This is a genomic window from Streptosporangium sp. NBC_01810, from assembly GCF_035917355.1.
Taxonomy (GTDB): Bacteria; Actinomycetota; Actinomycetes; order Streptosporangiales; family Streptosporangiaceae; genus Streptosporangium.
In genome coordinates, this window is sequence record NZ_CP109070.1 from 1474086 (window position 1) to 1589428 (window position 115343).

General features: G+C 69.8%; 93 protein-coding genes, 1 pseudogene and 1 riboswitch (2 of these 95 cut by a window edge). Of the genes and pseudogenes, 56 read left to right on the plus strand and 38 right to left on the minus strand.

The window, feature by feature from the left end:
* Both OIE13_RS06915 and OIE13_RS06920 read left to right on the plus strand, forming a co-directional pair.
* Positions 1 to 1527, plus strand: the 3' portion of a protein-coding gene (locus OIE13_RS06915; protein ID WP_326829755.1) for a hypothetical protein. 66 nt of this gene lie to the left of the window's left edge; only the last 1527 of its 1593 coding nucleotides appear in the window; its start codon lies off the left edge, out of view; its stop codon occupies positions 1525 to 1527.
* 11 nt (positions 1528 to 1538) lie between these two features.
* Positions 1539 to 1733, plus strand: coding sequence for a hypothetical protein (locus OIE13_RS06920; RefSeq protein ID WP_326641877.1), 195 nt, complete (start codon positions 1539 to 1541; stop codon positions 1731 to 1733).
* A 180-nt stretch (positions 1734 to 1913) separates the two neighbouring features.
* Here the strand turns inward: OIE13_RS06920 and OIE13_RS06925 are convergent, their stop codons facing one another.
* Both OIE13_RS06925 and OIE13_RS06930 read right to left on the minus strand, forming a co-directional pair.
* Entirely contained in the window at positions 1914 to 2381 is a 468-nt protein-coding gene (locus tag OIE13_RS06925; RefSeq protein WP_326641875.1) for an NUDIX hydrolase, read from the minus strand.
* Positions 2382 to 2412: 31 nt separating this feature from the next.
* Positions 2413 to 3543 carry a glycosyltransferase gene (locus OIE13_RS06930; RefSeq protein ID WP_326829756.1) on the minus strand — a complete coding sequence of 377 codons (1131 nt, stop codon included), beginning with the start codon at positions 3541 to 3543 and terminating at the stop codon, positions 2413 to 2415.
* A gap of 172 nt (positions 3544 to 3715) precedes the next feature.
* On the opposite strand from OIE13_RS06930, the gene OIE13_RS06935 reads away from it, so the two are divergent.
* The 3 genes from OIE13_RS06935 (at position 3716) to OIE13_RS06945 (ending at position 8193) form a co-directional block, all read left to right on the plus strand.
* Positions 3716 to 5071, plus strand: a complete 1356-nt coding sequence (locus OIE13_RS06935) for a hypothetical protein (RefSeq protein WP_326829757.1) — start codon at positions 3716 to 3718, stop codon at positions 5069 to 5071.
* A gap of 415 nt (positions 5072 to 5486) precedes the next feature.
* Positions 5487 to 6644: a CaiB/BaiF CoA transferase family protein gene (locus OIE13_RS06940; protein ID WP_326641866.1), complete on the plus strand. Its 1158-nt coding sequence runs from the start codon at positions 5487 to 5489 to the stop codon at positions 6642 to 6644.
* A 52-nt stretch (positions 6645 to 6696) separates the two neighbouring features.
* Positions 6697 to 8193, plus strand: a complete 1497-nt coding sequence (locus tag OIE13_RS06945) for a carboxyl transferase domain-containing protein (RefSeq protein ID WP_326641864.1) — start codon at positions 6697 to 6699, stop codon at positions 8191 to 8193.
* Positions 8194 to 8293: 100 nt separating this feature from the next.
* Here OIE13_RS06945 and OIE13_RS06950 read toward each other — a convergent pair whose 3' ends face one another.
* The 6 genes from OIE13_RS06950 to OIE13_RS06975 form a co-directional block, all read right to left on the minus strand.
* The gene (locus tag OIE13_RS06950; protein WP_326829758.1) at positions 8294 to 8725 is read right to left on the minus strand and encodes a hypothetical protein; all 432 of its coding nucleotides are present in this window, start codon (positions 8723 to 8725) and stop codon (positions 8294 to 8296) included.
* Positions 8722 to 9183 (minus strand): hypothetical protein, encoded by a 462-nt coding sequence (locus OIE13_RS06955; RefSeq protein WP_326641860.1) that lies wholly within the window; start codon positions 9181 to 9183, stop codon positions 8722 to 8724. Before OIE13_RS06955 ends, OIE13_RS06950 begins: the two co-directional genes overlap by 4 nt.
* A gap of 10 nt (positions 9184 to 9193) precedes the next feature.
* On the minus strand, positions 9194 to 9991 hold the full coding sequence (locus OIE13_RS06960) for a carbon-nitrogen hydrolase family protein (RefSeq protein ID WP_326641858.1): 798 nt from the start codon (positions 9989 to 9991) through the stop codon (positions 9194 to 9196).
* The gene (locus OIE13_RS06965; RefSeq protein WP_326641857.1) at positions 9988 to 10935 is read right to left on the minus strand and encodes a DUF418 domain-containing protein; all 948 of its coding nucleotides are present in this window, start codon (positions 10933 to 10935) and stop codon (positions 9988 to 9990) included. Before OIE13_RS06965 ends, OIE13_RS06960 begins: the two co-directional genes overlap by 4 nt.
* Positions 10936 to 11112: 177 nt before the next feature.
* Positions 11113 to 11979: an SWIM zinc finger family protein gene (locus tag OIE13_RS06970; protein ID WP_326829759.1), complete on the minus strand. Its 867-nt coding sequence runs from the start codon at positions 11977 to 11979 to the stop codon at positions 11113 to 11115.
* A gap of 97 nt (positions 11980 to 12076) precedes the next feature.
* Positions 12077 to 15205: a DEAD/DEAH box helicase gene (locus tag OIE13_RS06975; protein WP_442811711.1), complete on the minus strand. Its 3129-nt coding sequence runs from the start codon at positions 15203 to 15205 to the stop codon at positions 12077 to 12079.
* 289 nt (positions 15206 to 15494) lie between these two features.
* On the opposite strand from OIE13_RS06975, the gene OIE13_RS06980 reads away from it, so the two are divergent.
* From OIE13_RS06980 to OIE13_RS07000, 5 genes are all read left to right on the plus strand, one after another.
* Positions 15495 to 15698: a FitA-like ribbon-helix-helix domain-containing protein gene (locus tag OIE13_RS06980; protein ID WP_326641851.1), complete on the plus strand. Its 204-nt coding sequence runs from the start codon at positions 15495 to 15497 to the stop codon at positions 15696 to 15698.
* On the plus strand, positions 15695 to 16075 hold the full coding sequence (locus OIE13_RS06985; RefSeq protein WP_326641850.1) for a type II toxin-antitoxin system death-on-curing family toxin: 381 nt from the start codon (positions 15695 to 15697) through the stop codon (positions 16073 to 16075). Before OIE13_RS06980 ends, OIE13_RS06985 begins: the two co-directional genes overlap by 4 nt.
* A gap of 157 nt (positions 16076 to 16232) precedes the next feature.
* Positions 16233 to 17405 (plus strand): pyridoxal phosphate-dependent aminotransferase, encoded by a 1173-nt coding sequence (locus OIE13_RS06990; protein WP_326829760.1) that lies wholly within the window; start codon positions 16233 to 16235, stop codon positions 17403 to 17405.
* Between the two features lie 41 nt (positions 17406 to 17446).
* Positions 17447 to 17529: riboswitch (ZMP/ZTP riboswitch) on the plus strand.
* Between the two features lie 14 nt (positions 17530 to 17543).
* The gene (locus OIE13_RS06995) at positions 17544 to 18458 is read left to right on the plus strand and encodes a bifunctional 5,10-methylenetetrahydrofolate dehydrogenase/5,10-methenyltetrahydrofolate cyclohydrolase (protein WP_326641848.1); all 915 of its coding nucleotides are present in this window, start codon (positions 17544 to 17546) and stop codon (positions 18456 to 18458) included.
* A gap of 292 nt (positions 18459 to 18750) precedes the next feature.
* Positions 18751 to 19254, plus strand: coding sequence for an RICIN domain-containing protein (locus OIE13_RS07000; RefSeq protein ID WP_326641846.1), 504 nt, complete (start codon positions 18751 to 18753; stop codon positions 19252 to 19254).
* 164 nt (positions 19255 to 19418) lie between these two features.
* On the opposite strand, the gene OIE13_RS07005 is transcribed toward OIE13_RS07000, so the two are convergent.
* Complete coding sequence (locus tag OIE13_RS07005; RefSeq protein ID WP_326829761.1) at positions 19419 to 21005, minus strand: MDR family MFS transporter; 1587 nt, start codon at positions 21003 to 21005, stop codon at positions 19419 to 19421.
* Positions 21006 to 21086: 81 nt separating this feature from the next.
* On the opposite strand from OIE13_RS07005, the gene OIE13_RS07010 reads away from it, so the two are divergent.
* On the plus strand, positions 21087 to 21647 hold the full coding sequence (locus OIE13_RS07010; protein WP_326829762.1) for a TetR/AcrR family transcriptional regulator: 561 nt from the start codon (positions 21087 to 21089) through the stop codon (positions 21645 to 21647).
* 4 nt (positions 21648 to 21651) lie between these two features.
* Here the strand turns inward: OIE13_RS07010 and OIE13_RS07015 are convergent, their stop codons facing one another.
* Entirely contained in the window at positions 21652 to 22548 is an 897-nt protein-coding gene (locus tag OIE13_RS07015; protein ID WP_326829763.1) for a cation diffusion facilitator family transporter, read from the minus strand.
* A gap of 201 nt (positions 22549 to 22749) precedes the next feature.
* Between OIE13_RS07015 and OIE13_RS07020 the strand changes: the two genes are divergently transcribed.
* From OIE13_RS07020 to aroB, 9 genes are all read left to right on the plus strand, one after another.
* On the plus strand, positions 22750 to 22962 hold the full coding sequence (locus OIE13_RS07020; RefSeq protein WP_326641841.1) for an MbtH family protein: 213 nt from the start codon (positions 22750 to 22752) through the stop codon (positions 22960 to 22962).
* Between the two features lie 25 nt (positions 22963 to 22987).
* Positions 22988 to 23716, plus strand: a complete 729-nt coding sequence (locus OIE13_RS07025; protein ID WP_326641839.1) for a thioesterase II family protein — start codon at positions 22988 to 22990, stop codon at positions 23714 to 23716.
* 177 nt (positions 23717 to 23893) lie between these two features.
* Positions 23894 to 24802, plus strand: a complete 909-nt coding sequence (locus tag OIE13_RS07030) for a carbamate kinase (RefSeq protein ID WP_326641838.1) — start codon at positions 23894 to 23896, stop codon at positions 24800 to 24802.
* A gap of 27 nt (positions 24803 to 24829) precedes the next feature.
* Entirely contained in the window at positions 24830 to 25921 is a 1092-nt protein-coding gene (locus OIE13_RS07035) for a ring-opening amidohydrolase (RefSeq protein ID WP_326641837.1), read from the plus strand.
* Positions 25922 to 25985: 64 nt separating this feature from the next.
* A complete protein-coding gene (locus OIE13_RS07040) occupies positions 25986 to 26540 on the plus strand; it encodes an SseB family protein (protein WP_326641836.1) in 555 nt (184 codons plus the stop codon).
* A gap of 242 nt (positions 26541 to 26782) precedes the next feature.
* Positions 26783 to 27496 (plus strand): prepilin peptidase, encoded by a 714-nt coding sequence (locus tag OIE13_RS07045; protein WP_326641834.1) that lies wholly within the window; start codon positions 26783 to 26785, stop codon positions 27494 to 27496.
* 83 nt (positions 27497 to 27579) lie between these two features.
* Positions 27580 to 28758, plus strand: a complete 1179-nt coding sequence (gene aroC / locus OIE13_RS07050) for a chorismate synthase (protein ID WP_326641832.1) — start codon at positions 27580 to 27582, stop codon at positions 28756 to 28758.
* Between the two features lie 64 nt (positions 28759 to 28822).
* Entirely contained in the window at positions 28823 to 29320 is a 498-nt protein-coding gene (locus OIE13_RS07055; RefSeq protein WP_326641830.1) for a shikimate kinase, read from the plus strand.
* 2 nt (positions 29321 to 29322) lie between these two features.
* Positions 29323 to 30399, plus strand: a complete 1077-nt coding sequence (aroB, locus tag OIE13_RS07060) for a 3-dehydroquinate synthase (RefSeq protein WP_326641828.1) — start codon at positions 29323 to 29325, stop codon at positions 30397 to 30399.
* Positions 30400 to 30584: 185 nt separating this feature from the next.
* Here the strand turns inward: aroB and OIE13_RS07065 are convergent, their stop codons facing one another.
* Positions 30585 to 32669 carry an ATP-dependent DNA helicase gene (locus tag OIE13_RS07065; RefSeq protein ID WP_326641827.1) on the minus strand — a complete coding sequence of 695 codons (2085 nt, stop codon included), beginning with the start codon at positions 32667 to 32669 and terminating at the stop codon, positions 30585 to 30587.
* Positions 32670 to 32933: 264 nt separating this feature from the next.
* Between OIE13_RS07065 and OIE13_RS07070 the strand changes: the two genes are divergently transcribed.
* From OIE13_RS07070 to OIE13_RS07080, 3 genes and pseudogenes are all read left to right on the plus strand, one after another.
* Entirely contained in the window at positions 32934 to 34319 is a 1386-nt protein-coding gene (locus OIE13_RS07070) for a hypothetical protein (RefSeq protein WP_326829764.1), read from the plus strand.
* A 303-nt stretch (positions 34320 to 34622) separates the two neighbouring features.
* Positions 34623 to 34896: pseudogene (locus OIE13_RS07075) on the plus strand (cation:proton antiporter domain-containing protein); the annotation flags it as partial.
* 102 nt (positions 34897 to 34998) lie between these two features.
* Complete coding sequence (locus OIE13_RS07080) at positions 34999 to 35526, plus strand: hypothetical protein (RefSeq protein ID WP_326641823.1); 528 nt, start codon at positions 34999 to 35001, stop codon at positions 35524 to 35526.
* 125 nt (positions 35527 to 35651) lie between these two features.
* Here the strand turns inward: OIE13_RS07080 and OIE13_RS07085 are convergent, their stop codons facing one another.
* Both OIE13_RS07085 and iscB read right to left on the minus strand, forming a co-directional pair.
* Entirely contained in the window at positions 35652 to 35909 is a 258-nt protein-coding gene (locus OIE13_RS07085) for a ubiquitin carboxyl-terminal hydrolase 14 (RefSeq protein WP_326641821.1), read from the minus strand.
* A complete protein-coding gene (gene iscB / locus OIE13_RS07090; RefSeq protein WP_326829765.1) occupies positions 35906 to 37372 on the minus strand; it encodes an RNA-guided endonuclease IscB in 1467 nt (488 codons plus the stop codon). The genes OIE13_RS07085 and iscB overlap by 4 nt, the downstream gene beginning before the upstream one ends.
* 355 nt (positions 37373 to 37727) lie before the next feature.
* Here iscB and OIE13_RS07095 point away from each other — a divergent pair, with 355 nt between their 5' ends.
* The 3 genes from OIE13_RS07095 (at position 37728) to OIE13_RS07105 (ending at position 38870) form a co-directional block, all read left to right on the plus strand.
* A complete protein-coding gene (locus tag OIE13_RS07095) occupies positions 37728 to 38129 on the plus strand; it encodes a hypothetical protein (RefSeq protein ID WP_326641818.1) in 402 nt (133 codons plus the stop codon).
* 70 nt (positions 38130 to 38199) lie between these two features.
* The gene (locus tag OIE13_RS07100; RefSeq protein ID WP_326641817.1) at positions 38200 to 38541 is read left to right on the plus strand and encodes a YidH family protein; all 342 of its coding nucleotides are present in this window, start codon (positions 38200 to 38202) and stop codon (positions 38539 to 38541) included.
* Entirely contained in the window at positions 38538 to 38870 is a 333-nt protein-coding gene (locus OIE13_RS07105; RefSeq protein ID WP_326641815.1) for a DUF202 domain-containing protein, read from the plus strand. The genes OIE13_RS07100 and OIE13_RS07105 overlap by 4 nt, the downstream gene beginning before the upstream one ends.
* 214 nt (positions 38871 to 39084) lie before the next feature.
* On the opposite strand, the gene OIE13_RS07110 is transcribed toward OIE13_RS07105, so the two are convergent.
* Entirely contained in the window at positions 39085 to 40206 is a 1122-nt protein-coding gene (locus tag OIE13_RS07110) for a ferritin-like domain-containing protein (protein ID WP_326829766.1), read from the minus strand.
* A gap of 93 nt (positions 40207 to 40299) precedes the next feature.
* Here OIE13_RS07110 and OIE13_RS07115 point away from each other — a divergent pair, with 93 nt between their 5' ends.
* On the plus strand, positions 40300 to 40932 hold the full coding sequence (locus OIE13_RS07115; RefSeq protein WP_326641811.1) for a TetR/AcrR family transcriptional regulator C-terminal domain-containing protein: 633 nt from the start codon (positions 40300 to 40302) through the stop codon (positions 40930 to 40932).
* Positions 40933 to 41000: 68 nt separating this feature from the next.
* Here the strand turns inward: OIE13_RS07115 and OIE13_RS07120 are convergent, their stop codons facing one another.
* Both OIE13_RS07120 and OIE13_RS07125 read right to left on the minus strand, forming a co-directional pair.
* Positions 41001 to 41495, minus strand: coding sequence for a transglycosylase SLT domain-containing protein (locus OIE13_RS07120; RefSeq protein ID WP_326641809.1), 495 nt, complete (start codon positions 41493 to 41495; stop codon positions 41001 to 41003).
* Between the two features lie 340 nt (positions 41496 to 41835).
* Positions 41836 to 42228: a transglycosylase SLT domain-containing protein gene (locus OIE13_RS07125; protein WP_326641807.1), complete on the minus strand. Its 393-nt coding sequence runs from the start codon at positions 42226 to 42228 to the stop codon at positions 41836 to 41838.
* Between the two features lie 221 nt (positions 42229 to 42449).
* On the opposite strand from OIE13_RS07125, the gene OIE13_RS07130 reads away from it, so the two are divergent.
* Positions 42450 to 42935, plus strand: coding sequence for a glutathione peroxidase (locus tag OIE13_RS07130; RefSeq protein WP_326641805.1), 486 nt, complete (start codon positions 42450 to 42452; stop codon positions 42933 to 42935).
* Here the strand turns inward: OIE13_RS07130 and OIE13_RS07135 are convergent.
* Positions 42907 to 43905 (minus strand): LacI family DNA-binding transcriptional regulator, encoded by a 999-nt coding sequence (locus tag OIE13_RS07135; protein WP_326641803.1) that lies wholly within the window; start codon positions 43903 to 43905, stop codon positions 42907 to 42909. The genes OIE13_RS07130 and OIE13_RS07135 overlap by 29 nt on opposite strands.
* A gap of 177 nt (positions 43906 to 44082) precedes the next feature.
* Here OIE13_RS07135 and OIE13_RS07140 point away from each other — a divergent pair, with 177 nt between their 5' ends.
* Positions 44083 to 45303 (plus strand): ABC transporter ATP-binding protein, encoded by a 1221-nt coding sequence (locus OIE13_RS07140; RefSeq protein WP_326641801.1) that lies wholly within the window; start codon positions 44083 to 44085, stop codon positions 45301 to 45303.
* Between the two features lie 142 nt (positions 45304 to 45445).
* Here the strand turns inward: OIE13_RS07140 and OIE13_RS07145 are convergent, their stop codons facing one another.
* Positions 45446 to 46237: an SDR family NAD(P)-dependent oxidoreductase gene (locus OIE13_RS07145; protein WP_326641799.1), complete on the minus strand. Its 792-nt coding sequence runs from the start codon at positions 46235 to 46237 to the stop codon at positions 45446 to 45448.
* Positions 46238 to 47806: 1569 nt separating this feature from the next.
* Between OIE13_RS07145 and OIE13_RS07150 the strand changes: the two genes are divergently transcribed.
* Together OIE13_RS07150 and OIE13_RS07155 are read left to right on the plus strand one after the other, a co-directional pair.
* Positions 47807 to 49537 (plus strand): DUF4012 domain-containing protein, encoded by a 1731-nt coding sequence (locus tag OIE13_RS07150; RefSeq protein WP_326829767.1) that lies wholly within the window; start codon positions 47807 to 47809, stop codon positions 49535 to 49537.
* A gap of 316 nt (positions 49538 to 49853) precedes the next feature.
* The gene (locus tag OIE13_RS07155) at positions 49854 to 50522 is read left to right on the plus strand and encodes an arsenate reductase/protein-tyrosine-phosphatase family protein (RefSeq protein WP_326829768.1); all 669 of its coding nucleotides are present in this window, start codon (positions 49854 to 49856) and stop codon (positions 50520 to 50522) included.
* Here OIE13_RS07155 and OIE13_RS07160 read toward each other — a convergent pair.
* The 8 genes from OIE13_RS07160 to OIE13_RS07195 all read right to left on the minus strand — a co-directional run bounded on the left by OIE13_RS07160 (position 50500) and on the right by OIE13_RS07195 (position 59910).
* Positions 50500 to 51882 (minus strand): polysaccharide biosynthesis tyrosine autokinase, encoded by a 1383-nt coding sequence (locus OIE13_RS07160; RefSeq protein WP_326829769.1) that lies wholly within the window; start codon positions 51880 to 51882, stop codon positions 50500 to 50502. The genes OIE13_RS07155 and OIE13_RS07160 overlap by 23 nt on opposite strands.
* A 4-nt stretch (positions 51883 to 51886) precedes the next feature.
* Complete coding sequence (locus tag OIE13_RS07165) at positions 51887 to 52924, minus strand: glycosyltransferase family 4 protein (RefSeq protein WP_326641789.1); 1038 nt, start codon at positions 52922 to 52924, stop codon at positions 51887 to 51889.
* Complete coding sequence (locus OIE13_RS07170; protein WP_326641787.1) at positions 52921 to 53910, minus strand: NAD-dependent epimerase/dehydratase family protein; 990 nt, start codon at positions 53908 to 53910, stop codon at positions 52921 to 52923. The genes OIE13_RS07165 and OIE13_RS07170 overlap by 4 nt, the downstream gene beginning before the upstream one ends.
* A gap of 56 nt (positions 53911 to 53966) precedes the next feature.
* Positions 53967 to 54932: an NAD-dependent epimerase/dehydratase family protein gene (locus OIE13_RS07175; RefSeq protein WP_326641785.1), complete on the minus strand. Its 966-nt coding sequence runs from the start codon at positions 54930 to 54932 to the stop codon at positions 53967 to 53969.
* A complete protein-coding gene (locus OIE13_RS07180; protein ID WP_326641783.1) occupies positions 54929 to 56110 on the minus strand; it encodes a glycosyltransferase in 1182 nt (393 codons plus the stop codon). Before OIE13_RS07180 ends, OIE13_RS07175 begins: the two co-directional genes overlap by 4 nt.
* Positions 56111 to 56371: 261 nt before the next feature.
* Positions 56372 to 57703: a hypothetical protein gene (locus tag OIE13_RS07185; RefSeq protein WP_326641781.1), complete on the minus strand. Its 1332-nt coding sequence runs from the start codon at positions 57701 to 57703 to the stop codon at positions 56372 to 56374.
* Positions 57704 to 57706: 3 nt separating this feature from the next.
* Positions 57707 to 58795, minus strand: coding sequence for a glycosyltransferase (locus OIE13_RS07190; RefSeq protein ID WP_326641779.1), 1089 nt, complete (start codon positions 58793 to 58795; stop codon positions 57707 to 57709).
* Positions 58792 to 59910, minus strand: coding sequence for a glycosyltransferase family 4 protein (locus OIE13_RS07195; RefSeq protein WP_326641777.1), 1119 nt, complete (start codon positions 59908 to 59910; stop codon positions 58792 to 58794). Before OIE13_RS07195 ends, OIE13_RS07190 begins: the two co-directional genes overlap by 4 nt.
* An 88-nt stretch (positions 59911 to 59998) precedes the next feature.
* Here OIE13_RS07195 and OIE13_RS07200 point away from each other — a divergent pair, with 88 nt between their 5' ends.
* The 3 genes from OIE13_RS07200 to OIE13_RS07210 all read left to right on the plus strand — a co-directional run bounded on the left by OIE13_RS07200 (position 59999) and on the right by OIE13_RS07210 (position 64196).
* A complete protein-coding gene (locus tag OIE13_RS07200; RefSeq protein WP_326641775.1) occupies positions 59999 to 60265 on the plus strand; it encodes a hypothetical protein in 267 nt (88 codons plus the stop codon).
* 341 nt (positions 60266 to 60606) lie between these two features.
* Positions 60607 to 61857, plus strand: a complete 1251-nt coding sequence (locus tag OIE13_RS07205) for a hypothetical protein (protein ID WP_326641773.1) — start codon at positions 60607 to 60609, stop codon at positions 61855 to 61857.
* 188 nt (positions 61858 to 62045) lie between these two features.
* Complete coding sequence (locus OIE13_RS07210) at positions 62046 to 64196, plus strand: hypothetical protein (protein ID WP_326641771.1); 2151 nt, start codon at positions 62046 to 62048, stop codon at positions 64194 to 64196.
* A 207-nt stretch (positions 64197 to 64403) separates the two neighbouring features.
* On the opposite strand, the gene OIE13_RS07215 is transcribed toward OIE13_RS07210, so the two are convergent.
* Positions 64404 to 67952, minus strand: a complete 3549-nt coding sequence (locus tag OIE13_RS07215) for a DUF4082 domain-containing protein (RefSeq protein ID WP_326829770.1) — start codon at positions 67950 to 67952, stop codon at positions 64404 to 64406.
* Positions 67953 to 68460: 508 nt separating this feature from the next.
* On the opposite strand from OIE13_RS07215, the gene OIE13_RS07220 reads away from it, so the two are divergent.
* The 3 genes from OIE13_RS07220 (at position 68461) to OIE13_RS07230 (ending at position 72655) form a co-directional block, all read left to right on the plus strand.
* A complete protein-coding gene (locus OIE13_RS07220; protein WP_326641767.1) occupies positions 68461 to 70635 on the plus strand; it encodes a hypothetical protein in 2175 nt (724 codons plus the stop codon).
* A gap of 74 nt (positions 70636 to 70709) precedes the next feature.
* Entirely contained in the window at positions 70710 to 71864 is a 1155-nt protein-coding gene (gene rffA, locus OIE13_RS07225) for a dTDP-4-amino-4,6-dideoxygalactose transaminase (protein ID WP_326829771.1), read from the plus strand.
* Positions 71864 to 72655 carry a GNAT family N-acetyltransferase gene (locus OIE13_RS07230; RefSeq protein WP_326641764.1) on the plus strand — a complete coding sequence of 264 codons (792 nt, stop codon included), beginning with the start codon at positions 71864 to 71866 and terminating at the stop codon, positions 72653 to 72655. Before rffA ends, OIE13_RS07230 begins: the two co-directional genes overlap by 1 nt.
* Here OIE13_RS07230 and OIE13_RS07235 read toward each other — a convergent pair.
* Positions 72606 to 73598, minus strand: coding sequence for a glycosyltransferase family 2 protein (locus tag OIE13_RS07235; RefSeq protein WP_326829772.1), 993 nt, complete (start codon positions 73596 to 73598; stop codon positions 72606 to 72608). The genes OIE13_RS07230 and OIE13_RS07235 overlap by 50 nt on opposite strands.
* 92 nt (positions 73599 to 73690) lie before the next feature.
* Here OIE13_RS07235 and OIE13_RS07240 point away from each other — a divergent pair, with 92 nt between their 5' ends.
* Positions 73691 to 74155, plus strand: coding sequence for a GtrA family protein (locus OIE13_RS07240; RefSeq protein WP_326641759.1), 465 nt, complete (start codon positions 73691 to 73693; stop codon positions 74153 to 74155).
* 133 nt (positions 74156 to 74288) lie between these two features.
* On the plus strand, positions 74289 to 75356 hold the full coding sequence (locus OIE13_RS07245) for a glucose-1-phosphate thymidylyltransferase (protein ID WP_326641757.1): 1068 nt from the start codon (positions 74289 to 74291) through the stop codon (positions 75354 to 75356).
* A 153-nt stretch (positions 75357 to 75509) separates the two neighbouring features.
* Here the strand turns inward: OIE13_RS07245 and OIE13_RS07250 are convergent, their stop codons facing one another.
* Positions 75510 to 77648, minus strand: a complete 2139-nt coding sequence (locus OIE13_RS07250; RefSeq protein WP_326829773.1) for a DUF4082 domain-containing protein — start codon at positions 77646 to 77648, stop codon at positions 75510 to 75512.
* Positions 77649 to 78280: 632 nt separating this feature from the next.
* Here OIE13_RS07250 and OIE13_RS07255 point away from each other — a divergent pair.
* Positions 78281 to 79540, plus strand: a complete 1260-nt coding sequence (locus OIE13_RS07255) for a nucleotide sugar dehydrogenase (RefSeq protein ID WP_326641753.1) — start codon at positions 78281 to 78283, stop codon at positions 79538 to 79540.
* Positions 79541 to 79659: 119 nt separating this feature from the next.
* On the opposite strand, the gene OIE13_RS07260 is transcribed toward OIE13_RS07255, so the two are convergent.
* Positions 79660 to 80043: a carboxymuconolactone decarboxylase family protein gene (locus OIE13_RS07260; protein ID WP_326641752.1), complete on the minus strand. Its 384-nt coding sequence runs from the start codon at positions 80041 to 80043 to the stop codon at positions 79660 to 79662.
* 770 nt (positions 80044 to 80813) lie between these two features.
* Between OIE13_RS07260 and OIE13_RS07265 the strand changes: the two genes are divergently transcribed.
* Both OIE13_RS07265 and OIE13_RS07270 read left to right on the plus strand, forming a co-directional pair.
* Positions 80814 to 81470, plus strand: a complete 657-nt coding sequence (locus tag OIE13_RS07265; protein ID WP_326641750.1) for a hypothetical protein — start codon at positions 80814 to 80816, stop codon at positions 81468 to 81470.
* Positions 81471 to 81484: 14 nt separating this feature from the next.
* The gene (locus tag OIE13_RS07270) at positions 81485 to 84406 is read left to right on the plus strand and encodes an AAA family ATPase (protein WP_326641748.1); all 2922 of its coding nucleotides are present in this window, start codon (positions 81485 to 81487) and stop codon (positions 84404 to 84406) included.
* Between the two features lie 97 nt (positions 84407 to 84503).
* On the opposite strand, the gene OIE13_RS07275 is transcribed toward OIE13_RS07270, so the two are convergent.
* The gene (locus OIE13_RS07275) at positions 84504 to 84734 is read right to left on the minus strand and encodes a DUF397 domain-containing protein (RefSeq protein ID WP_030922935.1); all 231 of its coding nucleotides are present in this window, start codon (positions 84732 to 84734) and stop codon (positions 84504 to 84506) included.
* A gap of 33 nt (positions 84735 to 84767) precedes the next feature.
* The gene (locus OIE13_RS07280) at positions 84768 to 85592 is read right to left on the minus strand and encodes a helix-turn-helix domain-containing protein (protein WP_326829774.1); all 825 of its coding nucleotides are present in this window, start codon (positions 85590 to 85592) and stop codon (positions 84768 to 84770) included.
* A gap of 192 nt (positions 85593 to 85784) precedes the next feature.
* Between OIE13_RS07280 and OIE13_RS07285 the strand changes: the two genes are divergently transcribed.
* Both OIE13_RS07285 and OIE13_RS07290 read left to right on the plus strand, forming a co-directional pair.
* Entirely contained in the window at positions 85785 to 86192 is a 408-nt protein-coding gene (locus OIE13_RS07285; RefSeq protein WP_326829775.1) for an ATP-binding protein, read from the plus strand.
* Positions 86193 to 86311: 119 nt separating this feature from the next.
* Positions 86312 to 88141, plus strand: coding sequence for a M14 family zinc carboxypeptidase (locus OIE13_RS07290; RefSeq protein ID WP_326641741.1), 1830 nt, complete (start codon positions 86312 to 86314; stop codon positions 88139 to 88141).
* A gap of 77 nt (positions 88142 to 88218) precedes the next feature.
* Here the strand turns inward: OIE13_RS07290 and OIE13_RS07295 are convergent, their stop codons facing one another.
* From OIE13_RS07295 to OIE13_RS07305, 3 genes are all read right to left on the minus strand, one after another.
* Positions 88219 to 88983: a class I SAM-dependent methyltransferase gene (locus tag OIE13_RS07295; RefSeq protein WP_326829776.1), complete on the minus strand. Its 765-nt coding sequence runs from the start codon at positions 88981 to 88983 to the stop codon at positions 88219 to 88221.
* A 30-nt stretch (positions 88984 to 89013) separates the two neighbouring features.
* Complete coding sequence (locus OIE13_RS07300) at positions 89014 to 90549, minus strand: aldehyde dehydrogenase family protein (RefSeq protein ID WP_326641738.1); 1536 nt, start codon at positions 90547 to 90549, stop codon at positions 89014 to 89016.
* Between the two features lie 162 nt (positions 90550 to 90711).
* Positions 90712 to 91143: a cupin domain-containing protein gene (locus OIE13_RS07305; protein WP_326641736.1), complete on the minus strand. Its 432-nt coding sequence runs from the start codon at positions 91141 to 91143 to the stop codon at positions 90712 to 90714.
* Between the two features lie 200 nt (positions 91144 to 91343).
* Here OIE13_RS07305 and OIE13_RS07310 point away from each other — a divergent pair, with 200 nt between their 5' ends.
* The 5 genes from OIE13_RS07310 to OIE13_RS07330 all read left to right on the plus strand — a co-directional run bounded on the left by OIE13_RS07310 (position 91344) and on the right by OIE13_RS07330 (position 98932).
* Entirely contained in the window at positions 91344 to 92720 is a 1377-nt protein-coding gene (locus tag OIE13_RS07310) for an SWIM zinc finger family protein (protein WP_326641734.1), read from the plus strand.
* Complete coding sequence (locus OIE13_RS07315; RefSeq protein ID WP_326641732.1) at positions 92717 to 94132, plus strand: DUF5691 domain-containing protein; 1416 nt, start codon at positions 92717 to 92719, stop codon at positions 94130 to 94132. The genes OIE13_RS07310 and OIE13_RS07315 overlap by 4 nt, the downstream gene beginning before the upstream one ends.
* Positions 94129 to 95196, plus strand: a complete 1068-nt coding sequence (locus OIE13_RS07320; RefSeq protein ID WP_326641730.1) for an ATP-binding protein — start codon at positions 94129 to 94131, stop codon at positions 95194 to 95196. The genes OIE13_RS07315 and OIE13_RS07320 overlap by 4 nt, the downstream gene beginning before the upstream one ends.
* 72 nt (positions 95197 to 95268) lie before the next feature.
* A complete protein-coding gene (locus tag OIE13_RS07325) occupies positions 95269 to 97788 on the plus strand; it encodes a DUF5682 family protein (RefSeq protein ID WP_326641728.1) in 2520 nt (839 codons plus the stop codon).
* Entirely contained in the window at positions 97781 to 98932 is a 1152-nt protein-coding gene (locus OIE13_RS07330; protein WP_326641726.1) for a VWA domain-containing protein, read from the plus strand. Before OIE13_RS07325 ends, OIE13_RS07330 begins: the two co-directional genes overlap by 8 nt.
* A gap of 250 nt (positions 98933 to 99182) precedes the next feature.
* Here the strand turns inward: OIE13_RS07330 and nhaA are convergent, their stop codons facing one another.
* Positions 99183 to 100493: a Na+/H+ antiporter NhaA gene (nhaA, locus tag OIE13_RS07335; RefSeq protein WP_326641724.1), complete on the minus strand. Its 1311-nt coding sequence runs from the start codon at positions 100491 to 100493 to the stop codon at positions 99183 to 99185.
* A 118-nt stretch (positions 100494 to 100611) separates the two neighbouring features.
* Here nhaA and OIE13_RS07340 point away from each other — a divergent pair, with 118 nt between their 5' ends.
* From OIE13_RS07340 to OIE13_RS07350, 3 genes are all read left to right on the plus strand, one after another.
* Complete coding sequence (locus OIE13_RS07340) at positions 100612 to 100815, plus strand: hypothetical protein (protein WP_326641722.1); 204 nt, start codon at positions 100612 to 100614, stop codon at positions 100813 to 100815.
* Positions 100816 to 100863: 48 nt separating this feature from the next.
* Positions 100864 to 102216: an MFS transporter gene (locus tag OIE13_RS07345; RefSeq protein WP_326641720.1), complete on the plus strand. Its 1353-nt coding sequence runs from the start codon at positions 100864 to 100866 to the stop codon at positions 102214 to 102216.
* Between the two features lie 238 nt (positions 102217 to 102454).
* Positions 102455 to 103468, plus strand: coding sequence for an enolase C-terminal domain-like protein (locus OIE13_RS07350; protein ID WP_326829777.1), 1014 nt, complete (start codon positions 102455 to 102457; stop codon positions 103466 to 103468).
* 145 nt (positions 103469 to 103613) lie between these two features.
* Here OIE13_RS07350 and OIE13_RS07355 read toward each other — a convergent pair whose 3' ends face one another.
* Both OIE13_RS07355 and OIE13_RS07360 read right to left on the minus strand, forming a co-directional pair.
* On the minus strand, positions 103614 to 105086 hold the full coding sequence (locus OIE13_RS07355; RefSeq protein WP_326641717.1) for an LCP family protein: 1473 nt from the start codon (positions 105084 to 105086) through the stop codon (positions 103614 to 103616).
* Between the two features lie 345 nt (positions 105087 to 105431).
* Entirely contained in the window at positions 105432 to 106952 is a 1521-nt protein-coding gene (locus tag OIE13_RS07360) for an alpha/beta hydrolase family protein (RefSeq protein WP_326641714.1), read from the minus strand.
* A gap of 141 nt (positions 106953 to 107093) precedes the next feature.
* Here OIE13_RS07360 and OIE13_RS07365 point away from each other — a divergent pair, with 141 nt between their 5' ends.
* From OIE13_RS07365 to OIE13_RS07380, 4 genes are all read left to right on the plus strand, one after another.
* Positions 107094 to 108221, plus strand: a complete 1128-nt coding sequence (locus OIE13_RS07365; protein WP_326829778.1) for an exonuclease SbcCD subunit D — start codon at positions 107094 to 107096, stop codon at positions 108219 to 108221.
* Positions 108222 to 112178 carry an AAA family ATPase gene (locus OIE13_RS07370; RefSeq protein ID WP_326829779.1) on the plus strand — a complete coding sequence of 1319 codons (3957 nt, stop codon included), beginning with the start codon at positions 108222 to 108224 and terminating at the stop codon, positions 112176 to 112178.
* 526 nt (positions 112179 to 112704) lie between these two features.
* On the plus strand, positions 112705 to 114738 hold the full coding sequence (locus OIE13_RS07375; protein WP_326641709.1) for an oxidoreductase: 2034 nt from the start codon (positions 112705 to 112707) through the stop codon (positions 114736 to 114738).
* Between the two features lie 88 nt (positions 114739 to 114826).
* Positions 114827 to 115343 carry the start of a class I SAM-dependent methyltransferase gene (locus tag OIE13_RS07380; RefSeq protein WP_326641707.1) on the plus strand. It continues 557 nt past the right edge of the window, so only the first 517 of its 1074 coding nucleotides appear in the window; its start codon is at positions 114827 to 114829; its stop codon lies off the right edge, out of view.

A 115343-nucleotide genomic window follows, 5' to 3' on the forward strand; every position in this document is an offset into this window, starting at 1 on the left:
GGCTTCAGCTTCGATCAGATCGCGGACATCTTCACGCTCTACCACGATGTCAGCCCGCTGAAGCTGCACCGGTACGCGCACGGACTCACCGGTGCGCAGGCCGTGGCCGCCTACAACGACCTGGACCCGGCCGGCACGGCGGCGATGCGCGTGCCCAGGCTCTATGTCTTCGAGGGGTGGCCGGACTCGGAGCGGCGTCCCAACGCCAGGGCGCTGACGATCTTCGCGCAGATCTACCACACCACCGCCCGGCGTCTGGTCACCGATGAGATGTACGCCTCCTACAGCCCGAACGACCGCGATCTCATCGACCGTACGGATCATCGTCACCTCGATTCCCAGGGGTCTCGCCACGCCCCGGGCACGGTGGCCACCCGTGCCAGCATGGAGCTAGAAGCGGTGCGTGCGAGCGGTACGGTTCCCGCTGCTCTGACGCCTGCGGGCTGCGCCGCCCTGCTTCGTGCCCTTAGAGCCGAGGAGGCCGATGTGAAGCGACGGGATCTGCTGTTCGAGCTCGCCCTGGCGATGGGCGGCGCCCCCGCCCTCGTGCTGCTGCGTCACCTCTCCCCGCCGGAGAAGGACCGGCTGGCGACGGCAGTGCGGACCTCCGGCCGGGTGGACGCCGGGACCGTCGAGGTGATCGAGAAGCTGACCGCCCGGTGCCGCCGCCTGGACGACGACTTCGGCCCCGAGACCGTGCTTCCCGTGGTCGATGCCCAGCGGGAGTTGGTCGCCGGTCTGCTGCGCGGTGAAACCCTGCTCCCCGCGCTACGCGACCGACTCACCTACGCCTACGCCCAGCTCAGCCAACTCGCCGGATATCTCCAATACGACCTGATGGACTATGCGGGAGCGCAGCGCCGCTACCGGGAAGCGCTGGGCGCCGCGCATCAGATCGCCGATCCCACTCTGATCACCTACCTGCACACCTGCCTGAGCAACATATTCCTCCGCCAAGGACAGACAGGTCGGGCCCTCGACCATATCTACGCCGCTGAGGGCTGGGCGCGGCGGAGTCCGAGCGCCCTTCTCCGATCGCTGCACGCGATAGACATGGCTCGCGCGCTGGCCCGCTCCGGAAGCGTCCGGGAGAGCGAGCATGCCCTCGCCCGATCCCGTCAACTGGTCAGCCAGCCGAGAAGCGAGGCCGATCCTTCCTATCTCTACTGGTGGACACCCATCGGGGTGCAACGGAACACCGCCTATTGCATGCTCGCCTGGGGACGCCTCACCGATGCGATCGACTCAGCGGAACAGGCGTTGGCGATTCCCATGACTCGCAAGATCGCTCACGGTGAGGCCCTGCTGTACTACGCCGAGGCACTTACCCGGAAGCGTGAGATCCCCGCCGCCGTCGACAAGATTCGCGGTGCTGCGCACCTCGCCGGCTCGCACAGCTCCGGTCAGCTCACCGACTCCGTACGGCAGGCTCGTACCCGGCTCCAGCCGTGGGCGGGCAACAAGCACGTCCGCCATCTCGACGAGGAACTTCGCTCCCTGAGCATCGTTTCCCAGATCAAGGAATGAATCTCAGCGTGGTGGAACGCGAGGAAGACCATCACGCCTACTTCGCGGTGGAGTACGCGGGCGGTTACCGGTTCGATCCCGCCCTCGACGTCATCGTCGACACCCAGGGGCGAGATCCGGGTGTCTATCTGCGTGCCCATCAGATCCTCAGTGCCTATGAGGGGAGATATGCCCACGCCGTCGTGATGCTGGACGCGGCATGGTAGGGCAGCCCGGGGGCGGCCACGATCCGCGACGACATCGCCGAGCGGATGAAGGGCAGCTGGGAGCACTTCGCCGTTGTGGTGATCGATCCGGAGCTGGAAGCCTGGATCTGGCAGGACAGCCCGCACCTCGCCCAGGCGTTGAAATGCCCTCAGTATTGAGTCGTATCAGCAGTTTCCTCATCAACCAGTGAACGCTATGGGGTTGGCCGGCGCTCCGTTGGCGAGGAAGCTGTCGATCAGATCCATGAGCCCGGCCGGGTAAACAACCTGGTCGGTGGTGTGCAGGTCGGCCAGAGGCCACCATTTCCAGGAGAGGATGTCGTCGGTCTGTGTTGCCCGTGTGGGGTCGACATGGTTGGCCGGAATCCGGACGATAAAGTAGCTCTCGACCTGCTGGGTGGCCTTTCCTTGGATCAGGTGCTCCTTGCTGCGCGTGGCGACCTTCGGGCCGAGTTCCACGTCGATCACGCCGAGCTCTTCGGCGAGTTCTCGGCGGGCGGCGGCCCGATGGTCCTCACCCGGATCGAGTGCTCCGCCAGGAGTGGCCCAGAAGACCCCGTCGCCCTCGTCGTAGCGAAGCAGCAGCACGCGGTTGGTTTCGTCCAGGACAATGGCGCGGGCGGCCTCGCGTATCTTCGGGGTACTCACAATCGCCATCCTCCCAGGTCAGTTGCCTCGATCAGATCTTTTCCACGAGATAGTCGCCCAAGAACAGCGCATCCAGTTCGCCGGCCTGGAATGTCGCGAGCGCATCCGCCGGGGTCTCCACGATCGGCTCGTGGTCGTTGAAGCTCGTGTTCAGCACGACGGGCACACCGGTGAGGGCTCCGAAGTGCTCGACGAGCGCGGCGAAAAGCGGTGAGACCAGCGGGGGGCGGCGTCCCAGAAGACGAATGCGTTCGGCGTGGTAGGCCCCGATACGAGCCAGGTCCCGCATGCCGCCAACCGCGGCGGCCCGGTCGAGGAAGCCCCACCCCATGACAAGTGATTCGAGCGCGAACGCCGCGGCCTCCCGGTCTGCGCGGATCGCCGCATGATGCACCCGCACGCTGGAGTGCATCCGCGCGACACAGATGCCGTGACAGATGCCCTGGGCGAGGAACCAGCGCGCGGTGGTCTCACCGCGACCGACTGGATGGGTGACGACGGCGGCTGGTTCTATCACCGCGGTCAGCCCTCGCTGAACGGCCCGGTCGACCCATTCCAGGTCCTCGCAGTCCAGTAGCAGCCGGCCCCGCCGTCCCAGATCGGTTCGGAACGGTCCCACCCGCAGCGCGGACGCTCGATCGATCAGCATGTTGGCGGTGGTGAGCCAGTATGGCCAGCCGTAGCGGGTGCGCTGCTCCGGCCACTCCAGCGGGCCGTGACATTCGCGGAGCGGCCGGGCGGAGGAGTCCTGTAAAGGCACGACGGTCCCGTCTGGATAGACGGTGTCGGTACGGCCTCCCACGACTGCAGCCCCTTCCTGCTGGGCGGCGTCGGTCAGGGTGGTGAGCCAGCCAGGAGAGGGGGTGATGTCAGGGTCGGTCAGCGCGACGAAACGTCCCCGGGCCGTGAGGATTCCCCGGTTGCGCCCCCGGCTGGCTCCGGCGCGGGCCTCCCGTACCACCCGGACGGGGAAGGGCCAGGTGCCATGGGCGGCGATTGCCACGGCGCCATGCCGCCCGCGCGGATCGTTGTCCACGAGTACTACTTCCAGCCGCTCGGGCGGGAGGCTCTGCTCGGTGAGCGCGGTCAGGAGATGCCGTATCCGGGCTCCGTTTCCCCGAGCCGAGGTCACCACCGACACCAGCGGTCGCCGCTCGCCCATTGTCGTTCCGCCTCTCACTATCCGTGTGGATCCGGTGAACGCATGACAGCAAGCCGAAGCGGCACGTGGCTATGGCTGGGGTGTTGCCGGGATGTTGCCGACCTCCCCTGAGTAGACCGTCCGGTGGGTACGGTGAGTGGGCAGGGACCGGTCGTGGTGAGGGAGCCGCGTGATGGGAAACGAGTCCTACCGGCACCCGCTGGCCGCGTTGCGTGCCCAGCTGGGCCTGTCAGCCAGTGACTATCTGGTTCTGCTGGGGCGTCGGCATCGCGATCTCGGTCACGGGACGATGGCCACTCGCAGGGAGAAGGCGGCTCGCTGGGAGTCCGGGCTTTGTGCGCCTGAGTTGACCGCCCAACTGGCTATCGCCAGCCTGCATGGCATCACCGAGCAAGCCGTACACGAACTCGACTGGCCGGATTGGCTGTTGCTCGCCTTCCCCGACGACCAAACCGCCCTTGGTGCCGCCTGGACTCTGGAAGGTACCGTGGCTTCAATGGCCGCTTCTAGGCGGGGAGGATCCATGGATCGTCGAGGATTCCTGATAGCTGGCGGGGCGACGCTGGGCGGCATCGCCATGCGGTGGAGTGAGGCGTTCGACCAGCTGCCCATGGCTTCGACAGGCCGCCGTACGCTCACCGTCGGAATGGTCTCCCACCTTGAGCAACGCCTGGATGACCTGCGTCATCTGGACGATGTCCTGGGCAGCGGAGAACTACGGCAGATCGCCATCGCGGAACTTCAGCTGATCAGCTCGCTGGCCGACAAGGCTGCTTACAACTCCGACGCCGGGCGGCGTCTGTTCGCGACCGTCTGCGAAGCCGCGCGTATCTGCGGCTGGCAACACTTCGACGCGGGCCGCCAGGCCGCCGCACAGAAGTACTTCATCACCGCCCTGCGAGCTTCAGCTACTGCGGGTGATCCCGAAATCGGTGCGAACGTCCTGGCCTTCATGGCCATCCAGACCTACTCCGTCGGTAACCCTCAGGACGCCGTCAACCTGGTTCAGACGGCTCAGAGCCAGACCAAGCAGCGCACGACTCCACGCGTACGGTCGATGCTTCATGCTCGCGCCGCCCGCGCACTGTCCAAGACATCACATGGCCTGTACGCCTGCACTCGGGAGCTTTCCCATGCCCGCGACGCCATGGCGCAGGGGCCTCACGATGACGATCCACCCTGGATCTACTGGATGACCGAAGGCGAGATTGAGATGCTCGCCGGATCGTGCGCGCTCGACCTGGGACACCCTCGGCAGGCGCTTCATTCCTTTGAGGCCGCCCGTGCCGCCGAATATTCGGCCGATGGTTACGTCCGAGACAACGCCCTCTATCTCACCAGGGCGGCCGGGGCGCATCTCGCGCTTGGTGAGATCGATGAAGCCTGTGCGGCTGGAAGGCAGGCATTCGAACAGAGCGGAGGTGTCGACTCCACCCGCCCATCCAGAGCGATCACCGATCTCCGCAAAAAACTGAGGCCATACCGTCACACTCCAAGCGTCCGGGATTTTCTCGAACTCAGCGCCTGAGAGCACCAAAACCAATCATTTTCCTGTCCACGGTCGACTCCTCTCCATCTATGTGGGCAGAAATCGCCCCCGAGGAGGTATCCCCACAGAAGCAGGACCAAAAGCACCTGGGCGTCCGCGCCGGCAGGTACGATGGGAAAATCCCCGCAGGAGATCGACTCGCGATGCTGCGTGGAAGCCGAACCGGCCTGAGAAACATCCCCGCGGGCGCGGGGCCGACTCGCTGTCGGCGGTGGACGGGGAGCTGGTGACTAACACGTCTCATGATCTCCCCCCGCCCGTTCTGCCGGGTACCGGTATGGGGGATCATGGGATTCCCTCATCCGAGTATCGTGCCAGTCTCATGGCAAGCGGGCCGGGAACGGAGGAAGTGCTCCTCCGGCCGGGTCCGGTCGCCACGCATCGGAGGTTGATCTTGCAGGGAGCACTCGGCGACATCGTCGTTCTCGATCTCTCTCGTGCGCTCGCGGGTCCGCACGCCACGCAGATGCTCGGTGATCTGGGTGCTCGGGTGATCAAGGTGGAGCATCCCGGGGGAGGTGACGAGTCTCGGGGCTGGGGCCCACCGTTCGCGGGTCCCGATGGTGATATTTCAACGTATTTCCTGGCGGCCAACCGGAACAAGCAGTCGATCACCGTCGACCTCAAGTCCGCCGAGGGCAAGGCGCTGATCGAGCGCCTGGTGCGGCAGAGCGACGTGCTGGTGGAGAACTTCCGCACCGGCGTGCTGGACCGGCTGGGCTTCCCCGTCGAGCGGCTGCACGAGCTCAACCCCCGCCTGGTCATCCTGTCGATCACCGGCTTCGGCCACGACGGCCCGGAGGGCGGCAGGCCGGGGTACGACCAGATCGCGCAGGGCGAGGCCGGACTGATGAGCCTGACCGGCCCGTCGGCCGACGAGCCGTACCGGGTGGGCGCCTCGATCGCGGACCTGCTCGGCGGCATCCACGGCGCCTACGGTGTGCTGGCCGCGTTGTACGAGCGGGAGCGGACCGGGCGGGGCAAGGTCGTGCGGACCTCGTTGCTGGCCGCGGTGACCGGGGTGCACTCCTACCACGGCACGACCTGGACCGTCGGCGGCCAGGTGCCCGTCGCCAACGGTAACCACCACGCCTCCATCGCCCCGTACGGCGCCTTCCACTGCGCCGACGGCATGATCCAGATCGCGGTGGCGAACGACGCGCAGTGGCGTAGGGTCGCCACCCTGCTGGAGATAGACCCGGATATCGCGAAATATGCCACGAACATGGAGAGATTTACGCATCGGGATGAGCTGATCGCGGACATGGAGCGGAGGCTCACCAAGCACGACAGGGCGCACTGGCTGGCCGCGTTCGGCGAGCTCGGGGTGCCCGCGGGGGCGATCAGGTCCATCGACGAGGTCTACGCCTGGGAGCAGACCCGCTCCCAGGGCCTGGTCGTCGAGGTCGACCACCCCGTGCTCGGCACCATCGAGCTGCCGGGGCCGCCGCTCCGCTTCGACGGCGATCTTCCCATGCGCCATACCGCCCCGCCGGCCCTTGGCGAGCACAACGACGAGGTCCTCGCCTGGCTGAAGGAGCGGGAGAGTTGACAGGCGGGCGGACCTGCCTCCGCGCCCAGCTGCCACCCCGCGGAGCGCGGATATGACCCCGACGCGACCCGACGCGCGGACCCTGATCGACACCTTCCTCGACCCCGGTACCTGGCTCTCGTGGGACGAGCCGCCCGCCGATCCCTTCCCGGCCAACCCGGGATACGCCGAGGAGCTGGCCGTGACCCGAGCCAGGACGGGATACGACGAGGCGGTGATCTCCGGGGAGGGACTGCTCGACGGGCGCCGGGTGGCGATCGTCGCGTGCGAGTTCTCCTTCCTGGCAGGCTCGATCGGGGTGGCCGCCGCCGAGCGGCTCACCGCCGCGATCGAGCGGGCCACCGCCGAGCGGCTCCCGCTGCTGGCGGCCCCAGCCTCGGGGGGCACCCGGATGCAGGAGGGCGCGGTGGCCTTCGTCCAGATGGTGAAGGTCACCGCCGCCGTGGCCGCGCACCGCGCCGCCGGCCTGCCGTACGCCGTCTACCTGCGCCATCCCACCACCGGCGGTGTCTTCGCCTCCTGGGGCTCGCTCGGGCACGTCACCGCGGCCGAGCCGGGCGCGCTGATCGGCTTCCTCGGGCCCAGGGTGTTCCAGGCACTGCACGGCTACCCGTTTCCCGAGGGCGTCCAGGTCGCGGAGAACCTCTTCGCCCACGGCCTGGTCGACGCCGTGGTGTCGGCCGAGGACGCCCGGCGGGTCGCCACGCGGGTGCTCGCCGTGCTGTGCGCTCCCCGTGAAGGGCTGGATCCGGGTCCCGAGCCGGACGAGTGGGTCCCGGTGGTCCAGGTGTGGGACGCGATCAGCCGTTCCCGCCGCGACGACCGCCCCGGCGTGCGGGCGCTGCTCGAGCTCGGAGCCTCCGAGGCCACCACGCTCAACGGCACCGGCGTGGGCGAGCACGACCCCGGGCTGATCCTCGCCCTGGCCAGGTTCGGCGAGGTCCCCGCGGTCATCCTCGGCCAGGACCGGCGGTGCCGGCGGATCGACGCCCCGCTCGGCCCGGCCGGGCTCCGGGTCGCCAGGAGGGGTATGCGCCTGGCCTCCGAGCTGGGGCTGCCGCTGGTCACCGTGATCGACACCGCCGGGGCCGCACTCTCCAGGGCGGCGGAGGAGGGCGGTCTGGCCGCCGAGATCGCCCGCTCCGTGGCCGACCTGGTGATGCTCGACGCCCCGACCGTCTGCCTGCTGCTGGGGGAGGGCGCGGGCGGCGCCGCCCTCGCGCTGCTCCCCGCCGACCGGGTGCTCTGTGCCCAGCACGGCTGGCTGTCGCCGCTCTCCCCGGAGGGGGCGTCGGCGCTGCTGTACCGGAGTGTCGACTTCGCCCCGGAGATCGCCGAGGCCCAGGGCGTGAGATCCACGGACCTGCGCCGGGACGGCCTCGTCGACCGGATCATCCCGGAGTTCCCCGACGCCGCCTACGAGCCGGAGGCGTTCTGCCACCGGGTCTCGCGGGCACTGGAGTACGAGATCGCGACTCTGCTGGGGCAGGCCCCCGCGGACCGCCTCGCCACCAGGCTCTCCCGCTACCGCCGGCTCGGCGTGGGCTGAGCGGGCGGCAGCGACGGGACAACGGCGGGTCTCCACCCCGGCCGCGCGTCGTGGCAGGTCACCTGGGAGCCCTCAGGCGGACGGCGGGCGCGAGGGAAGGTCACGGCTCCGAGACCGCCGGGGTGAGCGGGACCGGCAGGCGTTCGATCCGGACGGAGAAGACCTCGTCGCGGGGGACGACCACCTCGTACGCCCCGTGGTCGACCATCCAGTAGCCCAGGGCCTCGGCCTTCGTCCCGCTGTGCCCGGTGTAGGCGATGTGCAGGCTCTCCTCGCCGTTCTCCTCGGAGACGTCGAGGACCAGGCAGGGCTCGCCGCCGAACGCGCCGACGGTGCGGACCAGCACCAGCCAGTCGAGGTCCTCACGCCCGACGACCAGCCGCCAGTAACCGGAGGCCGCCTCGAAGCCCTTCTGGGCCTCCTCGTTGAACAGCACCACCTCGGTGGCGCCGGGGCCGAGGGCGGCGGCGTACGTCCGGCCGGAGTAGCGGGCGGCGAATCCCGAGGCCACCGGCTCGATCTCGGCGCTCATGAGGCGGGCCGCCAGCTCAGGCCGTCGTAGCGGCCGAAGCGACGCTCCTCACCGGGGGTCACGTGGATGATCTCGGCTCCCGCGGGGATCGGCATGGGCGTGGTGTGGAACTGCGGCACGACGTGATCCCGCGAGGTGGTGAAGCCGTTTCCGGCGAAGGGCGGTGAATCGTTCCAGTCGCCACCCATGTGCGGGCCGTACGGCACGACGTAGGCGTCCATGTCGCGGGCGTACCAGCGCATCAGATAGATCTCCGGGACCGTGGAGGTCAGCTCCGAGCCGTCGAACCCCAGGTCGAGACCGGCGAAGAGCTGCGCGGGGGTGGTCAGCCGCGCGCAGTCCTGAACCCGGTACACATATCCGGAGATCACGGTGCGTCTGCCGGCCAGATAGGGCACCAGCAGCCGAGGCGGTATGACCTTCTGCATCTGCGTTCTACGCCCAGGTGGATCACTCACGGTCGGCATTTTACGATCCACCGGCCCGGAGTCGCCGGTGTTCCAGGCACGGTAGGGCATTCCGGGTGGCAATCGTGATCTGGGAGTCGAATTCGCATATCTGTACGCCGGGTCCTGGCCCCATATCGGTGCGCACCACCCCCATCGGATCGACCAGCATGCTCCGCCCGATCCCGAAGCCGTCGGCGGCCTCCTGCGGGTTCGGTGCCTGGCCCACGGCCGCGACCCAGGTGGTGTTCTCGATCGCGCGGGCCCTGACGAGGGTGGTCCAGTGCTCCTCCTTCATCGGCCCCGAACCCCACGCGGCGATCACCGCGAACAGCTCGGCGCCGGCGTCCACCAGGGTCCGGGTCAGCTCGGGGAAGCGGATGTCGTAGCAGGTGACCAGGCCCACCCGGAGCCCGGCCAGCTCCACCACGACCGGGGTGTCGCCCGGTGTGACCAGGTCGGACTCGCGGGAGCCGAAGGAGTCGAACAGGTGGATCTTCCGGTAGGCCGCCTCGATCGAGCCGGAGGGGCCGATGGCGACCGCGGTGTTGTGGACCCGGCCCTCGCCGGGTTCGAAGGTCCCCGCGATCACCGACAGGCCGTGCTCTCGCGCCGATTCGGCCAGGCCGGTGACGAACGGCCCGTCCAGCGGCTGGGCGAGAGCGGTGATTCTCCTGCCGTACCGGGTGAGCGCGGCCTCCGGGAGGATCGCCAGCTCGGCGCCGCCCGAGGCGGCCTCGCCGAGGGCCTCGCGGGCACGGTCGAGGTTGACGGCGGGGTTCTTGGAGACCGGGATCTGGCACAGGGCGATGCGCGTCACGGGTGTGACCCTATCCGTCGGTTCGGCACTCGTTCCATCCACGTGAGGCTCCGCCACGCCCATTCCAGCGGTCCGTACCTGAATCTGGCCAGCCATGCCCGGCTGAACAGCACCTGGAGCGCCAGGACGGCGACCGAGAGCGCCACACCGGACAGCCGGGTCGCGTCCGAGGCGAGCAACGGCAGGAAGAGCAGGATGATCGGGGTGCTCATCAGGTAGTTGGTCAGCGCCATCCGGCCGAGTGGCACCAGGATCTCCAGGAGCGGGTCGCGCAGCCGGGTCCGGAGTGCCAGCAGCAGCCCGGTGCAGTAGGCGGTGGCGGCGGCGAGCCCGGCGGCCGGGTAGACGGCCCCGTTGAAGAGGACGGGATCGCCCGAGATGCGCACCCAGAGCCAGGTGAGCGCCACGCCCAGTACCACGCTCGCCGCGAACGCGAACGGCAGCAGCCACTCGGGCGGCGGCCGCTCCATCATGGCCATGCCCAGCAAGAACAGCCCGGGGATGAGGATCACCCCGCCGCCCTGGTGCACCGCCCACGCGGTGAGGGCGACGCCCAGCAGCACCACCGCGGGCTGCGGGAAGAACGAGGCGGGCAGCAGGACCAGTGCCCCGAAGATCGCGTACGGCAGGAGCACCTCGCCGGGGTTGACGATCTGGTGGAGCGCGCCGAGGGCCGCGAGCACCGCCAGCCTGCGCAGCAGCACGGCCCGGGGGCTCTCGGTCCGCTCGGCCGCCGACCGGAGGAAGAGAACGAAGCTCAGCCCGAACAGGAACGAGAAGATCGGGTAGAACCTGCCCTGCAGCAGGTTGTCGATCGCCCAGTCGACCGCGTTCTGATCGGGGTTTTCCAGCTGATCGAGGGTGTGCTGCCAGGTGTTGACCAGCATGATCCCGCACACCGCGAAGCCGCGGAGCGCGTCGAGTTCGTGGAATCGTCGGGGCACAGCAGATAGACGTATCACCCCATAATCAACTATGCATAGACGACCTGGTCACCCGGAGTCGCGGACGCGGGGCCGTCGTGCCCCGGATGGCCAGGTGGCGGGCGGCACGCCGGGGTGGGCGACGCGGTGGCAGGGGCGTCGATCCGTGATCGCGACCATCCAATGATCGGCACCGGGTCAGGTGTCGTCGGCGAAGGTCCGGTAGGCGGGGCGGAGAAGGTCCAGGATCGGGATGTGCCGGGCCTTGATCTGTGGCGGGTCGAGGGTGCGCAGCAGCAGGTCGGGTGGGGGGACGGGGAGGCCGGTCCGGTCGCGGAGCCGGGCCGGGGAGACGCTCGGCTCGTAGAAGGCGGCCAGCCGGTCGGTGAACGGCGCGTCGTCCACGTCGAACAGGCCGGGTCCGTGCTCGCCGGAGCCGGAGCCGGAGCCGGAGCCGGCTGCGGCGCCGGTCGTGGTGACGCCCGCCTCGCGGAGGGCGTCGAGCAGGGCGTCCCGGGCGATGCCCCGCCAGGCCAGCACCAGGAACGGGTCGTCGTCGAACCTCTCGGCCAGCACGTACAGCACGGCGGACAGATGCTTACAGGGGAAACCCCAGTCGGGACACGAGCAGTTCATGTCCAGGCCGCGCCGGCCGGGGAAGAGCGGCAGGCGGCACGCGCGGAAGACCTCCTCGATCTCCGGCGGCATCTCGCCGGCGAGCAGTTTGGCGCGGTAGAGGGCCTGGGCCGCCAGCGCGTCGGCGAGCTCGCGCCACTGGTCCGCCGCATAGGGGGTTATCTGGATCTCGACCAGGTACGGGGTGCGCCGAGACCCCTGGACCCGCGCCGTGACCAGACCCGGCCCGAGCTCCAGGTCGAGGACCTGGCCGGAGCGAGCGTACGAGCGGCCCCGGCCGAGTCTGCCCGGATCGCAGACACTCTCCAGGATGTCGATGAACCGGCGCGACCACCACCGCTCGCCGATCGAGCCCCGCTTGCTGCGGACCCGGATGCCGCCCTCGACCCGGATCGGCCGGGACGGCTCGAACCAGCCGCTCCCGCTCATGAAGCCTCCCGGTGGGCGCGTCCGGGAAACGCGCCGCCCTCGTTGACGCGCTCACGGGTTTGTCGAGGAGGGCGGCCGGCCCTGCTGATTCGCTCGCTCATGAGACGGCCTCCGGTCCGAGACGGAACAGCTCGTGCAGCCGGTCGGTGGACAGGCCGGTGATCCAGTCCTCGCCGGTGCCGACGACGCTCTCGGCGAGCGCCTGCTTGCGCTCGATCATCTCGTCGATTCTCTCCTCCAGGGTGCCGACGCAGATGAACTTCCTGACCTGCACGTTCCTGGTCTGGCCGATCCGGAACGCCCGGTCGGTCGCCTGGTTCTCCACGGCGGGGTTCCACCACCGGTCCACGTGGATGACATGGTTGGCCGCGGTCAGGTTGAGCCCGGTGCCCGCGGCCTTGAGCGAGAGCAGGAAGAGCATCGGCTCGTCGTCGTCCTGGAACCGCTCCACCAGCGCGTCCCGCTGTCTCTTCGGCAGCCCGCCGTGCAGCCAGAGCACCGGGCGGTCCAGATGCGCCGAGAGGTACGGCTGGAGCAGCGTGCCGAACTCGGCGTACTGGGTGAAGACCAGCGCCTTGTCGCCCTCGCCGACGATCTCCTCCGCCAGTTCCTCCAGCCGGGCCAGCTTCCCCGACCGGCCGGACAGCCGCGAGTTGTCCTTGAGTAGGTGCGCCGGATGGTTGCAGACCTGCTTGAGCTTCAGCATGGTCGCGAGCACGTTGCCGCGCCGCTCGATGCCCTCGCTGTCAGCGATCTTGTTCATCATGTCGGTGACCACCGCCTGGTAGAGGGTGGCCTGTTCGGGAGTGAGGGTGCACCAGACCTTCATCTCCATCTTGTCCGGCAGGTCGGAGATGATGGTCTTGTCGGTCTTGAGGCGCCGGAGCACGAACGGCCCGGTGGCGCGCCGGAGCGCGGCGGTCGCGGTGGCGTCGCCGTCCCGCTCGATCGGCTCCTGGTAGCGCTCCCGGAACGTCCTGGCCGAACCGAGCAGGCCGGGGTTGCAGAACTCCATCAGGGACCAGAGCTCGGCCAGGTGGTTCTCGACCGGCGTACCGGTCAGCGCGAACCTGCTCCTGGCCGGCAGCGCCCGTACGGCCTGCGCCTGCCTGGCGGCGCTGTTCTTGATGGCCTGCGCCTCGTCGCAGACGACCCTGGCCCAGGTGAGGCCGGCCAGCGTCTCGCGGTCCCGCAGGGCGGTGCCGTACGTGGTGAGGACCAGGTCCGCACGCTCCACCCGGCGGGCGAGTTCCGTCTCGCGCAGCCGGGCGGTGCCGTGGTGCAGGTAGACCTCCAGCGAGGGGGCGAACCTGGTGGCCTCCTTCTGCCAGTTGCTGAGTAGCGACATCGGGCAGACCAGCAGGGTCGGCCCCGGACGCACACCCGTCGCGCGTTCGTTGAGCAGCAGGGAGAGGGTCTGCGCGGTCTTTCCCAGGCCCATGTCGTCGGCGAGGACGCCGCCGAGCCCGATCTCGGACATGAAGCTGAGCCAGGACAGCCCGCGCTCCTGGTACGGCCTGAGCACGCCGTGGAAGTCGGCCGGAGTCGTGATCGGCACGAGGCGGCGGTCGGCCTCGCCGGACAGCAGGTCGCCGAGAAGACCGTCGGCGTCCACCGTGACGACCGGCAACTCGTCGTCGCCGCCGTGGATGACCTCCTGGATCACCTCGCCGACGGTCATCTCACCCGATCGGCGCCGCTCGACGGCTTTGAGCGCGGCGGTGAGCTGCCGGTCGTCCAGTTCGACCCAGCGGCCCCGCACCCGGACCAGCGGCACCTTGAGCCTGGCCAGCTCGGCCAGCTCCTCCTCACTGATCGTCTCGTCGCCGATCGCCAGGTCCATCCGGAAGTCCACCAGCTGGTGCAGCCCGAAACCCTGGTCGGCCGCCGCGCCAGGACCGGTCGGCTGCGAGCGGGCGGTGAGCTTGAGGCCGAGCCTCGTGGTGCCGGCCCAGGCGGGCAGTTGCACGCCGAACCCGGCGGCCTGCAGGAGCGGGGCGGCCTGGCGGAGAAACGCGAACGCGCCCGCCGTGTCGAGGACCAGCTCGGAAGGGCGGCGATCGCGCAGCGCCTCCCCGACCTTCGGGTACAGCCGGGCCGCCCGGCCGAGCCCGGCGAGCAGCGCCTCGTCGGGACGTCCCGGCAGGCCGGGGGCGGTCTCACCGGCCCAGATGAGTGGTGCGGGGAGGTAGAGGCTCAGGTCGTCCGACGACTGGAGGGCGAACTCCAGCCGCCAGCGGGAGTCGTCGGGTGGCGGCGCCGGACGGCCGCCGTACTCCGCGACGAGGTCGCCGCCGTTCTCGGGCTCGGGGCCGTTCTCGGGCTCGGTCAGCCGGAAGCACACCCTGACCGGGCCGTCGAGCCGCTGCGCGGAGTCGAACCACTCCCGGAGCGGCTTGGCCAGCTTCTCCGCCGAGGTCCGGGGCAGCCCGGGCAGCGCGGCGTCCTCACCGGTGAGGGCGACCGTCCAGCGGTCCGGGAGGGGAGCGCGCGGCCCCGGCCGGTGCCCGCCGAGCAGGCGGTCGGGGAGCGCCCGCCGTACCGCCGCGTCGGTAAGGTGGGCCACGGCCTCGATCAGCACGTGGGCCGAGGGGCGCTCCTCGACGACGGCCCGGCAGACGGGCGGCATCGCGGTGGCCAGCTCACGGAAGCGGGCGGCGTAGGGACCGGTCAGCACGGGACGCCACCGGGCCGCGTAGCCCTCGTTCTCGGCGACGAGCTGCGGCAGCACCCGGCCCCGGCGGATCAGGTCACGGGCGTACGCCGCGACGACGGCGAGGTAGCGCAGGGACGCTCCCGGGACCGGCGCCCGGTCTTCTCCGGCGGGGAACTCGTCGGGTTCGTACGCTCCCGCCGGGAGACGGGTCATCTCGTCCACGGCGTCGAGCAGGCCCAGCGCCGCGCCGGGCTCGATCAGCAGGGCCGGCACCCGCCAGGAGCCGATCTTCGGCTGCCGCGCGGCGATCTCCATCCCCGAGTCGGGTGAGGGCAGCGGGCTCCGCGCCGAACTCGGCAGCAGCAGGACGAACTCCTCCGCGGCGGCCCCGGCCAGGGCTGTCGTCGCGGCGTCTCCCCAGAGCGGCAGATCGTCGGTCATCCGTGCCGCCGGGGCCGCGAACGGATGCGGGCGGACCTTCGCCCGGGAGGCGCTCACGGCCTGCCCGGCCGGATCCTCCGCCCAGAGCGCCAGCCTGTCACCCACCCAGGCCCCATGAACCACCAGCACCGCCACGCCCCTCCTCCCGTCGCGAAAACCGTAACAGCAGCAGGAGGCCGCTACACCACCGTCGAGCGGAGCCGAGACCTACTGAACCATCGTCCTCCGGCCACGGGCGCGGCTCTCACCGAGGGGCACGGCTCCGTCGCGCTTCTCGTGGTGAGGTCGATGTCCTCGCGTTCCCCATCAGGGTCCATCAGGCTCTGGACGGCAAAATAGGCGTCAACCCTGTGTGACGACACATATACTCTCAGCTGTGGTATCGCGGTGATACCTGATCCGACTTACGATGGAAGGCATGGCTATGACGTTGCGGCTTTCCGACGAGCAGACCGACGCCCTCCGGCGGCGCGCGGAGAGAGAGGGAAGGAGCATGCAGCAGGTGGTGCTGTCGGCTGTGGACGAGTACCTGACGCGTCATTCCGATGACGAGGAGGTTCACCGGCTCGGCGTGGAGGCCGTACGCCGGTGGAAGCCCGTTCTCGACAGGCTTGCCGAATGACCCGTTACCTCACGGTGGAACAGGTTCTCGACCTCGCGGAACTGGCGATCGGGGCCACACCGGAGCTACGTGACCTGGGTCTGCTCGATTCCGCCGTGCACCGACCCCAGGCGTCGATGTTCGGGCAGGAGGCGTACCCGGACCTGTTCGTCAAAGCCGCGGCCCTGCTTCATTCGCTGGCCGCCAACCATCCGTTCGTGGACGGAAACAAGCGTGTGGCGTGGGTGGCGGCGGTCGTCTTCATGGCGTGGAACGGGAAGGCGATCGACACCGGCGATGACGAGGCCTACGACCTCGTCATCGCCGTCGCGTCGGGAAAGCTCACCGAGGTCGACGAGATCGCCGAAGTGCTCCGGAGCTTCGCCGTGCCCGCGTAGAGCGGATCACGGTCGACGCGATCGGCTGATCCGCGTCGCCGCCGTCCCCGCACGGTCGCGGACCGGTCGCGGACCGGTCGCGGACCGGTCGCGGACCGGCTGCGGACCGGGTACGGACGCGATCGGTCGATCCGCGTCGGCGATTACGCTGGGGCGCGTGAACGATCCTCTGGTGACACGGATGCGCGGGTTCGGCACGACCATCTTCGCCGAGATGTCGACGCTGGCCCTGCGGACGGGTTCGATCAATCTGGGGCAGGGCTTTCCCGACACCGACGGGCCCGCGGCGATGCTGGAGCGTGCGGTGTCGGCGATCCGAGAGGGCGCCAACCAGTACCCGCCGGGGCCGGGCGTGCCCGAGCTGCGCCAAGCCATCTGTGCGCACCACAAGGACCACTACGGCCTCTTCTTTGACCCCGACGGCGAGATCCTCGTCACCGTCGGCGCCACCGAGGCCGTCGCGGCGGCGATCCTGGCGCTCTGCGAGCCCGGGGACGAGGTGATCGCGTTTGAACCGTACTACGACTCCTACGCGGCCTCCGTCGCCCTCGCCGGAGCGGTGCTCCGCCCGGTCACCCTGCGCCCCGTCGAGGGCCGCTTCACTTTCGACCCCGCCGAGCTGCGCGCCGCGGCCGGACCACGCACCCGCGTGGTTCTGGTCAACTCCCCGCACAATCCCACCGGCACGGTCTTCACCCGCGCCGAGCTGGACGAGATCGCCCTGCTCTGCCAGGAGCACGATCTGATCGCCGTCACCGACGAGGTCTACGAGCACCTCACCTTCGACGGCGTCGAGCACGTCCCGCTGGCCACCCTGCCCGGAATGCGGGAGCGGACCGTGATGACCTCCTCGGCGGGCAAGACCTTCTCGGTCACCGGCTGGAAGACCGGCTGGATCTGTGGCCCGGCCGAGCTCGTCAGGGCCGCGCAGACCGTCAAGCAGTTCCTCACCTTCACCGCCGCCGCGCCCTGGCAGCTCGCCGTCGCCCACGGCCTCCGCCACGAGCTGGACTGGGTCTTTCGCCTCCGGGCCGACCTGGAGTCCAAGCGCGACCGGTTGGCGGCGGGACTGTCCGCGGCGGGCTTCGAGGTCTACCGCCCCGCGGGCACCTACTTCGTGCAGACCGACATCCGCCCCCTCGGCTTCACCGACGGCCTCGCCCTGGCCCGCGAGCTGCCGTCCCTGGCGGGCGTGGTCGCCGTCCCCACCCAGGTCTTCTACGCCCGCCCCGAGCGCGGAAGGCACTTTGTCCGCTTCGCCTTCTGCAAGAGGGATGAGGTCATCGACGAGGCGGTGAGCCGCCTGGCACGGCTCGGCGCCCTCTCCTGACGGGGGGTGGCTCGACCTGGAGACTGCCGATCGGGCATTCTGGGGGGTGACGCGACTGGCGGCAAGGGGATGGCATCAACCATCGGGGAGCTCGTAGTGGGAGTCGACCGCCTGGGCGCCCACGCCGAGAGGACACACATGTCCCAGCCCGTTCGAAACGGCTCAGAGGGCTCAGAGTCCGAGAGCGCGCCGTCCGCCCGGCTGCTTCCCGGAGGCCCGGTCGCGCAGAGCATCCTCGCCGACGTGGCCGCGCGGGCGGCCGCCCTGACCCGCGGGGGCGTCACCCCGAGCCTGGCGACGGTCCTTGTCGGCGACGACGACGCCAGCGCCGGATACATCCGGATCAAGCAGCGGCAGGCCGCCGAACTCGGTTTCGCCTCGCCGCACGAGCACCTGCCCGCGAGCGCCACCCAGGCTGATCTGCACGCGGTCATCACCGCGTTCAACGACGACCCGGCGGTGCACGGGCTGCTCGTGCAGCACCCCGTCCCCAGGCATCTCGACTACGACCGGGCCCTGCAGGTCATGGATCCCGACAAGGACGTCGACGGCATGCATCCGCTCAACATGGGGCGGCTGGCGCTGGAGCTCCCGGGTCCGCTGCCGTGCACGCCCGCCGGGATCGAGGCGCTGCTCGCCTACCATGACATCCCGGTCGCCGGTCGGGAGGTGGTCGTCCTCGGGCGCGGGGCCACGCTCGGGCGGCCCCTGTCGATCCTCCTCGCGCAGAAGCGCCCGACGGCGAACGCCGCCGTCACCGTCGTGCACACCGGGGTGAGCGACTGGCCCCGCTACACGCGCCGCGCCGACATCCTCGTCGCCGCCGCGGGTGTGCCGGGCATCGTCCAGCCCGAGCACGTCAAGCCCGGCGCCGTCGTCATCGGCGGTGGCGTGCGCTACGAGGGCAGGCGCCTGCTGCCCGACGTCGACGAGTCCTGCGCCCGGGTGGCCGGGGCCATCACGCCCAGGGTCGGCGGGGTCGGGCCCACCACCGTCGCGATGCTGTTCCGTAACGCGATCACCGCGGCCGAGCGCGCGACGGCTCCCCGCTGAGTTCCCCTGTGCCCTCCCCCTGTGGGCGAGGGCACAGGCTACATCGGCGCGGGACCGGTGAGCGCGCCGGTGCTCTCCCCCCTGCGGGCGAGGGCACCGAATAGCCGCCCCCGCGGGTACTCGCGTCCCGCGAAACGCCTGTCGTCGTGTCGCCACCCTGAAACCGATCTCTCTACGTGTACGTTCTGCTGCGGAGAGTAATCATCGAGGGTGGGTGCGCGGGGTGCGGGCTCCTTCCGGTGGCTCGCGTCGCTCTCCACTCCCGTAATCCGCAGGAAGGAGAGCATCGACGATGCGACGGAGATTCAGGGTGCTGGCGTCGGCGGCGGCGGTCACGCTCGGTTGCGCGGGGTTCGTTCCCGGTGCGGTGGCCACCTCGAGCTCGGCGTCCGCCGCCTGGGGCCCCGTCCGCAGTCACCAGAACTGGCGCTGTCTGGACGCCGATCTGGGCACCATCGGCCCGAACGGCACCAAGGTGCAGCTGTGGGGCTGTAACGGCTGGGACAACCAGTCGTGGAGCTACGACGTGTCCAGCCACACGATCCACAGCAAGGAGAACGGGCGCTGCCTGGACGCGGACCTGGGAACCATCAATGCGAACGGCACCAAGGTGCAGTTGTGGGACTGTAACGGCTGGGCCAACCAGAAGTGGATCTACGACGCGACGAGCCACACGATCTACAGCATGTACAACGGGCGCTGCCTGGACGCGGACCTGGGGACCATCGGCTCGAACGGTACCAAGGTGCAGCTGTGGAACTGCAACGGCTGGGCCAACCAGAAGTGGACGCTCTGACCGCCGTCGCTCGCGGGCGGCATGGAGACCGCATCCTGCCTGCCCGCGTGCCGGAGCCTGAGCCGGACGGGGCGCTCCCCGTCCGGAAAAGGGTGCTTCGTGCGGCTGGAGGTGCCCGGGGCCGGCGGAGAGTGGGCCGGCCCCGGGCGGTGTGAGGGTGTTCGCTACCTGCCGGCGGTGACCGGCGGGGCGGCCGGGTCGACGGCGGCGGCCGGGGCGGCGCTCTGGGCCGAGCGCAGGGGGATCTCCTTGAGCATCAGGGCGGCCACCGCGGCGAGGACCGCGACCGGGACGCCGACCAGGAAGACCGCGTTCATCGCCCGGGTGAAGGCCTCCAGGACGATCTCCAGGACCGGTGCGGGAAGCTGGTGGATGGCCTCGGGGGAGCCGAGGCCGGGAACCGCGCCGCCGCTCAGCGGCAGCTTCGCGGCCTTCGCCAGGGAGATCAGCTCCGCGGTGAGGCGGTTGGTCAGGATCGCGCCGAAGGCGGCGACGCCCACCGCGCTGCCCAGGGAGCGGAAGAACGACACGCCGGAGGTCGTCGATGCGAGGTCTGCCCTGGCCACCGCGTTCTGCGCGGCCAGGATCAGGATCTGCATGGAGGCGCCGAGCCCGACACCGAGCATCACGTTGTCGACGCCGATGAGCAGCAGCGAGCTGTCGACGTGCAGGCGTGACAGGAGGAACAGGCCGACTCCGACCAGCAGCATGCCCAGCACGGGGAAGATCTTCCATCGGCCGGTCCTGCTGACGAACCGTCCGACCGCGATCGAGGAGACCAGCAGGCCGAGCACCAGGGGAAGGGTCATCAGGCCGGAACCGGTGGGGCTCATGCCCTTGACGATCTGCAGGTACTGCGGCAGGAACATCAGCGCGCCGAACATCGCCGCGCCGACCAGCAGGGAGGCGATGGAGCTGAGCACGAAGGTGCGGTCGCGGAACAGGTGCGGGGGCAGGATCGGGTCGGCGGCCTTGCGCTCGGCGACGACGGCCAGGCCGAACATCGCCAGGCTGAGCACGCCCAGGCCGTAGGTCCACGGGGAGTTCCAGTCGAACTCGTTGCCCCCGAGGGAGAGCAGCAGCATCAGTGCGGTGGTGCCACCGGTGATGAAGGTGGCGCCCCACCAGTCGACCTTGGTGTCGGTGCGGGCGAACGGCAGCTTCAGCACCTTCTGAATGACGACGAACGCGACCACGGCCAGCGGCACGCAGAACCAGAACGTCCAGCGCCAGGACATGTTGTCCACGATGAACCCGCCGAGCAGCGGGCCGGCCACCGTCGAGAGGCCGAAGACCGCGCCGATGTAGCCGGAGTAGCGGCCGCGCTCGCGGGGTTCCACCACGTCACCGAGGATGATCTGCGGGAGCGCGGCGAGGCCGCCGGCGCCGATGCCCTGCACCGCTCTGGCGGCGATGAGCTGGCCCATGTCCTGGGAGAACCCGGCGGCGACGGAGGAGACCACGAAGACGACCAGGGCGGCCTGGAACATGAGCTTGCGGCCGTAGAGGTCGGAGAGCTTGCCCCAGATCGGGGTGGAGGCGGTCATGGTCAGCAGGGTCGCGCCGGCCACCCATGCGAGCTGGTCCTGGCCGCCGAGCGTGCCGACGATCGTCGGCAGCGCGGTTCCCACCACGGACGTCGAGATCATCGACGTCAGCATGGCGAGCATCAGTCCGGCCAGGATCTCCAGCACCTGTTTGTGGGTGAAACTCGGTGCGGCCTCGGCCCGGATCTGTTGTTCGGTCGGCATGAACCGTCCCCCAATGCGTGTAGAGTACATATTAAGTTAGTAGACGCTTGTTTACTCGTCAAATCTGGAAGGATCGCGTAGGTGGATGAGACACGGCAGCGCGACAGGGAGGGCACCTGTCGGCGCATCCTCGACGCCGCCCGCCGGTTGTTCGCCGACCTCGGCTACGAGCAGGTGACGATGCGGATGATCGCCGCCGAGGCGGATGCCAACATCGCGCTGATCAACCGCTACTTCGGCAGCAAGCGGGAGCTGTTCGCCAAGGTGCTCGCGATGCAGGGGCGCTTCCCCGGTGTCCTGGACGGCCCGGAGGAGGAGCTACCCCGCCGCCTGGCCGAGTACATCGCCGAGCGGCTCCGCTCGGACCGGGCAAGTCCGGTGCTGGCCGCGCTCATCCGGTCGTCCAACTCCCCGGAGATCCACGAGATCATCCGGGATCGGGTCAGCTCGGCGATCCTGGGACCTCTCTCGGCTCGGCTCCCCGGCCCCGACGCGGCCTTCCGGGCCACGATAGCCACCGCGCTCATCACCGGCACCGGCACGATGCACCGGCTTTACGGCCCCGACTCCGGCGACGTCCCCGACCGCGAGGCTGTGATCGCCCGGCTCACCGCGGTCTTCGAGGCATGCCTCAGGGTGTGAGGGTTCACCTCGCGGTCATGCGGCACGCCGTGCCGGGAACGTGGTCGACCTGCAGGGTCGTGTGGTCGATGTGGAAGCGCTCGTGCAGCAGCTCGGCCAGCTCGCGGCGGACCCGGTGGCAGTCGCCGCCGGGCATGACGGTCACGTGCGCGGAGAGCGCGGGAAAGCCGCTGGTCACCGTCCACACGTGCAGGTCCTCGACACCCGTCACGCCCGCGTGGGCGATGATCGCGGCGTTCACCTCGGCCGGGTTCACCCCGTCGGGGGCGGCCTCGAACAGGATGCGTCCGGCGTCGCGCAGCAGGCTGTAGGCCGCTCTGGCCATCAGGGCCGCGACGACCAGGGCGGCGATCGCGTCGGCCCGGCCCCAGCCGGTGAGCCAGACGACCGCGCCCGCGATCGCGGTGGCCACGAACGCGTACATGTCGTTGAGGATGTGCTGGAACGCGCCCTCCACGTTGAGGCTGCTCCGGTCGGCCCTGGCGATGAGCCACGCGGCGACGGCGTTGATCGCGACCCCGGCCAGGGCGGTGCCGAAGACCAGGGCTCCGGCGACCTCGGGTGGCTCGATGAGCCGCCGCACGCTCTCGTAGACGAAGTAGGCGACGAGCACCACGAACGTCAGCCCGTTGACGGCCGCGGAGAGGATCTCGGCCCGCTTCCAGCCGAAGGTGTAGGCGCCGCGGGCCGGACGGGCCGCCATCCTCATCGCCACCAGCGCGAGCGCGATGGCGCCGGCGTCGGTGAGCATGTGCCCGGCGTCGGAGATCAGCGCGATGGAGTTGGCGGCGATGCCGATGACGACCTCGACCGCCATGAAGGCGAGCAGCAGGGTGAGCGCCGCCGCGAGGTAGCGACGGTCGGCGTTCGCGCCGTGCCCGTGCCCGTGCCCGTGACCCATCGTAAGATCCGTTCTGCCAACATCTGAACAGTTGCTCATATATTAAGCAAGGTAAGCCTAACCCGGCAAGGCCAGGCCCTGTCCGGCCTGCGCTTCGCGCTCAACCGCCATCCATGATCACCAGGTCGCCTGCGACCATGCGAACATGTTGAGTGCCGGGCCCATCGCGGAGATCGCCGCCCTTCTCAGAGAGGACACGCAGTGAGCAGCAACCCCTTCGAGGACCCCGAGGGCGTCTACCTGGCGTTGATCAACGACGAGGGGCGGTACTCCCTCCGGCCCGTCTGGCCGGAGATCCCCGCGGGCTGGACCGTCGCCTTCGGCGAGAACTCCAAACAGGCCTGCCTGGAGCACATCGAGGCCGACTGGACCGACATGCGGCCCAACAGCCTGATCCGGGCGATGGAACAGTGAGCGGCCGAGTCCGCGGAGGAACCGCATGACCTGGCTGCGCTGCGCCTTTCCCCGCCCGGGGGCGACCACCCGGCTGTTCTGCTTCACGCACGCGGGCGGGTCGGCCACCGCCTACCGGGACTGGCCCGCGCTGCTGCCCGACTCCGTCGAGCTGCATGCCACGCAGTTGCCCGGCAGGGCCGACCGCTTCGGGGAACCGTCGCCGGAGGACATGGACACGCTGGCCGACCTGGTGACCGAGGCGATGCCGCCGCTGCTGGACCGGCGTTTCGCGCTGTTCGGGCACAGCATGGGAGCGACGCTCGCCTACGAGGTCACGCGCCGCCTGGAGGCCAGGGGAATCGCCCCGGCGCGGCTGTTCGTGTCCGGGGCGAGGGCGCCGCACGACCCCCGGGAGAGGGACGCGATCTCGGAGTACGACGACGACCGTTTCGTGGTCGAGCTGGCCAAGCTCGGCGGCACCGAGGCGGAGATCCTCTCCCACCGGTCGATGCGCGAGATCGTCCTGCCCTACGTTCGCGCCGACTTCCGCCTGGTCGAGGCATACCGCCATCGCCCGGGACCCCCGCTGCACACCCCGATCTCCGCGCTCGTCGGCGACGCGGACCCGGCGGCCACCCCGGACCAGGCCAAGTCGTGGGAGGCCCGTACGATCTCCGACTTCTCCCTCACGGTCTTTCCCGGCGACCACTTCTACCTGCAGCCGCAGCGCGCGCCGGTGGTCGGGGAGATCGTCCGGTTGCTCGCGGGGTGAACGAGCCGATCAGAGGATGAGCGCGAAGCAGCCCGGCCGAGAGGAACGTCCAGGTGCGGGCTCCGGACCGGCTCCGCCCCCGGAAGCCGCCCTGCTGGCGGATTGTGTCGAAGAGTTGGCCTTCCTTGGGCAGTGAGTGCCCATGAGACGCGGCGTGGGGGCCGTTAGCGTCAGCCTGTGGGTGAACGAGTACTTATCGCGCTCGGCGGCAACGCGATGACGGGGCCGGACGGCGGGGCCTCACCCGACGCCCAGCGTCGCGCGGTCGAGCAGGCCATGCGCCATGTCGCCGCGCTCATCGCGGACGGCCACCAGGTGACCCTCACCCACGGCAACGGCCCCCAGGTGGGCAACCTGATCCTGAAGAACCAGCTCGCCGCGCACGTCGTGCCCCCGGTGCCGCTCGACTGGTGCGGGGCACAGACGCAGGCCACCATAGGAACCCTCGTCCTCAACGCGCTCGACGGCCGCGCCGCCGTCGTGGTCACCCGCACGCTCGTCGACCCCGCCGACCCGGCCTTCCAGGACCCGGTCAAGCCGATCGGCCGCTACTTCAGCGAGGCGGAGGCCCGCCGCTTCGAGGAGCTCGGCCAGACCTGGCGCCGCTTCGACCGGGGCTGGCGCCGCGTGGTGGCCTCCCCCGAGCCGCTGGAGATCCTCGACGCCCCCGCGATCGCCGCGCTGGTGGCGGCGGGGTTCACGGTCGTGGCCGCGGGAGGCGGCGGCGTGCCCGTGGCCCGCGATGCCGGGGGGCGGTTGGGCGGGGTCGAGGCCGTGATCGACAAGGACCTGGCGGCAGCGGTGCTCGCCCGGGACGTGCGGGCCACGGTCCTGGTCATCGCGACGGACGTCCCCGCGGCCGTCGTCGGGTTCGGCACGGCCCAGGCCAGGCCCCTGGGCGCCGTCACCGCGGCCGAGTTGCGCGTACTGCACGCCGCCGGGCACTTCGCCGGCGGCAGCATGGGGCCGAAGGTCGAGGCCGCGTTGCGCTTCGTCGAGCAGGGCGGCGACCGGTCGGTGATCACCTCCCTGGAGAACATCGGGGCGGCGCTCACCGGCGAGAACGGCACCGTGGTGCGAAAGTGAACACGACGCGATTGAAAGGTGGCAGGGATGCCGGAACCCATTGAAGTGCGCAAGGTGCCCATCGAGAGCGTGACCGATGCCTCCGGGCTGGCCGGGCTCATCGACGACGGGGTGATCGAGGCGCACCGGGTGCTCGCGGTGATCGGCAAGACCGAGGGCAACGGCGGGGTGAACGACTACACCCGGATCCTGGCCGACAGGGCCTTTCGCGAGGTGCTGGAGGCCAAGGGACATCCCTCCCCCGAGAGCGTGCCGCTGGTGTGGTCGGGTGGCACCGACGGCGTGCTCAGCCCGCATGCCACGATCTTCGCCACCACGGCGAACGCCGAGCCGAGCGACGAGCCACGGGTGAGCGTCGGCATCGCGATGAGCGATGTGATCCTGCCCGAGGACATCGGCCGTCCCGCGATGGTGGAGAAGGTCGCCGCCGGAGTCCGCGAGGCCATGAAGCTCGCCGGGATCGACGACCCCGCCGACGTCCACTACGTCCAGACCAAGACCCCGCTGCTCACCCTGTCCACGATCAACGACGCCAAGTCGCGCGGCAAGGACGTGGTGATCGAGGACACCGGCCCGTCGATGGACATCTCCAACTCCACCACCGCGCTCGGTATCGCCGTCGCGCTCGGCGAGATCGAGATGCCCGCCGCCGACCAGATCCACCGCGACCTGTCGCTCTACTCCTCCGTCGCCTCGTGCTCCTCGGGCGTCGAGCTGGACCGGGCCCAGATCGTGGTCGTCGGCAACGTACGGGGCATCGGCGGCCGCTACCGGATCGGCCACTCGGTCATGAGGGACGCGCTGGACGCCGACGGCATCTGGGAGGCCATCCGCTCCAGCGGCATCGAACTGCCCGAGCGCCCCCACCCGTCCGACCTGGGCGACCGGCTGGTCAACGTCTTCATGAAGTGCGAGGCCGACCCGTCGGGCAGCGTGCGGGGCCGCCGCAACATCATGCTCGACGACTCCGACGTGCACTGGCACCGCCAGATCAAGGCCACCGTGGGCGGCGTCGCGGCCAGCGTCACCGGCGACCCGGCCGTGTTCGTCTCGGTCGCCGCGGTCCATCAGGGCCCGAGCGGCGGCGGCCCGGTGGCCGCCATCGCCGACCTCGGCTGACGGGCACGCGCTCGGGCGGGGCGGACGTCCTCCCCGAGCGTCGCCGCGGGTAGGCTCCCGGTTCGTGCCGAGTATTCCGCAGCCCTTGGTCCCCGGTGACGACGGCGCCGCCGACGCCGCCGTGACATTCGTGCTCGCCGCCTTCGCCGCGGGGGAGGCGCAGGCCGGCGAGGTCGTCGCCGCGCTGAGCGGGGCACGGCTGCTCGTGCCCGTGGTCGCCCTGCTGAAGGAGTCGGAGATCGGCGAGCACGGGTTGCGGCAGGAGAAGGAGAGCGAGATGGCTCTGCCGAAGCTCGTCGGTGCGGACGGGCGCGAGGCGGTGCTCTCCTTCACCGGGATGGAGCCGCTGCGGCGGTGGCGTCCCGACGCCCGGCCCATCCAGGCCACGATCCTTCAGGTCTGCCAGGCGGCGGTGCACGAGGACACCGCCGCCGTGGTGATCGACGTCGCGGGCCCGGTGCCCTTCGTGATCGAAGGCGCCCTGCTGCGGGCACTCGCCGCGGTCGAATCGGGCACCGTCGACCAGTTGGGCCCCGAGATCACAGTGGCACGGATGGAAGAGATCGCCGAGCCTCCCAGACGTCGGCGGTTCGGTTGGCCACCGCGTGGACGAGGTTGATCGTCGGAATCACCGGGGCGATCACGGCGACGAACCCGCCGAAGTCGCGCTCGAAGACCAGGGCGAGGATCACGGCGGTCACTTCGAGCCCCGGGATCCCCGGCGGGACCGGGGTTCGCGGATTATGGTCGCTCCGTGAGCGAGTACGCCGAGTGGGCACACCGGCCCCCCAGTCCTCCCCGGACCATTAGGCACCTCCGGACCGTCAGGTACCTCCGGGTCTTTGGGGCGGTGGTGGTCTCGTGAGTTTCACGGCGGCGCCGACGCTCCTCCCGGTCCTGGCGGCGGCCGCGTCAGGAGCGGTGATCGGGCTGTGGACGCGGCGCGTGGTGGCCCGCCACTCGGTGCCCGACGGGGAGCGGACCGGGCGGACCGGGCGGGCCCGGCCGGTGGCGGGGGCCGTGGAGGTGGCCACCGCGGTGGTGCTGGCCGCTCTCGCGCTGCGGGCGCTGTGGTCCGGCGTGCCCGCCGGGACGGCGATCACAGTGGCCGGGAGGGCGGCGGAACTGCTCGCCTTCGGGGGGCTGGCGGTGGTCGCCGTCGCCCTGTCCTTCGTCGACGCCGCCGTCCACCGGCTGCCCGACCGGCTCACCCTGGCCGCCTACCTGGGGACCGCCGCACCGCTCGCCGGGTCGGCCCTCGTCGACGGCCGCCTCGGAGATCTGCTCGGCGCGGGGCTGGGTGGACTCGCCCTGGCGGGCTTCTACCTGGTGCTGCTCCTGGTCAACCCGGAGGGAATGGGGCTGGGCGACGTCAAGTTCGCGGCGAGCCTGGGCACCGCCCTCGGCTGGCTGGGCTGGGACACCCTGGTCGCCGGGACCTTCCTGGGCCTGGTGTCCGGAGGCGTCTACGGGGCCGCCCTGATGGTCCTGCGCCGCGCGGGCCGCAAGAGCGAGATCCCCTTCGGCCCCTTCATGGCCGTCGGCACCCTCGCCGCGGTCCTCGCCGCGCTCTGACCACCGGCCTGGGGGCGCCGGCGGATGTCTCAGTAGGTGAACCGGGGCCATTCCAGTGGGCGACACGTGGAAGACTTGTCAGCATGTTGCGTTGGTTGACCGCCGGAGAGTCCCACGGCCCCGAACTCGTCGCGATCCTGGAGGGCCTGCCCGCCGGGGTGGAGGTGACCACGGCCCAGCTGGACGAGGCGCTGCGCCGCCGCCGCCTCGGTTACGGCCGCGGGGCGCGAATGAAGTTCGAGCAGGACGTCGTCACCATCGTGGGCGGTGTCCGCCACGGCCGCACGCTGGGCAGTCCCGTCGCCATCCGGGTGGGCAACACCGAGTGGCCCAAGTGGGAGACGGTCATGGCAGCCGACCCCGTCGACCCGGCCTTGCTGGAGGGGCAGGCGCGCAACGCGCCACGTTCCCGCCCCCGTCCCGGCCACGCCGACCTCGCGGGCATGCAGAAGTACGGCTTCGACGACGCCCGCCCGGTGCTCGACCGGGCCAGCGCACGCGAGACCGCCGCCCGCGTCGCGCTCGGCCAGGTGGCGCGGAGCTTCCTCAAGCAGGCCCTCGGCGTCGACATCGTCAGCCACGTCGTCTCGATCGGCGGGGCGGCGGCCACCCCCGGTGTCATCCCCGGCCCCGGCGACTCAGCGGTGATCGACGCCGACCCGGTGCGCTGCGCCGACCCGGACGGCAGCGCGGCGATGGTCGCCGAGATCGACAAGGCGCACAAGGACGGCGACACCCTTGGCGGCGTCGTCGAGGTGGTCGCCTACGGCCTGCCGCCGGGCCTGGGCAGCTACACCCACTGGGACCGCCGTCTTGACGCCCGCCTCGCGGCCGGGCTGATGGGCATCCAGGCGATCAAGGGCGTCGCCGTCGGCGACGGCTTCGAGACGGCCCGCCGTCCCGGTTCCCTGGCCCATGACGAGATCGAGAACACCGAGGACGGTATCCGCCGGATCACCAACCGGGCCGGTGGTGTCGAGGGCGGCATGACCAACGGCGAGCCGCTGCGTGTCAGCGCGGCGATGAAGCCGATCTCCACGGTCCCCAGGGCGCTGGCCACCGTCGACGTGCTGACCGGCGAGGCCGCCAAGGCCCACCACGAGCGCTCGGACGTGTGCGCGGTCCCGGCCGCCGCGATCGTCGCCGAGGCGATGGTGGCGCTGATCCTGGCCGATGCGGCGATCGAGAAGTTCGGCGGAGACTCCGTCGAGGAGGTCGCCCGCAACCTGTCCGGCTACCTCTCTTCGTTGGTGATCAAGTGAGCGGGCGCCAGGCCGGTGGAGCCCTCGGTGCTCCGGCCGGCGAGCCGCGGTGCAAGGAGGCCGGATGAGTCCCCGAGTAGTGCTGATCGGACCCCCGGGATCGGGCAAGTCGACCATCGGACAACTCCTGGCCGGCCGGCTCGGGGTCGTCTTCCGTGACACCGACACCGACGTTGAGCTCACGGTGGGCAAACCGGTGAGCGACATCTTCATCGAGGACGGCGAGGAGTTCTTCCGCGAACTGGAGGCCGACGCCGTGCGGCGGGCGCTGGCCGAGCACGACGGCGTGCTCTCCCTCGGCGGCGGCGCGATCCTCACCGAGGCCACGTGCGAGCTGCTGGCCGGGCATCCGGTGGTCTACCTGGAGGTCGGTCTCTCCAACGCCGTCCAGAGGGTGGGCCTGGCCTCGGCGCGGCCGCTGCTCGTGCTGAACCCGCGCAGCCAGCTGAAGAAACTGATGGACGCCCGCCGCCCCGTCTACGAGAAGCTGGCCCGGTTCGTCGTGGTGACCGACGAGCGCGAGCCCGGCCAGATCGTCGACGAGATCGTGAGGAGCCTGTAGCCGTGACGATCTCCAGGATCAAGGTCGGTGGCGAGAGCCCGTACGACGTGGTGGTCGGCGCCGGAGTGCTCGGCGAGCTGCCGGGCCTGCTCGGGCCGGGGGTCCGCACCGTCGCCGTGATCCACCCCGAGAGCCTGCCGGAGATCGCCCACCCGGTCTGCGGCGTGATCGAGGCGGCCGGGTACGAGGTGGTCCCGTTGCCGGTGCCCGACGCCGAGCGCGCCAAGACCGTCGAGGTGGTCGCGGAGCTCTGGTCGGCCTTCGGCCGTGCGGGCGTCACCCGCTCCGACGCCGTGGTCGGTGTCGGCGGGGGAGCGACCACCGACCTGGCGGGGTTCGCCGCCGCCACCTGGCTGCGCGGCGTCAAGGTGGTGCAGGTGCCGACGACACTGCTCGGCATGGTCGACGCGGCCGTGGGTGGCAAGACCGGTATCAACACCCCCGAGGGCAAGAACCTGGTCGGATCGTTCCATCCGCCGGCAGGTGTCCTGTGCGACCTGGCCACCCTGGTCTCGGTGCCCCGCGACGACTACGTGGGCGGCCTCGCGGAGATCATCAAGGGTGGTTTCATCGCGGACCCGGAGATCCTCGTCCTCATCGAGGACGATCCCGAGGGGGCCAAGGTCCCCGAGGGGCGGCACACCCGCGAGCTGATCGAGCGCAAGATCCAGATCAAGGCCGACGTGGTCGGCGCCGACCTGCGCGAGGGCGGCCTGCGGGAGATCCTCAACTACGGCCACACCCTGGCCCACGCCATCGAGCGCGTCGAGCGGTACCGGATGCGGCACGGCGAGGCCGTCGCGATCGGCATGGTCTACGCGGCCGAGCTGTCCCATCTGGACGGCAGGATCGGCGCCGACCTCGTGGAACGGACCAGGTCCATTCTGACCTCGGTCGGGCTGCCCACCGCCTACCGCCGTGAGGCCTGGCCCGAGCTCCGGGACCACATGCGCCTCGACAAGAAGAGCCGCGGCGCCACGCTGCGCTTCATCCTCCTGGACGGCCTGGCGAAGGTGTCCCCGCTGTCCGATCCCTCGGAGGATCTTCTCGAAGCCGCCTACCGGAAGATCGCCCGGTGAGCTTCACGACACCGGCGGTCCCGGTGGGTATCGCGGGCTTCGGCCTGAGATCGTACGTGCCGGCCCTGCACGCCATCGCCGAGAGCACCTCCTGAATCCGGGCGACCCGGAACTTCCCGCGCCCCGGCGGTCGCACCCGGCCCCCGGCGATCCCGATGCCGGGATCGCCGGGGGCCGAGGCGGTTTCAGGAGGCGCTGAGGCGCTTGAGGGCGCTGCGGACCTTCGCCGGGTCGTCGGTGGGCCAGAAGGGCGGCAGGGAGTCGCGCAGGAACCCGGCGTAGCGGGCCGTAGCCAGCCGGGGGTCCAGCACCGCGACCACGCCCTTGTCGTGCTGGCTGCGGAGCAGGCGGCCCGCGCCCTGCGCGAGGAGCAGCGCGGCGTGGGTGGCGGCGACCGACATGAACCCGTTGCCGCCCTTGGCGGCCACGTGGCGCTGGCGGGCGGAGCTGAGCGGGTCGTCCGGACGGGGGAAGGGGATCCGGTCGATGATGACCAGGCGCAGTGAGGGGCCGGGGACGTCGACGCCCTGCCAGAGGGAGAGCGTGCCGAACAGGCAGGTCGGCTCGTCCTCGGCGAACTGCTTGACCAGCAGCATCGTGGAGTCGTCGCCCTGGCAGAGCAGCGGCACGCTCAGCCGGTCGCGCAGGGCCTCGGTGGCCGCCTTGGCGGCCCGCATCGAGGAGAACAGGCCGAGGGTGCGGCCCCCGGCGGCCTCGATCAGCTCGGTGATCTCGTCGATGTAGGCCTCGGGCAGGCCGTCACGGCCCGGCTGGGGCAGGTGCTTGGCGACGTAGAGGATGCCGCTGCGGGGGTGGTCGAAGGGAGAGCCGACGTCGATGCCGCTCCAGCCGGCCCGGCGCTTGTGGGCCTTCCCGTTCTTGGACTCGTCGCGCCCCTCGCCTGTCTCGTCCGCCTCCGCGTCCTTTCGGCCGCCCTCGGCGCCAAGGCCCCACTGGCGGGCCAGACCGTCGAAGGCGCCGCCCAGGGCGAGCGTGGCCGAGGTCAGGATGACCGTACGGTCGCCGAAGAGCCTGTCGCGGAGCATGCCCGCCACCGTCAGCGGCGCCACCCGCAGCAGGGGCGGGCGCCGGTCGGTGCCGGCCTCCAGCCAGACCACCTCGGCCCGGTCGACCTCCTCGGCGTGGCCGAAGGCGTCGAGCATGCGCTGCGCGGTGTCGTGGACCTCGTCCAGGGAGGTGAAGGCCGCCTTGCGCAGTCCCGCGCCCTCAGGGTCGTCCTTGTCACCGGTGCGCGGGCCGAGGGCGGTGATGCACGCCCCCGCCGAGTCGCGGATCAAGGCGAGCGTCAGCCCGAGCACATTGGGAAGCTCGTCGAGGCGCCCGGCGGGGGCGGCGGTGAGGAGGGCCTTGAGGTCCTCTCCGGCCTCCATGAGGCGGTCGGCCAGGTGCTGCTCGATGAGCTTGCCGACCCGCCGCACGGCCGCCGCGACCATGGTCTCCGACAGTTCGCCGCTGACCACCGAGGTGACGCGGTCGACCAGCTCGTGGGCCTCGTCGACCACGACCACCTCGTGCTCCGGCAGGAGCGGGAAGTCCTCCATCGCGTCGATGGCGAGCAGCGCGTGGTTGGTCACGACCACGTCGGACTCGCCGGCGCGGGCGCGGGCCAGTTCGGCGAAGCATTCCATACCGCTCGGGCAGCGCATGGCTCCCAGGCACTCCCTGGCGCTGACCGAGAACTGGCGCCAGGCCTGCTCGTTGACGCCGGGGACCAGCTCGTCGCGGTCACCGGTCTCGGTCTCGTTGGCCCACTCCTGGATGCGCTGGACCATCCGGCCCGTCGCGTTGACCTCCCGGGGGTCGAAGAGCTGGTCCTGCTCCTCGTCGGGCCATCCCGCGCTCGCCTTGTAGCGGCACAGGTAGTTGCGGCGGCCCTTGAGGATCGCGAACGCGGGCTCGTGCGGCAGCTGCGGGGCGAGGGCCTTGGCGAGGCGGGGCAGGTCGCGGTCGACGAGCTGGCGCTGGAGCGCGATGGTGGCGGTGGAGACGACCACGGCCCCCTTGGAGGTCATCGCGTGCCTGATCGAGGGGATCAGGTAGGCCAGCGACTTGCCGGTGCCGGTGCCCGCCTGGACGGCCAGGTGGTCGCCTGACTCGATCGCGTGCTGCACCGCCCTCACCATGGTGATCTGCCCGGGGCGGTCGACCCCGCCCACCGCCTCGACGGCGGTGCTCAGCAGATCCTCAACCGGGGGAATATCCACCTTTGAGGAGACGTCTTTGGATGAGGCGATGGAGTCGGTCGGCACGACAGCCAACCGTACCCGCTCGCCCCGACAAGCGCGGCGGCTCCGGTGGGTCGCCGTGTGCCCGCATCCCCGTATTCAGGAACCTGAGGTTCGTCTCGCATGGCAAACTGGCTGGATCACCCGGCTCATCAATCCTCGTAGGGTCAAAGAAGGTCTACCGTTCCGGTGTCACTGGGGCGGAAGATGGGGACGGAAAGACCGGTTCGGTAGGGTTTCCCGAGGTCGAGTGGACGAATAAAGGCTGGTTAAAGCACTATGTCCTCCATGTCGGAAGTTGTCCCGTTGCCGTCGTTCGGCGAGGTGTTCTTTGACGAGCGTGGCCAGGAGCGCGTGCTCCGGGTCACCTGGCACGAAGGCACGCTGGTGCTGAGCCTGTGGCGTGGCGAGATGTGCACCGCGAGTTTCCGCATGCCCATGAACGATGTGGGGCGGCTGGTCGACACCCTCGACGAGGGCTTCGTCCAGGCCGGTGGGCAGTACCCCGACGAGGTGGGCGAGCCCGTTCACGCCGAGCAGCAGATCCACGGTGACTATCCCGGCACCGGCCAGTACGCCAGGCCGCGGCCCGAGGACTACGCCCAGCCCCAGCAGTATGCCGACCCGGCCGGTCACGTCCCCGTGCCGGACGAGCCCCGCCAGGTCGCCACCCTCGGGCCGAACGACGTGCTCGTCGCGCGAGGAGTGGTGCCTCCCCTGGATCGGCCCGACCGGCCCGACTGGTCCCAGGATCGGATGGCGCCGGGGTACGGCTCCTCGGACGCCGTGCCGCGCGAGAACATGATCGTTAATGACTCCCTGTCCTACGGGCAGCCGCAGTCCTTCGATCCGCTCGGCACGGGCCCCGTGTCCGGCGAGGCCGCCTACCAGATGCCGGGCGACCACTACCCGCCCGCGCAGCAGCCCGCTCCGTACGGGGCGCCGCAGCCGGACCCCTACGCGGTGCCCGCCTCGCAGCCGGACCCCTACGCGGTGCCCGCCTCGCAGCCGGACCCCTACGCGGTGCCCGCCTCGCAGCCGGACCCCTACGCGGTGCCCGGCTCGCAGCCGGACCCCTACGGCACGCCCGCGCCGCAGCCAGCCGACCGGTTCGGCGTCCAGCAGCCCGATCCGTACGATGTGTCGCTCCAGCAGCGGCCCGTCGACCCGTTCGCGCCGCACGCCGAACAGTTCCCCAACTCCGCCCGCCGGCCGGATCCCGACCCCTACGGGCAGGGGCAGCAGAGCTCGACGGACCCCTTCGGGTTCGCCGCCCAGCAGCAGGCCGCCGGCCACGGGACCCCGCAGCCCGATCCGTACGGCTACCCGGCCCCCGCGCAGCCCGATCCCTACGCGTTCGGCACCGCCCAGCCACATCAGGCCGGTCACCCCGCCGACCTCAGGGACCTGTACGGCTCGCCACCCGTCTACCCGCAGCAGGACGTCGATCCGTCCGACCCGCTGGGGCTGGGAGGCCAGTCCGCGCCCGACCAGAGGCTGTCACGCCCCTACCTCCAGGACCCGCCGCACTCCACGGGTGAGAGGCTCCGCCCCGAACAGGGCCACGACGACCGGTACGACCGCCGCCGTGACGAGCACCAGTACGACGACAGGCGCCGCGAGGGACGGCGCCGGGGCGACCGGGGCGACCGGGGCGAACGCGGAGAGTGGTGACCTCCCTGTAGGGGAGGCGAGTTCCCTGGAGCGCGGTCCCGTCGTGTCCCGGCCGAGAGGTCCACGCCCGGGAGGTACCGTCGTTCCGGCCGCCGGGTGTGAAACCCGGCGCCGTGTGGCGGTTTCCGTTGTCCCGGGCGGTTCCCGAGGCGCGCGGAGGCACGGAAACCGATCGATCCTATCGGGCAGGGTGGCGTGGACCAGTCGACCGTGGTGCAGACGCTGGCCGTGTCGGTCCTTGGGATCGGGGTGGCCGCGGTGGTCAGGCGCAGGGGGTGGCCGGCGCCGCTGCTGCTGGTGCTCGTGGGGCTGGTGCTGTCGCCCGTCTTCCCCGAGTACGAGCTCGACCCCGAGCTGATCCTGCTGGTCTTCCTGCCCCCGCTGCTCTATTCGGCGGCGATCGACAGCTCCTATCTGAGGCTCAAGGACTTTCGCCGGCAGATCGGGCTGCTCTCGATCGGCCTGGTGCTGTTCACCACGCTGGTCATCGGGTGGATCACCCATCTGCTCCTGCCCGAGTTGCCGCCGGCCGCCGCGTTCGCGCTGGGCGCGATCGTGGCCCCGCCCGACGCGGTCGCCGCCGTCGCCGTGGCCCGCAGGCTCGGGTTGCCTCGCAGGACGGTCACCATCCTGGTGGGGGAGAGCCTGGCAGCAGCTGACCGTTGTGAGCTGGGCGGGCATGCGCGGAGTGGTCTCCCTCGCCGCGGCCTTCGCCATTCCGCAGACCCTGCAGGGCCGCGACCTGTTGCTCTTTCTCACCTTCTCGGTGGTGATCGGCACCCTCCTCGTCCAGGGCCTGACGTTCCCGGCGCTGATCCGCAGGCTGAAGGTCTCCAACGAGCGGGAGATCTACACCGACAACCTGGCCGAGGCGGCCGCCCAGCAGGCGGCCACCTCCGCCTCGCTGGCCCGGCTGGACGAACTGGTGGGTGAGGGCGTCGACGAGGTCTATCGGGAGGTCGTCGACCAGCTCAGGTCACGCGCCGAGCGCCGCACCCTCAGCGCCTGGGAGCGACTGGGCGGCGGCACGGGACCACAGGGGGAGGAGACGCCCGGCATGGTCTACCGGCGGCTCCGCCGGGAGATGCTGGCGGTCGAGCGCGAGGTTTTCGTACGCCTCCGCGACGAGCGGCGCATCGACGACGAGGTGCTCCGCCGGGTCCTCCAGGAGATCGACTTCGAGGAGGCCATGCTGGAGCGTGACTAGGCGGGTGGCTAGGCGGGTGGCCTCCGTACTCTTGAACATCGTTACAGATCAAGAGATAGGCCCTCGTGCTTGGAAAAGACTTGGAGCTGACATCCCGCACGGCGGAAGGGCCCCGTCGCCGCCGGTCAGCCGATGATTTTGTCCACGTAGCACCACCGCCAGTCCTCGCCCGGTTCGAACGAGGCGACGACCGGATGGCCGATCACCGTCGAGTGGGCGGTGGCGTGCTTGTTGGGGGAGGAGTCGCAGCAGCCGATGTGCCCGCAGGACAGGCACTTGCGCAGGTGAACCCAGCGATCACCCGCCGCGAGGCATTCCTCGCACCCCTGTGGTGTGTGCGGAGGCGGGTCCTGAGCCTCCGCGAGATGCTGACAGAGCTTCATCGGTTACCTCCAGCGTGGAGACCCCCGCCTTCAGGCGGGGGAGGAAACGCGGCACGGTGCCGCGTTTCTGAATGGGTTGCGTAGCCGTAGCCGTCCGCTCTCTGGAGCATGCGAACGTGGCGGTGGCCGATGCCCTGCACGGTGCCGTGCCGGGTGGTGATGTTGAAGTTTCCGGTGGTGCGGACGGCGACCCGGCCGGTGTGAACCCCGGCCTTCTTGCCTGCCGGGACGTTTGCCCGGACCAGGTCACCGGTCTGGAAGCCGCGCACGGTCTTGGTTCGGGGCAGCCGTAGTCGGGGGAACCCGTACTTGTCGGTGCGGGTCCGGCAGTACGTGCCGCGCCCGGTCGCCTTCACCACCAGGACCGTGGACGGCCAGCCGGCTACCACGTCGAGATGGCCGACGTGCAGCGCGTCCAAGGTGTGCGACTTCGCCGCGCCGGTGCGGGTACGGTTCCACTTCGTCCGGCCGCCCGAGCCGGTGGCCACGGGCAGGCCGGTGGCTTCCAACGCCCGCCACAACGCCCACCTGGTGGCGTTGACGGCGGCGGCGTCCCGTAACGGGGCCTTCGCCCGCGCCATGATGCGGGCGAGCACCTTCGGCTCTCCTGCCAGGAACTCCTCGATCGGGGTGGCGTTCTTGGTCTGGTTGCACGGGATGCACGCCAGGGCCAGGTTGCTGATCCGGTCGGAGCCGCCCCGGGAACGCGGGTGAATGTGGTCGAGGTTGAGCGGCACGTCCTGCTTGCCGCAGTACGCGCACGTGCGCCCCCACTTGGCCAGCAGATACTCGCGGACTTCGTATCCGGCGAGCGTTCCCTGCTGGTACGCCACCCCTTCGAGCGGCTTGCCCGCTGACATGGCGTGCGTGTCGAACGCGACGCGCTCGACGTGGACGGCTCGAACGGGCGCCCAGCGCCTCAGGCGTCCAACCCAGGACATGGTCGTGTCCACGCGGTGTCGCAGGGACGGGGCGAGCCACCCCTTCGGTTTGGTGCGGTTGGAGAAACGGGGCGCGCGGTAGCGCAGGTTACGGGAACGGCGGCCCCGGCGCAGCGGGGCCCGCGCGCTGAGCTTGTCGCGGATCCGGCCGCCCCGGTGATCGAGTTGGATGCTGTAGGTGCCGGCACGGTTCCCGTCGCGTTCGGTGAACACGGCGATGCCGGTGTGTTTGGAGCCGGGGTCGATGCCGACCTCGACGCCCTGGAGTGTGGAGTCGGTGGCGGCGCGGTCGCGCAGCCGGATGACGAACGGGGTATGCCGGTGGACCACGGCCCGCCCGGCCGCCAGTAGGCGGCGGGCGCGGGCAGGGTGGCACAGGTCAAGCGGGCGGCCGCGGGAGTCCAGGACGAACACGGCCGGGTGAACCTCACGGTTGGCTCCCTCGGGCGCCGTGGCGCCGTCGGGGTGACGCCGGAGCAGACGGGTGCCGTCCGCTCCGATCTCCCCTCGCCCATGTTCCACGCCGGTTACCGCGCTGGGGCGGTGTCCACGTCCCGTTTCGTGCCCACCCTCGGGCGTGTCTGCTGACGCGGATTCCAGAGCAGCGGGCTGAGGAAGCACCCGCTGGTGGGTCTGCCGGCCTACGTGAAACGTAGTCGATCGAATGCACCTCCTTCTAGGTGATCGACTCGGGCTGGTCAACGCGGGGCTTCAAGACGCATCGCTGTACCTCAAGCCCCCTCCTTCGGGAGGGGGGCGTTGACGATCTCTCCTTCGTTCGAACACTGCTGATCGTATGGCCGGAGCCGCGCTCCAGCCGACAATGAACCGGCACGACAGGCACCTGCCGCACCGGCTTGTTGGGTAGGGTCTGGGCATGCGACCCCTTCTGCGACGAATCCCCGCCCTCGCCGCCTCAGCGCTCGCCGCCGTCCTGATCACCACCGGTTGCTCCGAGATCCAGGAGGTGAGCCAGGGCATCGACAAGGCACAGCAGTGCGTGCAGGCCGCAGGCATCGTCACCGAGACCGTCTCGAAGGTCTCCGGTCTGCTCGACGACCCCGCCGCGATGGAGCAGGCGCTGAAGGACGGGGGCGCCAAGCTGGGCGACCTGGCCGACAAGGCGGCCAACACCTCGCTGAAGGAGGCGGCCGACGGCGTCTCCAACACCCTGGAGGGCTTCAACGTCCCTGACGCCAACAGTGCCATCGACACCGCGCAGAAGGTGGCGACCGACTCGGTGCGGTGGGTCGAGCAGCTGACCAACGCCTGCGGGTAGCCCTCACCAGCGGAGGTCTCCGTCAACCCGGGTTCTCTAGGGGGAATGTAGCTGAAATAGCGTCGTTCCCATGGAGCCTCCCGACCACGAGCCGGATCCTCGATTCACCCTTGCCAATGAACGCACCTACCTGACCTGGCTGAGCACATCGCTCGCGCTGAGCGCGGGCGGTGTGGCCATGGCCGCGGTCTCCGCCGATATCTTCGTCCCGTGGATGCGGACCCTGCTCGCGGTGGTCCTGGTGTCGTTGTCCGCCCTGGCGGCCGCGATGGCCTACCCCCGCTGGCGCCGCGTCCAGCACGCCCTGCGCAGCTCCGCCCCACTGCCGCCTCCCGCCCTCGCGCCCCTGTTCGGGTACGGTGTGGCGGCGGTCGCCGTGCTCGCCCTGATCCTCATCCTGCTGTCCCGATGAACAGACCCTGGGACGAGGGCCTGCAGAGCGAGCGGACCCAGCTCGCCTGGATACGTACCACCGCCATGCTGGCCGTCACCGGCCTGGCCGGTGCCGGTGTCGCCCTGCGCGCGGGCACGCCCCTGATAGCCATCGTCCCCTTCGTGCCGGCCGTGTTCTGCGCCGGCCTCCTGCTGACCCACACGGGCATCCGCTTCCGCCGAGTCCAAGAGGCACTCCACCAGAGCCGTCCCCTCGACAACCGGGCCGACGCTCTCATCGCCTGGTTCGGCACTCTCGCCACCGTGGCCGGAGCCATCGCCTTCGTGCTGGCAAGGTTCGGAGGGTAAGGAATATGCGGCAAGGTATCGCGGCATGTCACGCACTGTGGGCCGGCCACGCCGACCGGCTGTCCCAGCGCGCCGACCGGTTGCCCGCTCACGCCGACCGGTTGCCCGCTCACGCCGACCGGTTGCCCGCTCACGCCGACCGGTTGCCCGCTCACGCCGACAGGCTGCCCGAGCTCGCCGATGCGGGTCCGGGCCGGGGCCGGGTCAGGGCCGGTCAGGGATGGGGCTCGCCGCCGAGGGCGACGGTCTCGGCGACCTCCGCGTGGCGCTCGGTCTCCTCGGCGGCGAACCGCTCGGCGTCGAGCCTCTCGGCGATGTCCTCGTCCTGCCGCATCAGCCTGTCCAGGCTCTGGCCCGCCATGTCCAGCACACCCATGTCGGCATAGGCCTTCTGCAGGCGGGGGCTCCATAACCCGATGTCCTTGACGCAGGGGACGATACGGCTGAAGAGCAGGGAGCGGAAGATCTTGAGATATTCGGACTTGTCAACACATTCCATGGCCTCGGCGACCTCGGCCTTGTTCAGGCCCAGGTTCTCCCAGGTCTCCCGGCCGCGCAGCCGGTCGCGCATCAGATAGCAGCCCTCGATGACGAAGTCCTCGCGCTCGCGTAGCTCCGACTCGCTGAGCTGGTGGTAGTAGTCGCGCAGCGCCATCCTGCCGAAGGCCACGTGCCGGGCCTCGTCCTGCATCACGTAGGCGAGGATCTGCTTGGGCAGCGGCTTGGTGGTGATGTCGCGCATCACGCCGAAGGCGGCCAGGGCGAGGCCCTCGATGAGCACCTGCATGCCGAGGTAGGGCATGTCCCAGCGGGAGTCGCTCAGCGTGCTGTCGAGCAGCGACTTCAGGTACGGGTTGATGGGGTAGGCCAGCCCCACCTTCTCCTGGAGGAAGCGGGCGTAGGTCTCGGCGTGGCGGGCCTCGTCCATGGTCTGGGTGGCGGCGTAGAACTTGGAGTCGAGGTCGGGGACCGACTCCACGATCCTGGCCGAGCAGATCATCGCGCCCTGTTCCCCGTGCAGGAACTGGGAGAACTGCCAGGCGGCGCCGTGCAGGCGCACCTCCTTGTGCTGCTTTTCGTCCATCCGCTCCCAGAGCGGGGTGCCGTAGATCGCGATGGTGTTGTCGGGGATGCCGAGCACGTTGTACGGGTCGACCTCCAGGTCCCAGTCGATGCGCCTGACCGAGTCCCACTGCTTGTCCTTGCCCTTCTGGTACAGGGCGAGCATGCGATCCCTGCCGTTGTCGTACTCCCAGGTGAAGCGGGCGGCCCCGGCCGCCTCGACGTCCCACGTGGAAAGCTCGGCGGGGATGGTGTAGAGATCGTGTGTCGACATGCGGCCTCCAGGGACGTACACCGTACGTAAAGGACGAGCGTGCCACGTACGCTGTACGTACGTCAATGGAACCGATGAGGGGACAATGGTCATATGCCTGCCGAGCCACTGTCCCGAGCGCGCATCGTCGCCACGGCTATCGACCTGATCGAGCGGGAGGGCGCCGACGCGGTGTCCATGCGCGCGATCGCCGCCGATCTGGGCGTGGGCGTGATGTCGCTCTACAACCATGTGCCGAACAAGGAGGCCCTGCTGGACGCGGTGGCCGAGACCGTCCTGTCGCAGATCGAGTTCACCGACGACCCGGACGCCGAGTGGACCGACCGTGTGCGCATGCAGGCGCTCGCCTTCCGGCAGATCGCGCACCACTACCCGCGGTGCACGATGGTGGTGGTCAGCCGCCAGCTCCGCTCCACTGCGGGGCTGCTCCCGGTGGAGCGGGCGCTGGCCACGCTGCGCGGCGCGGGCTTCGGGGGCGACGAGGCGGTGCGCGCCCTGCGGGTGTTCATCGCCTACATCGTGGGCTCCCTGCTGAGGGAGGTCGGGGTGACCCCGACCTTCGCCCCGGTGCACCGTCCGGACGTTCGCGTCAACGAGGTCGACCCCCTGCTGTTCCCGCAGGTCGGCGAGCTGGCTCCGGAACTCCACGAGTGCGACCACGAGGCGGAGTTCGCCTTCGGCCTTGAGCTGCTCATCCAGGCGATGGCCCTGCAGCTCAAGAGGTGACGCCCGGGACCTCGCAGCCCCGGGCGTCGGGAGAGTGTTCCCTTCCCCTGGACACTCTCCGGGCGGGGTCAGTACCAGTTGCTCGACCGGAAGTGACCCCACGCGCCGCACGGTGACCCGTAGCGGCTCTTGATGTAGCTCAGACCCCAGTGGATCTGCGTGATCGGGTTGTATCGCCAGTCCCCGCCGCTGCCGCCCATCTTCGAGCCGGGCAGTGCCTGCGGAATCCCGTACGCCCCCGAGGAGCGGTTGTAGGCGCGGTGGTTCCAGTTGCTTTCCCTGGTCCAGAGACTGTCCAGGCAGCGGAACTGGCTGTGCGGCCACGCGCGGCGGGAGACGAGACGATAGGCGATCGTCTTGTTCCTGCTCTTGGCGGTCCTCGCGACCGCCTTCACTCTTGGCTTCACCTGGGTGACCCAGGTGAGGCGATGGACGGTTCTCGCCGTCCCCTTCCTGGACGACTCGGCTGTGCTGTCGGCCTGCCCCGACGTCGAGGACCCGACCATCGCCGAGGCGGCGAGAACGGTCACGACTGTGTTGCGCAGAACGAGGTAGCTGTTCACATGGATCCTTGTCCTCGGGCCACGTGCGGAGGCCGCAGGAGGGCACGCGGGTGCCCTCGTGCGGCCGACGATCCGGCGCCCGTGGCTCGGGCGGGGAACGTCCGCGCGGTCTCGCCGGCCTGTTTCCGGCATGAGACGCCGCGGCGGTCTCTCTAGGCGGCTTTCTAGTACGCGGGAGAGCGTCGGACGGCGGATGGGACACGCGAAGGGAAGGTGTTTGCCCGATCTTCTTGATCTACGGGAGATTCGGCGAGGGTCCGGTTACGACCGGCGAATCGCCCATGCGTGGAGACGGTGTGAAAATCACCCCGTCATGGGGTTTCAGATCACCGCTCTGTGATCAGTACCAGCCTCGGGAGCCGAAGTGCGCCCACGCCCGGCACGGCGAGCCGTAGCGCTGCTTGATGTATCCGAGTCCCCATCTGATCTGCGTCCGGGGGTTGGTGCGCCAGTCGCGGCCGGCGGTGGCCATCTTCCCCGCGGGCAGTGCCTGCGGGATGCCGTACGCACCCGAGTGGCGGTTGCGGGCGCGGTGGTTCCAGTTGCTCTCCCTTGTCCAGAGCCTGCTGAGGCAGTCGAACTGGGTCCTGCTCCAGCCGTGCGCGGCCACCATCGGCCTGGCGACGGCCTGGTTGCCGGTTCTCGCCGAGGACGCCTGGGCGACCGTGGTGGTGGTGCCGAGGGTGAGTGCCGAGGCGATCACCAGCACACCGGTACGGCGTAGCGTCGACATGGGACTCCCTTGTGCCTTGGGGGTGAGGGACGGCCGCCACGATGCCCGGCGATTCGTCGCCGGACCAGTCGACATCGCCTGTCAGGAGTCATGTCAAAGATCGGTAAGAGAACGATCAGGGCCTTGGTGAGGGGGGTGCCGTCTCATCTGTGGCTTCTGTCACATTTCACTTTATGGACGACATAACTCTCAAATGTGACAAGGGGATTAGGGTGCGGAGCATGGGAATCCGTGATATCGCCATCCACACCCTCTCCGACGCACCCACCACCCTGGCCGAGCTGGCCGGAGAGCGAGCGGTCCTCGTCGTCAACGTCGCTTCCAAATGCGGGCTGACCCCCCAGTACGCCGCTCTCGTCGACCTTCAGCGGACCTACCGCGACCGGGGTTTCACGGTCGTGGGGGTGCCCTGCAACCAGTTCTACGGACAGGAGCCGGGCACCGCGGAGGAGATCCAGGAGTTCTGCTCCACCACCTACGGCGTCGACTTCCCGCTCCTTGCCAAGGCCGAGGTCAACGGCGAAGGCAGGCACCCGCTCTACGACTCGCTCACCCAGACCCCTGATGGGGAGGGCAAGGCCGGCGACGTCGAGTGGAACTTCGAGAAGTTCCTCGTCTCGCGCGACGGGGAGGTGCTGGCCAGGTTCCGGCCGCGCGTCCTGCCCGACGACCCCGCGGTCATCGAGGCGATCGAGAGGTCCCTCTAGCCGCGCAGCTACCCCTGACGATCAGCTCGGTGGGCAGCAGCACCCCGCGTGGCCGTCTGCCGCCACCGCGCAGCACCAGCTCGGCGGCGCGGTAGCCGATGTCCTGGGCCGGCTGGGCGATCACCGTCAGCGGCGGTGAGCACAGCTCCGCCCAGGGCACGTCGTCGAACATGATCAGAGACAGGTCCCTGGGGATGCGCAGGTCCAGCTCCCTGGCCGCCAGCACCGCCGCCTCGCCCAGCAGGTTGCCCCCCGCCAGCACGGCGGTCAGGTCGGGCCGGTGCTGGAAGAGCCCGGCCGCGGCGGCGTAGGCGGAGTCGCGGCTGCCCCGGGCGGCGACGACCAGTTCCTCGTCGACAAGGGGTCCCAGCGCCTGCCGGAAGAAGGACAGGCGCTGCTCCTGCCCCGGACCGCCCAGGTAGGCGATGCGGCGGTGCCCCAGTCCCTTCAGATAGTCGACCGCGATCCTGATCCCCGCGCGGTCGTCGGCCAGCACCGCCGGGATCTCCTCGTGCCCGGCCGAGAGCCGGTGCGCGAACACGGTGGTCAGCCCGGCCCGCAGGGTCGGCGCCCAACCGTCGCCGTCACCGGAGGGGACCGCGATCACCCGGTCCACGCCCTGTTCGAGCAGCGTGCCGATCAGCTCGGCCTCACGCTCGGGATCGTCGCCGGTTGCGCCCAGGATCACCGGTTCTCCCGCCGAGCGCGCGCAGGTGAGCACGCCGTCGGCCAGGCGGCCGTAGAAGGTGTCGGTGATGTCGGGCAACAGCAGCCCGATCCCGCCCGAGCGCCGCTGGCGGAGATTGCGCCCGAGCGCGCTGGGACGGTAGTCGAGCTGGGCCGCGACGTTCAGCACCCGTTCCCTGGTCTCGGGACTCGCCGACCCGCCGGACAGCACCCGGGACACCGTGGCGACCCCCACCCCGGCCGCCTCGGCCACGTCCTTGATCGTCGTACGACGCATGTTCATGGAAACGATTCCATCATATTTTCCGTTTTCGATCCAGCGCGAAGCGGTAACGACTGCCCTTCTGACAAGCTAGAACCGTTAAGCCTCTTGACAGAGATATCCGTTTCCGGTGAGATGCATGAAAACGTATCCAATATCGGGTGAACGCGGGGTTGGCCCGAGGCGCTAAGGACTTCCATGGCATCCATCGTTCTCAGCAAAGTCGACAAGATCTACGCGGGCGGCGTCAAAGCCGTGAACGGCCTCGACCTTGAGATCAGGGACGGGGAGTTCATGGTGCTGGTCGGGCCGTCCGGCTGTGGCAAGTCCACCGCCCTGCGCATGATCGCCGGGCTTGAGGACATCAGCGGCGGCGAGATCGCCATCGGCGACCGGGTGGTCAACCACCTGCCTCCGAAGGACCGCGACATCGCCATGGTCTTCCAGAACTACGCGCTCTACCCGCACATGACCGTCGAGGAGAACCTCGCCTTCGGTCTGAAGCTCCGCAAGATGCCCAAGGCGGAGATCGCCAAGCGCGTCAACGAGGCGGCCAAGATGCTCGGCCTCGAGCAGTACCTCAAGCGCAAGCCCGCCGCCCTCTCCGGTGGCCAGCGCCAGCGTGTCGCCATGGGCCGAGCCATCGTGCGCGAGCCGCAGGCCTTCCTCATGGACGAACCGCTCTCCAACCTGGACGCCAAGCTCCGCGTCTCCATGCGGGCCTCCCTTAACACCCTGCACGAGCGTCTGGGTGTGACGACCGTCTACGTCACCCACGACCAGGTCGAGGCCATGACCCTCGGCGACCGCGTCTGCGTACTCCGCGACGGCCTGCTCCAGCAGGTCGACACCCCGCAGAACCTCTTCGACAAGCCGGTCAACCTGTTCGTCGCCGGCTTCATGGGCTCCCCGTCGATGAACTTCGTCAACGCCGAGCTGGTGCGCGGTGACGGCGGCGCCGCCGTCGCCTTCGCGGGCTTCAGGCTGCCGGTGCCGAACGAGACCTTCGCCGAGAAGCACGGCCTCGACCAGTACTTCGGCAAGAAGATCATCCTGGGCATCCGCCCCTCCGACTTCGACGACTCGGTCGCCGCCAACGGATCCTCGGGCGGCTGGACCCGCCTGCAGGTCCGCGCCGAGGTCACCGAGGAGCTGGGCTCCGAGATCAACGTGCTCTTCCTGATCGACGCCCCGCCCGTCCAGCACCAGGACACCGTGGCCGCCGCCGACGCCGACGGCGACGAGGAGGCGACGCTGCCGCTGGTGGGCGACAAGTCGCTGTGGACCGCCCGGGTCAACTCCCGCAGCCACGTCCGCCCCGGTCAGAGCATCGAGCTGGTCGTCGACACCCGCAACCTGCACTTCTTCGACCCGGTCTCGGGTCTGGCGATCGGCCACGAGGCCAACACCCGCGTCTGATCGACCCGGCGGCCCGTGAGGTCCGTGAGGCCCGCCCTCGATCGCCCCCGCAGGCCGGAAAGGGCCCGCGCCGCGACCGCCTCCCGTGGCGCGGGCCCTTTCTGTCAGCGTCAGCGGCGTCTTCTGTCAGCGGCGTCTTCTGTCAGCGGCGCCGAGCCGTCGGCGTCCTGTCGGCGGTGTCCCGTCGGCGGCCAAGTCGACGTGAGACCTGGCTGATCAGGTTGAGGGGAAGCAACCTGCCGACCCTGACGATGGCCTTGTAACGCAGATCGGGGATGCTCACCAGCACACCACGGGCCAGATCGCGCATGGCCTCGCGGGCGACGTTGTCCGCCGACAGCCACAGGAAGCCGGGGATGCTCGACGTGTCCATCGAGGCGCGCTCGTGGAACTCGGTGTGCACGAAACCCGGGCACAGGGCCATGACCCGCACGCGGGTACCGGCCATCTCCATGGCCGCGGACTCGCTGAAGCTGACCACCCATGCCTTGGACGCGTTGTAGGACCCCCGGGTGAAGAACGCCGCCACCGACGCCACGTTGATCACCGCGCCCCGGTCACGCTCCCTCATTCCCGGCAGCGCGGCCAGCGTCAGCCGCAGCACCGCCTCGCAGTGCAGCCTGAGCATCCGCACCTCCTCCTCCACGGGAACGTCGAGGAAGTTGCCCTGATGACCGAAGCCCGCGTTGTTGACCAGCAGGTCGACCCCCTCGCGGAGCCGCCGTTCCACCGACTCCAGGCCCTCGTCGGTCACCAGGTCGGCGGCGAGCACCTCGCTGCTCACCCCGTAGCGCAGGCGCAGCTTTTCGGCGACCGAGACGAGGCGTTTCTCGTCGCGGGCGACCAGGACGAGTGAGAATCCGTCGGCGGCCAGGCGGCGGGCGAAGGCGGCGCCGATGCCGGCCGTCGCCCCGGTGATCAATGCGGTTGGCATACCCGCAGTCTAGGGATGACGCGGGGCCCAGGGTCGCGTCCATGGACGTGGTGTACGAGCGCCCGAATCCGGTGAGCCGGTCACGGTGGAAAAGCGCGGTGTTGTCCGTGGTGAAAAGCGCGGTGTTGTCCGTGGTGAAAAGCGCGCCGAGGACCGTGGAGTGGTTCAGGGCCGCTCACCGGTACGGGTCCGCCGCGGTGCGGAAGGGTTCGGGGCCGCTGCTCGCCGCCGCCTCGCGCGGGGCTCTCGTCGCGCGGGGTACGAAGGTCCGCGGGGCGTCCGGTCAGGGGTCGCCCTCGGCCGGGTGCGGGGACGAATCGGGCCTTCCACCACGAAAAGCGGCCCATCCGAGGGGGTGGGAGTGGCGCTTTCCTTGATCTGGGTGAATCCGCACGCCCCCAGCGTGCCAACTCACCCAGATCATGGAAAATCCCCGATCGTCACCGCCACGGCCCCGCCTCCACGCCCGCCATGACCCGCTTTGCCCCCTCCCGGAGCTCCACCGGCCCGCCCCCGGTCACCCACACCCGCCCAACGCCCGCCACCACCCCGTGCGATGCGTTGCCGGTGAGCGGCCCCCAACCACTTCGCCGTCCTCGCCGCGTTTTTGATCTTCGGCCCCGTGCGATGTGTTGCCGGTGAGCGGTCCTGAGCGACTCCGCCGCCCTCGCTGCGCTTTTTCCCACGGACGACGCCGCGCTTTTCAACGGCGATCAGCCAGGCCCGACGCGGGTACCGATCTCAAACACTCGTACACCACCTGCGCGGACGCGACCGCCCAGGCGCCTGGCGTGGTGAGATCCTCCAGCACCCGGGGGAGGACGGTCGCCCGTTCCCGAACGGTGGCGGCCGCGAACGGTGGCGGCCGCGGTGGTGGATCCGATCGTCGAACCGCGTGTCAAAGATCGAATAAAGATCGACAATCGTTCGGTAAGGGACGCGAGCCGGGCAAACCATTCGGTGTCATTAGGGGGATAGAACGGGTTCCGGGGACATATCGCTTGTGTTTAAGTGCTCTGTTCCAAGCTTGCTTTTCACCATAGGAGGCCTGAAATGGTCAGAAGATATGTAGTGCCCTTTCTCCTCGCGGTGATAGCCGCTGGTGGACCGGTAGCCGGGGCCACCGCGGCGGCAGCGGCCGGAACCGGCACGATGCCACCCGTGGTCGCCGTGGAGACGCCGCCCTACCCGCCGCGGCCTCAACACCAGCCTCAACACCAGAATCTCGAATCCAGAAACCAGAACAACTCCTCCATAAAACTGGAGAAAAACGGCAGATGCCACAGAAACCACTGCGGCAGGCGCGGCTGCGGGAGAGGCGCCTGCGGGGCCGGCTGCGCGGGAGGCCGGAGGCACTGCTCGCGCCCGCATGCTCAGGGCGCGACCGGCGGACTGCCCTTCACCGGAGCGCCACTGGCGCTGGCGACCGCTGTGGGCGGTGGCCTGCTGGGCATCGGGGTCATCAGCACCCTGATCTCGGTAAGGCGTCGCCGCTCTTCCGATGTCGGCTAGAAGACACCGTTGTCGGCTAGGAGACACCGTTGTCGGCGGAGACACCGTGGGATCGCGATGGCCGGTCTGCTGGCCCTCGCAGTCCTGTCGGCCGGAGGCTGGTCGGCACACCTCGGCCTGAGCGTGCGAGAACACCTGGAGGCGACGAGAAGCGCGTTGCTCCGGCTGCGCGCGGTGGCGGGCGTACACGATCCGGGCCTCATGGCCGGGCCACTCGCGGACGCCCGGTGGCACGCGGCCGAGGCGCGCCGGCTGACCACCGGCGTGCCCTGGTCGACCGTCACCTACCTTCCGGTGCTGGGGAACGCCGCGACGGCCGTGCGAGGGCTGGCGGAGAGCGCCGCGGAGCTGACCGACGTGCTGGGCGGTCTGCAGCGGGCAGGCACGATGCTCGCCGCGGCGCGAGCGCGCTTCCCCGGTGACACGAGGCACCTGCTGGTCGCCGTCAGAACGGCGGAGCCGATCCTGAACGACGCCCTCGGCGGGCTCGCCTGGGTGAGCTCCGGCCTGGCGGCCATCCCGCGGGACACCGGCGTCGACCTGCTGGAGCAGTCCCGCGGCACCGCACTGCGTGAGGTCGAGGAACTGCGTGGCCGGGTCGCCGCCGCGGCGGCCGCCGCCGCGTTGCTCCCCCCCATGCTGGGCGGAGACGGCCCGCGCCGCTATTTCCTGGCGTTCCAGACCAACGCCGAGGCACGCGGCACCGGAGGTCTGGTGGGGGCCTACGGCATCCTGAGGGCCGACCGGGGCCGGATGACCGTCGAGCGCCTCGCGGCCAACACCGCCCTCGCGACGAGTCCGGTACCCGTCGTCCGCCACGGCCGGGACTTCCACCGGCGTTACGGGCCGGGCGCGACCAGGATGTTGTCCGTCTCCAACCTCTCTCCGCACTTCCCGTACGCCGCGGCGACCTGGGCGGGGCTGTGGGAGCGGCAGGGTGGCGAGCGGCTGGACGGCGCCGTCGCCACCGACCCGGTGGGCCTGGCCCGCCTGCTGGAGGTGATCGGCCCGGTCACCCTGCCCGACGGTGAGCAGGTGAGCGCGAGCAACGTCGTCGACCTCACCGAGCGGGAGGCCTACGCCCGCTACCTCGACCCCGCGGCGCGCAAGCGGTTCCTCATCGAGATCGCCGCCGCCGTCGGCGCGGCGCTGCCCGCCGCCCTCGCCGACCCCGTCGCGCTGCTGCCCGTGCTGGGCCACATGGTGAGCGAGCGGCGGATCCAGATCTGGAGCCGGCACGAGGCCGAGCAGCGGCGCCTGTCACGCATGCCGATCAGCGGCGTGCTGCCGACACGGCGGGGGCCGTTCGCGGGACTGGTGGTCAACAACTCCGCCGGAGGCAAACTCGACTACTACCTGGAGCGCTCCCTCGACTACGAGCTGGGTCCCTGCCGGGGCGGGCTGCGCCCCTCGACGGTGCGGATCCGGCTCACCAACGACGTCCCGCGAGGAACGACGCTGCCCTCCTACGTCACCGGCCGGCTCGACGTCCCCCGGCGCAGCCACCTACCGGGTTCCAACCTGCTCTGGGTGTCGCTGTACGGCGGGTCCGGGGCGAGGATGACCGAGGCCCGGCTCGATGGCCACCGGACGGGGGTCATCAGGGAGATCGAACGCTCCCACCCCGTCTACTCGGCTCTGGTGGAGTTCACCCCCGGGCAGTCCAGGAGGCTGGAGTTCGACTTCAGCGAACCCGCCTCCGCTGAGCCGCCGCTGGTTCCGGTGCAACCGCTGGTCCGTCCCCAGCGGACCCGCGTCACCCAGGACCAGCGGGGTTGCGCCCCCTGACGCCGAACTCCCCGACGGGACAAGCCCGGACCCGTCCCGCGTCGTATCGGCAGAAAAGAGCAAAGGACCGCGCGCCGCGGGCGGCGGCGCACCGAGGGCGATCTACCTTCGCGCCATGATGTTCAGCGAGGGGACTGCCGGGTTTGCCCGGCAGGTGAATTGCTTCCCGGTCATGGCTCCGATGTTTGAAACGGTCAGGGCTTGGCCGTCGCCCACCTCGGCCGAGGGAGGCGAGAAGCCGCCCTCCTCGGAGAGCGGAGGAGTCACGAAGGCTTCACCGCGGACCGGTGGGAGCGCGCGGGACTCCGCGGCCCTCGTGTCCGGCCCGGGCAGTGGCGAGAGCGCCCCGGCCGGACACGAGGGCTGCGGGCCGCGCTGCTGGCGGGATGTCCGGGAGGCGCAGGTACCGCGAGACGGTGTCCGCTTCCGCGTCCTCTATGTGTGCACCGGCAATGTCTGCCGCTCCCCGCTGGCCGAGCGGCTGACCCGCTCGGCCCTCGGGCCGTGCCCGGCGGTCCAGGTGATCAGCGCGGGCACTCACGCGGAAACGGGACGGGAGATGACGGGGCATGCCCGGCGGGTCCTGATACGGCTCGGCGGCGATCCCACCGGCTTCGGCTCCCGCCCGCTCGTGCCGGAGCTGGTGGCCGCCGCGGACCTCGTGCTGACGGCCACCTGCGGGCACCGCGCGGAATCGGTGGCCGTGCACCTCGCGGCGGCCGCGCGGACCTTCACCATCGCCGAGTTCGGCGTGCTGGCGCGGGCCGTGTCGCCCGAGGAGATCACCCGGCACCGGGATCCCGTACGGCGGGCCCGCGCGCTGGTCGACGAGGTACGGGCGCTGCGCGGGCTGGTCCGGGTGGACCGGCCCGACATCGCCGACCCGTACCGGCGGTCCCGGCTGGTCTACCGGATGGTGGGACGGAGCATCGCGAGGTCGCTCGCCGTCCCGCTCGGGTTGCTCACACATTCACCGGCTTCTTGACCGGCTTCTTGGCCTCGCCCTCGTAGCCGTACCCGTAGTTGTAGCCGTAGTACGTGCCGCTACCGGCCGGGACGAAGTTCAGGACGGTTCCCACCACGCGGGCGCTGATCGACGTCAGCAGCTCCGAGGCGCGGGCCATGTGCTCCCGGCGTGTCCTGCCGTACCGGGCGACGAGTAGCGCGCCGTCGCAGAGCGCGGCGATCGCCGCCGCGTCGGTGATGGGCAGCAGTGGCGGCGCGTCGATGATCACCATGTCGTACGCCCCGGTGAGCTGTGCGAGCACCTCACGCATCCCGCCCGAGCCGAGCAGCTCGCTCGGGTTCGGTGGGATCTGGCCGCTCGGCAGGACGGACAGACCGGCCTCGCCCCAGACCTGGATGACCTCGTTCAGGCGTGCCCTGTCGATCAGCACGTCCGTCAGGCCGACCGACCCCTCGATGCCGAGGTAGCGGGGAATACTGGGACGGCGCAGGTCGCCGTCCACCAGGACGACCCGCCAACCGGCCTGGGCCAGCGTGATCGCCAGGTTGGCGGAGGTCGAGGACTTCCCCTCGCCGGGCAGGCAGCTGGTGACCACGAGCGACTTCGGCTGCCGATCGACGCCGATGAACTGCAGGTTGGTCCGGAGCGCGCGGAACGCCTCGGACCTGGAGGAACGGCCGCGGTTGCGCAGGATCAGGGGGTATTGCCGCGCGTCCCGCTCGTAGCCGATGACCCCGAGGGTCGAGCTGCCCGACGCCTCCTGCAGCGCCTCGGAGGACTTGATGGTCGTATCCAGACGGTCGCGGAAAATGATCACGGCCATGGCGCAGAGCAGCGCGACCAGCACGGCGATCACCAGGTTGGCCAGTGGCTTGGGACTGACGGGCCTCAGGGGGACGTCGGCCTGATCCACTATCGTGATCTTGACGGCGGGGCGGCTGCGCGGAGTGGGCCGCTCGATCTGGTCGATCAGCTCGGCGAACCGGGTCCCCAGGGCGTTGGCCAGTTGGGAGGCCCGTGCGGGGTCGGTGTCGGTGACCGTGGCACGCAGGAACACGGTGCCGGGGACGGCCTCGGTGGTGATGTTCTCCTGGAGGCGCCCGATGTCCTCACCCTCGACGATCTGGCCGACCACCCGGCGGCTGGACAGCAGGCTGGCGTAGGAGTGCACCCGCTGAGCCGACAGCATGCCCGCCTGGTAGGCGGTGGAGAGGCTGCCCTCCCTGTCGTAGCCCGACACCAGCATGGAGATCGTCGCGACGTACTTCGGCGGCGTGTTCGCGGTGATGGCGAGTGCCGCGCCCACCGCCAGGATCACTGAGAGGAGGATGAGCAGCCAACTCCTGCGCGCCAGCCGTACGTAGTAGAGCAGATCCACGGGGTCAACGCCGCCTTTCGCGAATTTTCTGAGGGGGCCTGAGGTGCTGGACCGGTGAGTGGACGTTCACGCCCCGCAGCAGGCCGATGAGAACGGCGGCGATCATGCCCGCGACGACCAGCACGATGAGCGGTGACAGCCGGCCCAGAACCATCGCCAGGCAGAGGGCGCCGGTGATCGCTGTGATCGCGCCCAGCGTCGCGGAGACCGTTCGGGTCCCCAGTCCGATGTGACGTAGCCGGTGAGACAGGTGATCGGTGCCGCCCTGCAACGGTGAGCGGTTCGCCAGCATCCGGGAGAGGAAGACCACGCAGGTGTCGACGGTCGCGACGAAGGTCGGCAGGAGCAGTCCGGCGATCGTCGCGGCCGGCGGCCGTCCCGTGACCAGGACGGCCGCGGAGCAGGCCAGCGTGAATCCGAGGAACAGCGATCCGGAGTCCCCCATGAACATTCTCGCGGGTGCCCAATTGTGCGGCAGGAAGCCCAGACACGCGCAGGTGAGCGCGGCCAGCAGCACCGCGAGCGCGATATGGCCCTGGACCAGGGCCGTGGCCGCGAGGAGAGCGGCGGTCACGGAGGTGACGGTCCCCAGCGCGCCGTCCATGTTGTCCAGCAGGTTGAAGGAGTTCGTCATCACGACGACCCACACCACGGTGAGGGCGCCGTCCAGCCATGTCCCGGTCACGGTCGCCTGGACGCCGGAGAGCACCACCCCGATCGCCACCATGGTCTCCACGGTCAACCTGGTGGCAGCGGAAAGGGGGGCGATGTCGTCGATCAGGCCGAGGACGCACACCGCGGTGGCGGCGAGGAGGATCGCGGCGATCTGCAGATCGGCGAAGCCGATCGCGATCGCGGTGGGCGCGACCGTGCCCGCCGCGATCGCGATGCCGCCGAGGTAGGGGGTCGGGCGGGTGTGGGCCCTGTGCCCGCCGGGGCGGTCGACGAGATCCCAGCGCAGCGCCAGGCGCCTCAGCGGCACGGCGGTCGCCACGCTGAGAAGGCAGGCCGTGCCCGCGGTGAGGGTGATCGTTCCGTTCACCGGGGGCACGCCGCCGGATCGCCGACGGACTCCCTGATGATCTCGGTGAGGATCCTGTCGAGAGAGCGCCGGGGAGCCCAGCCGGTGAGCGCGCGGAGCTTCGCGGTGTCCGGAACCCTGCGGGTCATGTCCTCGAATCCCCGTTCGTAGGCCTCGGAGTAGGGGATGAGGTCGATTCCCGAGGTGGAGTCGGTGAACTCGATGATGAGTTTCGCCAGTTCCATGATGCTCACCTCGTCGGTGGAGCCGATGTTGAAGGTCTCACCGATGGCCGCGTCCTCGTCGAGCAACCGGAGCAGCGCGTCGACGACGTCCGCGACGTGCGCGAAGCACCGGGTCTGGGTCCCGTCGCCGAAGACCGTCAGCGGCGTGGCCGACAGGGCCTGCCGGACGAGGCTCGGGATCACCATGCCGTAGGTCGGACTCTGCCGCGGGCCCACGGTGTTGAACAGCCGGACGACAATCGTCGGCAGGCCGCGTTCCTTGTGATAGGCGTTGGCGAGGATCTCGTCGACGGCCTTGGCGGTGCTGTAGGCCCAGCGGACCACCGCGGGGCTGCCGAGGATGCGGTCGGCGTCCTCGCGCAGCGCGTTGGAGGAGTTCTTGCCGTAGATCTCGCTCGTGCTGGTGATCAGGATCTTCTTCCGGTACCGGTGCGCGGCCTCGATGACGATCTCCGAACCCCGGATGTTGGTCGTCAGCGACCGCAACGGTTGCTCGACGATCAGCTTGACGCCGACCGCGGCGGCCATGTGGACGACGACGTCGCACCGGTGGACCAACTCGTCGACAATGAGTTCGTCCAGGACCGAACCGTGTACGAAACGCAGCTCCGGATGGGGCCGCAGGTTCTCCAGCCGGCCTGTCGAGAGGTTGTCCAGGACGACGACGGAGTCACCGCGCGCGAGCAGCGCGTCGGCCAGATGCGATCCGATGAATCCGCTGCCACCCGTTATCAGATAGCTGGTTCTTGATGCTGTGCTCACGGGGTTTCCTCATCACGTGCTTGGAGAGATCTCTGTTACCGGGAGGAAGCGGTGGTTCACGCGTGCGTGCCGAGCCCCGCCTTGATGCTCGGGACCTGTGACTTCTCGAACCAGGCCACCGTCGTGCGGAGCCCGTCCTCAAGCGGGACGGGGCACACACCGGGGAACAGTTCGCGCAACAGATGGGGAGAGGCCTGGGATTGTCGGATATCGCCTGCCCGCGGCGGCAGGCGGATCGACTCGACCGGGCGGCCGAGGACCTCGGAGAGGACGTCCATCAGGTGCCGGAGGGAGACGAGGGTGCCGAACGCCAGGTTCACCGGCTTCGTGCTCGTCATCCGGTGCACGGCCGCGTCGGCGAGGACCTGGGTCACCGACCCCACGTAGGTGAAGTCCCGCGCCTGGCGGCCGTCGCCGTGCAGCGGCACCGGCTCGCCCCGCAGCGCCGCGGAGACGAACGCCGGGATCACGGCCGCGTAGGCGTGTCCGGCGGTCTGCAGCGGGCCGTAGACGTTGAAGAAGCGGAACGGCAGGACCGGCAGGCCGTAGCTGTGCGCGTAGGCCATCGCGTAGGCCTCGGTGGCGAGCTTGCTGGCCCCGTACGGGCTGAGCGGCCTGGTGGGCAGGTCCTCGTGTTTGTACGGTTCGGGGCTGTCGCCGTACACCGAGGACGAGGAGGCGAGGATCACGTGCGGCCTGCTCGCGCGGCACGCCTCCAGCACGTGCAGGGTGCCGGTCGCGTTGACGGCGTGCGAGGCCAGCGGATCGGCCAGGGAGCGGGGGACCGAGGGCCGGGCGGCGAGGTGGATCACGTGGGTGACGCCGGCCACCAGGTCGGTCAGCAGGTCCCGGTCCAGTATGCTGCCCGTCACGACGTCGGCCTCGACGCCTTCGAGGTTGGCGAGGTCCCCGCTGCTGAGGTCGTCCAGCACCGTGATGTGCCCGACCTCGGGCCGCTCCGCCAGTGCCCGGCATGTGTGCGCGCCGATGAAACCGGCTCCGCCCGTCACCAGTACCCTCATCGGTTGCTTTCCCCCGCCACGAGCCGTCGGCCGGCCTGCCCGCACAGCGACCGGTACAGGTGCTCGGTATCGGAGACGAGGCGCTCCACGCCGAACGCGTACTTCGTCCAGTCGTGGGCGGACTCGCCCATCCGGCGGGCCAGGCCCGGATCGCAGAGCAGGCGGATGGTGTGCGCCGCGAGCTCGGCCGGGTCGGTCGACGCCAGCAGACCGGTGTGCCCGTCCCTGACGACCTCGGCGACGCTTCCCACCCGGGTGGAGACGACCGGCCTGCCCGCCATGCCCGCCTCGATGAGTGTGAGCGGGGTGCCCTCGTTGTCGGAGGTCAGTATGACCACGTCGGCGGCGGCGTAGACGGTCTCCACGTCCTTCCTCCAGTCGAGCAGGTGGAAGGAGTCGCGGACGGGCTCGACGTCCAAGGCGACCTGCCGCCTCAGCTCGCCGCCGCCGCACACGACGAAGCGGCAGCCGGGGATCTGCCTGGACACGGCGTCGGCCACGGCGAGGAACCGGTCGGGCCGCTTCACCTGGGTGAGGCGGCCCACGTACGCCACGACGGGCGCGTCCGGTGGGAGCCCCAGCTCGGCGCGGGCCGTCCCGCGGTCGGGGACCGGTCCCAGCCGGACGCCGGGAGGGATCACCACGTACTGCGAGGGGCGCCCGATCCCGGCCTGGAGCAGATCGTCCCTGACCCTGGACCCCACCGTCACCAGCCGGTCCGACATGGAGGCCAGGATTCGTTCCGAGCGCACGTAGAGCCCGCGCCTGACCGGGGAGAAGTAACCGTGCAGGAGGTGCCCGTGGAAGACGTGCACCCGGGCCGAGGCGACACCGGACAGGCGGGACGCCGTCCTGCCCAGGGCGCCCGCCTTGGCCGTGCGGGTGTGCACGATGTGCGGGCGGAACGTCCGTATGGCGCGGATCAGTGAGAAGAGCGCGCGGCAGTCGTCTCCGGGCCTGACCGACCGGCCGAGGCAGGACACCCGGTGCACCCGGGTTCCCGCGTCGTGCAGCCGGAGGTGGTCGCCCTCGTGCTCGTCGACGTGACCGGTGTAGAGGCGGTGGTCGAACTCGTCGGTGTTCAGCCCTTGCAACAGCCCCGACACCTGGGTGGCGGGGCCGCCGACGTTCATCCTGGCGATTATCTCCATGATACGAATCCGGCCGTCCGGCTTCATAGGGGCTCCTTGATGACGGGCCTGGCTCACGTCGGAGAAACTAGTTCTCCACCCGAGTCGTTTGCCGACGCCATCACGGTGGTGGCGCGATGTTTTTCCCATTCCCTACCTAGGCATGATCTAGTTGGGTCGCCCCAAGTGTTCGCAGTCCACCCTTTGGTCCCCATCGGGAGTGACGACGTGGTGAGTGGCTGTGACGGCGGCATAGCGAAATGGGCCTTTTGCTCTATGTCCGCATTTCTGTGTTTCGCTAGTGGAAAATCATCTGGAGTCCAAACATTCGAGGTCGGTGATGTGCCGCAACGAAGCGATCCAGAAACCGGTGCCGAGTATGGCGACGGCCAGCGCTCCCCAGGCGAAACAGAGCGATGCCTGAAACGGGCCCGAGGCGGTCCAGGCGGCGGCCAGGAGCACGCCCAGGAGCATGACCCCCTCCGCCGAGAGATACGCGAGCCTCCAGCCCGGCCTGCCGAGGGCGAGGGGAAGCACGTTGGACCAGCACACCGATCCCTTCACGCACGCGGCGCCCAGGAGCACCACGGCGACCACGCCGATGTGGGCGTACTGAGCTCCATAGGCCATGCCGATGACGGCGTCGGTCGTCGGGAGCGCGACGGCGAGGGTCGCCGCTCCGGCCACGGTGAACAGCAGGGCCGTGCGCGAGATGTCCCGCCTGATGGGCGCCGTCCCGGCTCCCGCCGTGGCGGCCCGGATGATCCGGGGATAGAGCATCGCGGCCACCGGGACGGCCAGATTGGCGTAGAAGCGGCCGGGGGCCGATGCGATCTTGAGGATGGTCACCAGGTTGGGGCCGCCCAGCAGGCCCGCGAGGGTGAGGATGCCCGAGTCGGAGATTCCGGCCACGCTGGTTCCCATGGACGTCTTCACGGTGAAGGCGACCATGCCCGAGGGCAGCCGGACCCGTGCGACGGCCGGTCCCAGCTCCGCGACGAGCCCACGGGTCGCCAGCAGGTAGAACACCACCGCCATCACCAGCGCGCCCGCGGCCTGGCCCGCCAGGTAGAGCAGGGGCCCGCCGAGAAGGAGCCCGCCGAGGGACAGTCCGAACGACAGAAGCGCGCACCGCGTCCTGAGCGCGCCCAGCGTGCGCAGCCGGTCCGTCAACGCGAAGGCCGCACCCGCCGTGCCGTACGACGCCATGGCCCCGCGGGCGACGATCGCGAGAGCGAGCATGAGCGCGAACTCGTCCGAGACGTGGTCCAGCAGGCGCGCGGTCAGCAGCGCCGTGAGGCTGAGGCCGGTCGCGGCCACGCCGATCGCCACGTCCCAGTGGATCAGGCGCATGAACAGCGCGGAGCCCCGTCCGCTCCGCTGCTGTTCGATGGGGACGAACCGCTGGGCGGCGTTCTCCAGACAGGGGTCGCACAGCAGGAACCAGACGGTCGCGACGGACTGGGCGAAGACCACCTGGCCGGATGTCTCGCTTCCCGTCAGGCGTACCAGGGCGATCAGGCTGAGAGTGGGAAGAACCGCCTCGCCCAGGCCGGCGGCGGTCAGCGATGCGAAGGTCCGCAACTGGCGCCCGCCGGGCGGGCGCATCCGGTGGACGGCGCGTCCGAGAGTGTTGACCATGTCCTAGGAGCAGACCTCGTCGTACAGCCGGTCGAACCAGTCGGCAGCCCGGCTGATGTCCACGAGTTCCGCGCTTTCCCGCGCTCCCTCGCGAAGGCGGGCGTGGGTCTCCGGTTGTGCCGCCCGCAGGATGCCCTCGGCGAGGGCAACGGGATCTTTGGGCCGGACGAGGAGGCCGTTCACCCGATCCTCGATCAGATCGGGTACTCCGCCCACGGCGGTGGACACGACCGGCACGCCCGCGGCGAGAGCCTCCATGACGACCACGGGCAACCCCTCGTAGCAGGAACTGAGTACCAGCAGGTCGGAGGAGGCGATGAGCCGGCCGGCGTCGGGCACGTGACCGAGCAGGCGCACGTTGCCCAGGCCGAGTTCCTCGACCCGGCGGGCCACCCGAGCCTGCAGGGGACCGGATCCGGCGAGAAGGAACACGAGCCGGGGATCTCGCTCCTCGACCCTCGCCGCGGCCTCGACGAGCAACTCGTGGTTCTTCTGCGGGTGGAAGTTGGCGACGTGCACGATCAGGAAGGCGTCCGGGGAGACGTTCCACTCCCGCCTCGTCTGTTCCGATCGGGTCGCCCAACGGCGCTGTTCCGCGACCTGGACGCCGTGCACGCGAACGGACAGGCCACGTGAGCGCCTGCCGGTGCGAGCACGGGCGACCTGCGGAGAGACGGCCACGGTCCGGGTGTCCAGCCAGCCCGTCGCCCGGTCGAGCAGCATCGTCGGCAGCCGGTAGCGCACATTGTGCACGGTCGAGATCAGGGCCGGGCGGGGACTCAGCAGCTGGGACACGGGCCGCAGGAGCGACGCGGGAAGGGGGGAGTGGATGTTGAGAACGTCGGGTTCCAGTCTTCGCACCACGCACGCGAGGCGAGCCGCGCGAAACCAGCGCGGGTAGGTGGTGAGGTCGACGACTCCGATGCCCGCCGCTCGCAGCCGTCCGCTCAGCTCGCGAGTGGAGGCCCGCAGGCATACGACGGTGTAGCGCTTGCCCGTCGGGGGAGCGGCGAGCAGCCTCTCGACAAGCAGTACCTCCGCGCCGCCCACGTCCAGCGTCTTGATCACTTCGCAGACGTGCAGGCTCCTCATGACACGCCCGCGGCAAAGAGAGAGGGCCGTCCGGCCAGGAACGTCTCGTACCACTTCTCGATGTGGCCGGCCACCAGCGGCCAGTCGTGCTCCGCGACGGCCCGCACACCGCGTTGCATCAGCCGCAGGCAGAGCACCTCGTCGTCGAGGACCGTCCGCAGCTGGGTCAGGAGGTCCTCCGCGCTCTGCGTGCGGAAGACGCGGTAGGCGTCCTCGTCCGCGATGGCCGGGTCGAGTGAGGAGTCGGAGGAGACGATGACGGCGGTGCCCAGTGCGAGGGCCTCCATGGGAGCCGTGGGAATGCCCTCCCCGATGGTGGGGAACCTGTGGGAGGCGTGTACGAGGATCTGGGCCCGTCCCATCAGGGAGTAGACGTCGTCGGGGGAGAGGTGCCCGGCGAACTCGATCCCCGAGCCGATCCCGGCGAGCCGCTCAAGCCGGGCGCGTTCGGGGCCGTCCCCCGCGATGACGAGTCGCACGCCAGGACGGGTGGCGCGCAGCCTGTGGAAGGCATGGATGGTCAGCGCGTGGTTCTTCACCTTCACCAGGGAGCCGACGCTGACGATCAGTCCCGGTTCGACGGGATGTCTCTCCCGAAGCCGGGTGAGGTGATCGAAGGCCACGCCGCTGGGAACGATCCGCATCAGCCGGTCCGGTATGCCGGCCGCCAGCAGTCCGGCTCGGGGCCGCTCCCCGGAGACGACGAATCCGTCGATGTGGCGCAGGGCCCACGGCATGATCCGCTGGTGCCGCACCGTGAGAGCACCGTGCACGTGGAGCACGACGGGGATGCCGAGCCGCCGGGCGGCGGCGCCCAGACCGAGCGCCTCACGGTGGTCGCCGTGCAGGTGAACGATGTCGAACCGGCGCGCGCGGCGAAGCGCCCGTGCGCACTCCATGCCGAAGGCGACCACGTCCGATCTGCTGGAGACGGCGCGGCTGACGCCGGTTCGCACCGGCGGGAGCGTCCGCGCGCCGTGCGGGACGTCGCCACGCCGGTGGGCGACGGTCACCGTGTGCCCCCGCAGTGCCTGCTCGTGGACGAGCCGCTCTATGTAGCGCTCTTTCCCCCCGGGTTCGGGCGGGAGCCGGTATCCGATGTGGAGAATCCTCATGTCAGCTTCCCTGAGAGATCTGTTCCTTCGGGCGCTCGGTCACGTCGCCCGGACAGGTGCTCGTCTGGCACGTGTCCGGTGGTCGGTGATGAGAGTGGAGAAGTGTGCCCTGGCTGCCATAGGTCAGCAGGATCGCCTCGGCAGTGGAATAGACCGTCTCCACATCTTTTCTCCAGCCGATCAGGTGGAAATCATGCCGGGGTACACCGGAGAAACTAGCCCGGAATCCGACCTGCCGGGCGGTGCCGTAACGGCGGTGGCGAAATGTTTTCCCATCGTCTACCTGCGCATGATCCAGGCGCTGCGGGCGGAAGGCCGGATCGGCGCATGCTGGAGGTTGTCCTGCCTGTCATGACGTGGCATCCGAGGGTGAGATGCCTCGGGCCACCCGCCTCGAGTGATGGTAATACCTGTGAGAAGCAGGCAAATTCTCGTCGTGTCGTCGTGCCGATACCTGTTCGCGGGGTCATACTGCCTGATCCGTGTGTTTTATCCGAGGCGATGACAGCAGGATTTGGAGTTCATCGTACATATCCTTCTCGAAGAGAGGCGGTGCCATGGGGTCGCGCTGTCGGGCCGCCGAGCGGGCGCCTGGATTCCCGGAGGTCTCCGGAGGTTTCCGGAGTGCGAAGATGCATGCCGCGTTCCAGGGGGCCTGCGGCGGGTGACGTTGAGACGGGCTGGAGGTGATTGTGTATGGAATACATTCTTGTTGCTTTTTGTGTAATTATTTTGGTGTTTCTGGTTCAGGTGAACTTCGAGACGGGTGTGGCGGGGCGAGTGCTTTCGGTGCTGTTGGCGGCTTTCGCGGTCAGGCTGGCCATCCATGTTCTGCTGATCCGAAACGGAGGCATGTGGTACGGCGGGGACAACCTGATCTATGAGATCAAGGCCATGGAGATCGTCGAAGAATGGCGGCGGCAGGGTTTTGACTTCGTCGTTCCCGGAGAGGGCGAGATTCAGAAGTCCGTGGCCCTGCCGTGCAACCTGTTCGCGATTGTGATCTATCTGTGCGGCGGGAAGGCCCCGCTGGCCTGTACGGCTCTCGTCGCTCTCGTTGCCTGTGCGCTGTGCATCGTCATCTACAGGTTTGCGCGACTGCTCGGCGCGGACGAGCGAGCGGCTTTTCTACTGCTTGTCCTCTCGGCATTCACACCGGCATTCCTGGTGCACACGTCCGACATGTTCAAGGACGGTTTCAGTGTTTTCCTGGTGGTTGCCTGCCTCGGTCTGTCCTGTTCGAACATGCAACGCTTTGACATGCGTAAGCTGTTCATGCTCGTACCGTTCATGTGGGCGTTGTGGCACGTACGGCCCTATATGGTTTTCATGTGCATGCCACCTCTGCTGCTCAGCCTCCTGGGCTCCCGGAGGGCACTGTCTCCGCGTATCATGACCGTCTTCGCCATGGCGCTGGTCGGTACCCTTTACTTTTTTGGCGACTTCGCCGGCATCGGCGTCCTGGAAACGATGGAAGATCAGCTGGAGTACGGGCAGTCGGATACCGTTCGTCGTTCCATCTCCAGTCAGGATTCAGGCGTGACGTTCGCGGACGACGGTAACCCGTGGGGTGCGCTCGGTTCCAAACTTCTGTACACGCTTCTGTCTCCGTTCCCCTGGACGGAGGGGAGCATGATGCTGCAGCTGGGGAAGATCGAAGCATTTATCTGGTACTTCCTTCTCTACAGTGCCGTACGGGGGGCTCGCCGGATGTGGTGTTACGACCGCAGGATGCTCTTCGTCCTCCTGCTGTTCATTGTTCCGGGCATTGTCGCCTATGCCACCACCATGGGAAACATCGGCCTCATATTCCGCCAGCGCATGCCGATCCTTATGGTCACAAGCGTGCTCTCGGCGGTGGCGTGGACCCTGCACAAAGGACCGGAAAAGAAATTTTCGAAAGCTCGTGTCCGAGACACCTCTGAGGTGCCCGCGTCACCAGGCTAGGGCGTATGGAGATAACCTCGCCCGCTCATGGTTCTGTGCCGATCCCATCCGAACCGGTGAGAGCCGGTCGATCAGACAGGTTACCGCGGAGCGGGCGGCATCTTTTAAGGTCAGGGTGGCTGCCAACGGCGTTCGCGGGAACCTTCACCGCTGCCGTTCTGAGTTTCTATGGTGTCTCCGCCTGGGATATGGTCGTTTTTGGGGCCTATATCGCACTGGGCCTCGCTCTCCCGGGCGTGCTGCTGATCCGGGCCTTGTACGGCGGTGTCCGCACTCTGGCCGAGGAGATCGCCCTCGGATTAACACTCGGTTATTCTCTGGAAATATTCGCCTATGTCTTCGCCAGGGCCGTCGATGCGCCGCTGCTCGTCCTGGTGTGGCCACTCAGCGCGTACACGCTGTTCATCGCCGTGCCCCGGCTACGGAAACACTGGAGAGGGGTCCCTCGCCCGGGCGCCCCCATCTGGTGGTCGTGGTCGCTGGCGCTGGCGGTCGTCTATCTGGTCGCCTGGAGCGCGATCACGTTCTTCGGCCCTTATGCGCTCACCTGGCCGGGGCTGGGGGCATCCCATGTCGACAGCTCCTTCCACCTGTCTCTGATCGGTGAGCTGAAGCACCACGTGCCCCCCACGGTGCCGGGGGTCGCCGGGGAACCGCTTTTCTATCACTGGTTCATCTACGCGCACCTGGCGGCCGGAAGCTGGGTGACCGGCCTGGAACCGGTGGTTCTGCTTCTCCGGCTGGCCATGCTGCCCATGCTGGCCGCACTCGTCGTCCTCGTGGGCATGCTCGGGCACCGGGTCATCGGCTCGCGTCCAGGCGCGCTGGCGGCTGTCCTGGGTGCGATGTTCATGGCGGCTCCCAGCCTGTATCTGGGAACGAACGGGATATTCACCTGGGGAGGGATTCAGGACGCGGCATGGACCAGCCCGACCCAGACCTTCGGGGCCGTTCTGTTCGCACCGGTGGTGCTCCTGCTCGTCGATCTTCTGGAGGGACGATCACGCCGTGCCGGTAACTGGTTCCTACTGCTGGTCTTCCTCCTGGCGGTGATGGGTTCCAAGGCGACCTACCTGCCGTTGCTGGTGGTGGGACTGGCCGCGGTGACCGCTGTGGAGGCGATCAGGAGCCGCCGGTTGCCGAGATCCCCGCTCATCGCGCTGGGGATCACCACGATGTGTTTCCTCTATGCGCAATTCGTCCTCTTCGGGCGCGCGCAGCAGGGGGTGACCCTTGCCCCCCTGTCTCTGATGGAAAAAATCTGGGGCGACCTGACCGGCCGGCCCTCTGCCGTCGACTTGACCCCGGCGACGGCGGTCGGCATCACATCGGTATACCTGCTGTGCTGGATCGTCACGTGGTGCGGAGTGCTCGGGCTGTTGAGCCGGCCGAGCCTGCTGCTGCGTCCCGCTGTGGTGATCATGCTGAGTATGGGAGCCGCCGGTCTCGGGGGGGTCCTCCTGTTCGGAAGCGCTCATGGGAATCAGCTCTACTTCCTCAGAGCGGCCTACCCCTATATGGCGATCGTCTCCGTCTACGGGCTCTTCGTCGTCGTACGTCAGGCGCGTGCGTCGCGCGGGGCGGTGGCGGTGGCGGCCGGGGTCGGAGTGCTGGCCGCCTACCTGATTCCGCTTCTCTGCGGTGTCGAGATTCCCCGGCGGCCCGGGCAGACGACCGCCGCCCTGTACCTGCCGTACGTCGTCCTGCTGGGTTTCGTCCTGTTGACGGTCGTCGTCCTGATCGCCACCAGACGGGGCTGGAGCCGGTGGGCGCTCGCCCTGACGATGATCGCTTGCATAGGCCTGCCCGCCGCGGCGCACACCCGGGTCCTTTCCGTGCTTCACCGCGTCGCCGAAGACGATCTGGACGGGGTGGTCAGACAGCCGGCGGCCGAGGCGATCCCGCAGGGGGCCCTGGCCGCCGGACGGTGGCTACGGGATCATTCCGGCCCGGACGATGTGATCGCCACGAACGGGCACTGCCGCTGGGGGCACGAGGTTCCCTGCGACGGCCGTCACTCGTGGGTGGCGGCGTTGACCGAACGACGGGTGTTCCTCGAAGGGTGGGCGTACACCGCGAAGAACTGGGATCGCTGGCGGCCGGGCACGGTGCTGGAAAACCAGCCGTTCTGGGACGGTGAGCGAGTCCGATCGAATGACGCGGTGTTCCTCGCGCCCTCGCGGGAGTCGGTCCTGCTCCTGGGAGAACGATATGGAGTGCGCTGGCTTTTCGCCGACAAACGCCGGATGGATCCGGAACGGAAGGTCGATGACTATGCGAACCTACGTTTCACGTCGGGCGACTACGCCGTTTATGAGATTCCAGGCGACTTGAAATGACCAAGATCGACAAGGTGGTTCGGAAAAGCGATGTCGAAGCCTGCGGCATTCGATTCCGCGATCAGGGCTGATATCGGGGGCGGAAAGGCGCGATCTCCGGGTTCATCTTGAGCCCGGAGATCGCGCCTTTCCGCATCGTGGCCGACAGGCCCGATGCGCTGAGGTGGTGACCGGCGACGGCGTCACACGCGCCGGTTCACCGTCACGCTAATCGGCGTCGAACACCACGTCGACCCAGTAGTTGGTGGACTGGTAGGTGCTGGTCGGGAAGGTGCTCGTCGCGCCGTACGTGTAGACGCCGTTGCCGCCTTCCGCGCCACTTGCGAGCGCCAGCAACGGCTCGTTCGTGTATTGCGTGGAAAAATATGGGCGCGTTACCGAGTAGCGCCCGGACACTGTGTGGTAAGAGGCGACATAGGTGGTGTTCGCGTTTACCGCGACTGGTGTCGCGAAGTTCACCTGTTGCCAGCCGGATGCCGTCTCGTTGGTGAAGGTGGCGCTCGCGAGCGACTGCCCGCCGCTCGTCCACAGGGTTCCGACGTGGGTTCCGGTGTTCTCCGAGCCTTTGTAGAATCGGATGCCCCTGATGGTGCCGCTCGTCATCGCCCTGAACTTGACACCGACCGACACGGGCTGACTGTCGGCCTGGGACGGGATGGCGGGTACCTCCTTGTTCTCCCACAGGCTTCCGGACGGCACGAAGGCCACGTCGACCCAGTAGTTGGTCGCCTCGCTGGTGCTGGTCGGGAAGGTGTTCGTCGCGCTGTACGTGTAAACGCCGTTACCGCCCTCATCGCCGTTCTGGAGCGCGAGGAGTGGACCGTTTTGGTATCTTTCAGCAAAATACGATGCTTCTGTCGAGTAATAGCCAGATATAGTGTGATAAGAGGCAATATAGGTGGTGTTCGCGTTTACCGCGACTGGTGTCGCGAAGTTCACCTGTTGCCAGCCGGATGCCGCCTCGTTGGTGAAGGTGGCGCTCGCGAGCGACTGCCCGCCGCTCGTCCACAGGCTTCCAGTATGGGTTCCGGTGTTTTGCGGGCCTTTGTAGAATCGGATGCCCGTGATGGTGCCGCTCGTCAGCGGTTTGAACTTGACGCCGACCACGATGGCGCGGTTGTCGGCCTGAGAGGCGACCGGCGGGATCGTCTGGTCGTCCCACAGACTTCTAGCCGGCACGAACAGCACGTCGACCCAGTAGTTGGTGGATTGGTAGGTGCTGGTCGGGAAGCTGCTTGTCGCGCCGTAGGTGTAAACGCCGTTACCGCCCGATGCCGCGCTCGCCGGTGCGACGAACGGGCCATGCGCGTAGGGCAATGAGAAATATGGGCGTGTTATCGAGTAACCTCCGGGAACCGTGTGGTAGGAGGCGATATAGCTGGTATCTGCGGTTACTGTGATAGGCGTTGCGAAGTTCACCTGTTGCCAGCCGGACGCCGTCTCGTCGGTGAAGGTCGCGCTCGCCAGGAGCTGCCCACTCGAGCTCCATAGGTTGCCGATGTGCGTCCCCGTGTTGGCCGGGCCCTTGTAGAACCGGATGCCCCTGATGACGCCCGCGAACGTGGTCCGGAATTTCACCCCGACCTCGACCGCGTTGGCGTCGGCTGTCGAGGCGGTGGCGGGCACGGTGCTGGGCGGCCAGAGAGTGCAGGCGCTGCACGACGGGTCCACGGTAACCGTGATCGTGGTCGGGATCTCCTGGAGGTTGCCGATGTCGTCAACCGCTCGAACCGCGACCGTGAAGGTTCCAGAACTCAAGGGTGTCCAGCGGTACTTCCAGTTCTCCCGGCCCGTCGCCGGAAGCCAGCTGGTGCCGTCGTCGACCGAGACCTCGACGTCGGCCACGACGCCCCCTCCGGTGTCGGCGGCCGTTCCCTGGATCACGATGGTCGTCAGCGCGGTGCCGGAGGCTCCACTCGCCGGACTCGTGATCGCCGAGGTCGGCGGACTGGTGTCCGTCGACGCGGTGGCCGGGACCAGGCCGGACTGGAGGCTCGCGGGCTGGGAACCCATGTCGGCGAGGAGGTTGACCGTCGCCTGCTGCATCCGGATGTCCGTGGGGGAGCCGGCCCGATCATGGTTGGCGTCCAGCCCCCACGCCCACTGGGTGGTCCCCGCGCCGAAGACGAGCGCACCGCTCGCGCTCCGGTAAAGCGTCAGGTGGTGTGTCGCGCTTCCGACGCCGTAGGTGCTGCCGTAGTCGACCAGGTATTTGGAAGGCAGGTTCACCAGTGTTCCGGAAAGCCTGGCCCGGCCGGTCGGTTCGACCGCGTTCTCAGGTGAGACATCCCATTCGTAGCCGAGCGTTCCATTGGGGAAGACAGCTTTCTGCCCTGCCGGGAGGGTCGCTATGGACGTGTTGCGCCACAGGCGCATCTTGCCGTACTCGGCGGGGACGGTCATCGCGTCGTTGGATACGCCGTTGACCCTGAACCATGTCCCCGTGACGGCGTTCTCCGGCCTTCCGCCGTCCGAGGGCGGGGAGAAACGCGGGTCACGCCAGGTGCCGGTCCACTGGAGGGACGGGTCTATCTTGGCGTTCGCCAACGTCTCCTTGTAGGAGACCAGAGTTCGATACGGGGTGCTCGTCCCATCGCTGCTGTTCTCCCAGCGGGTTTTCCAGAAAATTTCGTTCCCGGAGAAGAAAGCCAGGTGAACGCCGTTGTCCCGGGCGCTCGTGGCGTTGCTCCGCATCTCGTTGGACCAGTACTCGTCATGGCCGGAGGACACGAAGAGCTTGTGTTCGAGGATCTCCGAGCCGCGCGTCGCGGTGTCGACGTTGCTGGTGTAGCTGACGTCGTAGCCGTTGGCCTCGATCCACCTGATCATGGGGTACTCGGAGTCGAAGAACCAGCTCTCCACCGAACCGCCGCAGCAGCCGGAGATGCGGGTGATGAACGGCCGGTTGTAACTGACCTTGTAGGCCCGTCCGGCCGGTGAGATGGAGGAGGAGTACAGGCTGCTGTTGCCGTATCTGTTGTACGCCTGCCAGGTGGCGTCGGAGGTCTGCAGCAGGATCTCCGATCCGCGGTCGTCGTCTCGGACCACGAATATCATCTGGCTGGCGCCGCTTACCCCGTCCTCCCGGATCAGATTCGCGATGTAGACCCCGGAGACCGCGTCGGCCGGCACGGCCCACGAGGCGGACACCGCCCAGGTCCCGCAGTCGACCAGCCCGGTCGCCGCCTGGGTGAAGCAGTCCGGTTGGGCCTGGGGCAGCGGGACCGAGGGCTGGACCGTCGTCACCTTCCGCGCGCCCATGCCGCCGTAGTACCCGATGCGATAGATGTCCACGCGATAGTCGCTTGACTGGGTGTTCACCTTGAACTGGGCGATCTCCCCCTTGTTGACACTCATGTTGGTCACGTATCCCTGGATGTCGGTGCTGCCGCCTCCGGGGATGTTCCACTCGCTGGACGGGTTGCCGGGAAGGTTGTTCTCCAGGCAGATGACCGAGGTCGGCGGGCAGTCCGCGCGGTGCGCCCGGGAGCGGGGGGACGCGTTCGCGATGATCTTCCGCTTGGCCCGCTCGGCGGCGTCGCCGCGGTGCCGGACGTCGGTGTCCACGGCGGTGACCGATTCCCGTGCCTTGCCGGTCACGGTGCCGCTTTCCGCGTCGGTGCCGGGGACCGGAGTCCAGGCGGCACAGAGCAGGCTGATCGCGGCGAGGACACCGGTTCGGAAACGGATCGGCACGGTCAGCGGCGACCGTCGTCTGCAGCCGGCCTTCCCGGCGTCGTCTGGGTTCTGTGGCATATGTGACCTCCCGGGCACTTTCTGGGGTGTACATCTCCGCCCGGGACGGAGTAGCGACCAGAAAAGAGACAAGCACGCCGAGGTTACGCCGGAAATGATATTTGAATAACGGCGATTTCTTTACAAAAAGGGTTTTCGCTCCAATATTGGTCTAGAGGACTACTTTTGAGATAAAGGTGATTTTCTCTGGCGGGAATATCAGCTGGAAGTCCAAACAGCCCGTCCCTGGCCTCACATAAAGGACTGGCAAGAAAACCACCGAAAGCCTGCGTCCGGAGTCGTCCGGGGGACGGGCGTCATCATGCTTGCGCTCATGGAGACGACGTCACCGGCGCGGGGTCACGCGCCGAGCCCACCGCCACCCGCACATGTCACCCAGGCAGGTGAGCCGCGCCGCGGTGAACGCCGGCCTGCCCGGCCTCGGATCCCGGGTATCCGAGCCGTACCGCGCTGGTTGCCCGCGGTCTTCGTCGTCGCCCTCACCGTTGCCGCGCTCCTTCTCCACGAGGTGACGGCCGACGATATCATTCGCTTCGCCGCCTACCTCGCCTTCGGCCTGGCCCTGCCAGGCACCCTGATCATCCGGGCGGTCTACCGCGGTGAGCGCACCCTGGCCGAGGAGCTCGCCCTGGGCGTCGCCCTGGGCTACGCCCTGGAGATACCCGCCTACCTCGCCGCCCGCGCCGCCGGCCTGCCCCTGCTCACCCTGGCCTGGCCCGTCACCGTCTACGTCCTCTTCCTGGCCGTGCCCCGCCTGCGCCGGCACTGGAAGAGGCGGCCCCGCCCCGCGGCCCCCATGTGGTGGTCATGGTCACTGGCCCTGGCCATCGCCTACCTCACCGCTCTGGGCGTGGTCCGCTTCTTCCGCGGCCAGGCCCTCGCCTGGCCCGCCCTGGCCACCTATTCGGTCGACATGCCCTTCCACCTGGCCCTGATCGGCGAGCTCAAACACCACGTGCCCCCGACCGTGCCCATGGTCGCCGGCGAACCCCTGCTCTACCACTGGTTCATCTACGCCCACTTCGCCGCGTCCAGCTGGATCACCGGCATCGAACCCCTGGTGCTGCTCTTCCGCCTGGGAGCGCTGCCCATGACGGCCGTGCTGCTGATCCTGCTGGCCATGGTCGCCCGGCGGGTCACCGGCTCCCGCGCCGCCACGCTCCTGGCCGTCGTCGGCACGGTGTTCATGACCGCCCCGAATCTCTACCTGGGGGTGAACATCGGGAACTTCACCTGGAGGGGCTTCCAGTCCTGGACGGGACTCACCCAGACCTTCGGCGCCATGCTGTTCGCCCCGGTCGTCCTGCTCCTCGCCGACCTGCTCGACGGCCGCGGACGCCGGGCCGGCAGATGGCTCCTGCTCGGGGTCTTCCTGGCGGCGGTCATGGGTGCCAAGGCCACCCACCTGCCGCTGCTGGCCGCCGGACTGGCCGCCGTCGCCGGAGTCGAGATGGTCAGGCGGCGCCGGCCGCCGTGGCGGGCGCTCGCCGCGCTCGCCATGACCGCGGTGTGCTTCGGCTACGCGCAGGCGGTGCTGTTCGGCGGTGCGCGGCAGGCGATGACGGTCGACCCCCTCTCCATGCTGCGCCGGGCCTGGGGGGAGCTGACCGGCGGTGCCGGCGCGGCCGAGCCGACGCCGGCCTCGCTGCTGGGTCTCACCGCGCTGTACCTGGTGTGCCTGGCCGTGACCTGGTGCGGGGTCCTCGGGCTGCTGTGCAGGCCGAAACTGCTGCTGCGGCCGATGGTGGTCCTGCTGCTCGGGATGGGCGCCGCGTCCACCGCCGCCGTCCTGCTCCTCGGCCATCCTCATCTCGGCCAGCTCTACTTCTTCGGGGCGACCTATCCCTACTTGATGATCGTCGCGGCCTACGGGCTCGTCGTCGCCGTGCGGCGGGCGCGGATGCCCTCCAGGAGGGTCGCCTGCGCGGTCGGCGCAGGGGTGGTGGCCGCCTGTCTGATCCGCGCGCTCTGCGACGTCCGGGCTCCCCTGAGCGCGGGGCGGTCGGAGTTCGCCCTCTACCTGCCCTACGCCGTGCTGCTCGGCGTTGTCGCCCTGGCGGCCGCCGTGCTGGTCGCGACCGGGCGCCGAGCCCTCCGGAACTGGGTCTTCCTGCTCGTCGCGTTCGCGGCGGTCGGTGCGCCCGCGGCCTGGTGCGCGCGCGTCCTGCCCGTCGCGGGTGACGTTCCGGTGGCTCGTCCCTTCGGTGAGGTCCTGCCGGTGGCGCCCCAGGACGTTCCCGAAGGAGCCGTGACGGTGGCCCGGTGGCTGCGCGCCCACTCCGGCACCGACGATCTGGTCGCCACGAACGTGTACTGCCGCTGGGGGTACGAGGATCCGTGCGACAGCCGTCAGTTCTGGGCGGCGGCTCTGTCGGAGCGGCGCGTGCTCGTCGAGGGATGGACGTACACCTCCGCGAACATGGGCCGCTGGCGTCCGGGACTGCTGCCCGAGTACCTGCCCTTCTCCGACGGCGAGCGGCTCCGGGCGAACGACGAGGCCTTCCGCGCGCCCTCGGCGTCCGCGATGCGACGCCTGCGCGAGGAGTACGGGGTGCGCTGGCTCCTCGTCGACGAACGCCGTCTGGACCCCGGCTCGAAGATCGGGGACTTCGCCGAGCCGAGGTTCCGCTCCGGCGACTACGCGCTCTACCGGCTGGCCGACGGACAGACCGGCGTGATCTAAGACTTGCGTAATGGATCGCCAAGGAACGACGGCGCGACGCGTGTCGGACGGGCCTTTCGTTGTTCACTTCGGCCGTGAACGCAACCGACCTGACGATGGTCCCCTTCAACCGGACGCATATCTCGACGAACGAGCTGGAGTACCTGGGGGAGGCCGTGCGCCGGCGATCCACCTGCGGAGACGGGCCGTTCACCCGGCGGGCGGCCGAGCTCCTCGGAAAGATCACCAGGGCCGGCCAGGTGCTGCTGACCACCTCCTGCACGCACGCGCTGGAGATGTCGGCGATCCTGCTGGATCTCCAGCCCGGCGACGAGGTGATCATGCCGTCGTTCACCTTCGTGTCGACGGCCAACGCCTACGCGCTGCGCGGGGCGGTCCCGGTCTTCGTCGACTGCAGGCCCGACACCCTCAACGTGGACGAGCGGCTGATCGAAGCCGCGATCACCGATCGCACCCGGGCCGTCGTGGTCGTCCACTACGCGGGCATCGCGTGCGCGATGCGGGAGATCGCCGAACTCTGTGACCGGCACTCCCTCACTCTGATCGAGGACAACGCCCACGGCCTGGGCGGGTTCTACCGGGGCCGGCCGCTTGGATCGTTCGGCAGTATGGCCGCGCAGAGCTTCCACGAGACGAAGAACGTGCAGTGCGGGGAGGGAGGCGCGCTGCTCCTGAACGACGCCGGTCTCGTCGCGCGTGCCGAGGTCGTCCGGGAGAAGGGCACCGACCGCAGCCGGTTCTTCCGCGGCCAGGTCGACAAGTACCGGTGGGTGGACATCGGCTCCAGCTACCTGCTGTCCGACGTCCTGGCCTCACAGCTGACCTCCCAGCTGGAGTCGTTTGAGGAGGTCCAGTCACGGCGCCATGCCGTCTGGTACCGCTACCACGAGGACCTGGCGGACTGGGCGATCAAAAACGGGGTCTCCCAGCCGGCGATCCCGGAAGGCTGCGCGCATCCGGCGCACCTGTACTACCTGCTGCTCCCGGACCTGGAGAACCGCCAGGCCTTCATCGGCCGTCTCCGGAGCGAAGGCGTGCAGGCGACGTTCCACTACCAGCCCCTGCACGCCGCGCCCGCTGGGGCGCGGTTCGGCCGGGTGGCCCCGGGCGGCTGCCCGGTCACCGAGCGGGTCGCCGACCGTCTCGTCCGGCTGCCGCTCTTCGCCGATCTGGACGAGACCGGCGTGGCGCGAGTGATCGACGCCGTCCGGTCCTACGAGGTGAGCTGATGGCCTGGTGCGACATGATCGGGTCGAGGGCCGTACGGGCCGTGGAGTCGCCGTTGGAATCGGTCCGATTCGGATGCTCCGTGGAGCGGCTCACCGTCCCCGCGGAGGCCGGGACACCGTTCTCCACGATCGCCGAGGCGCTCCTGGGGTCGGCCGCGGACGTCGTCGTGCTCCGGTATCCGGCCGAACACGTCGGCTGGTTCGCGAAGCTGACCGCTTTCGACAGGACGGCCGTGTTCGCGGACTCCCTCGTGTACTGGCGCCTGCGCGCCGGGCGGGGGCGCGAGCCCGCTCCGTCGCCTGACCTGCGGACGTCGGAACCGGTCGACCCCGCCGCGGTGAAGGCGCTGGTCTCCGACATCTTCGGCGCGTACGGGAACCACTACCTGGCCAATCCGCTGTTCGACGCCGCGGAGGCACTGGCGGGCTATCAGGAGTGGGCACTGAGATCCTGTGCCGAGGGGGGATGTCTGGCGTTGGAGGATCGAGGCGCGGGAGCGGAGAGTCCGCGCGTGCTCGGGCTGGCCACGCTGGAGGAGGACGGCCCCCGGACGGAGATCCTGCTGGCCGGGGTGGTCTCCGGCTCGCAGGGGCGTGGGCTGTACGCCCACCTGCTCAGGGCCGTCGAGGACCGCGCGCTGGCACGTGGCGCGGCAGAGGTCGTCATCTCCACCCAGGGGCACAACACGCGGGTGCAGCGGGCATGGGCGAGGTACGGATTCGAGCCCGTCCAGACCTTCCTCACCGTTCATCTGGTCCGGAGCCGGCTCCTGCGTGCGCGGGAAGGCTAGGGCCGCCGGGCCGCGGGGGAAGGGCGGCGGCCGGCGACCCGGCACGCTCGCGCACCACGTATGTCGGGCGGCCCATGCCGTTTCCGTGAATGCGGCCGATGTACTCACCGAGGACTCCGATGGACACCAGTTGGGCGGACGAGAAGAGCGCGACCATCGAGGCGACGGTGGTGAACCCGGCCACCGTGGTGTCGCCCGCGGCGAACCGCCACAGGACGGCGCCCCCCAGCACCAGGCCGATCACGCCGACGAGGAATCCGAGGTAGCTCGCCGCGCGGAGCGGAGCGGTGCTGTAACCGAGGAGCATGTTCATCGCGTGCCCGACCAGCAGGCACGGCGTGTAGTTCGATCGCCCGTGCTCGCGCTCGTTCATGTGCACGCCGACGGAGCCCACCTGCGCGGTGGCCCAGGACAGGGCCACGTCGATCGACGCGTGCGGCCCGGACAGGTCCTCGAAGCCGTCGCGCAGGTGCGTACGGAAGGCCCGGAAGGCGCTTATCGTGCGCGCGGTACGGATGCCCAGCGCACCGGCCATGGCGGCCTTGACCGACCGGGACGCGAGACTCCGCAGGAACCCGTGCTCCTCGTCGTGCGGGACGCCGTACACGAGGTCGAGGCGGTCGCCTTCGAGGGCGGCCAGCAGCAGGGGGATCTGCTCGGGCGGATGTTGCAGGTCGTCGTCCATGGTGACGACGACCTCGAATGCCGCCTCCCTGATGCCGGCGACCAGCGCGTTGTGCTGCCCGTAGTTCCGGGAGAGCCGGATCGCCCTGACGGCGTCGAACCGGCGGGTCAGCTCGGCGGCGGTCTCCCAGGTGTCGTCCGGGCCTCCGTCGACGACGAGGATCACCTCGTGCCGGACGGACAGGCCACGCAGGACCGGTATGAGCCTGTCCACCAGCGCCGGAAGGGTCCGCGCGGAGCGGTAACACGGAATAACCACCGACACCGACATTAATCCCCCGATTATTGTTCGCCGCCTACTACAATCCTTTTTTGCCCCACTGTCGGATCACGATCCGGAGCGACCGTCACATGGTTGAAGTCGAAAACAGAACCGCCCGGAACGATAATTCGCTTTTCGGGCGGCTGGCCGTGATCTCGGCCTTTGGTGACCACCGCATCACATACCTGCTCGCCGGCGCCATGACGGCCGTGGTGTATTGCGCTCTCCTCGGCCTAGGATTGCTGGCCGCTGAAGATCGCGTCCCCTATCTTTTCCTGGTCGTGGTCAGCCATTTGACGACCGTGGTGATCGTCTACCCCTGGTACCGGCTGGTGGTCTTCCGCGGTTCCGGGGACTCCTGGATCGGGGGCTACCTGCGGTTCTATGCGGTCGGACTGAGCTTCCTGGCGGTGTCCGTCATCGGGGTCCCGCTTCTGGTGGAGCTCGCCGGGATCCCGGTCATGGTGGCCCAGGGGGTGGTGATAGCGACGAGTCCGCCGCTGAGTTATGCGATAAATCGGGCCTGGGTGTTCCGTAATCGAGGAAGAGTTTGAAATCGGCAACACGTCATGCACCGTTCGGTAAAGACGCGTGCCGGTGCGGAAGCGTCGATTCTGGTTCTCGATAAACTCCGGCGGACATGTGACCGCACGGTCATGCGTTCTTCGCGGAAGGACCCAAAGAGCGTTGAAGGCACTCGTTCTGGCGGGCGGCAAGGGGACGAGGTTGCGCCCGCTGACCCATACCTCGGCGAAACAACTGGTCCCGGTCGCCAACAAGCCGGTGCTCTACTACGGGCTTGAGGCGATCAGGCAGGCCGGTATCACCGGCGTGGGCATCGTCGTCGGCGACACCGGCCACGAGATCCGGGCCGCGGTGGGCGACGGCTCGCGGTTCGGGCTGGACGTCACCTACATCCCCCAGGAGGCTCCCCTCGGGCTGGCGCACTGCGTTCTGATCGCCAAGGAGTTCCTCGCCGACGAGCCGTTCGTGATGTACCTGGGGGACAACTTCCTGGTGGACGGCATCACCGGTCTGGTGGACGACTTCCGTCGGAACGACCACGACGCGCAGATCCTGCTCACCAGGGTCGCCGAACCGCAGTTCTACGGGGTGGCCGAGCTAGGGCCGAAAGGTGAGATCATCGGCCTGGAGGAGAAGCCGGAGCGCCCGCGCAGCGACCTCGCGATCGTCGGGGTCTACATCTTCTCCCCGGCGATCCACGAGGCGGTTCGGGCGATCACCCCGTCGGCGCGCGGCGAACTGGAGATCACCGACGCCGTCTCCTGGCTCGTCGGCAACGGTTTCCGGGTCCACTCGCACCTCGTCAGCGGCTACTGGAAGGACACCGGACGCCTCCAGGACATGCTGGAGTGCAACCGCATCGTCCTCGAACGCGTCGAGCCCGACGTCAGGGGAACCGTGGACGGCCTGAGCGAGATCACCGGGCGGGTCGTCGTCGAGGCGGGCGCGGTGGTGGAGAACTCGATCCTCCGCGGGCCGATCGTGATCGGCGCGGACACCAAGATCCTCTCCTCCTACGTCGGCCCCTTCACCTCGATCGGTTCCGGCTGCCTGGTCGACGGCGCCGAGATCGAATACTCCATCGTGCTCGACGGCTCCTCGGTGCGGGGCGTCTCACGCGTCGCGCACTCCCTGATCGGGCGCAGCGTCGAGGTCAGTCGCGCGGCCGGGGTGTCCAACACCCACGAGCTCATGGTGGGCGACCACAGCAGGATCCAGGTGCGAGGCTGAGAGCCCTCGTCACCGGCGCTACCGGGTTCGTCGGGTGGTACCCGGGACGCCCAGGTGTCAGGGCACCCGCTCCAAGGAGCGGGCGCCCTGACAGTGGCGTCGGATCCGGGTGTCAGCCGGCCACCGGAGAACCTGGGGCGGAAAGGACCCGGGTCACTCGTTGAAGACCGGGTCGACCCAGTAGTTCGTCGACTGGTAGCCGAGTGACGGGAAGCCGGCGGTGATGCCGTATCGGTAGATGCCGTTGGGGCCTTCGGCGCCGTTGGCCAGAGCGACCAGGGAGCCGTTGGCGTACTGCGAGGTGAAGTAGGGCCGGGTCACCGAGTAGTTGCCGGATGTGGTGTGGTAGGCGGCGATGTAGGTGGTGTCGGCGGTGACGTCGACGGGTGCCGCGAAGTTGACCTGCTGCCAGCCGGTGGCGGTCTCGTCGGCGGGGGTGGAGGTGGCGCCGACCAGCCGCTCGCCGTTGGCGGCGTACAGGAGCACGGTGTGGGTGCCGGTGTTCTGCGCGCCCTTGTAGAACCGGACCCCGCTCACCTTGCCGTTCGTCGTCGGCTTGAACTTGACGCCGAGGGTGGTTCCCCGCGAGTCGGGCTGCGACAGGACGGCGGGCGTCGCCACCTTGTCCCACAGGCTGTTCGTCGGGACGAACACGACGTCGACCCAGTAGTTCGTCGCCTGGACGCTGCTCGTCGGGAAGGTGCTCGTCGCACCGTAGGTGTAGACGCCGTTGCCGCCCTCGGTGCCGTTGGCCAGGGCGACGAGCGGGCCGTTGGTCCGCGAGGTGGTGAAGTAGGGCCGGGTCACCGAGTAGTTGCCGGATGTGGTGTGGTAGGCGGCGATGTAGGTGGTGCCGGCGGTGATCGGCACCGGTGTCGCGAAGGTGGCCTGCTGCCAGCCGGTGGGGCTCTCGTCGGTGAAGGTGGCGCTGCTCAGGAGGCTGCCGCCGCTCGTCCACAGGCTCCCGGTGTGGGTGCCGGTGTTCTGCGCGCCCTTGTAGAACCGGACGGCGGTCACGGTCCCGCTCGTCGTCGCCCTGAACTTGACGCCGACGGTGATCGGCTGTGGATCCGCCTGCGACGCGGCGGGTGTCCCCGAGTTGTCCCACAGGCTGTCCGAGATGTTCACGGTGACGGGCACCGACGTGCTCGGCGCGAAGTGGATCAGGGCTTCGTGGTCGAAGGTGTCGCCCCCGAGATAGACGGCGATGATCTGATGCTCTCCCCCGACGAGGTCGGATACCGTGATCCGGGCGGGGCCCTGGTCGTCGTGCCAGGCCGAGCCGAGGACCGTCGAACCGTCCTTGAAGACCACTTCGCCGGCCGGCACGATCGAGCCGCTGACCGCCTGCACCGCGGCCGTCAGGGTGATCGGGTACCCGGTCCACGCGGAGCTCGCCGAGACGGTCAGGTTCGTGGTGGTCGGCGGGTCGTTCGGCACGGTGACGCGGGTGTGCGGCAGGCTGTTGGTGCCCTGGATGGAGACCGTGATGCCGAGCCCGAAGGCGCGGCCGATGACGTTGGCGCCGCTGTTCACCCCAACCGAGTTCTGCGCCAGGATGTTGCCGCGGAACGTGCAGTACGTCCCCAGGGTCGCCGTGTCGCCGACCTGCCAGAAGACGTTGTCGGCCTGGGCGCCGCGCAGCAGGGCGATGTTGCTGATGCTGGCCGCGGTGAGGATGGTCGACTTGAAGATGAAGACGGCGCCCGGATCACCCTGGGCGTCAAGGGTGAGGGTTCCGTCGATCGAGAAGTTGCCGCTGGTGCTGTTGTAGACGCCCGGCCCCTTGGTCGTCCCGCCCAGCTGGGGGGACACGGTGGCGGTGGGGGCGCGCCCGACGATGTCGTTGTAGGCGGCGACCGCGTCGGCCTTGGCCTGCGCCGCGGTGGCGTCGGCCAGGTGCGTGCTCCCCGACACCACGCCGGGGGGGAAGCCGACCAGGGTGTTTCCCGGGCTTATCCCGAGGTCGCCGGTGACTGTGGTGGAGTCCGAGTTGCCGACCGAGCTTCCGGCCAGAACCCCGAACGAGGCGGCGCTGCCGATGTCCACCGGATCGATCGCGCGCGTACTCCTGTCGGCCGCGTTCGCGCTTCCCGGTGTGCCGGTGACCGCGCCCATCGCGAGGGCGGCGACCACGGTCGCCTTCAGCACGGTGCGGCCAAAGGCTCGCGTGCGGCGCAGGGAAAGCGGCAGGCGCCGGGGACGCCCGGCGTCGACTGTGGTCGTGGTCGTGGTCGTGGTCGTGGTCGTGTCTGTCGTCTGGTCGAGCGCGTCGCGAACGGGTTTTGACATGCGACACAACTCCTCACTGATCTCGTGCTGTGTCAGGCGCCCGGTACGGTCCGTCACCTGCGAGCTGTCATGAATGGAACTTGAGGCCGCTATCGGGCTTCTGTGATTTGTGGTATTAATCCCAGGAGGCGATTAAAGGCCGGTTGAAAGGTAAATCGCCGAAATGTTGTCACGTTGGCGAAGGACGCCGTGCGACACGCTGATGACTGTGCCGTGGAGGGGGGTGTGCGCGAGCCTGTGCGCGATCAAGAAGGTCATATCTCGATATGCGGCTGATAGAAAATTTACTCGGCAGTACTTCCTGATATTACTTATTTTTCGGTACTAAATTGATCTCTGTGCTGTTCGGGGGGATGGAGAGATGAGGTGGGGAGGAGCGGCGGAAGCCCGTCTGACCGCCCGTCGATCGGTTGCTGCATATACATAAAATATATAAATATGTATTTAAAGTTATTGAGTGGTTATTTAGGACTTTAATCCTGCTTTCAATGGCGGGATCGGTCTCGTTCGCGTGCCTGAATGACTCCGGGCATTGGGCGACACGCCCGGAGAGCGACAAGATGGGCGGTGCGGGAAAGCAAGACTCCTACAGTCGAGGTCGTATCTCATCTCGAATCGACGGGGGTTCTGCCGTGAGAGAGAAACTGGTTGTGATCGGCCAGGGTTATGTCGGTCTGCCTCTCGCGATGCGGGCCGTCGAGGCGGGGTTCGACGTGGTGGGCATCGACGTCGACGACCGGAAGGTCAAACGGCTCGATGCCGCCGAGTCCTACGTCGAGGACATCGGGGACGAGACGCTGGCCGCGGCCCACCGCTCCGGCCGCTACCTGGCCGCCACCGACTACGCCGCCGCCGAGGGGTTCGACGTCTGCGTGATAACCGTGCCGACGCCGCTGCGCGAAGGCGTTCCCGACCTGAGCCACATCGGCGAGGCGGGGGAGTCGCTGGCCCCGCTGCTGCGGCGCGGCGCCACAGTGGTGCTGGAGTCCACCACCTATCCGGGAACCACCCGGGAGTACCTGCTGCCACTGCTGGAGGAGGGCTCCGGGCTGCACGCGCCGGAGGACTTCCACCTCGGCTACAGTCCCGAGCGGATCGACCCGGGCAACACGCGCTGGCGCCTGGAGAACACGCCGAAGGTGGTCTCCGGCGTCGACGAGGCGTCCCTGGAGAGGATCCGGGCGTTCTACGCGAGGATCGTGGGCGAGGTCGTCCCGGTCTCCTCGCCGCAGGTGGCCGAGTTGTGCAAGCTCCTGGAGAACACCTTCAGGCATGTCAACATCGCCCTGATGAACGAGTTGTCGATCTTCGCGAGGCAACTCGACATCGACGTCTGGGAGGCCGTCGACGCCGCCTCCACCAAACCGTTCGGCTACCTGCGCTTCACTCCCGGGCCCGGTGTCGGCGGGCACTGCCTGCCGATCGACCCGTCGTACCTGTCGTGGAAGGTCAAGCGCAGCCTGGGGCACAACTTCCGGTTCGTGGAGCTGGCCAACGACATCAACGACCACATGCCCGACCATGTCGTGCACCGGCTGGTTCTCGCGCTGAACCAGCTGCGCAAGCCGGTCAACGGCAGCCGGGTGCTCGCGCTCGGCCTCGCGTACAAGAAGAACACCGGTGACTGCCGCGAGTCACCGGCGATCGACGTGGTCAGGGGCCTGCGCAAGCTGGGCGCGGACGTGCGGGCCGCCGACCCGCACGTGGACTGCTTCCTGCTGCCGCAGGACATCGAGGTTGTCGCGTTCTCGGAACGGGAGCTGGCGGCGGCGGACGCGGTGGTGGTTCTCAGCGACCACGACTGCTTCGACTACGAGCTCGTCCAACGGGCGAGCGCCTTCGTCCTCGACACCCGCAACCGCTGCCGCGGGTCCAACGTCGAGAGGCTGTGACCCACCTCGCCCCGCCGCGCGCCTTCCTCGGGACGGCGCGTCGGCGGCGCGGGGAATCCCGGTCCCCCAACGGGCCGAGAGGAGGTCGACGACGGTGGCCCCGCCGGACTCCGCGGGGGCTAGGACTTCATGACGCGGGCGATCAGCTCCTCGACCTGGCCGTTGAGCTTGGCTCCCCGGGGCCACCCGGCGTAGTGGGTGAGGAAGATGACGATCTCGCGCAGTTCGTCGGGGGTGAGGTCGCCGGTCCTCAGCGCCGCGTCCAACTGGAGCCCGACCTCGTCGTCCATGCCCTGCCCGACGAGCAGGCCGACCAGCAGCAGCCGCCGGTCGCGGGTCGAGATCCCCTCCCTGGACCACACCTCGGCGAACAGGTGCTCGACGGTCATCCCGAAGAAGTCGCCCGGCCCGTCCCCGACGTGATCCCAGCCGTAGACCTGTTTCATGATCTCCAATCCGCGGGTCCGGCGGTCAGGAGCGGTGTCATCCGCGTGATCGCTCATGGGGCACTCCGAGTCCGTCGGCCAGCTGTTCCAGGGCGAGGGCGGCCAGGGGGTATTCACCCCTCTGGCCGGTGCCGGTTCCAGCGCGAGGGAGAGATCTTTCTCCCTCAGAGTCCTACCATGTAGCAATATGTCGTACCAGGGATCGTCCGGCGTTACAGGTCCCGTCGTCTTCCGCAACATGATCGCTCCCGGACCGCCGGTGCGATCCCTGTCCCTCGCGTCTCCGGCCCGGCCCGATTCGGTCCGGGGGCGGCGCCGTTCAGCACCATCGGGTCTTCGAGGTCGGACCCCGCCGGCACACCACGGAGAAAGACGACATTGACCAGGGCCGCCGCCCGTTGCGGTGAATGTGGGAAGAGCATCCCGTTTCCATAATTGTATCGCTCCATACCCTAGAAAATCCCTATAGAAGCATGTATGGGCGGCGAAGGGATAAAAGGGGCATCGCTTTGAGTGGATTCCCTTGGGGGTTCCCGCCGCGGGCCGAGGCGGAGGGGACGCCCGTCTGCCTCCGGTCTGCGGCGGAGGCGGAGGCGGAGGCGGAGGCGGAGGCGGAGGCGGAGGGTTCAATGATGTGGTGAGGCCAACGGCGGAGATTTGTAACAAGTGAAGTCGGGTTCCCGGCAAGATTTGGTCAAGATTCCTAAGGAGAATGGGTCGAGACAGGAGAGAGGCGCTTAAAAAACGGGCACAACCACCTCGTTAACCCGTAAAGCGGAGGTACAGCCCTGGTGAGAAGATCGAGGGCCGGGTTCGCCTTGGTTGCCGTGGCGGTTGGTTCCGCCATGGCCGGCGGGCTCACGGGATGTGCACGTGCGGAGTTCACCTACGTCCGCCACGACGACGGGCAGACATACTTCAAGGTTCCGGCGGCCTGGCAGAAGGTCGACCAGACGGCGCTGGACAAGGCGACCATCGGAGCCGACCTCGAATCGGCCACCGCGCAGCTGCGCAAACAGCTCATCTGGTCGACCGCCTACGACGCCCACAGCAAGCCGTCTCCAGATCACCTGCTCGGCTACGGCACCGAGGACGAACCATTCGTCTTCGCCCGGATCGCCAAGCTCCTCCCCGAGGAGCAGGACGCGCTCTCCCTGAACAGCATGCGCAACTCCGTCCTGCCCGTCACCGAGACGGTGCGCAAGGAGTACGCGGAGATCCCCGGCTACCCGCTGAGGAACTTCGAGCTTCTCGCCGACGAGGTGCTTCAGCCCGGAGACGGCCTGCGCGGGGTGCACGTGCGGTTCAACTACGCGATCGAGGGCGCCGGGACGGAGACCTTCGACCTCACCTCCTATCTGGCCCCGGACGGCAAGCAGATCTCCACCCTGCTGATCCGCTGCTCGGCCGCCTGTTACCGGAAGCGCGCCGGGGAATTCGACAGGATCGCGCAATCTTTCAAGGTCAAACGACTCGCCGGGTGAGGAGAAGCCCGTACATGAAGTCACCTCCGCCGCCCCCCACCTTCGAAGGACTGCGGGCCCCCGGCTCAGGTCCGACGGACCCGCATCCCGACAAACGCAAGAAGATGCCGTTCTGGGACCGGATCAAATTCCTCCTCATCCTGACAATCATCTACTTCATCCTGGTATGGAGCGAGATGGCCTCATTCGAGGGCATCATGACGTTCCAGGATGCGATGATCACCACCGCTGTCGCGGCGCCGTGGATCTTCTGGTTCCTGGGGGCCGAGTTCCTGCGCCAGCTCCACTTCTTCGTCAGCGAGCGCTCCGCCGGATACAACCGGTTCTGGACGCGCGGTGTGTTCGGCGGCTTCGAGAGCTGGACCCACCGCCGCTTCTCCGACTGGAACCGCTTCAGGATGGCGCGTGCCATCAAGTGGCTGTTCTGGATCGCGGTGCTCGCCCTCATCCTGGGCGAGGTGCTGGACACCTCTCCCGCGCTCGCGCTGTTCCAGGCGCCCGCGTTGCTCTGGCAGGCGCTGCCGTACGTGGCACAGCTCGCCTTCGCGTTCTTCTTCATCGCCTTCCAGTTCATCGGCCTGTTCTGGCTGCTGTCGCGGGGCGGTGTGGAGACCTACTTCCCCGACGACATCAAGACCCGCTTCACCGACGTCTGGGGACAGGACCACGTCGTCGAGCGGGTCAAGGAGAACATCGTCTTCCTGGAGCGGCCGGACGCGATCGAGGAGCGCGGTGGCTACGTGCCCAGCGGCCTGCTGCTGTGGGGCCCGCCGGGCACCGGCAAGACCCTGATGGCCGAGGCCGTGGCGGGGGAGACCGGCAAGCCGTACGTGTTCGTCGACCCCGGCGCGTTCGTCAACATGTTCATGGGCATCGGCATCCTGAAGGTGAAGTCGCTGTTCAGGAAGCTCCGCAAGCTGTCGCTGCGGTATGGGGGCGTGATCGTCTTCTTCGACGAGGCCGACTCCCTCGGACGGCGTGGCTCGCTGGCGCAGCAGGGGCCCAGGGGTGGCCCCGGATTCTCCCCGCACGCCGCAGGATGCCATGGATTCGGCTACCTCAGCGAGGACACCCGCTGGTTGCTGACCCGCAACGGCGCGGCGGAACAGCAGGAGCCGGACACCGGCCGCAGCCGCTTCATGATGGGCGGTATGGGCGGCGGAGGCGGCGACCCGGGCACGCTGCAGGCGCTGCTCACCGAGCTGTCGGGCCTGAAGAAGCCGCGAGGCATCGTCAACCGGCACGTGCGAAGGCTCTTCGGCATGCGGCCAAAGCCGCCGCCGAAGTACCGGATCCTGGTCATGATGGCCACCAACATGCCCAACTCGCTGGACGAGGCGCTGCTGCGGCCGGGCCGTATCGACCGCATCTACAAGGTGGGCTACCCGTCGAAGGCGGGCCGGGTCCGCACCTACCGGGGCTACTTCGACAAGGTCGACCACGAGCTGACCGACGAGCAGCTGGACAAGCTGGCGACGATCACGCCCTACGCCACCGGTGCCACGATCAAGGACCTGGTGAACGAGTCGTTGATCACCGCGATCCGTGACGGCCGGGAGATCATCACCTGGTCGGACGTGACCAGGGCCAAACGGCTCAAGCAGCTCGGGCCGCCCGAGGACGTGGAGTACATCGAGCGCGAACGGCACGCGGTCGCCGTGCACGAGGCATGCCACGCCGTGGCGGCCTACCGCACCCGCTACCACCTCGAGATCGACATCGCCACGATCGAGAAGGGCGCCGACTATCTCGGCATGGTCGCGAGCATCAAGCCCGAGGACCAGTTCACCCGCTGGAAGTCCGAGCACGAGGCCGACATCATGGTCTCGCTCGCCTCGCTGGCGGGGGAGCGGATGTTCTTCGGCGAGGACAACTCCTCCGGCGTCTCGGGTGACCTGTTCTCCGCGACGTACCTCACCGCGCTGATGGAGGCGCACTGGGGCATGGGGCGTGGGGTGACCTCGGTGCCCGCGCTGCAGGAGTTGGAGATCATGGGGGGCAAGTCGATGCCCAAGCCCGGTGGCGGGGGCATCGGTTTCACCAAGGCGCCGGGCGGCGGGCAGCCGCCGGCCCCCGACGTGCTGGGTGAGCGCATCGAGTTCAACCTGGTGCGCCTGCTGGAGAGGACCGAGGAACTGCTGCGGGAGCACCGGAGAGACGTCCTGTGCCTGGCCCACGCGCTGGAGACGCACAAGACGCTCAACGGTGAGGACGTGGTCGCGATCCTGGAGCGGAGGCAGGGGCCGCTGGTCGACGGCTCGGTCTATCTCTCGGACGACTTCTACACCGAGATCGAGGAGTATCACCTGGAGGCGGCGCGGGCGCATCGCGAGCACAGCCACGTGTCACGCACCCTTCCCGTCCCGACGGTCCTGCTCCGGCTCGAACCCGCCGCCGCGGTCGTCCAGGGGGCGGTGCTCACGGGCAACGGCCACGGCTCCATAATGTCGGCCGCGCCGGCCTCGGCGGTCATGGCCGAGCCGGACTTCGTACCGTGGGGTGACGACGGTCCGGTGCCCAGGCCGTCACCGCCACCGCCTGTGCCGTTTCCACCACCGCCTCCACCGCCCGTCGTCCCCGCGCCGCGCGGTGGGCGGCTGAGGGTGGTGCTCCTGGTCGCGGCCGGCCTGGCGGCGCTGGCGGCCTTCACGCTGCTGGGCGTCTACACGCTCAACGGCGGGACGCTCGCGACGGGCGGGGCGGGTTCGCCGGAGACCGGCATGTTCACGGTGGTGTTCGTCGCCGCAGTGGCCGCGATCGTGGGAGCGGGCATCGTCGCCGCGGTCACCCGGGGATCACAGGCCGCCAGGGCCAGGGCGGAAGCCCAGCGTGACAGTGCCGTGGAACGGGCACAGTTGCTCGCCGCGGCGATGGACCCCGAGGTCGCCATGCGGGTCCTCGGCTACAAGGGCACCGATGAGCGGCCTTTACGCTGACGGCTTCGAACACGCACAGCCCGCCGGGCCGAGGCCGCGGGCGGGCTGTGCGGTCGGAAGGTTCCGGGGGAACCGGTGAGGTTCCCCCGGAGGTCCGTCAGTCGAACTCGCCGTCCTTCACACCGCCGACGAAGGCGTCCCATTCGCTCCGGGTGAACGCCAGAGCCGGGCCGCCCGGGTCCTTGGAGTCGCGGACGAGGTAAAGCCGATCGGCGTCGGCCTTGTGCCGGGCAACGGCCGGATCACCGGGGACGACCGCCACCTCCACACAGTCGCCTCCGTTGGTGCTGCGACCGCTCTTACGCCACTCGGCGTCGGACAGATCCATCGTGGACCCTCGCACTTTTTCTTCCTTCTACGGCTAGGGGGTGGAAAACCTTCTCGCCATCTGGGCGATGAAAGCCGCCGAATCCTCCTGGCCGAGTGCCATCTCGCAGAGGCTCTCGAACATGGAGGCGTATCGGCTGACCTGCTCCGGGTCGTCCGGCACGAGCCCGCTCGCGGCCTGCTCCAGATAGAGCAGGTCGGGAACCTCGGGCTCGGGGAAGCTGAGCAGGCAGAACTTGCCGTCCATCGCCGCGTGCGCTCCCGCGGAGAACGGGGCGACCCGGATCTCCACGTTGGGCAGCGCACCGAGGTGGACGAGATGCTCCAACTGCTCCGACATGACGTCGCGCCCGCCGATCCGACGCCGGATCACTGCTTCGTCGAGCACCGCGACAAGGTGGATCGGGTCACCGGGTCCGTGCAGCAACCGCTGGCGCGAGATGCGCACGGAGACCGTCTCCTCGACCTGGGAGGGGGTCTGGACAATGGAGGTCGCCTCGATCACCGCGCGTGCGTACGGTTCGGTCTGCATCAGGCCGGGGACGACGAGCGGCTCGTACGAGCGCACGAGCGACGCCTCCGCCTCAAGCCCGATGTAGGAGTCGAAGCCCGGTTTGAGGGCTTGGCGGTGGGGGTGCCACCAGCCTCGCCGCCGGGCCTCCACGGCCATCTGGATCAGGGATTCACGTGCCTCCCCGGTCACGCCGTACACATCGGTGAGGGCCGACACGTCCGAGGGGCGGGGACGGGTCAGGCCCGTCTCGTATCTCCAGACGGTGGTGTCGGTGGAGCCGATCCGCTCGGCCACCTCCACCCGTGTCAGCCCGCTGTCCTTTCGCAGACGGTTCAGTTCAGCCATCAGGCGGCGATGACGGGCCGTGGGGCTGCGTCGAGAAGCCACGCATCTACCTCCCTCCGTCCTTTGATAGGAAATCTGTGGAATCTCAACATGAGGTATTGCAGTCCTTGATAGAACAGTTCACCGTGAGTGAGTGTGCCATCTCAGAGGGCGATGTGCATGGAATATGCGTGTCGGGGAGTGAGGTCAACCATGACGACCGGACGGCAGGCCGTCTCACCTCGATCCACCGTGACCCTCAAGGGGGTTCCGGAATCGGTGTCCATGGCGCGGAGCCGGGTCAGGGAACTTCTGGGCGAGGGGCACCCCGCGTCCGACGACGTCATTCTCCTGGTGAGCGAGGTGGTGACCAACTCGGTGCTCCACTCGGGTTCCGGAGGGGGCGGAGAGGTCGCGATGACCGTGGCGGTGGGGTCGGCCGCGGTGCTGGTCGAGGTCTGTGACGCCGGGTCCGGCGCGTCGATGCCGCACGTGCGCAACGACCCCGAGGCGGAGGGCGGCCGAGGCATGTTCCTGGTGGACCTGCTCGCCGACAACTGGGGCATTCAGGACGACGTTCCCGAGGGCGCCAGGACGCTCTGGTTCGAGGTCGTCTTCTGATCTCGGCGCGGAAATCACGCGGCTCCTGAAATTTGGGCCTTTGCTAATCAACATCCCTGTCTGACTCTCAGTGGAGGCACGCGACAAACCCCTAGAGCGCGTGTCTGAGGAGGACGCAGGTGAGACGCCGTCTGATCGTGGTGTTCGCCGCCCTGGCGCTGTTATGTCTCGGTGTGACCGGGGCGGGAGCCTCGGCCGAGCCGCCACCGAACAGCCAGTACAAGGTCCAGGGGCCGAGCACCTCTCAGCAGCGAAGCGCGATCGCGGCCACCGGTGCCGCGATCGACCAGGTCGATCCTGACTCGGTCGTGGTCACCGCCAGCGAGGCCGAGGTCGCCGAGATCAAGAAACTCGGCCACACCGTTACGAAGATCCCCAAGTCCTTATCCCAGACCGGACCCGAACAGCGTTCGGACTTCCCCTCCGCCGACTCCGGCTACCACAACTACGCCGAGATGACCGCCGCGGTGAACCAGATCGTCGCCGACCACCCGGCGATCGCCCGCAAGATCAGCTACGGCACCTCGTACGAGGGACGCGACCTGATCGCCATCAAGATCAGCGACAACGTCAACGTCGACGAGGACGAACCCGAGGTGCTGTTCACCCACCACCAGCACGCTCGCGAGCACCTGACCGTCGAAATGGCGATCTACCTGCTCAACCTGCTCACCGATGGTTACACCACCGACGGTCGGATCGCCAACCTGGTCAACGGCCGTGAGATCTGGATCATGCCGGACCTCAACCCCGACGGCGGCGAGTACGACATCGCCAACGGTTCCTACCGCTCCTGGCGTAAGAACCGGCAACCCAACTCCGGCTCGTCGTCCGTGGGCACGGACATGAACCGCAACTGGGGCTACAACTGGGGCTGCTGCGGAGGCTCCTCCGGCTCCACCTCCAGCGAGACCTACCGGGGTTCCGCGGCCGAGTCGGCTCCCGAGGTCAGGGCGGTGTCCAACTGGGTCCGCAGCAGGGTCGTCGGCGGGGTGCAGCAGGTCAAGGCGCACATCGACTGGCACACCTACGGCGAGCTGATCCTGTGGCCGTACGGCTACACCTACAACGACACCGGCCCCGGCCTGACCCAGGACGACCGCGACGCCCACGCGACGCTGGGCCAGAACATGGCCACCACCAACAACTACACCCCCCAGCAGGCCAGCGACCTCTACATCACCGACGGCACGATCGACGACTGGCTGTGGGGCGTCCACAAGATCTTCAGCTACACCTTCGAGATGTATCCGGCATCCTCCTCGCCGGGCTTCTACCCTCCCGACGAGCAGATCGTCCCGCAGACCACCCGTAACCGCGAAGCCGTGCTCCGCTTCCTGGAGTACTCCGACTGCGTCTACCGCATCATCGGCAAGGAGTCGCAGTACTGCGGCACCGGCACCCCGCCGGTGACCGTCTACTCCGACACCTTCGAGACGGCGACCGGCTGGACGGCCAACCCCTCGGGCACCGACACCGCCACCTCGGGCCAGTGGGAGCGCGGCGTCCCGCAGGCCACCACCTCCAGCGGCGCCAAGCAGCTCGGCACCACGGTCAGCGGCACCAACGACCTGGTCACCGGCCGCCTCGCCGGCACCGCGGCGGGTGACCACGACATCGACGGAGGCGTCACCGCCATCCAGTCACCGGCCATCACCCTGCCGTCGACCGGGACGCTGAACCTGTCGCTGTCGTGGTACCTGGCGCACGGTTCCAACTCCTCCACCGCCGACTTCCTGCGCGTCAAGGTCGTCGGCTCCACCACCACCCAGGTGTTCCAGCAACTCGGCGCGGCCTCCAACCGCAACGGGGCCTGGGCGGTCGCCACGGCCAACCTCTCCGCCTTCGCGGGCCAGACGGTCCGCATCCTGATCGAGGCCTCCGACGCCTCGACCGCATCCCTGGTCGAGGCCGGCATCGACAACGTCAAGATCACTCAGCAGCCCTGACCAATTCTCGGGGCGCCCTCGCCGGGGCGCCCCGAGACCTGCTCCGCGAGAACCTCGCGGCAAGGTTCCGGCGCCGGTCAGACGCGGCAGATCAGCTCGCCGTGGAGCAGCGACAGCCAGCCGTCCCGCTCCCCGGCCCAGGCGCGCCAGCCCTCGGAGAGGCGGCGCAGGTCCCCCTCGGTGGCGCCGCCCGAGGCGAGGGCCAGGCGGGCCATGTCGGACTTCAGAACCCGCTCGGCCCACATGCCACCCCACCATGCTCGGTCCTCGGGCGTGGCGAAGCACCAGGTCGATGAGGTGGCCGAGACGTCGGTGAATCCCGCCGTGTGCGCCCACGACAGCAGTCGCCGCCCGGCGTCGGGCTCGCCGCCGCACGCCCTCGCCACCCTGCGGTAGAGGTCCAGCCACTCGTCCAGTTCGGGTATCTCGGGAAACCAGGTGAACGCGGCGTAGTCGCTGTCGCGCACCGCGACGATCCCACCCGGCCTGCAGACCCGCCGCATCTCGCGCAGCGCCAGTACGGGGTCGCCGACGTGCTGAAGTACCTGGTGGGCGTGGACGACGTCGAAGGTGTCGTCGGGAAAGGGCAGCGCGTGCGCGTCCGCCACGGAGAACCCGATGTCGGAGCGCCCGCGCCGCCTCGCCTCCGCGCGGGCCAGTCCGAGCGCCTCCTCGCCCGCCGACCCCCGGCCGCGTCGCCGTATGCCGCAGCCGGCCCTGCTGTACTCCCTCATCGCGGTCGCGTTCCTGCTCTTCACGGGCTTCGCGCTCTTCGCACACGTGCTGCCCCACCACTGAACCCGCCGCCACAGGGCACCGGTGACCGTCTGGACCCCCGCCACCGTGGCGGGGGTCCAGACGGTTCCCGGGCGTCAGAGGCGGAAGTCCAGGTCGGGGACGATTTCGGCGACGTCCATCTGGGCCTTCTGGAGCCTGCCCGAGTAGTCCCAGTTCATCGCCTGCCAGCGGGTGAACTGGTCGAGGACCCACATCCCCGACTGGCGGCTGCCGTTGCCGGACCTGCCGTTGCCGCCGAAAGGCAGGTGGGCCTCCGCACCGGAGGTGGAGTTGTTGACGCTGACCATGCCCGCGCCGATGCCGGCGCGGAAGTGGAACGCCGACCTCGGGTCGGTGGTGTAGATGGAGGAGGAGAGCCCGTAGCCGGGAAGGTTGGCCAGGTCGACGGCCTCCTCCAGGGTGGCGAAGGGGGTCACGCCGACGACGGGGCCGAAGGTCTCCTCCAGGAAGAGCCGGTCGTCGGGGCGGACGCCGTCCACGATGACCGGATGGTAGTAGAGGCCGCCCTCACCGGTGAAGTCGGCGCGCGGGTTGTCCGGGGTGATGCGGCCGGTGAGACCGGAGACGACGGTGTGGTGCGGCTGGATCCAGCCCAGGTACTCCTCGTAGCGCGAGGCGAACCTCTCATCGAGCAGCGGGCCGCAGAGCACATCCCCGGCGGGGTCGCCGATCGCCGCCTCTGCCACGGCGCGCGTGTACCGGCGGAGGAACTCCTCATGGACGCTCTCGTGCACGATCACCGTGCCGAGTGACGTGCAACGCTGCCCGGCGGTGCCGAAGCCCGCGAACAGCGCGCCCTCCACGGCCAGGTCCAGGTCGGCGTCCGGCATGACCACCATCGGGTTCTTGCCGCCCAGCTCCAGGCAGGGAGACTGCAGGTGGCGCCCGCACAGCTCGCCGACGGCGCGGCCCACCTCGGTGGATCCGGTGAACCCGACCTTGTGCACCGTGCCCTCGGCCAGCGCCGCCTCCAGGCCCTCGAACGTCGCGGCGCCGTCGGCGAGGACCAGGTTCAGCACGCCGTCGGGCAGCCCGGCCGCCGCGAACAGCCGGTAGAGCGCGTGCGCGGAGGCGGCCGCGTACTCGGCGGGCTTCCACACCACCGCGTTGCCGCACAGCAGCGCCGGGACCAGGTACCACGACGGCACCGCGACCGGGAAGTTTCCCGCCGTGATCACCGCGGCCACCCCCACAGGGACCCGGAAGGTGAACAGGTTCTTGTCCGGCATCTCCGAGGGGACCGTCTGCCCGTACAGCCGCCTGCCCTCGCCGAGGAAGAAGTCACAGGTGTCGACGATCTCGCGTACCTCGCCCAGCGCCTCGGCGTACGGTTTGCCGATCTCGCGGGTGACCAGGCGGGCCAGTTCCTCGGCATTGGCCTCCACCAGCCGGCCGATCGAGGCGATCACCCGCCCCCGGACGGGCGCGGGAACCCGCGACCACTCCCGCTGGGCCGCGGTGGCCGTGCGGCACGCGGAGGAGAACGTGCTCGCGTCCGCCAGCCGGACCCGCGCGACCACCTCGTCCAGGCGAGCCGGGTTGACCGACTCGTAGGCCGTGCCGTTGGACGCTTCTTTTCCGCCGATGACGGAGACGATCTCGCTGGTCACCTTCGACCTCCCGGTGTGGACTTGTGACCGTATTCTTCCCGTGCGAAGCGAAGCCGTCACATCGGGCGGAAGGTCGTCACAGCATCGTCAGCCACACCGTCGTCACGCCGCTCGTCGCGTTGTCCGTCGCGTTGTCCGTCATGCCGCTCGTCGCGTTGTCCGTCAAAGCATGCGGAAGTCGGCGAAGTCGAAACCGGGGGACACGACGCAGCTCACCAGTACGCCCTCGTCGCCGGCGGGACGGGCGGCCTGCCAGGTGCCGCCGGGTATTACCGCCTGCGGGACCTGCCCCTCCTCCACCAGCGGACCCAGGGTCACGGAGTGGGAGGGCTGGCCCTCGTGGCCGCCGAGGATCAGTGTCAACGGGCCGCCCCGGTGCCAGAACCACACCTCGTCGGAGGCGACCACATGCGGGCGTGACTCCTGGCCGGGCTCCAGCAGGAAGTAGATGCCTGTCGCGGTGGCCCGCGCTCCGGCGTACCCGGGCGGGGTGAGGTCGACGGAGGTCCTCCAGGTCTCGCGGAACCAGCCGCCCTCGGGGTGCGGCAGCAGATCCAGGGTCTCGGCGAGCGGAGGACGGGAAGGGATGGTCATGGCGAAGATTCTAGGGACTCCGGTTCCGCCGGACGGGCCGTGCGACCGGTGTGCGGGGAGGATTACGCGGCGGCTTGGAGTCGCCTTCCGGGTACTCCGGTGCGATGCGGGGGAATCGGTGCGGGAGTCATCGGAGGGGATGGTGATGGGCTGCGCTAGATCGGTCCGGATTTGTCGGGGGGGTTGGCTAGGTTCGGTCCGTGATCGAACGGTGGAATCGGGATCAGGTGCTGGCGCTCGCGCCCGACGCCTCGTCCCAGAAAGCGGCGGGGACGATTTCCTCCCCCGGAAAGTGGTCGGGGGCCGGAGTCACCGCCGACGCGGTGTGGGGCGAGTGCGCGGGCAGCGGCTCCAAGCCCTACCGGGCCTGCGTCGACCTGTCCGAGCCCGCTTACCGGTGCAGCTGCCCCAGCAGGAAGTTCCCGTGCAAACACGCTCTCGGCCTGCTGCTCCTGTGGTCGGCCAACGGTGTCCCCGCCGCGGAGGAGGTCGCCGACTGGGTGGGTGAGTGGCTCGACGGGCGGCGCGACCGCGCGGCCAGGGCGGCGGAGGCGGGGGCGACCCGCGCCGCCAGGTCCGGCGAGGCGGGTCCCGCCGACAGCCGCAGGGCCGCGCTGCGCGAGCAACGCGTGGCCGCCGGTCTGTCGGATCTGGAGCGCTGGCTCGCCGACCAGATCAGGCAGGGCCTCGCCGGGTCACGGCGCCACGACCAGTGGGACGACCTGGTCAAGCGCCTGATCGACGCCCAGGCGCCCGCCGTCGCGGGGTCGCTGTCGCGCCTCAACACCGTGCTGGACGGCGATGACTGGCCCGCCCGCCTGCTCAGCGAGTACGCGCTGCTGCACCTGCTCTGCGTGGCCCACCGCAGTCTCTCGGCTCCGGCCGACGGTGGGGTCGACGGTGGGGTCGGCGACGGCTCAGGGAATGTGCCGGAAGTCGCGCCCGCGGGGCTTCTGGAAAGGGTGCGCGACCGGGTCGGTTTCTCGGTGACGAAGGAGGAGGTGCTCGCGGGGGAGCCCGTCCGCGACCTGTGGGACGTGCTGGGACGGCGCGACGAGGAGCACGACCGGCTGATCGCGCGCCGGGTCTGGCTGCGCGGGCGCCGGACGGGCAGGGCGGCGCTGGTGCTCTCGTTCGCGCCGGTCGGACAGGCCCTCGACGCCTCGCTCGTCACCGGCACGACCGTGGACGCCGACCTGGCGTTCTATCCAGGCTCGACTCCGCTGCGCGCGGTGGTCGCCGCCCGCTACGACACCGCCCATGATGCCGCCCCAAGCGGTCCGCCGCCCGGCCTGACCATCGAGCGGGCACTGGACGAGGTGGCCGAGGCTCTGGCGGGTGACCCCTGGCTCGACTCCTGGCCGCTCGTGCTGGAGGGGGTGACCCCCGCGGGGAGTGGTTCGCGGCTCCTAGCCGGCCCTTCCGGCGGGCTGCCGCTCCAGGAGTCCGTGGGAACCCCGTGGCGGCTGGTCGCCACCTCGGGCGGTCACCCGCTGACCGTCGCCGCCGAATGGACCCCGAGGGGCCTGCGTCCCCTCACGACCTGGGATGAGGAAGGCCGGGTGATCACCCTGTGAACGCCTCCGCCGACTGGGAGGAACTGGTGTCCACCGCGCTCGTCGGGACCGACCGGCGCCCGCTGCCGGGGGAGGGAGCGAGCGAGGTCGAGCTGCTCGGGCACGCGGCCGTGCACACCCTGCGGATGCGCGCGGGACGGCGGCCGATCGCCCCGGGCGAGCCGCCGGCCCTCGCGGCGCCCGAGGAGCGGCCCGAGGTCTCGCGCGCCGCGGGCGACAGGCTCGCCCGCGTTCTCGGTGGTGAGCAGCCGAGACTGCTCACCGAGTGGCTGGAGACCGCGGCCGGGCGTGGATACCGCCTCTCGCCCCACCTGCTGCCCGAGCTCCTCGACCACGCGGCCAGGGACAGGTCGATCCGCCCGTACCTCGGTGTCCTGGCGGGAAACCGGGGGCGCTGGCTGGCGGGGCTGAACCCGGCGTGGGGCTTCCTGCTGGAGGAGGTCACGGGAGTGGCCGCGACCGGCTCCGAGCCGACCTCGCAGGTCTGGGAATTCGGCACCTCGGGTGACCGTCGCGTCCACCTGGGCGAGCTGCGGACGGCCGATCCGACGAGGGCCAGGGAACTGCTCGCCGCCACCTGGGAGAAGGAGGGCCCCGACGACAGGGCGGCGTTCCTGGAGGCTCTCAGCGCCGGGCTGTCGCCGGAGGACGAGCCGTTCCTGGAGTCCGCGCTCGACGACCGCCGCCGAGAGGTCCGCCACCAGGCGGCCGACCTGCTCACCCGGCTCCCCGGATCGCGCCTGGCCCTGCGCATGGCAGAGCGCGTCGCCCGGTACGTCACCGTCGCCGGCGGTGAGATCCACGTCGACCCGCCGGTGGCCTGCGACAGCACCATGGAACGCGACGGCATCCGGGCGAAGGCACCCCGGGGGACCGGCGAGCGGGGCTGGTGGCTGCAGCAGGCCGTGGCCCGCACACCGCTCGAAGTCTGGCCCCGGCTGCTCGGCCGGCCGCCCCGGGAGCTGGTCCGCATGAAGATCGTTGACTGGAGCCGCGAGGTCATGGCCGGTTGGGTCAGGGCCGCCGTTCTCCAGGGTGACCCGGAGTGGGCGCTGGAGCTGTTCGCCTGGGATCCGATCGCCGACCTGCTGGCCGCGCTGCCCCGTGACAGACAGGAGAGCGTCGCGGCCGACTTCGTACGGCGGCACGGCCTGGACGGCCAACTGATCATGGTTCTCGGCGGGGCCGCGGCCCCCTGGGGGCCGGCCCTGGCCACGGCGGTCCTCCAGAAGATCATCGAGGTGTCCGGCACCCAGCCGTGGAACCTCGGCGAGCTGACCAAGCTCGCCGGTGAACGCATCGATCCGGCACTGCACGACATGGCCGGGCGGCTCTCGCTGGAGCCGTCCATCCAGGAGGTCGCCGCCCTCCTGCGTTTCCGCGACGACATGTTGAAGGAGCTCACACAGTGACAACGGTTCTGCGGGCCCACGCCGAAGACCAGTACGCCGAGGAACTGGCGGTCCTGGCCAAGGGCGACGACCGGATCCGTCCGCCGGGCTGGAAACTGTCGCCCTGGGCGGTGACCACCTACGTCCTCGGTGACGGCGACCAGATCACCCCCAAGTACATCGGGCCGCGGCGCATCGTCGAGGTGGCCGTGGCGACGCTCGCCACCGACCGCGCGCTGCTGCTGCTCGGCGTGCCGGGCACCGCCAAGACCTGGCTGTCGGAGCATCTGGCCGCCGCGATCAGCGGTGACTCCACACTCCTCGTGCAGGGAACGGCGGGCACCGCGGAGGAGGCCATCCGCTACGGCTGGAACTACGCCAGGCTGCTGGCCGAGGGCCCGTCCATGGAGGCGCTCACGCCGAGCCCGGTGATGCGGGCGATGGCCGAGGGGCGGCTGGCCCGCGTGGAGGAGCTGACCCGGATGCCCTCCGACGTCCAGGACGCGCTGATCACCGTGCTGTCGGAGAAGACGCTGCCGATTCCCGAGCTCAACCGGGAGGTGCAGGCCGAGCGAGGTTTCAATATCATCGCCACCGCCAACGACCGTGACCGCGGCGTCAACGACCTGTCGAGCGCACTGCGCCGCCGGTTCAACACGGTCGTGTTGCCGGTGCCGGCCACCGCAGAGGAGGAGGTGGACATCGTCTCCCGCAGGGTCGGCCAGCTCGGCCGCTCCCTGGAGCTGCCCGAGACCCTCACCGGGCTGGAGGAGATCCGCCGCGTCGTCACGGTCTTCCGGGAACTGCGCACCGGTGTCACCGAGGACGGCCGCACCAAGGTCAAATCCCCCAGCGGCACGCTCAGCACCGCCGAGGCCATCTCCGTCCTCACCAACGGCATCGCGCTGGCCGCGCACTTCGGCGACGGGGTGCTCCGCCCCTCCGACGTGGCCGCGGGCATCGCCGGTGCGGTGATCCAGGACCCGGTCTCCGACCGCGTCGTCTGGCGCGAGTATCTGGAGACCGTGGTGCGCGAGCGTCAGGACTGGCGCGACTTCTACCGGGCCTGCCGTGACGCGGGCTGAGGCGGTGACCTCGGAGAGGGGGCCGCTTCCGACGGCCGGTGAGGCGGCTTCCTCACCGGGCGGGGGGCAACGGTGAGCGTCTCCGTGCTGGGGGTTCGGCACCACGGTCCCGGGTCGGCGCGGTCCCTGTGCGACGAGCTCGACCGCCTCAAGCCGGACATCGTGCTCATCGAGGGCCCGCCCGAGGCGGACGAACTGGTCGAGCTGGCCCGTGACCCCGGCCTTCAGCCGCCGGTGGCGCTCCTCGCCCACGTGCCGGGCGAGCCGTCCACTGCCGCGTTCTGGCCGTTCGCGGTGTTCTCCCCCGAGTGGCAGGCACTCCGCCACGCCGTCGGGGCGGGCATCCCGGTCCGCTTCTGCGACCTGCCGGCCGCGCACAGCCTCGCCTCCCGCCCTGACACGACCGGTGACGCCGAACCACAGCGGGGGAAGGATCCGGACGAAGCCGGGGCGCGCGCACCGGATACGGAGGCTCCAGACCTCCGTGCTGAAACGGCGCATGACGGCGAAAAGGGTGATGTCACTCCGGAGGTCGTACGGATCGATCCGATCGGGGCCCTCGCCCGCGCCGCCGGATACGACGACCCGGAGCGGTGGTGGGAGGACGCCGTCGAGCACCGCGGCGACACCCCGTTCCACATGATCGCCGAGGCCGTGGAGGCGGTCCGCGAGGGACATGTCGCCGACGAGTACGAGGCGCGGCGCGAAGCCTTCATGCGGCGCACGATCCGCAGAGCGGTCAGGGACGGGTTCGAGCGGATCGCCGTGGTCTGCGGGGCCTGGCACGTCCCCGCGCTGGCGGGCACGGCGCGTGAGGGAGCGCCCTGGGGAGCCGGGCTGCCCACCGCGAAGGCCGACGACGCGCTGCTCAGAGGGCTGCCCAAGGTCAGGGCCGAGATCACCTGGGTGCCGTGGACGTACGGGCGGCTGGCCTCCTGGAGCGGGTACGGCGCGGGTGTGACCTCCCCCGGCTGGTACCACCACCTGTTCGCCTCCCCCGACCGTCCCGTCGAGCGGTGGCTGACCGGGGCGGCCGGGGTGCTCAGGGAGGAGGACCTGCCGGTCTCCTCCGCCCACGTCATCGAGGCGGTCCGGCTCGCCGAAAGCCTGGCCGTGCTCAGGGGGCGGCCCCTGGCCGGGCTGGCGGAGGTCACCGAGGCGGTCAGGGCGGTGCTGTGCGAGGGCGACGACCTGCCGGTGGAGCTGATCCAGCGACGCATGGTCGTGGGGGAGCGGCTCGGCCAGGTGCCGGACACCACCCCGATGGTCCCCCTCCAGCGCCACCTGCGCGAGGAGCAGCGGCGGGTGAGGCTCAAGCCCGAGGCGCTCGACCGTGAGTACGACCTCGACCTGCGCAAACCCCTCGACCTGGAGCGCAGCAGGCTGCTGCACAGGCTCCGCCTGCTCGGCGTCGGCTGGGGCGCCCCCCAGGAGAGCCGGGGCAAGGGCACCTTCCGCGAGTCGTGGTCGCTCACCTGGCGGCCCGAGTTCGACATCGACCTGATCGAGGCGAGCGCCTGGGGCACGACCGTCCCTGCGGCGGCCGCCGCCCGCGTCCGCGACCTCGCCGACGGGGGAAGGGCGCTCGGCACGGCCACCCGGATCACGACACCCGGCGCGACGCCCGGGTCGGGGATACCCGGACCGGGAGGCGGCGGGCCGGGCGGGTCCGGCGCGATGTCCGGTGGCGGGGCGTCCGGCGGGGTCACGCTGGCCGGGCTCACCGGCCTGGTGGAGCGCTGCCTGCTCGCCGACCTGCCGGAGGCGCTGCCGCACGTGCTGGATGCCCTGTCGGCGCGGGCCGCGCTCGACGGCGACGTCACGCACCTGATGGCCGCGCTCCCGGCGATGGTCCGCGCCCAGCGCTACGGCGACGTGCGCGGCACCCCCGCCACCGGCCTGGCCACCATCGCCCTGGCCATGCTCACCAGGATCTGCGTCGGTCTCGGTGGCGCCGTCACCGGTCTCGACGACGACGCCGCCCGCGACCTGATCCGCCACATAGACGCCGTCCACGCCGCCGTCGCCCTGCTCGACGACGAGCCCGCCCGTCCGGTAGGAGGCTCTGCCGACTCAGGGGAGGAACCATCGCAGGGGCGGTGGCTGGTGGCGTTGCGCGGAGCCTCCGGCCGGAGCGACCTGCACGGGCTCATCGAGGGTCGGCTCACCAGGATCCTGCTGGACGCGGCCGACCTCGACACGGCCGAGGTGGGCCGGCGGATGTCACTGGCGATGTCGGCGGGGCACCCGCCGGCCAGGGCGGCGGCCTGGATCGAGGGGTTCCTTTCGGGGGGCGGGCTGCTGCTCGTACACGACTCCCGGCTGCTCGGGCTGGTCGACGAGTGGCTCATCGGACTCGCCCCGGAGACCTTCGTCGACGTGCTGCCCCTGCTCCGCAGGACGTTCGGCGCCTTCGCCGCCCCTGAGCGGCGCTCGATCGGCTCGCGCGTCCGCTCTCTCGGCGCAGGCACGGGCACCGGCGGCGGCGCAGGCCGGGCACCGGACGCGGAGGACTTCGACGAGGAACGCGCGGCGGCGGCCGTGCGGACCGTGCTGACGATTCTGGGAAGGACGGGGAGCATCGATGGATGAGCGGCTGCGCCGCTGGCGGATGGTCCTGGGCGGTGACGCCGACGGCACCGGGTGCTCGCTCGCCGGAACCGACGCCCAGATGGACGGGGCACTGGCAGCGCTGTACAACGGGGGCGAGGGCTCGGCCGAGCGGAGCGGTGGCCTGGGCGCCTCCGCACCCAGGGTGGCGCGCTGGCTGGGCGACATCCGATCCTATTTCCCCTCGACCGTCGTCCAGGTCATGCAGAAGGACGCCGTCGAGCGGTTGAACCTGACCCGGCTGCTGATGGAGCCGGAGATGCTGGAGGCCGTCGAGCCGGACGTCCACATGGTCGGCACCCTCCTGTCGCTCAACCGGGTGATGCCCGAGAAGGCGCGAGAGTCGGCCAGGGCGCTGGTCAGCAAGGTCGTCTCCGAGTTGGAGCGGCGGCTGGTGCAGAAGACGAAGGCCGCCGTGACCGGCGCTCTGGACCGCTCGGCCAGGACCCACCGGCCCAGGCGGGTCGCCGACATCGACTGGGACCGCACGATCCGCGCCAACCTGAGGAACTACCTGCCCGACCGCAACACCGTGGTCCCGTCCAGGCTGATCGGATACGGCAGGAGGCAGCGGGCGGTCCAGCGAGAGGTGGTGCTCTGCATCGACCAGAGCGGGTCGATGGCCGCCTCCGTCGTCTACTCGAGCGTCTTCGGCGCGGTGCTCGCCTCGATGCGCTCGCTGAAGACCTCGCTGGTCGTCTTCGACACGGCGGTCGTCGACCTCACCGACCAGCTCCACGATCCGGTCGAGCTGCTGTTCGGCACCCAGCTCGGCGGCGGCACCGACATCAACCGGGCCATCGCCTACGCCCAGGGCCTCATCACCCGCCCCAGCGACTCGATCTTCATCCTGATCAGCGACCTCTACGAGGGTGGCGTACGGCAGGAGATGCTCCGCAGGGTCGCCCAGATGACCGCGGCCGGCGTCCAGGTGATCGTGCTGCTCGCGCTCTCCGACGAGGGCGCGCCCTTCTACGACCACGAGAACGCCGCGGCGCTCGCGGCCATGGGGGTGCCCGCCTTCGCCTGCACCCCCGACGTCTTCCCCGACCTGATGGCCGCGGCGATCGAGCGCCGCGACATCGGCCAGTGGGCCGAGCGTCGGCTGGAGCACACCGCCACCTGATCCCGTCCTGGTGAGGGAGGCAAGGCCACGGGGGCCCACCCTCTCCAGGACGTCAGGGGCCGAATCCGGCCCCAGCGCGGCTCCTCGATCCGATGGCACCTGACACCCGCCGTTGTGCGGGCCGGTCAGGTGGCCGTCTCGGACGGCTCCCCGCCCGGTGGCCTCTCACGGGCGCGTCGAGCCGCGTCTCTTCTCCGTGGTCAGGACGGTTCTGCGGCCTCTCAGGAACGCTCCTGATCTCCGCGGTCTCTCAGGAACGCTCCTGATAGACGTCGGGGATGCCGTCGTGGTCGTGATCGACGGTTTCGGCCTCGTGGATGCGCCGGTAGGTGCGGTTGCGCAGGCGAAGGATCAGTGTCGCCGCCAGTGCCGCGATCAGGGAGCCGGTCAGGACCGCCACCTTGACGTGGGCGTCACGCTCGCTGCTAACACCGAAGGCCAGCTCCCCGATGAGCAGGGAGACGGTGAACCCGATACCGGCCAGGACGGCCAGCCCGGCCACATCCACCCAGGCCAGGCCCTCGTCCAGGTGGGCGTGTGTGAAGCGGGCCACCAGCCAGGTCGCGAGCATGATCCCGAGGGGCTTGCCGACCACGAGCCCGGCGACGACCCCCACCGCGACCGGGTCGCTCAGGGCGGTGGCCAGACCGCTCAGGCCGCCGAGGCCCACCCCGGCTGAGAGGAACGCGAACACCGGCACGGCCACCCCGGCGGAGAGCGGCCGCAGGCGGTGTTCGAAGTGCTCGGCCAGACCGGGACCGGCCTCCGGGCCACCGGCGCGCTCGCTGCGCAGGACCGGCACGGTGAAGGCCAGCAGCACGCCGGCGACGGTGGCGTGCACGCCCGAGGCGTGCATCAGCGCCCAGGTGGCGGCGGCCAGCGGCAGCAGCAGCCACCAGGCGCGTACCCGGCGCTGCACCAGCATGGCGAAGACCGCCAGCGGCACCAGCGCGCCCAGCAGCGGCAGCACCGACAGCTGCTCGGTGTAGAAGACGGCGATGATGACGATGGCCACCAGGTCGTCGACCACGGCCAGGGTGAGCAGGAAGGTACGCAGCGCCGTGGGGAGATACCGGCCGATGACCGCGAGCACGGCCAGGGCGAACGCGATGTCGGTGGCCGTCGGGATCGCCCAGCCCCTGGCAGCGCCGGCACCGCTGTCGAGGGTGAGCAGCAGGTACAGCACGGCCGGGACGATCACCCCGCCGAGTGCGGCCGCGACCGGCACCGCGGCCCGCCGCACCTGGCGCAGGTCGCCGGCGACGAACTCACGTTTCAGCTCCAGACCGGCCACGAAGAAGAAGATCGCCAGCAGCCCGTCGGCGGCCCAGGTTGCCAGGCTCAGATCCAGGTGCAGCGCCGCGGGGCCGACCTTGACCGCACGTAGCGCGTCATAGGCACCTGACCACGGGGAGTTCGCCCAGAGCATCGCCACCACCGCGCCGACCAGCAGCAGCGCCCCGCCGACGGTCTCCTTGCGGAGGATGTCGGCGACGCGGCGGGCCTCGGGCCACGAGCCCAGGCCGAGCAGGCGAGGCGTGCCAGGCGGGGTTCCGGTCATCAGTGCTCCATTTTCGGGGTCGGGTCAGCCACTGCCGACCAGACTTCCCGGCGCACCACCGGTTACTGTACCCGCGGAGCGGAAGGCCCTCCCCGCCGGGGGCAGATGAGGGCCGGCGTTGGCCGCCCGCAGGTTCTTCTCCCGATCCCTTCCACCCGGTCACTTCTCCACGCCCCAGTGGGAGCGGCTTCTCGCCCTCGTCGCCCAGATCGACAACCTGGTGGGCGCCAACGGTACGGAGCGGTTCGAGTTCGGGCTCGACCTGCTCCTGAGAGGTCTGGTCTCCCACATCCAGGACGCCGGTCCTACGACCAAGGACTGACGCGGAGGCCCGATGTCAGGGGCCGGGCATCGGGCGTACCGTCGGCCCATGATTACCACGACGGGCGAAAAGCGTTCTGCCGGGATATTCGCCCCGCGCCACCGTGCCCTGACCGTCGGGATGGTGGCGCTCATCTCCCTGGTCGCCTTCGAATATCTCGCGGTGGCCACCGCCATGCCGGTCGTGGCCAACGAGCTGGACGGTCACGCGCTGTACGGGCTGGCGTTCAGCGGGGCCATGGCGGCCGGGGTGATCGCGACGGTGCTGGGTGGGCGGTGGGGCGACGTCAGGGGGCCGGTCGCGCCACTCTGGGCCGGTGTGGCGCTCTTCGCCGCCGGGCTGGTCGTGGCCGGGGCGGCGACGACGATGGACATGTTCGTCGTGGGCCGGTTCGTGCAGGGCTTCGGCGGGGGCGTTTTCCAGGTCGCGATGTACGTGCTGGTCTCGCGGGTCTACCCGGCGGAGATCCACCCTCGGGTGTTCTCGATCTTCGCGACGGCCTGGGTGGTGCCCTCCATGGTGGGGCCGGTGATCACCGGTCTTGTGGTGGAGCAAGCGGGCTGGCGCTGGGTCTTCATCGGCGTGACGGTGCTCCTTCTCCCGGCGGCGCTGCTGCTCTGGCGCGGGCTGGCCGCCGCGCCGATGTCGGACCGGCCGCCGACCGGCCCGCGCTCCTCGATCGCGCGGCGGCTGGGCTGGGCGGTGCTCGTCGCGGTCGGCGCGGCACTGATGCAGTACGGCGGCGCGGCGCGCGGCGCCGGGTTCGTCCTGCTCGTCGTCGGTCTGGCCGCGCTGGTCGCGGCGTTGCCCCGGCTGCTCCCCAAGGGAACCCTGCGCGCGGCCAGGGGTCTGCCCTCGGTGATCTCACTGCGGGGCATCGTCGCGGGTGCGGTCATCGGCGGAGAGGCGTTCCTGCCGCTGATGCTCAACCAGGAGCGTGGCCTGTCGCTCACCATGGCCGGGCTCACCCTGACCGGTGGCGCGCTGAGCTGGTCGTTCGGCTCGTGGGTGGTGGGCCGCCGGCGCTTCGACCGTGTCCTGGTACTGCGTTGCGGCTCGGTGCTGATCGCCGCGGGACTCGTGCTGATGGGCCTGACCGTCTTCGCCGTCGTTCCGGTCGCCGCCGCCTTCCTCGGGGAGATCGTCCTGGGGCTCGGCATGGGCATCGTGTACCCGACACTGTCGGTGCTCGTCCTGGAGTTGTCATCCCCGGGTGAGGAGGGGGAGAACAGCGCGTCACTGGGGGTCGCGGAGTCGGTGTACACGGTCGTCTCCGTCGCGGTCGCCGGCGCGCTCCTGGCGGCACTGGGCGCCTCGGCCGCCGCCTACGTGCTCTGTTTCTGGCTGGCGGCGCTGATGGCGAGCACCGGAGCCCTGATCAGCGGCCGGGTCAGGACCTGACGCCTTTCCCGGGCCGAAAAGGATCGTGAACCTGGTGGCCTCGTTCTCCGACTGTGACGGGTGACGGGTGAACGAGATGACCAAATCCCACCCCCGCGAGCAGGAGGCGTTCGCAAGCCGCCGTGGCACCATGGGAAGAACGCCGTTCCTGCCGGTGTTGAGAGGAGTCCCGCCTTCGGGCGGGATTCGTTTTTTCCGAGCTTGAATTCTCCGAGTCCGGAGAGATCAAGGGGGGGTCATGCCGCGTGTCCGTGAGCTTGAGGTGTTCCGGCTGATCCTGCCCTACGGCAGGCGGCCGGAGAGCATCCTTGTCCGGCTCACCGACTACGGGGGCATGACCGGGTGGGGCGAGGTCGTCGACGCCGCTCCCAAGACCTGGGTCGCGCTGGAGGAGGGGCTCGCGCAGGCGCTGATCGGCGTCGACTGGGAGCACCCCGACGAGCTCGGCGCCGTTCCCGGCGGATCCGCCGCCGACATGGCCTGCTGGGACCTGTGGGCGAGGATGCGCGGTGTGCCGCTGGCCCACGCGCTGGGCGGCACCCGCACCTCCCTCATGGCCACCGTCAGGATCGGCGCCGACCGCAACCTGGAGAGCCTGGTCGCCCGGGTGAACCGGCACGTCTGCGCCGGGTACGCCCACGTCACCCTGGACGTCCACCCCGGCTGGGACATCGAGCCGTTGCGCGCCGTCCGTCAGGCGTACCCCGTGCTGGGCATCGGCGTGGACGCCCGCGGCGCCTATCACGACGTCGACGCCCTTGCGGCACTGGACGCCTACGGGCTCTCCGCGATCGAACGCCCCTTCGCGGGTCTCGCGGGCCTGGCCGACCACGCCGACCTGCAGCAGCGCGTCGCCGCCCCGGTCCTGCTCGAGGTTGCCTCCGCCGCGGAGCTGGACGAGGCGGTCGCCGCGGGCGCGGGCCGGGCGCTGCTGCTCCGCCCGTCGGCCCTGGGCTCCCTGCGCCAGGTGCGGCGGGTGCACGATCGCGCGGTGCGCGCCGGATGGGAGATCGCCTGCGCCGGGGGCCTGGGCGCCGGGCTGGCGCGCGCGGCCACCGTCGCCGCGGCCAGCCTGCCCGGCTGCGGCCTGCCCTGCGACGTGGCCGAGCCGCCGCGCAGCGCGCAGATCGTCGACCCGCCGGTGGGCGCCTCGGGTGGTGTGGTGGCCGTGCCGCTCACCCAGCCGGGCCTGGGCCACCGCATCGACGAGGACCGTGTCCGCCGCCTGTCCAGGGAGTCGTACTCGGCCTAGTACGGTTCTGACACTGCCGTCACGTCCGCCTCGGCTGTGAGCGTTACCGCGGCCACACCTGCGGCCGAGGGGAACCCGGGACCGCTCCGGGCCCGGCTCGCTTCCGTTTCATCCGTCTTCATCCGTCGCCGCGGGGCGGCGGCGGTCAGGCGCAGCCTTCGGTGATGCCCTTGGGAGCGGTCGGATCCGGCTTCGCCGTGGTGCTCGCCTCGGGGCGGGGCGCGCGGGTGGTCGTGGTCGTGGTCGTGGGCGCGGGGGTGGGGGTGGCCGTGGGGGCTGCGGCGGTGAGGGGGCGCCGGGTGACGGCCGAGGAGTGCAGGGCCTTCGCGGTGACCGTGCGAATCCTGCTCCAGTCGGGGTAGCCGGTGTTGATCAGCGGCGGGACGAACTGGACGCTGGTCACCCTGGCGTTCTTGACCTTCAGCGCCAGCGGGACCAGGTGCTCCAGCATCGGGCGCGGGATGTCGGTCCGCAGCAGTTCCTTGGTGGCCAGCGCGACCTGGTTGAACCGCGACAGCACGGTCGCCGGGTCCGACTGGGAGAGTAGGGCGCCCAGCACGCACCGCTGGCGTCCCATCCGGGTGTAGTCGTCGCTGTTGGTGCGCGATCGGGCGAACCACATCGCGTCGGCGCCGCGCAGCCTGCGGGTCCCCGCCCTGACCAGGCCCTCGTTGTACTTGCCGAAGACCACGTCCTGGGGCACGGTCACCGTCACGCCGCCGATCGCGTCGATCAACCGGGCGAAGCCCCACATGTTGGCCAGGGCGTACCAGTCGATCTTCAGCCCCAGCGTGTAGCCGACCGTGTCGATGAGCGTCTTCGCTCCCTGCTTCTGGCGGCCCCCGAAGATCTCCGGGTGCGCGTCGGCGTACTCCCAGACGGCGAAGAGCAGGTCCTCGCGCGAGCCGTCCGGGTTGGCCGGGAGCCGGAACCCGTCGGGGAAGCGCCTCGCCATGGGGGAGCCGGGGACGAAGCGGACGTTCTCCAGGTTGCGCGGCAGGCTCAGCAGCACGGTGTTGCCGGTTTTGACGTCCACGCTGGCCACATTGATGCTGTCGGTCCGCACGCCCGCCCTGTGGGTGTCGGCGTCGCCGCCGAGCAGCAGGATGTTCACCCGGTCGCGGCCCGTCCACGGGTCATCCTCGCCACCTCCGCCGGTGGCGGGACGCGGAGTGGACGGGGCGTTGAAGACGTCGTCCAGTGCCGACTGCGAGACGGCCGCGTACTGCCCGAGGAGGCCGAACGGCAGCAGTACGGCCACCGAGAGAGTTCCCGCCAGGACCCCGGTGACCACCTGCCCGGCGCCGGGCAGCGTGCCGGGGTTCATCACCACGAACGAGTGCACGACCAGTACGAACCAGGCGGTGCCGAGCGCCAGGGAGGCCACCGTGACGCCGGTCAGCCAGGAGGAGGAGACCAGTTGCCCGGCCAGATCACCGAGGTCGGAGGTGAGCGCGACCCAGAGCAGAACCAGCAGCAGTGTCACGTACGCGCACAGGAGTGCCAGCCCGGTCCTTCGCCATCCGGCGCGCAGGTGCGCGGCGCCCGGGACGATGGCGGCCAGTGCCGTCCAGCCGATGACCGTGCCGACGCCGGGCGGCTTTGATCTGTCCCGCAATTGCTCCCCGTTTCCTCGCGCCTGACTCGCGCTTGACCGCCGCAGGGAGATGGTAGGGGGGCGAAACCAGGTCGCGGGCGACAAGTGGGTGAACAACTCGGGAAGCCGATAAGGCTTTATCCTCTGATTTCCACTGGAATAAGATTCGGTCATGGCTTTCGCTGAGATCGAGTACGGCGTGGCGGACGGTGTCGCCACCATCACCCTCGACCGCCCGCACCGCCTCAACGCCGCTCCCGATGGACATCAGGTTCGCCTCCGACACAGCCGGGTTCGCCTCCGACACAGCCGGGTTCGGCTCCGACGCAGCCGGGTTCGGCTCCGCGCCCGACGCCGCCGAGGGCGTCACGACCAGGGGAAGGCGAACAGGCCGTAGTAGGCGGCGGCCACCAGAAGCAGGCCGGTGCCGCCGAGCACCCCGGCGATCGCGGAACTCTGCGGACGGGAGGGCTCCCAGCCCTCCCGCAGCCCCGCGACGACGGCCGCCACGCCCGTGACCTCCTGCAGCAGCATCAGCAGCGCCAGGATCCTGATGACCAGCCACCCGGTGAGCACCGCCGGCCACGCCCCGGCCTGGTTGACCGAGAACAGCACGAGCAGCGTGATGAACGCCGCCACCGAGACGAGCAGCCCGGCCCCGGTCCACGCCATCCGGCGGAACCGCCGTCGGATCGGCGGCCAGATCCGGGCGTTGGCCTCCGCGGCGGGTGACCGGCCGCGGAGCCGCACCACTATCTCGGCCACCGGGCCGACCACGTAGCCGACCGCGGCCAGGCAGATCGTCAGCCCGATGACGGTTCCCCCGGCGTACCAGGGAGCCGCGGGAACGTCGCTGGCCTCCAGGCGCTGGATCGGCGTGGCACCGGCGATGGGCACCGCCGCTCTGGCCGTGCCGGGCAGGCCCAGGACCCAGTTGGCCAGCGTCTGCAGATAGCCGGGCGCGAACGGGCCGCCGTGCACGCGCATGCCGTGGTCGGCGCGGTCGAGATAGCGGATGGTGTAGTCGCCGTTGCCGCCCTCGGTGAGCGCGCCGGTCAACGCCATGCTGCTCTCCACGAACGGAATCGAGGGATCGCGCGTGCCGTACAGGGCCAGGACCGGTTGCCGCATCCCGCGCAACGCGGGCAGGCCGTCGTAGCGCAGGAAGTTCATGTCGACGGCGCCCATGACGCGGGTGAGCAACTCGCGTACCCCGCTGGGCGCGTACAGCCGTTCGAGCTGCTCGCCCAGTGCCCAGGTCACCTGCCGCATGGGGGAGACGTTGGGGGCCGACACCAGCACGGTGAACCCGACGGCGCTGCTCCTGGTCGCGGCGATGGGCACCACCCAACTGCCCTCGCTCACCCCCCACAGCCCCGCCCTGGCCGGGTCGACGTCGTCGCGCGAGATCAGCTCCCCCAGCACGAGCAGGGCGTCGCGGGCGAGAAGGCCGAAGTCACGGTTGCGGAAGTCGTAGCCCACGGTCCGCTTGTCGTAGACGAGGGTGACGATCCCGGCCCTGGCCAGCCACTCGGCCTGGGTGGTGAACTCGCCCCTGACACCGGGTCCGGCCCCCTGCACGAAGACCAGCGCCGGGTGCCGCCCGGGGGCGATCGGCGCGCGGATCGTCGCCTCGATCGGCGTACCGTCCTCGGCCGTGACGGTGACATCCTGCGTGGTGATCTGCCTGGTCGCGGCGACCGGTCTGATCTCGTCCAGCGGCTGGGGAGGGAGGGTCTGGAAGACCGGGTCGGCGCGGAGCGGGGTCGGGTCGAACGGGGGCGGCAGGGTGTAGCCCACCGTCGCGAGAACCACGAGGATCAGGCCGGAGACGACGCTCAGAGCGCCACGGCCGGCCTGGTTACCGATCCGATCCCCGATCGTCACTCGCCTCCGTGATCGTCGTTTCCCGGTATCGTTCCCTCGATCTTCAAGCGTACTCATGGACGGAAAGCCTTGAGCGTAACGGGCGATCCGAGTGATGTGAGTGGCCACATTTGTCACTGAGTCCTGTTAGCTTCGTGCGACATGCGGGTGCTGCACACATCGGACTGGCACCTGGGCCGCTCGTTTCACCGGGAGAGTCTCCTGGCCGCCCAGGGCGCCTTCGTCGACCACCTGATCGAGACCGTCAGATCGGAGCGGGTCGACGTGGTCGCGGTCTCCGGTGACGTCTACGACCGGGCACTGCCCTCGGTCGACGCGGTCGAGTTGTGCAACCAGGCACTGCGGCGGCTGATGGACGCCCGCGTGCGCACCATGCTGATCAGCGGCAACCACGACTCGGCGCGCCGCCTCGGCTTCGGCGCCGACCTCATCGACGCGGCAGGTGTTCACCTGCGCACCGACCCCGGCCGGGTCGGCGAGCCGGTCGTCGTCGACGACGTCGCCTTCTACGGCATCCCCTACCTGGAGCCCGAGCTGGTGCGCGCCCCCTGGGAACTGCCCGAGCGCACCCACACCGCCGCGATCGGGCACGCCATGTCCCTGGTCCACGCCGACCTCGCTCGGCGTGGACCCCGGTCGGTGGTCCTCGCCCACGCGTTCGTGACCGGAGGACGAGGCAGTGACAGTGAACGCGACATCAGCGTGGGAGGTGTCGCGCATGTGCCGGTGTCGGCCTTCGACGGTGTCGACTACGTGGCGCTCGGCCACCTGCACGGTCGCCAGCGGATGAGCGAGACCGTCCGCTACTCCGGCTCCCCGATCGCCTACTCCTTCTCCGAGGTCGGCCAGGTCAAGGGATCCTGGCTGGTCGACATCGGCCCCGGCGGGTACGAGCGGGCGGAGTTCGCCGAGGCGCCGGTGCCCAGGCCGGTCAGTCGGCTCACCGGCCGCATCGACGAGCTGCTGGCCTCGCCCGAGCACGCCCGCTACGAGGACCACTGGCTCCAGGTGACGCTCGTCGACCGGATCCGGCCCAAGGGCGCGATGGAGCGGCTCAGGTCCCGCTTCCCGCACACGCTCGCCCTGTCCTTCGAACCCGAGGGCGGGGGCGATGAGACCGTCACCCGGCCCAGGGTGGCCGGCCGGCCCGAGATCGAGGTCGCACTCGACTTCGTCCGCGAAGTGCGCGGCGAGGCCGCGGACCCCGCCGAGACCGAACTGCTGCAGAAGGCCATCGAGGCCTCCCGTGCGAAGGAGGCGATGGCGTAGATGCGCCCGCACCGTCTGTGGATCACCGCGTTCGGCTCCTTCCCCGGTGAGGAGCAGGTCGACTTCGACGCCCTCGCCGAGGCGGGGCTCTTTCTGATCCACGGCCCCACCGGTGCGGGCAAGACCACGGTGCTCGACGCGCTCTGCTACGCCCTGTACGGCAGGGTGCCGGGCAGGCGCGACAGTGCCAAGAGCCTGCGCTGCGACCACGCACCCCCGGGACGCGGCCCCGGCGTGGCACTGGAGGTCACGGTCCGGGGGCGGCGGCTGAAGATCACCCGGTCGCCCGCCTGGCAGCGTCCCAAACTCAAGGGCACCGGCACGACCAGGGAGAACGAGAAGGCACTGCTCCAGGAACTCGCCCCCTCCGGGGAGTGGGTGGGGCTGACCACCCGGGTCGACGAGACCGGGGAGTTCATCGGCACCCTGCTCGGCATGAACGCCGAGCAGTTCCTCCAGGTCGCGATGTTGCCCCAGGGGGATTTCGCCAAGTTCCTCCGTGCGGACGGGGAGGACCGGCGCAAGGTTCTGGAACGCCTCTTCTCGGTGAAGGTCTACGCCGCCGCCGAGTCCTGGCTCGCCGACAGGCGCACCGAGGCGTATCGCGAGCAGCAGACCCTCCGTAAGGAGGTCGACTTCGCCGTCAAACGTCTTGAGGAGGCCGCGGGTTCCGCGCTCTCGACCGCGCTGGCGGACGTCTTGACGGAGGTCTCGGCGGACGTCTCGGCGGAGGTCTCGGTGGAGGTCTCGGTGGAGGACGATCCGCTGGGGTGGGCCCACGCGATCGAGGAGCTCGCGGCACGGGAGGTCGCGCGGCTGGGCGGCGAGGGCGCCGGGGGCGAGGCCGCCGTACGGCAGGCGCGCGAGAGCCTGGAACGCGGCACCGCGCTGGCCGACCGGCGACGCCGCCACGCCGAGGCGCTGACCAGGAGCCGTGCGCTGGAGGAGACCACCGAGGAACGGGCGGACCTGGAGACCCTCCTGGAGGAGGCGGCGGCCGCCGACCGGGTGCTGCCGCTGATCCAGGGTGCCGAGCAGCGCGCCGAGGTCGCGGCCAAGGCCCACCGACTGGCCGCCGACGCCGTCGCCCGCGCCCTCCCTCTCCTTGACCGTACGGGCGGCGCGGACTGCGGTGACGCCGTGCTCGGTCACCTGGTCGAGCTGGAGCGCGACCGCCAGAGCGAGATCACCCGGCTGGGCGAGCTGCGCGCGGAGGAACCGCGCCTGGCGGAGATCGTCCAGGAGCGGGAGAGGACCGCTCGTGAGATCGTCGAGCTGGCAGCCGCGCAGATGGTGGCCGACGCCCGCCTGAAGGTCCTCCCCGATCTCCGGCGGGAGGTGGAGACGCGGCTCACCGCCGCCCGCCTGGACGCCGCCCGCGTCCCCGCCGCCGAGTCGGCGGTCGAGGGCGCCGCCACCCGCCTCCGGGCGGCCGAGCACCGCGACCGCCTCGCCGTCGACCTGTCCGCGGCCCGCGCCGCCCTCGCCGCCGGGCTCGCCGCCCTCCCGCCAGGGGTTCGCGACGCCTTCCCGACCGGGGTTCACGGCGCTCCCGGAGCCGGACTCGGGGACGGAGCCCACGACACGCTCGGGGCGGAGGCTTTTCCGGCAGGGGGCGACAACACGTTCGGGACCCGTCGCGACGACACAGCCCTGCTCGCCGAGCCCGGTGAGCTCCGCGAGGTCCTCACCGCCCAGGAGAGGGAGTGCGGGCGGCAGCTGGCCGGGCTGGAGGGGCTGCGGGTCGAGGAGGCCCGGCTGGCCGAACTCGACGGGCTGATCGCCGTACTCGACGGTGAGCTCGCGCAGGCGGCCCGGCAGGAGGCCGAGGTCCGCGAGATCCAGGAAGGGCTGCCCGCCGAGGCGGCGAAGGCGACCGTACGGCTGAACGAGGCCAGGGCCGCCGCGGCGGGGATCCTGGCGGCGCGGGCGAGTGCCGAGGCCGCCACCGCGGTGCTCACCGCGGTACGGCGCCGCGAGACGCTCCGCGCCGAGTCGGAGATCGCGCGTGCCGCCCAGGTCGAGGCCATCGACCTCGCCCAGACGCTCCGCGACCGCTACCAGGACATCCAGCGCTCCAGGACCGAGGGCATGGCCGCCGAGCTCGCGGCCAAGCTCACCCCTGGCGACCCCTGCGCGGTCTGCGGCTCGCCTGACCACCCCGCCCCCGCCGCCCCGGCCGACGAGGCGCACACCGTAGCGGACGAGCGCGCGGCCCAGGGCGCCTACGAGGCGGCCCAGGAGCGGCGCAGGGACGCGGAGACCACGGTCACCGTGCTGCTCTCCCGCCTCGATGAGGTCCTCGCCGTCGCGGGAGAGGAGACCGGGGAACGGGCGGGGGAGATCCTCGCTGAGGCCGAGCGGGAACTGGAGGCGCTGACCCTCGCGGCGAGCGCCGAGGAGGCCCTCACCACCGAGGTGGAGCGGATCGCCACCGAACTGGACGGCGCGAGAACCCGGGCCGAGGAGATCGCCAGGCGGCTCGCCGAAGGCCGGGCCCGCCACACGGGATGGCAGGCCGAGCGCGAGCGCCTGACCGCACGCCTGGACGGGGCCCGGGGCGACGACCTCACGGTCCAGGCCCGCCGCGACCGCCTGGCGGCGGAGGCCGAGCGTCTCTCCGCGGCCCTGGCCGCCGCTGTCCACGCCGTCGAGGTCACCGCGGCCCACCGGGAGGCGAGCGATCGGACCGACCTGGCCGTACCAGACGCCACGGGCGAGCTCGCCGGGGCGGAGGGAGTGCTGGCCGCGCTCCGGGAGTCGGCCGATGCCGAGCCGGCGCTGGCGGCGGAGGCGGCCAGGATCGCCGCCGAGTCCGAGCGGCTCAGGGAACGCTCGCGCGAACTCGCCGTCGACCTGGCAGCCCGCCGTACGGACGTCGAAAGGCTCGGCGCCGACGCCGAGCGGCTGGCCGGGTGCATCGACGAGGCACGCGGCCAGGACCCGACGCTGACCGCCAGGCTGGATCGGCTGGCCGACGAGGCGGAACTGCTCAGGGAGGCCGTCGAGGCGGTCAGGGACGAGCGGGTCGGCGCCGCCGAGCTCGTGACCGCCCGCGACCGGGCGCTGAGCGCCGTCGTCGAGGCGGGCTTCCTCGGGCTGGACGACGCCCGCGCGGCCGTCCGCTCTCCCGCCGACCGGGAGGAGAAGGTCGCCCGCCTCCACGAGCTCGTCACGGAGAGCGCCGCGGTCGCCGCCATGCTCGCCGACCCCGAGCTGGTCGCCGCCGCGGCCGAGCCGGAACCCGACCTCTTGAGCCTGCGCGAGGCGCGGGACGCGGCCGACGCCGCCCACGCCCGCCTGCTCTCCGAGCGGAGCCAGGCCGAGGGCCGGCTGGCCCGGCTGGCCGCGCTCCGCACCGAGCTGGCCGCCTGCCTGGAACGCTGGCGGCCCGCCGACGAGCAGCACCGCCTGGCCGACCGGCTTGCCGCCCTGACCGGTGGGAACTCCGCCGACAATCGGTGGAGGATGCGGCTCTCCTCATACGTGCTGGGCGAGCGCCTCAGCCAGGTGGTCGCCTCGGCCAACGAGCGGCTCGACCACATGTCGGGCGGGCGCTACCTGCTGGAGCACAACCGCGACCGCTCCGCCGGAGATCGGAGCAGGTCCGGCGGCGGGCTCGGCCTGCACATCCTGGACAGCTGGACCGGCGTCGGCCGCGACCCGGCGACCCTGTCGGGCGGCGAGAGCTTCATCACCTCCCTGGCCCTGGCCCTCGGCCTGGCCGACGTGGTCACCGCCGAGGCAGGGGGAGTCGACATCGGCACGCTCTTCGTCGACGAGGGCTTCGGCACCCTGGACGAGGACACCCTCGACGGGGTGCTCGACATCCTCGACGGCCTGCGCGACAACGGCCGCGCGGTCGGCATTGTCAGCCACGTCGCCGAGCTGCGCACCCGGGTCCCCGCCCAACTGCACATCCGCAAGGAGCGCCGAGGCTCGACGGTCCGTCAGTGATCCGCCCGACGACGGCATGACGACGTGACGGTCTCCTGAGCGTCGCGCGACTCCGAGCGCGCGTATGACGGCATGCTCGATGGCACGACCGGCGGCGTGGCCCGCCGGGCGCGGGAGTCGGTGACGTCGTCGCCCGCCGAACACCGCGAGCGGTGCTGAAGGGCTCGGCCTGCCGACGGCTCCATCGCGGCACGAATCGCCGCGCGCCGAACACCGCGCGTCAGGACGGCGCGGTTCGCAGGGCGGGTGACTCGATGGCGACGGTGTCCGAGGGGCCGTACCGGTGTGTCCTTTCCGTTCGGGGTGCCGCACCGGCGGTGGTGGATCAGATCTTTTGGGGACGGGTTAGAAGCATGTTACGGCTGCCCGGAATTTCAAATCAACCATTGACTCCCCCTTTGTCACTCCTTACTGTTCGTTCCACGCCGTTCGGTTCATCTGAACGCCGTACCGCTGACCGGAACGATGGGGACTTGATGGGTTCCCAGGGTCACACTCATGCCACCGAGAGAGGGAAAGGGCGACGATGCCGGATCCGGGGCCGCTGTTCTCGCCCGTCAGGCTGGGGCCGGTGTCACTGCGCAACCGGGTGTTCGTGCCTGGCCACACCACCAATTTCGGCCTGGACAACCGCCCGACCGCCCGGCACACCGCCTACCACCTGGAACGTGCCAGAGGCGGGGTGGGGCTGATCATCACCGAGGCGGTGCGGGTCCATCCCACCAGCGCCGGAAGGCACATCAGCCTCGGTAGCTTCGACGACTCCTCCATTCCGGCCTACGCCGAGGTCGCGGAGGCCGTGCACGCCGAGGGGGCGCGGATCTTCGCCCAGATCATGCACGCGGGGCGGCAGGCCTCCGGCGACGCGACCCGCACCGCGGCCTGGTCGGCGGCCGACGTGCCGTGGGCCGCCGGGGCGCACGTCCCGCACGCGATGGGACACGGCGACATCGCCACGGTCGTCGACGCGTTCGGCGCGGCCGCCCACCGCATGGCCCAGGCCGGGTACGACGGCGTGGAAGTCCACCTCGGCCACGGCCACCTGCTCCAGCAGTTCCTCTCGCCGGTCACCAACACCAGGACCGACGGCTACGGAGGTGACCTCGACGGGCGTCTCAGGCTCACCCGCGAGGTGCTCGCCTCGGTGACCCGGCAGGCGCCGGACCTGCCGGTGGGGCTGCGGATCAGCGCCGACGAGTTCCTGCCCGGCGGTCTGACGCCGCAGGACATGCTGGAGGTCGTCGGGCTCCTGCGCGGTGAGTTCCCGCTCGTCTACGTGCACGTCAGCCACTCGGCCTACCACGGCAGCTACTCGCTGGCGACGCAGATGGCCGACATGAGCTTCGGCCACGCGCCGTTCCGGCACCACGCGGCGCTGTTCAAGTGGAGCTTCCCCGACCTGGCCGTGCTCGCGGTGTGCCGGCTCGACAGCCTTCCCGAGGCCGTCGAGCTGGTCACCTCCGGTGAGGCCGACCTGGTGGGGCTGGCGCGGCCGCACATCGCCGATCCCCACCTGGTCCGCAAGGCGATGGAGGGCCGCTCGCACGAGTCCCGCTCGTGCCTGGCCTGCAACCAGGGCTGTATCGGGCGGCTGGAGAGCAGCCTGCCGATCTCCTGCGTGGTCAACCCCGAGGTCGGTGCCGAGCGGGAGTGGCGGCGGATGAGGGCGGAGCCGCCGCTCGCCGGTGCCCGTCCTCGCCGGGTCCTCGTCGTCGGCGGCGGTCCCGCGGGCATGGAGGCGGCACTGTCGGCCCGGCGCGCCGGCCACGAGGTGACGCTCGCCGAGGCCGGCCCCGAGTTGGGCGGCCAGGTGGCGATCGCCGCCCGGGTGCCGGGCAGGGAGCGCCTCGCGCTGCTCACCTCGGAACTCAGCCGGGACGTCGCCACCGAGCAGATCACGATCCTGCTGGGGCACCGCGTCGAGGCAGCGGACCTCCTCGCGGGAGGTCGCCACGAGGGCGTCGACGACGTCATCGTGGCGACGGGCTCGCGGCCCCGGCGGCGGGAGCTGCCGGGCGGGCCCCCGGTGTTCGACCTGTGGCAGGCGGTCGCCTCCCTGGACGACCCGGCCTCGCCGCTGCGCGGCACCGTCGTCGTCCGCGACGACGAGGGGGCCTGGCCCGCCGCGTCGATCGCCGAGCACCTGGCCGGGCTGGGGGCGAAGGTGCACCTGCTCTCCCCGACCGCCTCGCTTTCCGCCCGCATCACCACGTACTCCAGGCTCGCGCTCACCCACCGCTTCGGCGAGCTGGGTGTCAAGGTCCACCCGCTGCGCGTCCCGCAGGGCGTCGAGGGGGGCCTGCTCACCCTCCGCGACACCCTGTGCGGCGATGTGGAGACCCTGCCGGGCGTGACCGCGATCGTCGACGCGGGCACCCCCACCGCCGTGGACGAGCTCTACCGCGAACTCGACGCCCTGTCCGAGGCCCCCCGCGTGCACGTCGTCGGCGACGCCAACGCGCCGCGGACCGCGCTGGAGGCGGTCTACGAGGGAAGGCTCGCCGGCACCTTCCTGACCGATGCCGTCAGTGGCGCGACCGCGCTGGCCCGCGCCCACTGAACCACGCCTCGACCACATTGCCACCGTTCCCCGTCGGCCCCGATGCGGCACCGGAGAAGGGCACCGCTCGACCCCTGGAAGGAGAACCATGATCGATATCGAGGATCGCCTGACCTTCGATGAACGCTCCACCGTGGACTACATCCTGGCGATGCGCAAGAGGTGGGCTGACACGCTCTACCCCGCTCTCGCCGAGGAGTACCGCGCCGGCGGCGCTCCCGCGCGGACCGTGGAGGAGGCCGGCGAGCGTTTCCGTAACCTGAACCTCTACTCGTGGTTCAGCCACCTTGAGCGGGTGCAGCAGAAGATGCTGTGGAAGACCGCCGGCGACGCCGTCATCAGCCGCCGTGACGACCTGATCGACCAGCTGGGCGAGGTGGAGGCGCCGAAGGGCAAGCTCACCCTGAATGCCGAGGTCGAGCTGCCGGACTGGTACACCGACTTCGACATCCACATCCAGCCCGGCGGATTCTTCTCTGACGACCTGTCCGCGTACGTCTACGAGTTCGGCGCGCGGATCGTCATGCTGCGCGACAACGACGGCTACAAGTTCCACCAGCTGTTCACCCAGACCGCGTTGCCCGACCTGCCGGACGCGGCCCGCG

Excerpts from the sequence above, each read along its gene's own strand:
- OIE13_RS06930 (WP_326829756.1), bottom strand. The coding sequence starts at position 3,543 with ATGGGCGAGCGGCGACCGCTGGTGTCGGTGGTGACCTCGGCTCGGGGA.
- OIE13_RS06935 (WP_326829757.1), top strand. The coding sequence starts at position 3,716 with ATGGGAAACGAGTCCTACCGGCACCCGCTGGCCGCGTTGCGTGCCCAG.
- OIE13_RS06945 (WP_326641864.1), top strand. The coding sequence starts at position 6,697 with ATGACCCCGACGCGACCCGACGCGCGGACCCTGATCGACACCTTCCTC.
- OIE13_RS06950 (WP_326829758.1), bottom strand. The coding sequence starts at position 8,725 with ATGAGCGCCGAGATCGAGCCGGTGGCCTCGGGATTCGCCGCCCGCTAC.
- OIE13_RS06970 (WP_326829759.1), bottom strand. The coding sequence starts at position 11,979 with ATGAGCGGGAGCGGCTGGTTCGAGCCGTCCCGGCCGATCCGGGTCGAG.
- OIE13_RS06980 (WP_326641851.1), top strand. The coding sequence starts at position 15,495 with ATGGCTATGACGTTGCGGCTTTCCGACGAGCAGACCGACGCCCTCCGG.
- OIE13_RS06985 (WP_326641850.1), top strand. The coding sequence starts at position 15,695 with ATGACCCGTTACCTCACGGTGGAACAGGTTCTCGACCTCGCGGAACTG.
- OIE13_RS06995 (WP_326641848.1), top strand. The coding sequence starts at position 17,544 with ATGTCCCAGCCCGTTCGAAACGGCTCAGAGGGCTCAGAGTCCGAGAGC.
- OIE13_RS07000 (WP_326641846.1), top strand. The coding sequence starts at position 18,751 with ATGCGACGGAGATTCAGGGTGCTGGCGTCGGCGGCGGCGGTCACGCTC.
- OIE13_RS07005 (WP_326829761.1), bottom strand. The coding sequence starts at position 21,005 with ATGCCGACCGAACAACAGATCCGGGCCGAGGCCGCACCGAGTTTCACC.
- OIE13_RS07015 (WP_326829763.1), bottom strand. The coding sequence starts at position 22,548 with ATGGGTCACGGGCACGGGCACGGGCACGGCGCGAACGCCGACCGTCGC.
- OIE13_RS07025 (WP_326641839.1), top strand. The coding sequence starts at position 22,988 with ATGACCTGGCTGCGCTGCGCCTTTCCCCGCCCGGGGGCGACCACCCGG.
- OIE13_RS07035 (WP_326641837.1), top strand. The coding sequence starts at position 24,830 with ATGCCGGAACCCATTGAAGTGCGCAAGGTGCCCATCGAGAGCGTGACC.
- aroC (WP_326641832.1), top strand. The coding sequence starts at position 27,580 with ATGTTGCGTTGGTTGACCGCCGGAGAGTCCCACGGCCCCGAACTCGTC.
- OIE13_RS07055 (WP_326641830.1), top strand. The coding sequence starts at position 28,823 with ATGAGTCCCCGAGTAGTGCTGATCGGACCCCCGGGATCGGGCAAGTCG.
- OIE13_RS07070 (WP_326829764.1), top strand. The coding sequence starts at position 32,934 with ATGTCGGAAGTTGTCCCGTTGCCGTCGTTCGGCGAGGTGTTCTTTGAC.
- OIE13_RS07080 (WP_326641823.1), top strand. The coding sequence starts at position 34,999 with ATGCGCGGAGTGGTCTCCCTCGCCGCGGCCTTCGCCATTCCGCAGACC.
- OIE13_RS07085 (WP_326641821.1), bottom strand. The coding sequence starts at position 35,909 with ATGAAGCTCTGTCAGCATCTCGCGGAGGCTCAGGACCCGCCTCCGCAC.
- OIE13_RS07095 (WP_326641818.1), top strand. The coding sequence starts at position 37,728 with ATGCGACCCCTTCTGCGACGAATCCCCGCCCTCGCCGCCTCAGCGCTC.
- OIE13_RS07100 (WP_326641817.1), top strand. The coding sequence starts at position 38,200 with ATGGAGCCTCCCGACCACGAGCCGGATCCTCGATTCACCCTTGCCAAT.
- OIE13_RS07105 (WP_326641815.1), top strand. The coding sequence starts at position 38,538 with ATGAACAGACCCTGGGACGAGGGCCTGCAGAGCGAGCGGACCCAGCTC.
- OIE13_RS07110 (WP_326829766.1), bottom strand. The coding sequence starts at position 40,206 with ATGTCGACACACGATCTCTACACCATCCCCGCCGAGCTTTCCACGTGG.
- OIE13_RS07115 (WP_326641811.1), top strand. The coding sequence starts at position 40,300 with ATGCCTGCCGAGCCACTGTCCCGAGCGCGCATCGTCGCCACGGCTATC.
- OIE13_RS07125 (WP_326641807.1), bottom strand. The coding sequence starts at position 42,228 with ATGTCGACGCTACGCCGTACCGGTGTGCTGGTGATCGCCTCGGCACTC.
- OIE13_RS07130 (WP_326641805.1), top strand. The coding sequence starts at position 42,450 with ATGGGAATCCGTGATATCGCCATCCACACCCTCTCCGACGCACCCACC.
- OIE13_RS07135 (WP_326641803.1), bottom strand. The coding sequence starts at position 43,905 with ATGAACATGCGTCGTACGACGATCAAGGACGTGGCCGAGGCGGCCGGG.
- OIE13_RS07140 (WP_326641801.1), top strand. The coding sequence starts at position 44,083 with ATGGCATCCATCGTTCTCAGCAAAGTCGACAAGATCTACGCGGGCGGC.
- OIE13_RS07145 (WP_326641799.1), bottom strand. The coding sequence starts at position 46,237 with ATGCCAACCGCATTGATCACCGGGGCGACGGCCGGCATCGGCGCCGCC.
- OIE13_RS07150 (WP_326829767.1), top strand. The coding sequence starts at position 47,807 with ATGGCCGGTCTGCTGGCCCTCGCAGTCCTGTCGGCCGGAGGCTGGTCG.
- OIE13_RS07175 (WP_326641785.1), bottom strand. The coding sequence starts at position 54,932 with ATGAGGGTACTGGTGACGGGCGGAGCCGGTTTCATCGGCGCGCACACA.
- OIE13_RS07180 (WP_326641783.1), bottom strand. The coding sequence starts at position 56,110 with ATGAAGCCGGACGGCCGGATTCGTATCATGGAGATAATCGCCAGGATG.
- OIE13_RS07185 (WP_326641781.1), bottom strand. The coding sequence starts at position 57,703 with ATGGTCAACACTCTCGGACGCGCCGTCCACCGGATGCGCCCGCCCGGC.
- OIE13_RS07190 (WP_326641779.1), bottom strand. The coding sequence starts at position 58,795 with ATGAGGAGCCTGCACGTCTGCGAAGTGATCAAGACGCTGGACGTGGGC.
- OIE13_RS07195 (WP_326641777.1), bottom strand. The coding sequence starts at position 59,910 with ATGAGGATTCTCCACATCGGATACCGGCTCCCGCCCGAACCCGGGGGG.
- OIE13_RS07200 (WP_326641775.1), top strand. The coding sequence starts at position 59,999 with ATGAGAGTGGAGAAGTGTGCCCTGGCTGCCATAGGTCAGCAGGATCGC.
- OIE13_RS07205 (WP_326641773.1), top strand. The coding sequence starts at position 60,607 with ATGGAATACATTCTTGTTGCTTTTTGTGTAATTATTTTGGTGTTTCTG.
- OIE13_RS07210 (WP_326641771.1), top strand. The coding sequence starts at position 62,046 with ATGGTCGTTTTTGGGGCCTATATCGCACTGGGCCTCGCTCTCCCGGGC.
- OIE13_RS07215 (WP_326829770.1), bottom strand. The coding sequence starts at position 67,952 with ATGCCACAGAACCCAGACGACGCCGGGAAGGCCGGCTGCAGACGACGG.
- OIE13_RS07230 (WP_326641764.1), top strand. The coding sequence starts at position 71,864 with ATGGCCTGGTGCGACATGATCGGGTCGAGGGCCGTACGGGCCGTGGAG.
- OIE13_RS07240 (WP_326641759.1), top strand. The coding sequence starts at position 73,691 with ATGGTTGAAGTCGAAAACAGAACCGCCCGGAACGATAATTCGCTTTTC.
- OIE13_RS07250 (WP_326829773.1), bottom strand. The coding sequence starts at position 77,648 with ATGTCAAAACCCGTTCGCGACGCGCTCGACCAGACGACAGACACGACC.
- OIE13_RS07260 (WP_326641752.1), bottom strand. The coding sequence starts at position 80,043 with ATGAGCGATCACGCGGATGACACCGCTCCTGACCGCCGGACCCGCGGA.
- OIE13_RS07270 (WP_326641748.1), top strand. The coding sequence starts at position 81,485 with ATGAAGTCACCTCCGCCGCCCCCCACCTTCGAAGGACTGCGGGCCCCC.
- OIE13_RS07275 (WP_030922935.1), bottom strand. The coding sequence starts at position 84,734 with ATGGATCTGTCCGACGCCGAGTGGCGTAAGAGCGGTCGCAGCACCAAC.
- OIE13_RS07280 (WP_326829774.1), bottom strand. The coding sequence starts at position 85,592 with ATGGCTGAACTGAACCGTCTGCGAAAGGACAGCGGGCTGACACGGGTG.
- OIE13_RS07285 (WP_326829775.1), top strand. The coding sequence starts at position 85,785 with ATGACGACCGGACGGCAGGCCGTCTCACCTCGATCCACCGTGACCCTC.
- OIE13_RS07305 (WP_326641736.1), bottom strand. The coding sequence starts at position 91,143 with ATGACCATCCCTTCCCGTCCTCCGCTCGCCGAGACCCTGGATCTGCTG.
- OIE13_RS07330 (WP_326641726.1), top strand. The coding sequence starts at position 97,781 with ATGGATGAGCGGCTGCGCCGCTGGCGGATGGTCCTGGGCGGTGACGCC.
- nhaA (WP_326641724.1), bottom strand. The coding sequence starts at position 100,493 with ATGACCGGAACCCCGCCTGGCACGCCTCGCCTGCTCGGCCTGGGCTCG.
- OIE13_RS07345 (WP_326641720.1), top strand. The coding sequence starts at position 100,864 with ATGATTACCACGACGGGCGAAAAGCGTTCTGCCGGGATATTCGCCCCG.
- OIE13_RS07350 (WP_326829777.1), top strand. The coding sequence starts at position 102,455 with ATGCCGCGTGTCCGTGAGCTTGAGGTGTTCCGGCTGATCCTGCCCTAC.
- OIE13_RS07365 (WP_326829778.1), top strand. The coding sequence starts at position 107,094 with ATGCGGGTGCTGCACACATCGGACTGGCACCTGGGCCGCTCGTTTCAC.
- OIE13_RS07370 (WP_326829779.1), top strand. The coding sequence starts at position 108,222 with ATGCGCCCGCACCGTCTGTGGATCACCGCGTTCGGCTCCTTCCCCGGT.
- OIE13_RS07375 (WP_326641709.1), top strand. The coding sequence starts at position 112,705 with ATGCCGGATCCGGGGCCGCTGTTCTCGCCCGTCAGGCTGGGGCCGGTG.